Source organism: Streptomyces capparidis (genome assembly GCF_054782095.1).
The window spans coordinates 1-113,159 of the sequence record NZ_BAAGTD010000018.1; the positions used below are offsets into that span (position 1 = coordinate 1).

Consider the following 113,159-nt stretch of genomic DNA (forward strand, 5'->3'; position numbering starts at 1 on the left):
CGCGGCGGCGCGCGTTCCCGCGGGCGCGGGCGCGGGCGCGGGCGCGCCCGCCGGGCTCGGCGCGGCCGGCGGCGTGGGAAGAGGGGGGCGCGTCGTCGCCGGGCGCTATGGGGCCGGGCAGGTCGGGGGCGTCGGCGGCGGGGCCGCCGGGGGCGGGTTCCGCGTCCGGCCGCAGCCGGTAGCTGCCCGTGCCCGGATCGTAAACCCACTGGTCGGCGGGGTTGGTGTCGCCTGACCGGTGCCGGCCGCCCGAGCCGCTGTACCTACGGCCTTGCGAGTCCACGGTCGCCTGTGCCCTCCGTCGGTGCCACGCCGCGCCTCCCCCCTGGGCGCTGGTTCTGCATAGGTGTACGTGTGCGAGTCGATGTGCGTTCTGCGTCTGCGTGTGTCTGCCTGCTGCTGCGGTCCGGGTGCGGGGTGTGTGCCGTCGTCCGGCCTCGCCGGGCCGGATGGCCACATTAGCCGCCCTGTTCAGGGCCTCGGCACTCCCGTGACAAATTCCACTCCCTCACAACTGGACGAACGGGTGGATAAGTTCCCCGCGATGAACAAGCCTTTACTCACCCGAGGTGCCGCAAATGTCGGTATCGGCGGTGGTGCCGGGGAACCCGGGCTCCGAGTCCGCCGGGCCCTGGCCGGGCTTCGAGGACGAGGACGGCGCGGACGAGGAGGACGACGCGGAGGGGCCCGGCGACGCCCCCGACGACGGCGGCGCGGCCGGGGACGAGGCGGCGGAGGCCGGCGTCTCCGGGGAGTCGGACGCGGTCGCCGGGGGCGTCCGCGCCGCGGTGCCCTCCGTCATGGTGCGCGTGCCGTCCGCCGCGGCCCCTTCCGCGGCCTGCACCGTCTCCGGCTCCGCCACCCGCACCGCGCGGTCCTCGCGCAGCGCGGAGAACAGCTCGTCGGCGTCGGGCTGCACCAACTGGTCGCGGTTGGGGTCGAGGACGTAGGGCTCGCGGGGGACGGTGAGGAACACCACGTTCTCCGTCGGGGTCTTCTCGACGCTGCGGGCCAGCTTGTACAGCTCGCCGAGCGAGTCCAGGCCCTCGTCCGCGATGAGCGAGGAGGTGGCCGCGTCCATCACCGAGTACAGCTTGGTCGGGCTGAACAGGATGCCCTTGCTCTGCACCTTGCCGACCAGCGAGGCGAGGAACTGCTGCTGCCGCTCCATGCGCTGGGTGTCGCTGCCGTCGCCGATGCCCTTGCGCGCCCGCACGAACGCCAGGGCCTGCTCGCCGTCGAGGGTCTGCCTGCCCGCGGGCAGGTCGAGTCTGGCGTCGGTGTCGCGGGCGGGCTCGGGCAGGCATATGTCGACGCCGTCCACCGCGTCGACCATCTTCTTGAAGCCGGTGAAGTCCACGATGAGGTGGTGGTCTATTCGGATGCCCGTCATGATCTCGACGGTCCGGATCGTGCAGGCCGCGCCGCCGAACTGGAACGCCCAGTTGAACTGGGCGCGCTGGGCGCGGGTCTCGTCGCCCTCCTCGTCCCGGCAGGCGGGGATGTCCACCATCAGGTCGCGGGGGATGCTGACGGCCGTGGCGTTCTTCCGGTCGGCGGACAGGTGCAGCAGGATCGTGGTGTCCGAGCGCTGGCTGCCCTCGTCGCCGCCGTACTCGGCGTTGGCGCCGCTGCGGTCGTCGGAGCCTATGAGCAGGATGTTCAGGGCGTCGTAGGAGACGGCGGCGCGCTTGGGGCGCTGGCTCTCGTAGTCGTCCAGTATCCGGGCGGTGGTCCGGTCGGTGCGGATGTTGCCGTCGAGCTTGCGGTAGAGGGCGTAGGCCACGCCCGCGGTGGCCACCAGCAGCAGCGACGTCCCGATGGCGACGCCCTTGAGCACACGGCGGCGACGGCTGCGGGGCGGCGCGGGGGGCGGCGCGGCGGACGGCGGGCCGTCGGACGTGCCCTCCTCGGACGGCGCGCCCTCGGCGGGTGCGGTCCCGGCCGGTTCGGGCGCCCCCTGGTCGGCACCGCTCTCAGCGGCGCCGTCCCGCGGCGCGGATGCGCTCTCGCCGTCCTCCGCCTCGGGCGGTTCGGAGGCGCCAGGGGTGTCCGCTCTCTTGCCCACGTCTGCGCTCATCCCCCTGGAAAAAGGTATGTGTCGGGTGGCACGGCACGTCATCCGGAAATATGAAGAGACCGCTGAACACCCGAGCAGACGCTCGGGGGGCGCACAAGGTTGTGCGCCCCCATCAACTATGGCGACAGGTACAACAGTTCACCGAACAGCCACTGGAGATTCACACACGCGCCGTGACCCGTTCCTGCTCCAGCCGCCGCTCCAGCGCCGCGGGCGCCAGCCGGTCCAGGTTGCGGCACAGCACGACGGACGCCCCCGCGGCCAGCGGCGCGAGCAGCCCGTCGGCCAGCCCCTCCCAGGTGTCCAGCGGCTTGGCGCTGAGCACCCGCGCGCCGCGGCCGAGCCCCACCTCGCGGGCCCGCTCCGCCGCGCGCCGCACGACCTGACGACCGGTCAACTCCACTCCGTCCACGGCGAGCGCGGCGTCGTCCCCGGAGACCGGCTGGTACGGCGCGAACCGGTCACCCTGCCCCGCCACCTCGGCCGCGTAGTCCACGAACCCCGGCGGCAACTGCGGGAACCGCCCGCCCAGCGGCAGCAGCGACACCGCCACCCGCTCCCCCGGGCACGCCCGCGCCGCCTCCACCGCCTCCGGCCCGGCCACCGCCACCGCGCACGCCCCCGGGTCCCCGCCGGGCACCACGACCACGCCCGCCTCCCAGCAGGCCATCGCCCACACCGCGGCCTGCCAGTGCGCGGGCAGCAGCAGCGCCAGCCGGTCCCCCGGCTGGGCGCCGAGCTCGTCGCGCAGCAGGTTCGCCGTCTTGGCGACCCAGTTGTGGAAGGTGGCCACGGAGAGCTCGACCCGCTCCCCCGTGGCGTCGTCGTAGAACGTCGTGAACGGCCGCGCCGCGTCCTCGTCGAGCGCGGAACGCAGCAGGCCCGCGGGGGTGTGTGCAGTGGTGTCCATGCCCCGGAAGCCTAGGGCGGCCGCCCGGCGCCGCGCGCACGGCACCGCCCCCGGACCGGGCGTGTCCGGGGGCGGTGCGGCGAGGCCGGGGGCGGGGAGGCCGGGGGCGGGGCGGGGCAACGCCTAGCGCTGCGCCTGGACGGTCACCTTGCGGTCGTTCTTCAGCTCGTCGAACAGCTTCTTCGCCCGCGTCATGTCCCACTTGACCGCGCTGCCCTTGGGCGTGGAGAACCCGGGGTCGGCCACCGGCACGTTGAGGGTCTTGCCGTCGCCCCCGGTGGCGCCCTTCATCGCCCAGAACATGGTGGCCACGTCCCACAGGCCCATGTCCTTGTCGACCACCAGGGAGTCCAGGCCGGCGCCCATCGTCGGGTAGAGCGAGAACGGGTTGAGGACGGTGCCGGGGGTGGCGGCCTGGTCGGCGAGCGCGGCCAGGAACTTCTGCTGGTTCTTGGTGCGGCCCAGGTCGCCCTCGGCCTCCTGGTAGCGCTGGCGGACGAAGGACAGCGACTCGGTGCCGCTCAGCGTCTGGCAGCCCTTCTTCAGGTCGGCGCCGGAGTTCTTGTCCTTGATGTCCTTGTCCAGGCACATGTCCACGCCGCCGACCGCGTCCACGATGTCCACGAAGCCGTCGAAGCCGATCTCGGCGTAGTGGTCGATGCGCAGCCCGGTGTTGTACTCCACGGTGCGCACCAGCAGTTCGGGCCCCTCGATGGAGAAGGCGGCGTTCAGCTTGTTCTGCTGCTCGGGTATGCGGCGCCCGCTGACCGAGCCGGTGAACGAGGGGATGGTCACCCACGAGTCGCGCGGCAGGCTCATCATCGTGGTGCCGTTGTCGCCGGTGTGCAGCAGGATCATCGAGTCGGTGCGGCGGCCGTCGGTGGAGCCGGTGCGCATCTTCTTCTTCTCCTCGTCGGACAGGCCCTCGCGGCTGTCGGACCCGACGATGAGGTAGTTGGTGCCCTTGCCCTTCTCCGGCCGGTCCTCCACCTTGCTGAGGTCCACGTCCCGCCTGAGCTTGGAGTCCGCCCAGAAGTAGGTGACGACGGAGGTCACCAGCAGCGCGAGCACCAGCCCCAGCGCGGTGAACCCGATCCTGCGCCGCCAGTTGGGCCGGGCGCCGGGGTTGCGGCGGGCGGTGCGGGCGGGCGGGCCGAACGCCGCGCCGCCGCCGCCCGCGCCCTCGGGGCGGGTCTGCGCCGGGATGCCGCCCGCGGCCGCCGCGCGGCGCGGGGAGAGCTCGGGCGGGAGCGGAGGCTCGGCCGGCGGGCGCTGCGGCGGCGGATAGCCGCTGCCGGGCTGCTGCACGTGCCCCATCACCCGTGTCGGCTCCGGTTCGCCACCGTGCCGATCGTTCCTGCCATACCCGTCCGGCCACTCGTTCATGAGGTGCAGTGTGCACGGTCGCGGGTGTGCCGCACCAAGCGGTCCGGACATCTGTAGCAGAGCTGATGCAGCCCGGTCGCACGCCCGTCCCCGCCGTGACCGGCCCGCACCACCCGGCGGCCCCGCCCGCCGGCCCGCCTACCCTGGTCGGCATGAGCACCCCAGCCGCACCGCCCGCCGGGAACGGCCTTCCCGGCAAGCCCACCTCGGCCTCGCGCACCACGCTCAGCCACATCATGACGGCCGGCGACACCAACCTGCTCGGCACCGTCCACGGCGGCGTGATCATGAAGTTGGTGGACGACGCCGCGGGCGCGGTCGCCGGGCGCCACTCCGGCGGGCCCGCGGTCACCGCGTCCATGGACGAGATGGCGTTCTTCGAGCCGGTCCGGGTCGGCGACCTGGTGCATGTGCGGGCGCAGTGCAACTGGACGGGGCGTTCGTCGATGGAGATCGGGGTGCGCATCATGGCGGAGCGGTGGAACGAGTCCACGCCCGCCACCCACGTCGGCAGCGCCTACCTGGTGTTCACGGCCGTGGACGACAGCGGCAGGCCGCGGCCGGTGCCTCCGGTCCTGCCCGAGACGGAGCGCGACAAGCGCCGCTGGCACGAGGCGGAGATCCGCCGCACCCACCGCCTGGCCCGCCGCCGCGCCATCAAGGAGCTGCGGGAGCGGCGGGCGGCCGAGGGCATCGAGGACTGAGCGGGGAGGGCCGGGCCGCGCGGGCCGGCGGCGCGGCCGGAGCGGCTGGGAACGGGCCGGACGGGCGCCGGACGGGGCCCGGGGCGGTTCAGTACGCGCCGGTCGGGAGCGGCCGCCGCCGGGTGCCGTCGCGCAGGACCGTGCCCCACCAGTCGAGCTGGTCGAGCATGTGCCGGGCGGCCTCGTTCGGGCCGGCCGGGTCCTTCAGCGTGCCGTCGGGCCCGAACAGCTCGTAGTAGCGGGGGAAGGACACGTAGTCGCGGACGGTGTGGGCGTGCAGCTCGCCCAGCACCTGCCGCAGGTGCTCGATGGCCAGCAGGCCGCCGCTGCCGCCGCTGTAGCCGACGAAGCCGACCGGCTTGGCCCGCCACTGGGTGTAGTGCCAGTCGATGGCGGCCTTGATCGAGGCGGGATAGCTGCGGTTGTAGTCCGGGGTGAGGACGACGATCGCGTCGGCGGCCTCGATCCGCTCGGTGAGCGCCGCCATGCCCGCCGGCCTGGGCAGCTCCGGGTCCATCGCCGGGAGCGTGGACGGCATCACCAGCGGCAGCTCGACGTCGGCCAGGTCGACGCGGTGCACGGTGAACGCGCCGTGCGCCTGTGCCCGCTCGGTGAACCAGTCGGCGACGACGGGCCCGAACCGGCCCTCCCGGACACTGCCGACGACGACGGCGAGGTCGAGCCTGCCGGTGGTGTCGGTGGTGCCGCTGGTGTCGGTCGTGGTGGTGGACATGGTGGTGCTCCCTCGGCTGTGGCTCGGGGTGGACGCCGACCAATCTGCCGATCGGCGCGCGGGCCGGGGAGGCCGGGCCGAGACTGGTAGGGCCAGGGCCACCCTCCGGGGCGGGCGCGGGCGGTACCTTCGGCGGGTGAGCGAGAACGAGCTCGGCCTGTTCCTGCGCAGTCGCCGCGAGGCCGTCACCCCCGCCGCCGTCGGGCTGCCCGCCGGCCCCCGCCGCCGCACCCCCGGGCTGCGCCGGGCCGAGCTGGCCACGCTGGCCGGGGTCAGCGTCGAGTACGTCACCCGGCTGGAACAGGGCCGCGACCGCGCCCCCTCCCCGCAGGTGCTGACCGCGCTCGCCGACGCGCTGCGGCTGACCCCGGGCGAGCGGGTGCACCTGTACCGGCTCACCAAGACCGGCGGCGGAGGGTTCTCCTGCACGGGCGGCCATACCCCGGCCCGCAGCGTGCGCCCCACCGTCCGGGCCGTGCTGGAGCGCCTGGAGCCGGCCCCGGCCGCGGTGCTCAACCGGCTCGGCGAGGTCCTCGCCCACACCGAGGGCTACGCGCGGCTCGCGGGACCGGTGGGGATGCTGGACGGCGACCCGCCGAACCTGGCCCGCTTCGTGCTCACCGACGCCCGGGCGCGCACCGCCTTCCCCGACTGGACGCGGGTCGCCGACGAGCAGGTCGCCGCGCTCAAGCAGGGCCCGTGCCTGGCCGACCCGTTCGTGGCCGCGCTCGCCGACGAGCTGACGCTCACCGCGGGCGCCGAGTTCACCGACCGGTTCGCCGCCCTGCCCGGGCTGCCCCGCGGCAACGGCGTGACCCGCCTGGTCCACCCGGAGACCGGCGAGCTGCGCCTGGCCTACGAGACCCTGGACCTGCCCGTGGACGACGACCAGCGCCTGGTCGTCCACCTGCCCGCCGACGACGCCACGGCCGCCGCCCTGGACCGCCTCACCGGCCGCGTGCCGGGCGCGCTGCGCGCGGTGTCCGGCTGAGCGGTGCCGCCGCCCAGTGCGCGGGGCGGCGCAGCGCCGCGGGCAGCCTCGTCGCGGTGTCGCCCCTGGCCGCGTTCACCTGGGACTGGGTGAGGAACAGGCTCTCGCCGAGGTCGGCGCCCCGCACGTCGGCGTCGCGGAGGTCGGCCCCGAGCAGGTCGGCCGCCCGCAGGTCCGCGCCGCGCAGGTCGGCGGCGATCAGCCAGGCGCCGCGCAGCGCGGCCCCCCGCAGGTCGGCGCCCCGCAGCCGCGCGCCCACCAGGTCCGCTCCCCGGTGTTCCCGGCGGCGGCCGGGCGCGCCGGACCGCACCAGCTCGCTGACCCGCGCCAGCAGCTCGCCCACGTCCTGCCGCAGTGCCGCCACGTCCAGCGCGGCCAGCTCCGCGGCGCCGCCCGCGGCGGCCGACTCCACCTCGTCCGCGGCCCGCCGCAGCTCTCCGTTGACCGGGCGGGCGCGCGGCAGCTCCAGGGCCTCGCGCAGATACCAGAGCATCTCGTGCAACTGCCGCACCACCGGGAACACAGCGAACATGGGGTGGGCGGTCGCCGGGTCCCGCCGCCAGTCCCGCCCGCCGAAGGTGCCCTGCGAGACCCGCTGCCCGGCGCCGAAGCAGTCGAAGACGGTGCAGCCCGCGAACCCCCGCTCCCGCAGCCGGTCGTGGACGCCGCAGCGGAAGTCCCGCCGGAGGTTGGCGCAGGGCTCCCCGGCGGCCTTGTCGACCGCGAACCCGGAGGAGGCGGAGAACGGCAGCGCCACGCAGCACAGCGCAAAGCAGGAGGAGCAGTCGGCCCGCAGCCCGGCGCGGGCGTCGGCGGGAGGCGGGGCGGGATCGTGGGCGGTCAACGCGCGGGTTTCCTCCTGGGGCGGGGAGCACCGCGCACCCGTCGGCCGCACTCCGTTCGGCTCCATTCTCGCCGAACGCGGGGCGGGACGGCCGCGGCCCCCGGCGCGGGGGCGGGGGCCGCGGCCGCCGGGGGCCGGGTGCGCCGAGGGGCGGGGGGTGCCGCTCGGGCCGGAACGGGCTACTTCAGCAGGCTCCTGGCCATGACGATGCGCTGGACCTGGTTGGTGCCCTCGTAGATCTGGGTGATCTTGGCGTCGCGCATCATGCGCTCCACCGGGTAGTCGCGGGTGTAGCCGTAGCCGCCCAGCAACTGGACCGCGTCGGTGGTGATCTCCATGGCGGCGTCGGAGGCGTAGCACTTGGCGGCGGCGCCGAAGAAGGTGAGGTCGCCGTCCTCGCGCTCGGAGCGGGCCGCGGCGGCGTAGGTGAGCTGGCGGGCGGCCTCCAGCTTCATGGCCATGTCGGCCAGCATGAACTGGATGCCCTGGAAGTCGGCGATGGCCTTGCCGAACTGCTTGCGCTCCTTGACGTAGCCCTTGGCGTAGTCCAGCGCGCCCTGGGCGATGCCGAGGGCCTGGGCGGCGATGGTGATGCGGGTGTGGTCCAGGGTCCGCATCGCGGTGGCGAAGCCGGTGCCCTCCTCGCCGATCATGCGGTCGGCGGGGATGCGGACGTTGTCCAGGTAGACCTCGCGGGTCGGGGAGCCCTTGATGCCGAGCTTCTTCTCGGGGGCGCCGAAGGACACGCCCTCGTCGGACTTCTCCACCACGAACGCGCTGATGCCCCTGGAGCGCTTCTCCGGGTCGGTGACGGCCATCACCGTGTAGTACTCGCTGACGCCCGCGTTGGTGATCCAGCGCTTGACGCCGTTGAGCACCCAGGAGTCGCCGTCGCGCACCGCGCGGGTCTTCATGCCCGCCGCGTCCGAGCCCGCGTCCGGCTCGGACAGGCAGTACGAGAACATCGCGTCGCCCTTGGCCAGCGGCGCCAGGTACCTGCTCTTGAGCTCCTCGGAGCCGGAGAGGATCACCGGCAGGGAGCCGAGCTTGTTGACCGCGGGGATCAGGGAGGAGGAGGCGCAGACCCGGGCGACCTCCTCGATGACGATGACGGTGGCCAGCGCGTCCGCGCCCGCGCCGCCGTACGCCTCGGGGACGTGGACGGCGTGCATGTCCGCCGCGACCAGGGCGTCCAGCGCCTCCTGGGGGAAGCGGCCCTGCTCGTCCACGTCCGCCGCGTAGGGGGCGATCTTCGCCTCGGCGAGCGCGCGGACGGACTCCCGGAGCGCCTCGTGCTCCTCGCCCGTCCGGAACAGGTCGAAATCAGTGTTGCCGTGGCTGCCCAACGTCCCCTCACCTCTCGCCGTGCGTCGTCCCGCGCCGTGCTGTGGCCCGCTGCTCGGCGCGGTCCTGCCGCGCTCCGCCGTTGTGCCGCGTCGTCCCAGCCAGCGTTGTTAACTACCGTTCAGTACAGACAATCGTAGGTCGCTTGCGCGCGCCTGGACCACGTGACGTGCGCGACAGCCTCCGGCCGCCGGATACGATCGCGTGCATCGCCCGATCCGGCCGCCGGGCGGCCGCGGCGGGGCCCCACGACGACAAGGAGCCGGTCGAAGATGAGCCCGAAGATCACGGTCATCGGGACGGGCTACCTCGGCGCCACGCACGCCGCCGGAATGGCGGAGCTGGGCTTCGAGGTCCTGGGCCTGGACACGGACGTGGAGAAGACGGCGGCGCTGTCCGCCGGGCGGGTGCCCTTCTACGAGCCCGGCCTGGAGGAGCTGCTGCGGCGGCACCTGGACGGCGGCAGGCTGCGCTTCACCACCGACTACGCCGAGGCCGGGGAGTTCGGGGACGTCCACTTCGTGTGCGTGGGCACGCCCCAGAAGAAGGGCGAGTTCGCCGCCGACATGCGGTACGTGGACGCGGCGGTGGACGCCCTCGCCCCGCACCTGCGCAGGCCCGCGCTGGTCGTGGGCAAGTCCACGGTGCCGGTGGGCACCGCGGCGCGCCTGGCGGAGAAACTGGCGGCGCTCGCCCCCGCGGGCGAGGAGGCCGAGCTGGCGTGGAACCCGGAGTTCCTGCGGGAGGGCTTCGCGGTGCAGGACACGCTGCGGCCCGACCGGCTGGTGTTCGGGGTGCGCTCGGGGCGCGCGGAGGCCAGGCTGCGGGAGGTGTACGCGTCCACGATCGAGGCGGGCACCCCGGTGGTGGTCACCGACTACCCGACCGCGGAGCTGGTGAAGGTCAGCGCCAACGCGTTCCTGTCCACCAAGATCTCGTTCATCAACGCGATGGCCGAGGTGTGCGAGGCGGCGGGCGCGGACGTGCTGAAGCTGAGCGAGTCCCTGGGCTACGACGACCGGATCGGCCGCAAGTTCCTCGGCGCCGGGCTCGGCTTCGGCGGCGGCTGCCTGCCCAAGGACATCCGGGCGTTCATGGCCAGGGCCGGGGAGCTGGGCGCCGACCAGGCGCTGACCTTCCTGCGCGAGGTGGACGCGATCAACATGCGGCGCCGCGCCAAGATGGTGGACCTGGCCCGCGAGCAGTGCGGCGGCGGGTTCCTCGGGCGGCGGATCGCGGTGCTCGGGGCCGCGTTCAAGCCCGACTCCGACGACATCCGCGACTCCCCCGCGCTGAACGTGGCCGCGCAGATCCAGCTCCAGGGCGGCCAGGTCACCGTCTACGACCCGAAGGCGCTGGACAACGCCCGCAAGATGTACCCGCACCTGAGCTACGCGGAGTCCGCGGCCGAGGCGGCGGAGGGGGCGCACGTGGTGCTGCACCTCACCGAGTGGCGGGAGTTCCGGGAGATCGACCCGGCGGAGTTCGGCGGGCTCGTCGCGGAGCGGCGGATCCTGGACGGGCGCAACGCCCTGGACCCGGCGCGCTGGCGGGCCGCGGGGTGGACGTACCGGGCCCTGGGACGGCCCAGCGCCTGAGGCCCGCCGCCCGCCCGTCGCCCCGCCCGCCACCCCAGTGGCGGGCGGGGCGACGGGCGGGCGGGCGGAGGTCGAGGGTACGGTGTCAGGCATGGCTGCCAACGGCTTCCCCCACCACCAGGACCCGGACACCGCCCGGGAGATCCTCTCCGCCGCCGGGGACACCTGGGCCGTGGTGGGTCTCTCCACCAACCCCTCGCGTGCCGCGTTCGGCGTCGCCCGCACCCTTCAGCGCTTCGGGAAGCGGATCGTGCCCGTGCACCCGAAGGCGGAGGCGGTGCACGGCGAGCGGGGCTATGCCTCGCTGGCGGACATCCCGTTCCCGGTGGACGTGGTCGACGTGTTCGTCAACGCGTCCCTGGCCGGGCAGGTCGCCGACGAGGCGGTGGCGGCCGGGGCCAAGGCGGTGTGGTTCCAGCTCGGGGTGGTCGACCCCGAGGCGTACGAGCGGGTCAGGGCGGCGGGCCTGCCGATGGTGATGGACCGCTGCCCGGCGATCGACATCCCCGCGTTCTTCGGCTGAGCGCGCCCGCGGGCCGCCCGGCGGGCCCACGGCGCGCTCACCCGCGGCGGCGGCTCACCCGGGACTGCGGCTCACCGGGGACTGGGCTCACCGGGGACGGCGGCTCACTCGCCGAAGCCGAACGAGTCCGCCGCGGCGAGCCTGGCGCGCAGCTTCCTGCCCTTGTCGGTGGCCTGGGCGTTGAGGTCTTCCTGGAAGCGCCGCATGCGCTCGCGCAGCTCCTCGTCGTGCGCGGCCAGCATCCGCACGGCCAGCAGCCCGGCGTTGCGGGCGCCCGCGACCGACACCGTGGCGACGGGCACGCCCGCGGGCATCTGCACGATGGACAGCAGGGAGTCCATGCCGTCCAGGTACCGCAGCGGCACCGGCACGCCGATGACGGGCAGCGGGGTGACGGAGGCCAGCATGCCGGGCAGGTGGGCGGCGCCCCCGGCCCCGGCGATGATCACCTTCAGGCCGCGGTCGGCCGCGCTCTCCCCGTAGGAGATCATCTCGTGCGGCATGCGGTGCGCGGAGACCACGTCGGCCTCGTAGGGGACCTCGAACTCCTCCAGCGCCTTGGCCGCGGCCTCCATCACCGGCCAGTCGGAGTCGGAGCCCATCACGACGCCGACCAGCGGCGCGTTGCTCTCGCGGTTCACTCGGTGATCGTCCCTCGCAGATAGTCGGCCGCGTGGCGGGCGCGGGCCCGCACCTCGTCCAGGTCGTCGCCGAAGGTGTTGACGTGCCCGACCTTGCGGCCCGGCTTGACGTCCTTGCCGTACATGTGGATCTTCAGCGCCGGGTCGCGGGCCATGCAGTGCAGATAGCCGTAGTACATGTCCGGGTAGTCCCCGCCGAGGACGTTGGCCATCACCGTCCAGCGGGCCCGGGGCCTGGGGTCGCCGAGCGGGAGGTCGAGGACGGCCCGCAGGTGGTTGGCGAACTGGCTGGTGACGGCGCCGTCCTGGGTCCAGTGGCCGCTGTTGTGCGGGCGCATCGCCAACTCGTTGACGAGGATCCGGCCGTCCGCCGTCTCGAACAGCTCCACGGCCAGGTGGCCGACCACGCCGAGCTCCTTGGCGATGGTGAGCGCGATCCGCTGCGCCTCGCCGGACAGCTCGTCGGACAGGCCGGGGGCCGGGGCGATCACCTCGTTGCACACCCCGTCGACCTGGATGGACTCCACCACCGGGTAGGCGACGGCCTGGCCGTGCGGGGAGCGCACCACATTGGCCGCGAGCTCCCGGGCGAACGGGACCTTCTCCTCGGCGAGCACCGGCACCCCGGCGCGGAACGCCTGGCCGCCCGCCTCCGGGTCGGCGGCCTCCGCCTCGCCGCGGACGATCCACACGCCCTTGCCGTCGTAGCCGCCGCGCACGGTCTTCAGCACGACCGGCCACCCGGCGCCCTCGGCCGCGAACGCCGCCACGTCGGCCGCGTCGGCGACGATCCGGTGCCGCGGGCACGGCACGCCGATCGCGGTCAGCCGGGCGCGCATGACGCCCTTGTCCTGGGCGTGCACCAGCGCGTCCGCGCCGGGCCGGACGGCGACGCCCTCGGCCTCAAGCGCCCGCAGGTGCTCGGTCGGGACGTGCTCGTGGTCGAACGTGATCACGTCGCAGCCCTCGGCGAACCGGCGCAGTGTGTCCAGGTCGCGGTGGTCGCCGACCACGACGTCGTGCACGGCCTGCGCCGCGGAGTCCTGCGGGGCGTTGCTGAGCAGCTTGAACCTGATGCCGAGCGGGATGCCCGCCTCATGCGTCATCCGGGCGAGCTGGCCGCCGCCCACCATGCCGACTACGGGGAAAGTCACGCCAGCCAGGGTATCCGCCCGGCCGCGCCGCGCCGCAGGTGGGAGGCCGCGCGCCCGGTGGCGATCACGCTGCGTGTCGGGCCGCGCGGGCGGTGTGAGCGGCCGGGCGGAGCCCCTGGCACCCGATCGCACCGCTGTGACCTGGGGTTTCACCCTATTGCTCCGCTTACCGGGCTGACTTCCCTATGCCCCGACTAGCATGAAGTGCCTACCGGATGTCGAACGACGGGGCGCCACGATCACCATGACTGTACTTCGCGGGCTGTACCCACGACTCGGTTCGATCATCACCGAGCTGGCCAAGTTCGGCGCGGTGGGTGCGATCGGCTTCGTCGTGAACATCGCGGTGTTCAACTTCTGCCTGCACGCGCTGGACCTCCAGACGGTCCGCTCCGGCGTGATCGCCACGGCGGTGGCCATCGGCACCAACTACCTGGGGAACAGGTACTGGACCTACCGCCACTGCGACAAGACGCAGCGCACCCGGGAGATCAGCCTGTTCATGCTGTTCAGCGGCATCGGGCTGGTGATCGAGAACGGTGTGCTGGCGATCTCGCACTACGGGTTCGGGTTCACCTCGGTGCTCGCGGACAACGTCGCGAAGAACGTCATCGGGCTCGGGATCGGGACGCTGTTCCGGTTCTGGTCCTACCGCACCTGGGTGTTCCGGAACGAGGCGGCGGTGCTCGGCGCGGCCGAGGACCTGCTGCCGGGCCGCGAACGCGCGGTGACCGGGGCGCCGCAGGCGTGACGGCCCGGCCGTCAGTGGTCCTCGACCCGGCGGCCGAGACCCCGCCTGATGATCCTCGACCTGGCGGCCGAGACCCCGCTAATGGTCCTCGACCTGGCGGCCGAGGAACAGAGCGAACACCGGCGGCCGCTGCTGGAGGAGTTCCAGGCGGCCGCCGTCCGCCTCGGCCAGGTCGCGGGCCACGGCCAGGCCGAGGCCGGTGGAGTTGCGGCCGCTGACCGTGCGCTCGAAGACGCGCGAGCCCAGGTCCGGCGGCACCCCGACGCCCTGGTCGGTGACCTCGACCACCACCTGGTTGCCGGTGACCCGGGTGTGCAGGCCGACGTCGCCGTCGCCGTGCATCAGCGAGTTCTCGATCAGGGTGGCCAGCACCTGCGCCACCGCGCCCGGCGTGCCCACCGCCTGGAGGTCCTTGGCGCCGGAGCAGGTGATGGCGCGGCCCTCCACGCGGTAGGCGGGCCGCCACTCCTCGATCTGCTGCTTGACCACCTCGTCCAGGTCGAACGTGACCGCGGAGCCCCGCTTGGGGTCGCGGGAGTTCGTCAGCAGCCGCTGCACCACGTCGGTGAGCCGCTCCACCTGGCCGAGCGCTATCGCCGCCTCCTCCTTGACGATGGCCGGGTCGTCGGTGGCGATGATCTCCTCCAGGCGCATCGACAGCGCGGTGAGCGGTGTGCGCAACTGGTGGGAGGCGTCGGCGGCGAGGCGGCGCTCGGCGGTGAGCATCCGGGCGATGCGCTCGGCGCTGGCGTCCAGCACGTCCGCGACCCGGTCCAGCTCCGGCACCCCGTACCTGCGGTGCCGGGGGCGCGGGTCGCCGGAGCCGAGGCGCTCGGCGGTCTCGGCGAGGTCGATCAGGGGCGCGGCGAGCTTCCTGGCCTGGCGCACGGCCAGCAGCACGGCGGCCAGCACGGCCAGCAGCGCGACGCCGCCGATGACCAGCAGGGTGCGCACGATCTCGCGGCCGACCGAGGAGTACGACTCCTCGATGGTGACCCGCTCGCCGCGGTCGCCGGTGCGCTCGACGCTGATGACCTTGCCCTGCGGGCGCTCGCCCAGCTCGATGGCGCGCTGCCTGGGCACCTCGATCAGGGCGTAGCGCTCGGGGTCGATCTGCCGCCGCAGCGCCTCGGGGGCGACGGTCTCGCCCGCGCCGAGCCGGTTCTCCACGACGCTGAGCAACTGCACCGCCTCGGACTCCACGCTCTCCCTGGCGCTGCTCTCGATGGTCCTGGTCTCCACGACGACCAGCGAGACGCCGAAAACGGCGATCACGACGAGCACCACGGCGAGCGTGGAGTGGATCATTCGTCGGATCATGGGGCCGCGCCAGTTCTGGAGAGGGGGAGGGCCGCCCGGCCCCGTGCCGGGGGACCGGGGCGGGCGGAGGTCAGCTCTTCTCGAAGCGGAAGCCGACCCCGCGCACGGTGGAGATGTACCGCGGGTTGGCCGCGTCGTCGCCGAGCTTCTTGCGCAGCCAGGAGATGTGCATGTCGAGGGTCTTGGTGGACGACCACCAGGTGGTGTCCCAGACCTCGCGCATGAGCTGGTCGCGGGTGACGACCCGGCCCGCGTCGCGGACCAGCACCCGCAGCAGGTCGAACTCCTTGGCGGTGAGCTGGAGCTCCTCCTCGCCGATCCAGGCGCGGTGCGACTCGACGTCGATGCGCACACCGTGGGTGGAGGGGGGCTGCTGGACGTCGGCGGAGCCGCGCCGCAGCAGGGCGCGGACGCGGGCGAGCAGCTCGGCGAGGCGGAAGGGCTTGGTGACGTAGTCGTCGGCCCCGGCGTCGAGCCCGACGACGGTGTCCACCTCGTCGGCGCGCGCGGTGAGCACCAGGACGGGGAACGCCTGCCCCTCGGAGCGGAGCCTGCGGCAGACTTCCAGGCCGTCCATCCCGGGCAGGCCGAGGTCGAGCACCAGCAGGTCGACGCCGCCCTTCAGGCCGCGGTCGAGTGCGGCCGGGCCGTCCTCGCGGACCTCCACGTCGTAGCCCTCGCGGCGCAGGGCGCGCGCCAGCGGCTCGGAGATGGACGCGTCGTCCTCGGCGAGCAGTACTCGGGTCATGACCTGAGGATAGTCCGCGCGTGCCCGCCCGCGGGCACGTCCGGGAGCGCCGGGACGCTCCGCGGCGCGGGGCGGCGTGCGGGGGTGAACGGCTGTGGCCACTGTCACAAACCGCCGCGCCGGGGCACAGACCGGGCACGCGGTGCCGTTACAGTGAGTCGGAACGTCCGCTTCCGCCTCCGGTTCCCGGATCCGTGCCCGACCGGCACCCCGGGGCCCGCGGCGGAGCGCGGGGCGGTGCACCGGCCCGCCCCCGTTGGTCAACGACGTGACCGCAGGATCCCGCCGCGCGCGACGCTGCGCGGGCGCGGATCCCGGTGTGCGGCTGCTTCCCCAGCACGGGCGCACGGTGCTCCGCACCGGGTGTCCCGGCCGTCCGCGCGCCGGAAACCGGCCGACCACCTGACGGACGCGCGCCCCGCGCGCGCCCCGACACGCAAGGAACCACCTATGGCGTCAAGCCTGCCCAGCCTGTCGAAGGACGGCACACAGGGGACCCCTGTCGGCGACTCGTCCTTCTTCGGCCACCCCCGCGGCCTGGCCACGCTCTTCATGACCGAGATGTGGGAGCGGTTCAGTTGGTACGGGATGCGGGCCATCCTCACCCTGTACCTGGTGGCCGGGGTGCTCGACGGTCCGCTCGAGGACCGCGAGGCGCTCGCCGCCGCGATCTACGGCGTGTACAACGCGCTGGTCTACATGCTCGCCATGCCGGGCGGCTGGATCGCCGACCGGGTGTGGGGCGCCCGCAAGGCCGTCCTGGTCGGCGGCGCCGTCATCGCGGCGGGGCACTATGTGCTGGCCATCCCGGCGGACGCCACGTTCTTCGTCGGCCTGCTGCTGATCGCGCTGGGCACCGGACTGCTCAAGCCGAACATCTCCACGATGGTCGGCGGGCTGTACGCGCCCGGTGACAGCGCCCGCCGCGACGCCGGATTCACCCTCTTCTACATGGGCATCAACATCGGCGCCCTGGCCGCGCCGCTGGTCGTCGGCACCGTCGGCGAGAAGGTGGACTGGCACCTCGGCTTCGGCCTGGCCGGTGTGGGCATGACGCTGGCGCTGGTGCAGTACGTGCTCGGCTCCCGCCACCTGGGCGACATCGGCCGGGTGCCGCCGACCCCGGCGAGCCCGCGGGAGAAGCGGACGGTGGCGCGCAGGGCGGCGCTGTGGCTGGGCGTGGCCGCCGCCGCGCTGGCGCTCGACGTGGCCCTGGGCACCTACGACATCGAGCACCTGGTGAACGTCATGGCCGTGCTCGGCATCGCCGTGCCGGTGGTGTACTTCACCGTGATGTTCCGCAGCCCGTCGCTGTCGGCGGAGGAGCGTCCGCGGATACGGGCGTTCATGTGGTTCTTCGTGACCTCGGTGCTGTTCTGGATGATCTACGACCAGTCCGGCTCGCTGCTGACGCTGTTCGCGGACAACAAGACGGACCGGTCGGTCGGCGGCTGGGAGTTCCCGGCGAGCTGGTTCCAGTCGGTCAACCCGGTGTTCGTCATCGTGCTGGCGCCGGTGTTCGCCTCCGTGTGGGTGTGGCTGGCCCGGCGCAGCCGCGAGCCGAGCACGGTGACGAAGTTCGCGCTGGCGATGCTGCTGATCGGCGGCTCGTTCGGGATCATGGGCCTGGCGGGCGCGGCGGCGGCGAGCAGCGACACCGGCAAGGTCACGGTGTTCTGGCTGCTTTCGGTGTACCTGGTGCAGACCCTCGGTGAGATGTGCCTGTCCCCGGTGGGCCTGTCGCTGTCCACCAAGCTGGCCCCGGCGCGGTTCGCCAGCCAGGTGATGGGCCTGTGGTTCCTGGCCACGGCCACCGGCAACGCGATCAACGGCTGGGCGACCAAGCTGAACGAGCCGCTGGGCGACGCCATGTACTACACGCTGTGGGCGGTCCTCGCGGTCCTCGGCGGGCTGGCGTTCATGGTGGCGCAGCGGCGGATACGGGCGCTGATGGGCTCCGTCAGGTAACGGCTCGCCCCCGCGGGAGCACCGAGCCCCGGCGTGCGCGTGCGGCGCGTGCGCCGGGGCTCGGCCGTGCCCGGGTCACTCGCGGCGCAGGCGCCGCCACGGGGTGAAGGTGACCAGGGCGACGCCGACGAGCAGCACCGTGCCCGCCAGCACGCCGAGCGCCCGCACGGAGCCGACGCCGTCCGCGCCGGTGTCGGCGAGCCCTCCGCCGGAGGTGCCGGATGTGCCGGTGGTGCCGGTGGTGCCCGCCGTGCCGCTCGTCCCGCCGGAGGCGCCGCCGGAGTCGGAGCCGCCCGCCACGCCGCCGGACTGCTCCTTGACGGTGAGCTCCAGCGAGGCGCCCGGGTCCTTCACGGGGGTGCAGGTGGTCGTGGTGCCCAGCGCCTCCACGGTGAGGACGCCCGGGGTGAGGGTGACCTTGCCGGTGGCGCCCGGCTTGTAGGTGCCGGTCATGTCGGGGACCTCGATGGGGTCGCCGGACTTGATGGGGGCGGTGTTGGCCGGGCCCGCCACCGCGACCTCGCCGTTCTCCGCGCCGCCGACCTTCACCTTCATGCTGGGCTTGACGGAGTTCGCCGGGATGTCGGCCGGGCTGTCCATGACGCTGGCGCCGAACCTCACCGTCAGGTCGTAGGAGCCCTTGTCCGAGACGGCGTCCACGGTGACGCCCGAGGTGGCCTGCTTGTCGCCGATCGGGGTCTTGCACGCGTAGGCGACGTCCACCTGCTTGCCCGGGTACTTGGTGCCGTCGGGGTCACCACCGCCGCCACCCACGGTGCCGGTGGTGCCGGTGGTGCCGGTGGTGCCGGTCGTCCCGGTGGTGCCGGTAGTTCCCGTGGTCCCGGTGGTCCCCGTCGTCCCGGTGGTCCCCGTGGTCCCCCCGTCCTGGGTCACCTTGATCGTCACCGCCACCGGCACCTGCTCGGTGGGCTTGCACACGGTGTCCGTGGGCATCGGCTTGCTCACGTTGACGTTGTACTCGCCCGGTGTGAGCGTGACCTCGCCCGGCGCGGTGAGCTTCAGCGTGCCGGTCATGTCCGACAGCTTCATCTCGGTGTTCTTCGGGATCGGCGGGTTCTGCCGCGGCCCCTGCACCTCCAGCGTCGCCGTCTGCGCGCCGCCGACGGCGATCTTCCCCGTCGGCTGGACGGTGTCGGCCTCCAGGTCCAGGATGTCCGGGTTCTTGGACGCCGCCTGGACCGTCCTCCACCCGACGGTGATCTCGTCGCCCACCTTCGCCGTGGCCGGGGCCTGGATGTCCGCCTTGGTGGTGCCCTGGATCGCGGGCATGCCCAGCGGCGGCTGGCACTCGGTGGCGTAGGAGACCTCCGCCGCCGTCGCGGACCCCGGCAGGGCCAGCAGTGTGCCGCCGCCGAGGACGAGGGCCGCCCCGGCCGCGGCCGCGGCGCGGGCCGCGGAGACGCGGGGGCGTGCGGTGGGGGGTCGCGGTCGTCCGCGCAGCGTTCTCACGATCATCCCTTCGACGAGGAGCTCACGGGTGCGGGGACCGGGGCGGCGGCCGCGGGGCGGCCGGGGCGCACCCGGTTGACGATGAGCAGGCCGATCCGGAACAGGGCCGCGGGCACCACCACGCACAGCAGCACCAGGAACAGCGTCACGCCCCAGGGCCGCGGCACCGTCCACGGCTGTTCGGCGAGCAGTTCGCCGCCGTACTCGACCGAGACGGCGTAGTCGCCGTGCGCGCCCGCCGCCAGCTCCACCGGGAGCCGGACCTCGCGCTCCCGGCCGGGCGGCAGGGTGCCGTCCCAGCGCACGTCGCGCCAGTCGGGGGCGAAGACGGAGTGGGCGGTGCCGACCCGGAAGACCGGGGTGACCGCCGGGGTGGAGCCGAGGTTGGCGACGGTGACGACGACGGTGCGCTCCGGCGGGGCGCCGAACCACTCCAGCAGCCCGCCCGACCCGTCCAGCCTGACCCGCAGGGCGGTCAGCCGGGCGGGCGGCTCCTTCGGCGGCTCGGCGACCGGGTGCCCGGCGACGGTGAACGGCACGTCCACCACGGCCGCGTCCTCGCCCGTCACATCGGCCACCCGCACCACGCACGGGCAGGGCCTGGGCGGCTCGGCGACCGGCAGTCGCAGCGTGATCCGGCCGCGCTCGTCGGCGCGGCCCGCCAGGCCGTCGGCGTTGGCGCAGGCGGTGGTGCCGCCGATGCCGTTCTGCCCGCACACCAGCACGGTGAGCAGGGCGCCGGGCGGCCAGCCCCGGCCGGTGACGGTGACGGTGCCGCCGACACCGCCCTGCTTGGGGGTGAGGACGACGGAGGGCTCGGCGGCGCGCGCCCGCGGGGGCGCCCACAGGGCGAGGCAGCAGGTCAGGGCGAGGACGGCGAGCACGGCGAGCGGCCGGCGCGGGGACGTGCTCACGCCGGGCCCCCTCCCGCCGCTACCGGCTCGGGGGCGGGCCCGCCCCCGGCGCGCTCCCCCGGACGCCCCGCGTGCCGCCGCCGGGTGAGGACCAGCCGGGCCGTCAGGGCGCCGAGCGCGGCGAGCACCGTGCCGGCGGCCGCCCACGGCACGGCGGTGAAGGTCGCCGCGCCGGAGCCGCTCCGCCCCCCGGCCGTCGCCGTCACCACCACCCGCACCCGGTCCAGGCGGGGCGCCTGGTCCCACCGCTCGGTCAGCTCCACGCGCCGCCCCGGTGGCAGTCGGGCCGGCACTCCGCTCGCCGGGCGCCGCATCAGCGTCCGCCCGAACAGGCCCTCCGCCCGCACGGTGAGCCGGGGCCGCACCGTGACGTTGCCCCGGTTGACCAGGGTGTAGTGGACGGTGGCGGTGCTCGCCCCGGAGCCGGGGACGGCGGGCTGCGCCCGGCGCACGGTGACGTTCTCCACGGTGAGCGCGGTCAGCGCCGGCCCGGTCACCCGCACGTGGACGGGGAGCCGCGCGGTGCGCGCCCCGGCCGTGGCGGTGATCGCCGCCAGATGGCCGCCGGGTTCGGCCGCCCCGGGCAGGGTGACGGTGAACGGGACGCGGGCCCGGGTCCGCGGCGGGACGGTGACCCGGTCCCCGGCGAGCGCGATCCACCCGCCGGAGCCCCGGCCGGTGCCGCGCAGTCGCACCGTGAGGGGCTCGGCCGCGGGATTGGTGACGGCGACGGCGTCCTCCAGCACGTCCCCGGGCGCCCCCTGGAGGCGGACGGAGCCGCCGTCCGCCCCGGCGGTGCCCTCCGGCGCTGCCGGGGCCAGCGACCAGCGGGCCGGGTCCGCCGCGTGCGCCGGCGGGGGGACGGCCAGCGCGGCGGCCGTCAGCAGCACGGCGCACACCCCCCGCGGCGCGGCGCCCGCTGCCCTCACGGGCGCCGTGACGCGCGGACGCCGCCCCGCGTCACCCACAGGCCGCCCGCGACGCCGAGGAGCAGCACGGTGCCGCCGAACGTGGCCAGGGCGACGGCGCCGTCGGCGGGCCCGGTGTCGGGCAGGGCGGCGCCGCCCGTGGACCCGCCGCCCGTGGACGAGCCGCCGGAGGCGCCGCCGGTGGACCCGCCGCCCTGCGACCCGCCGCCGGAGCCGCCCGCCACCGTGACGTCCAGGGTGAGCGAGGGCCCGGGGTTGTTGCCGGGGGTGCAGGTGGTGGTGGTGCCGAGCGCCTTGATGGTGAGGGTGCCCGCGGTGAAGGTGACCTCGCCGGACTTCTTCGGGGTGTAGGTGCCGCTCAGGTCGTTGATCTTGATGGGGGCGTCGGCGGGCACGGCCTCGGTGTTGGGCGGGCCGGTGACGGTGACCGTGCCGGAGTCCGCGCCGCCTAGCCGGATCAGGGCGCTGGGCTTCATCGTCCCCGGGCCGAGCTCGACCGGGCTGGAGGAGACGCCCTTGTTGAAGGTCATGGTGAGCCGGTACGCGGAGCCGCTCTCGACCGCCTTGATGTCGATCGGGGAGACGGCGCTCTTGTCCCCGATCGGCGTTTTGCAGCGGTAGTCCACGTCCACGATCCGCGCGTGCGCCGCGGGGGCGGTGAGCAGCAGGGCCGCCGCGGCCGTGGCGCCGGCGAGCCCGGCGGCGCCGCCCCGGGCGAGGGCTGTGCGGTGGTGCAACTGGGGCCGGGGCCTGGGCACGTCGCGTCCACTCCCTCCACCGGGCCGGTGCGCGCGCCCGGACTACTGATGGGGCGTCAGATAGCGGGTCAGAGCGCGACAGTACGCCCAGGGGCGCGCGGAGGGAAGGGCTTTCACAAAGGCACGTTCACACGCCGGAAACACACCCGAAAGAGCGGGACGGGACGATGCTCGGAAGGGGCACCCGGTGGTGGGGACGGTCTGCCCGTCGGCGGGAGGCGGCACGCGGCGGTACGAGCGCGTGGCGCCCGGGAGGGACGGAGAACGCGCGCGGCAGGGCGGACGGCGTGGCGACGCGACGGTGCGCGGGGACGCGAGACGTGGTGCGCGGGACGGGAGGGCACGCTCGGCACGAACGCGCGCCCTGCCGGGGCGGGCCCGCTCAGGCGGTGCCCGGAACGGCGATCTCCGCCCAGACGGTCTTGCCGCCCCCGCCGTCGTGGGCGACCGCTCCCCAGCCGGAGCACAGCCGCTCGACGATGTACATGCCGTGGCCGCCCGGTCTGCTGCCGCGGTGCGGGCTGCGGCGCTGGGGATGGTCGTCGGAGGTGTCGCTCACCTCCAGGCGCAGCGTCTTCGCGTCCCGGCGGAGCCGCAGCTCCTGGGCGCCGCCCGCGTGCAGACAGGCGTTGGTGACCAGCTCCGAGACGACGAGCAGCACGTCCTCCGCCGCCGCCTGCCCGTCCGGGGTCGTGGCGGGAAGCCAGCCCCAGTCGTGCAGCGCCTCACGGGTGAAGTCGCGGGCGCGCGCCACCACGCCGCTCGTCCCCGCGAGCAACAGCCTGCGCACCTGCCCGGCCACAGGTGTCACCATATCGCCCATCCCGGACGCACCGCGGTCGTCCGGCATGAAGGGCCGGGTGGTGCTCATCCGCGCTTCACCTCACCGACTTCGGACACGTTTCGAGGGATCTCCTGCCCGACGGGGACTCTTGAAACCTCCCGGTTGCCCGGGTTCGCCCCCTCGCACAGGCAGACGCGGGCCGCGGGGCGGCATCCGCCCCGCGGCCTCGCAGGTCAATCGGCCAGTGCCTGGTCCAGTTGTTCGTGCACGGTGAACACCGCGTCGGCCCCGGTGATCTCGAAGACCCGGGCCACCGCGGGGCGCATTCCCGCCAGATGGATGCCGCCCCCGGCCTCCACGGCCTTCAGCCGGGCGGCCAGCAGCACGTTCAGACCGGTGGAGTCGCAGAACTCCAGGGCCGAGCAGTCCACCACCAGCCGGTGGTCCCCGCTGTCGAGGCACCGCTCGAGCTGCTCGCGCAGCAGGTCCGCCGTGTGGTGGTCCAGCTCCCCCGAAGGCGTCACGACAGCGCTCCCGCTCTGCTTGCGCACCTCAACCCGGAGCCGGTCACGTCCGGTCGTATCGGTGACGCCGCCGTCCATCCTCACCCTCCTGTGGTCCGCGCATTCGCAGGTGAACCCTACGCCCTTCGGCCGCGCAGAGGTAGTTACCCCGTCGAACGATCGTTCGCGAACGTGTCCGGGGCGGCCCTGCCTTGCAAACGATCGCAAGGAGAGAGTAGGTGTGGAAGGGCGAAAAATCGTCCCCGCCGACCAGCGGGACCCGTGAGCGAGGACCAGGACAGGAGGTGCGCCGGCCCGGCACGGCATGAAGCACGGACGGCAGCGAGGCTGCCGGCAACGAGGGAGGAGCACATGGCACCCCAGCGCGACGACACGCGCACAGGAACACTCGCGAGGCACGAGTCGTCGGCCGCCCCCACGGGGGTCGCGGAGGAGTTCGTCCCCGGCACGCGGGCCCTCGAAGCGGAGGGCACCGGCGAGTTCGACATCGCCGGCGACCTCCGGGAGGACGGCCTGCCCGAGATCCCCCCGTACGACGAGGTGGCTCCGCTGGACGCGCGGGCCCTGTCCAAGACCCTCTTCAAGCGCCTGACGACGCTGGAGGAGGGCACGCACGAGTACCAGTACGTGCGCAACACGCTGGTCGAGCTGAACCTCGCCCTGGTGCGGTTCGCCGCCTCCAGGTTCCGCTCCCGCAGCGAGCCGATGGAGGACATCGTCCAGGTCGGGACGATCGGTCTGATCAAGGCGATCGACCGGTTCGAGATCGACCGCGGCGTGGAGTTCCCCACATTCGCGATGCCCACGATCGTGGGCGAGATCAAACGCTTCTTCCGGGACACGAGCTGGTCGGTCCGGGTGCCGCGCCGCCTCCAGGAGCTGCGTCTGGACCTGGCGAAGGCCGGTGACGAGCTGGCACAGGAGCTGGACCGGGCGCCGACCGTGAAGGAGCTCGCCGAGCGCCTCTCCCTCTCCCCCGAGGAGGTCGTCGAGGGCATGGCGGCGAGCAACGCGTACACCGCGAGCTCGCTGGACGCCCAGCCCGAGGACGACGACTCCGAGGGCGCGCTGGCCCACCGGATCGGCTACGAGGACCACGACCTGGAGGGCGTGGAGTACCGCGAGGCCCTCAAGCCGCTGATCGCCGGGCTGCCGGCCAGGGACCGCAAGATCCTCTCGCTGCGGTTCGTGGGCAACATGACCCAGTCCGAGATAGGGGAGGAGCTGGGCATCTCCCAGATGCACGTCTCCCGCCTCCTCTCCCGCACCCTCACCCGGCTGCGGACGGGGCTGCTGGCGGAGGACTGACCGGGAACGACCCGCCGCGCACACGGGCCGGGACGCGCCGCGACGGCGCGCCCCGGCCCGTGTGCCGTGCGGGCGCGGTGCCCGCCCCCGTCACCGGTACCGGGTCACCCGGCCGGCCAGGGCACCTGGGGCGAGCGGTGGTAGTCGATGCCGAGCACGTCCCAGCGCGGGCCCTGGGCGGCCAGGCGCTGCCGGAAGGACTCCCAGTCGTGGGTGTGGGCCGGGGACCAGCCCAGCTCGGCCACCGCGGGCAGGCGGGGGAAGGCCATGTACTCGATGTGGTCGCTCGTGGTGATCGTCTCCGTCCACAGCGGCGCCTCCACCCCGAGCACGGCCGAGGCCGGGGCGCCCTGGACGTACGTCGCCGGGTCCCAGTCGTAGGACTGCCGCACCTCCACGTAGCCGGCCCAGTTGAGGCCGAGCGGCGTGGCGGGGTCGTACTTCATGTCCAGGTAGGTGCGGTTGGCCGGGGACAGGATCAGCCGGGTGCCCGCCCGGGCGGCGGCGGCCACCTCGGGCTCGGTGCCGGTCACGCCCCAGTACTGGGCGACGGCCCCCTCGGCGGGCCGGGCGCCGGTGAGCTGGTGCCAGCCGACGACCGTCTTGCCGTACCGCGCCACCGTCCGCTGGGCGCGGTCCATGAACGCGACGTAGTCCTCGTGGCTGGTGGCGTGCGCCTCGTCGCCGCCGATGTGCAGGTACTCCCCCGGGGTGAGCGCGGCGATCTCGCGGACCACGTCGTCCACGAAGTCGTAGGTCACCTCCTTGTCCACGCACAGCGAGCTGAACCCGACCTCGATGCCGGTGTACAGCGGGGGCGCCACGCCGTCGCAGTTCAGCTCGGGGTAGCTGGCGAGCGCGGCGTTGGTGTGGCCCGGCATGTCGATCTCGGGGATCACGGTGAGGTACCGGGACGCCGCGTAGCGGACCACCTCCCGGTACTGCTCCTTCGTCCAGTACCCGCCGGGTCCGCCGCCGACCTGCGTGGACCCGCCGTACGTCGCCAGGCGCGGCCAGCTCTCCACGGCGATGCGCCAGCCCTGGTCGTCGGTGAGGTGCAGGTGCAGCCGGTTGACCTTGTACAGGGCGAGCTGGTCGATGTACCGCTTGACCTGGTCGACGGTGAAGAAGTGCCGGGCCAGGTCCAGCATGGCGCCGCGGTGGGCGTAGCGCGGCCGGTCGGTGACGGTGCCCGCGGGCACGGTCCACGGGCCGGGGCGGCGCTCGCGGCTCTCGACCCGCGGCGGGAGCAGTTGCCGCAGGGTCTGCACGGCGTGGAACAGCCCGGCGGGCCGCTCCGCGGTGACGGTGACGGCCCGGTCGGTGACGTCGAGCCGGTAGCCCTCGGGGCCGGTGCCGCCGCGGCCGAGGACGAACACGATGCCGCCGCGGCCCGGCGCGGTGGTGACCGGCAGGCGGTAGCCGGTGGACGGCCGCAGGATCCCGGCCAGGTACTCCCCGACCCGCGCGGCCTCCCGCGAGTCCGCGGGCACGTGGATCCTGGTCGCCGGCCCGAGGGCGAAGCCCGCGCCGCCGGTGGCGCGGGCCTCGGCGGGGGCGGGGACGAGCCGGTCGTAGCCGGGCGCGTCGGGGGCGGGGTCGGCGGCCGGGGCCGGGGCGGCCGCCGCGGACGAGGCGGCGGTGGCGCCGAGGCAGAGCAGGAGCGCGGTCAGGGATCTCAGCAGGCTTCCGGGTCGCACATCGGGTCCCTTCTCCGGAGGCGGGTGTGCCTGCTGAGCACTGTGCGGTGCCGGACCCGCTCTGGTCCAGACCTTTGCGCCGGACGGGGCCGAAAGAGGGACGGACTGGGAGGCGGCGCACGGTCGCGGATGCGGGCGCGGATGCGGGCGCGGAGGCGTTCGGACGCGGATGCAGTCGTGGCGGTAACGATCGGGGCTCCCGCACCACTTCCCCGTGACAGGACACCCGGAGGGACGGAGGTGCGGTGGTGGCCGACGAAGCGGAACGCTTCACCGCGATGTATGACGAGTGCCGCCGGCGCGTGTGGGCCTATGTGGTCAGCCGCGCCGGGCGGCAGGTCGCCGACGAGGTGGTGAGCGAGACGTTCACCGTGGCCTGGCGCCGCTTCGCCGAGCTGCCCGAGCCGCCGCTGCCCTGGCTGCTCGGCGTCGCCAGGAACGTACTGCGCGACAGCGTCCGCGCCGAGGTCAGGCGCGAGTCGTTCGCGGCCGAGCTGCGGGCGTGGGCCGAGGTGGCGGAGGACGACGTGGCCGACGACGTCGCCGACCGGCTGGTGCTGCTGCGGGCCCTGGGCGAGCTGGGCGAGGACGACCGGGAGGTGCTGATCCTCGCCGCCTGGCAGGGGCTCACCCCGCGCGAGGCGGCGCGGGTCGTCGGATGCACCCCGGCCGCCATGCGGGTCCGGCTGCACCGGGCCCGCAGGCGGCTGGCGCGGGCGGCGGAGGAGCGCTCCGACGCCCCGGCCGACCGGCCCCGGGTGCGGATCGCGGCGGGAGAGGGTGCGCGGTGAACGACGGCGGAAGGCGGAGGATCGGGATGGGCAGCAGGAACAGCGACGACGTGGTGCTGCGGCTGGCCGGGGCGCGGCCGGAGCACCTGGACCCGGACGGGGCGCCGGACCCGGCGACCCGCGCGGCGGAGCTGGCCGCCGCGATGGCCGCGCCGCGGGAGCGGGCGGCGGCGCGGGAGCGGTTCGGCCGGGCCGTGCCGGCCAGGGCCCGGCGGATGGGGCTGGTGGGCGCGGCCGCGGCGGCGGCGCTGGTCGTCGCCGTCACCGCGTCCGAGCCGCGGTTCGGGCAGGACGGCCGGCCGTCGGCCCGGTCGGTGCTGCTGGCGGCGGCGGAGGCGGCGGAGCGGGCCCCGGAGGGGGAGGCGGCGGGCAAGTTCTGGAAGAGGCAGGACGACCGCCTGAACCTGCACCCGGTGGCATCACAGCGCGACCCCTACGTCATCGCGCACCGCAGCGGCTCCGTGACGTACATCCCCTGGGGGGGCGACCATTACCGCACGCCGCAGGAGTCCGTGTACCGAGAGTACGCCCCGTACACGCAGGCCGACCGGGCGGCGTGGCGGCGGGCCGGCTCTCCCGACCGGGTCAGGATCTGGGCCCGGCAGGGCACGGAGGAGCTGAGCCTGAGCGATCCGTCGTACCGGCTCTCCGGAGTCGACGTCGTCTACGTCGGCTGGCTGGACGGGCGCGGGACGATCTTGGAGGCCCTGCGCAAACTGCCCACCGACCCCGACGCGCTCAGGGCGGATCTGCTGAAGAGCCGCGATCGCGGCACGGCGGGCGACCGGGCGGCCGAGGAGGAGTGGCTGTTCAACGTCGCCAGCGGCATCATCCTCACGTTCCCGGCCTCCCCGGAGCTCCGCTCCGCGGCGTTCCGGATGGTCGCGGACCTCGACGGCCTGAAGGTGATCGACGATGTCAGGGACGCACGCGGTCGCGCCGGCACGGCCGTGGCCCTGACCCGGCACACGCAGTACGCCGGCGTGATCGAGGAGCGGCTGGTCCTCGACTCCGAGACCGCCAAGGGGCTCGCGAAGGAGTACGCGGTGGTGAAGCCGGGCGGCGAGACCAGGGGGCTGGATCCGGGCACCGTGTTCTCCTCCCACGCGGTGACGGCGGCAGAGTGGGTGGACAGCGCTCCGGAGGACGACTGATCTCCCGCGCAGACCCGTCGGCCCGGCCCGCGGTGGTGCGACGCCGCCGCGGGCCGGGCCCGTCTCACACCACCCGCTCCCCGCCCCGCCACACCGCCGCCGTCAGCGGCACGCCGGGGCGGTAGGCGAGGTGGACGTGGCTGGGGGCGTCCAGCAGCAGCAGGTCGGCGCGGGCACCCGGGGTGACGCGGCCGATGTCGTCGCGGCGCAGGGCGCGGGCGCCGCCGAGGGTGGCGGCGGTGACCGCCTCGTCGGGGGTCATGCCCATCTCGCGCACGGCCACCGCGACGCAGAACGGCATGGAGCTGGTGAAGCTGGAGCCGGGGTTGCAGTCGGTGGACAGCGCGACGGTGGCGCCCGCGTCCAGCAGGCGGCGCGCGTCCGGGTAGGGGGCGCGGGTGGAGAACTCCGCGCCGGGGAGCAGGGTGGCGACGGTGTCCCCGCTCGCCAGCGCGTCCACGTCCGCGTCGGTGAGGTGGGTGCAGTGGTCCGCGGAGGCGGCACCGAGCTCCACGGCGAGCCGCACCCCGGGGCCGTGGCGCAGTTGGTTGGCGTGGACGCGGGGCACCAGGCCGCGCGCGGCGCCCGCGGTGAGGACCGCCCTGGCCTGGTCGCCGTCGAACGCGCCCTCCTCGCAGAAGACGTCCACCCAGCGGGCGTGCGGCGCGCAGGCCTCCAGCATGGGCCCGATGACCAGGTCCACGTACCCGGCCGGGTCGTCCGCGTACTCCGGCGGCACCACGTGCGCGCCGAGGAAGGTGACCTCGCGGGTGTGCGCGGCGGCGATCCGCAGGGAGCGGGCCTCGTCGTCCACCGTCAGGCCGTAGCCGGACTTGATCTCGACGGTGGTGGTGCCCTGCCGCAGCGCCTCGCGCACATACCGGGCGACGTTCGCCGCGAGCTCGGCGTCGCTCGCGGCGCGGGTGGCGGCGACGGTGGTCCGGATGCCCCCGGCGGCGTACGGCCGCCCGGACATGCGGGCGGTGAACTCCTCGGTGCGGTCGCCGGCGAACACCAGGTGGGAGTGGGAGTCCACGAAGCCGGGCAGCATGGCGCGGCCCGCGGCGTCGTGGCGGTGGTCGGCCGCGGGGGCGCGGTTCGCGGGGCCCACCCAGGCGATCCGCTCCCCCTCCACGACGACGGCCGCGTCCCGCAGCGGGCCCGTCGCCGGGTCGTTGGTGAGCAGGCTGCCGATGCCGGTGATGACGGTGGCCACGGTTCAGGGGACCTCTCGCTCGGCGGGGGCGACGGCGGCGACGGCCTCGGCGAGCGCCCGGGGCACGTCGTCCACCAGTCGGTGCACGCCGTCGCGCACCACGACGCGCCCGCCGACCACGACATGGCGCACGTCGGCGGCGGTCGCGGCGAACACGGCGGTCTCGGCGCCCAGCGCGGGCGGGGGCCCGGCGGTGCGCACGGTGTCCAGGGCGATCGTGACCAGGTCGGCGAGCGCGCCCGGCGCGATCCGCCCGGCGTCGGGCCGGCCCAGGGCGGCGTGCCCGTCCGCGGTGGCGGCGCGCAGCAGGGCGTGCGCCGTCCAGTGGCCGCGCACGCGGGTGCGCAGCCGCTCGTCCAGCTCGGTGGCGCGGGCCTCCTCGAACAGGTCGATCACCGCGTGGCTGTCGCTGCCGAGGCTGAGCGGGCTGCCCGCCTCCCGCAGCGCCACCGCCGGGCCGATGCCGTCGGCGAGGTCCCGCTCCGTGGTGGGGCACAGGCACACCCCGGTGCCGGAGCCGCCGAGCCTGGCGATGTCGCCGCCGGTGAGGTGGGTGGCGTGCACGGCGGTGGTGGCGGGGCCGAGCACACCGTGGTCGTCGAGCAGCTCGGTGGGGGTGCGGCCGTGCGCGGCGCGGCAGGCGTCGTTCTCCGCGGGCTGCTCCGACAGGTGGACGTGCAGCGGCGCGCCCCGCTGCCGCGCCCAGGCCGCCACGGTGGCCAACTGGTCCGCGGGCACCGCCCGCACCGAGTGCACGGCCGCGCCGACCAGGGCGTGCGGCCGCTCCTTCAGCGCGGACACCCGCTCGGCCCACTCCTGGGCGCCGCCGTCGGAGAACCTGCGCTGCCGCGGCTCGGGCGGGGCGCCGAAGCCCGACGACAGGTAGCAGGTGTCCAGCAGGGTGATCCGGATCCCGGCCTGCGCGGCCGCCTCGATCAGCGCCTCGCCCATCGCGTTGGGGTCGGCGTAAGGGGCGCCGCCCGGCGCGTGGTGGACATAGTGGAACTCCCCCACCGCCGTGATCCCGGCGAGGGCCATCTCCGCGTACACCGCGCGCGCCAGCGCCAGGTAGGTGTCCGGGGTGAGCCGGTCGGCGACGGCGTACATGCGCTCCCGCCAGGTCCAGAACGAGCCGGGGGCCCGGCCGGTCTGGGAGGAGGCGCGCAGCGCCCGGTGGAAGGCGTGCGAGTGGGCGTTGGCCAGGCCCGGCAGGGTCAGGCCGCGCAGGGCGACCGCGCCGGGCGGGGGCGCCGCCACCCGGGGCCGCACCGCGGTGATCCGCCCGTCCGCCGCCTCCACCAGCACCCCGGCCTCCACGGCCTCGCCGGTCCAGGCGTGCTCCGCCCAGAACGTCGCGGTCAGCGGCACGCCAGCTCCTCCAGCACGTCGGCCAGCGCCCGCACCCCGGCCTCGCAGTCCTCCTCCGCGGCGGTCTCCGCGGGCGAGTGCGACACCCCGGTGGGGTTGCGGACGAACAGCATCGCGGTGGGCACCCGCTGCGAGAGTATGCCCGCGTCGTGGCCCGCGCCCGTCGGCAGCACCGGGGCGCCGCCGAGCAGCGCGGCGATCCGGTCCCGCAGGTCGTGCGCGAACTCCACGGCCGGGCTGTACGACTCGCGGACCACCGCCACCTCGACGCCGTCCCGCACGCCGCGCTCGGCCGCCGCCCGCTCGATCTCGGCGACCACGGCGGCGAGGGTGTCCTCGTCGGCGGCGCGCGAGTCCAGCCAGCCGCGCACCAGCGAGGGGATCGCGTTGACGCCGTTGGGCTCGACCGCGACCTTGCCGAACGTGGCCAGGGCGCCGGCGAGCCGGGCCTTCTTGCGGGCGGCGAGCACGGTGTTGGCGTAGGTGAGCATCGGGTCGCGGCGGTCCTCCAGACGGGTGGTGCCCGCGTGGTCGGCCCGGCCGCGGAAGTCGAACCGCCAGCGGCCGTGCGGCCAGATCGCGCTCGCCACGCCCACGGCCGCGCCGGTGCCCTCGGCCAGCGCCCGGCCCTGCTCGATGTGCAGCTCCACGAACGCGCCGATCCGGGCCAGCCGCTCGGGGTCGGCGCCGATGGCCTCCGGGTCGTGCCCGGCCCGCTCCATGGCCCGGGCCAGCGTCACCCCGCCGCCGTCGGTCAGCTCCCTGGCGTGCCGCGGGTCGAGCACGCCCGTGGCCAGCCGGGAGCCGACGCAGGCCACGCCGAACCTGGCGCCCTCCTCGTCACCGAAGTTGACCACGGCGACGGGGCGGGACGGGACGGCGCCCCGGCGCTTCAGCTCGTCCAGCGCGGCGAACGCGCCGACCACGCCCAGCGGGCCGTCGAACGCGCCGCCGTCGGGCACGGAGTCGAGATGGGAGCCGGTCACCACGGCGTCCCCCGCGGCCGGGTCGCCGAGCCAGGCCCACTGGTTGCCGTTGCGGTCGGTCTCGTGGACGAGGCCGCGGGCGCGGGCCTGCTCGGCGAACCAGGCGCGGCACTCGGCGTCCGCGGCGGTCCAGGCGTGGCGGCGGTAGCCGCCGGTCGAGGAGTCGCGGCCGACCGGCAGCAGCTCCTTCCACATGCCGGAGAAGGTCACGGCGTCTCCCTGGTGGGCACGCGCACCCCGCGCTCGCCCGCGACCTGCTCGGCGCGCTCGTACCCGGCGTCCACATGCCGGATCACGCCCATGCCCGGGTCGTTGGTGAGCACGCGGCGGATCTTCTCCCCGGCCAGCGGGGTGCCGTCGGCGACGGTGACCTGCCCGGCGTGCAGGGACCTGCCGATGCCGACCCCGCCGCCGTGGTGGATCGACACCCACGAGGCACCGGAGGCGACGTTCACCATGGCGTTGAGCAGCGGCCAGTCCGCGATGGCGTCCGAGCCGTCGAGCATGCCCTCGGTCTCCCGGTACGGGGAGGCGACCGAGCCGCAGTCCAGGTGGTCGCGGCCGATGACGACGGGGGCGGCCAGCTCGCCGCGCGCCACCATGTCGTTGAACCGCTCGCCCGCCCGGTCCCGCTCGCCGTAGCCGAGCCAGCAGATGCGGGCGGGCAGGCCCTGGAAGCGCACCTTCTCCCCGGCCAGGCGGATCCAGCGGGCCAGGGGCTCGTTGTCCGGGAACAGCTCCAGCACCGCGCGGTCGGTGGCCGCGATGTCCTTCGGGTCGCCGGACAGCGCCGCCCAGCGGAACGGGCCCTTGCCCTCGCAGAACAGCGGCCGGATGTAGGCGGGCACGAACCCGGGGAAGGCGAACGCGCGCTCGTAGCCCGCGAGCTGCGCCTCGCCGCGGATGGAGTTGCCGTAGTCGAACACCTCGGCGCCCGCGTCCTGGAAGCCGACCATCGCCTCGACGTGCCGGGCCATGGACTGCCTGGCCCGGCGGGTGAACTCGGCGGGCTCCTTGGCGGCGTACTCCGCCATGTCCTCGAACGCCACACCGACCGGGAGGTAGCTGAGCGGGTCGTGGGCGGAGGTCTGGTCGGTGACGATGTCGACGGGGGCGCTCCTGGCCAGCAGCTCCGGCAGCACCTCGGCGGCGTTGCCCAGCACCCCGATCGACAGCGGCGCGCGGCGGTCGCGGGCCTCGGTGGCCAGGCGCAGGGCCTCGTCGAGGGAGTCGGCGCGGGTGTCCAGGTAGCCGTGCTCGATGCGGCGTTCGATCGCGCGGGGGTCGCAGTCGACGCACAGGGCGACGCCGCCGTTCATGGTGACGGCCAGCGGCTGGGCGCCGCCCATGCCGCCGAGTCCGGCGGTGAGGGTGATCGTCCCGGCCAGGGAGCCGCCGAAGCGCTTCGCGGCGACGGCGGCGAAGGTCTCGTAGGTGCCCTGGAGGATGCCCTGGGTGCCGATGTAGATCCACGACCCGGCGGTCATCTGGCCGTACATGGTCAGGCCCAGGGCCTCCAGGCGGCGGAACTCCTCCCAGGTGGACCAGTCGCCGACCAGGTTGGAGTTGGCGATCAGGACGCGGGGGGCCCACTCGTGGGTGGTCATGACGCCGACGGGGCGGCCGGACTGCACCAGCATGGTCTCGTCGGCCTTCAGGGTGGTCAGGGTGCGGACCATCGCGTCGAAGGAGGGCCAGTCCCGGGCGGCACGGCCGGTGCCGCCGTAGACGACGAGGCGGTCGGGGTGCTCGGCGACCTCCGGGTCCAGGTTGTTCTGGAGCATCCGCAGGGCGGCCTCCTGCGGCCACCCCTGCGCGGTGAGCCCGCTCCCACGGGGAGCACGGACGGGACGGGGTCCTGACATGGGCGGGCCTCCGGTCGGCGGCGTCTTCTGGATTGATCCATTCACATACTCGCCGCCTGAATAGGGACAGTCAACAGGAGGGGCCGCGCGCCACCGCCCGGAAACACGCACAGCCGCCACGGCGGGGTGCGCGCGGCGGCCGGGAGAGCGGGACGGGTCAGGGAAGGACGGCGAGGACGTCGATGTGGCGGGGGCGGACGGCGGAGAAGTGGCGGCGGTCGACCGTGTGGACGGCCTTGAGGTTCAGCCGTTCGGCGACGGTGACCACGGAGGCGTCGACCATACCGAGGGGGAAGTCGGCGTACTTCACGACCAGCTCGGCCACACGGGCGTAGTCCTGCCGCGAGAGATCCACGGTGCTGAGTCTGCCGGTTGAGAAGTACTCCAGGAACGCGGCTTCCCGCTTGGGCCCGAGGCGCCGCTCCAGCAGCGCCGCCGTCTCCGCGACCACCGGCGCGGGGACCAGCAGCGGCCCCCGGAGCGAGGACAGGTGCGCCGCGCACCGGACATGGTGGGCGTCGGAACTGTCCATCAGGGCGAATAAGACGCCCGTGTCGAGCAGATGGGGCTGGGTCACCTGAGCTCGTCCGTCCATTCGAGCACCAACTCGTGATGCCGCTCGGCGGTGTCCGAGTGGCCGGAGGCGCCGATGCCGCCCAGTGCCTCCACCAGCCTGCGGCCGGAGTCCGCCCAGGGGTCGGCATCCCCGCCGGGGCCGGAACCGGGCGGGGCATCGACCGCCGACTCGGCCAGTTCCGGATGCGACCGCACCAGCGTCAGCAGGCGCCGGGCCTGTTCCGGCGTGAGGTGGTCGACGAGGTGGTGCAGGCGCGCGTGGTCCGGGTCATCCCCGTGGTCGTGGGCGACGCTCATGTCCTCCAGGCTACGCACCGCGGTCCCCTGTGCCCCGGCTTCCGTCTCCCTTCACCCATTCGGACGGCGCACACTCACTCGACGAACAACCCCCGCCCCGCCGCCGAGGTGTCGAAGGTCTCCAGGCGGGACTGGGCGTCGGGGAGGTGGTCGCACATGGCCTCCAGGAGGACGCGGCCCAGCATCATGGGGGCGCAGGCCGTGTCGAAGACCAGGCCGGTGCCGACCGCCGCCGGGAGGAGGAGGTCGGAGTGCGCGGCCACGGGGGTGAACGTGCTGTCCGCGACCGTCACCACCCGCAGCCCGGCCTCCCGGGCGTACCGCAGCCCCTCGGTGACCTCCCGCGGGTGCCGGGGCAGCGCGAAGCACAGCAGCGCCGTGGCCCCCGCGTACCTGGCCTGGTCCAGCCGGTCGGCCAGCATCGAGCCGCCCTCGTCGAGCAGCCGCACGTCGGGGTGGACCTTGGCCGCGAAGTAGGCGAAGCCGCGGGCCTGGGCGGCGGCGGCGCGCAGGCCGAGGACGGGCAGCGGCCTGCTCCCGGCGAGGATCCGCCCCGCCCTGGTGACCGGCCCGGGGTCGGCCAGGAGCTCGGCCAACTGCCGCAGGTTCTCCATCTCGGCGTGCACGGCCTGCTGGAACTCGTTGCGCGCGGCCTCCCCGGCGTCCTCGGCGGCGGGCGCGGGCTGGGGCACGGCCTCGCGCAGCGCCCGCCGCAGCGCGGGGTAGCCGTCGAAGCCCATGGCGACGGCGAACCTGGTCACCGACGGCTGGCTGACCCCGGCCAGCTCGGCGACCTCCACGCTGGACAGGAACGGGGCCTCGGCGGCCCGCCGCACCAGGCAGTGCGCGATCCGGCGCTGGGTGGGGGTCAGCCGGTGCCCCTCGAACAGCGACAGCAGGCGCGTCGACGGGCTCGCGTCCGCGTTGGTCATGGGCGAGGGTCACCTCCTTGGGTTGCCCGCACTGTATGCCGAGGCGCGGGCACGGCGAACCCGGCGGCCGGGGCGGCGGGGCTCACGGGCGGCAGGGCCCACGGACGGCGGGAACTCACGGGCGGCGGGGGCTCACAGCGGCGGCAGGAGCTTCTTCTGGGGCTTGCCCATGGCGTTGCGCGGCAGGGCGTCCAGGAAGCGCACCACCCGGGGGCGCTTGTGCGCGGACAGGGAGCGGGCGACGAAGTCGATCAGCTCCCGCTCGGTCACCCCGTCCGCCACCACGTACGCCACGACCTGCTGGCCGAGGTCGTCGTGCGGGGCCCCGACGACGGCGGCCTCCCGGACGGCGGGGTGGTGCAGCAGCGCGCTCTCCACCTCGCCCGCCCCGATGCGGTAGCCGCCGCTCTTGATCAGGTCGGTGGAGGCGCGGCCGACGATGCGGTGGACGCCGTCGTCGCCGATGACGGCCATGTCGCCGGTGCGGAACCAGCCGTCGTCGGTGAAGGAGGCGGCGGTGGCGCCGGGGTTGCCCAGGTAGCCGGTGAACAGGGTGGGCCCCTGCACCTGGAGCTCGCCCATCACCCCGTCCTCCTCCGCCCCGGCGGCCTCCTCCACCGCCACCCGGGTGCGCACCCCGGGCAGCGGCAGCCCCACCGTGCCGGGGCGGCGCTCCCCGTCGGCGCGGGCGCTGACGGTGATGAGGGTCTCGGTCATGCCGTACCGCTCCACGGGGAACTGGCCGGCGAGCCCCTCCAGGGCCAGCCCGACGGGCGCGGGCAGGGGGGCGCTGCCGGACACCAGCAGCCGGGCGCCCTTCAGCGCGCGGGCGCACGCCGGGTCGGCGGCGACGCGTCCCCACACCGTCGGCACCCCGAAGTACAGGCTGCCGCCCGCCGCGGCGTACGCCCCGGGGGTGGGGCGGCCGGTGTGCACCAGGCGGCTTCCGGTGCGCAGCGCCCCGAGCACGCCCAGCACCAGGCCGTGGACGTGGAACAGCGGCAGCCCGTGCACCAGGGTGTCCTCGGCGGTCCACGCCCAGGCGTCGGCGAGCGCGTCCAGGTCGGCGGCGATGGCGGAGCGGGGGACGAGCACGCCCTTGGGGGACCCGGTGGTGCCCGAGGTGTACAGCACCAGGGCGGTCGAGTCCGGGGCGGGCTCGGGCGGCGGCGGGGAGCCGCCGTGGGCGTGCGGGTCCACGGGGACGCGCTCGCGCACCGGCGCGTCCGGCCACACCCCGGGGTCGGCGGCCAGCAGCACCGCGGCGCCGGAGTCGCGCAGGATGTGGTCGCGCTCGGCGGGTCCGGAGTCGGGCGGCACGGGGACGACGGGCACCCCGGCGAGCAGCCCGGCGACCACGGCGGTCACCGTCTCCAGTGACGCCGTGGCGTGCACGGCGGCGGCCGGGGCGCCGGAGATGCGGGCGGCGAGCGCCCCGGCGGCGTCCAGCAGGGCGTGGCGGGAGGAGTCGCGGCCGTCGATCCGCAGCGCGTCGGGGCGGTCCGCGGCCGGGAGGGTGGATGCGGTCAGTGCGCCGAGCAGGGTCATCCGGCGACTGTACTGCCCGCCGGTGGCCGGGCGGTGGCGTGGCGCCGCGGGCGGTCCGCCGGGGCCGGGCCGGGGGTGGATCTTCGGGGTCGGCACCGGGTCGGCACCGGGTTTTCCCCGGGGGCGGGGCCGCCCCGGGGATGACGCGGCCGGTCCCGCGCCGCCCTTACGGTGCCGCCATGAGTGCGCGGGACGAGGAACTTGAGCAGGAGCTCGGCGCCACGCTGGAGGCCCGCAGGGAGCTGGGGAGCGCGTACGACTCGGCGCTGGTCGAGTCGTTCCTCGCCAAGCTCGACGCGCGGCTCGACGGCAGGGTCGAGCAGCGGGTGCGGCGGGAGCTCGCCGAGCGGGCCGCGGACGGGGAGCGGCGGCGGCGCGGCGGGCGGGACGGCGGACGGGACGGCGGGCGGGGCGGCGGCGGGGCGCTGCCGTACGTGTCGCTGGTGCTCGCGGTGCCGCTGTCCGCGATCGCCGGGGAGACCGCGGGGCTGGTCGGCGTGGTGGCGGCGTGGCTCGGCATCGTCGGGGTGAACGTGGCGAACACCTGGCCGCCGCACCTGTGGCTGCCGTGGGCGCGGGGGCGGCGGGGCCCGGCGTCCGAGTGGGACGGGTGAGCCGGGCGGGGCGCGGGCCGGGGCCGACGGGCGGGTGGGGGCGCGGGGGCGCACCGAGTGGCGGGGACCGCCGCACCCCGAGCGCCGGAGCGCTCGAGGGCGGGACGACGGCGGTCCCCGCGAGGGACGCGTCTGCCGGGTCAGGGCCGGGCGCGTCCGAGCACCGCGAGGTCCGGGAGCCGCTCCGGTTGTCGCTGGTGCCGCATCTTCGGTGTTGCTGTGGTGCCGTGGTGCCGCTTGTGGTGGCGCCGGGGTGGTGCTCGGTGTTTCCGTCGGCTCCTGCCGACACCCACAACGATGCCCGGCGCGTGTTAACCGGGTGCTGCCACCACGTATCGGTCACGTAGCACTTTCGCCCGCCGCCCCGCACCGGAGTTCACCCGGCGTGCGCCGGGCCCGGGGCGCCCGGGCCCGGCGGCGGCCCGGACCTACGGCCGGTTGGCCAGGTGGGCCAGCAGGTCCTGGCGGGAGACCACGCCGCTCGGCTTGCCCTCCACCAGCACCACCGCGGCGTCCGCCCGCTCCAGCACGGCCACCAGGTCGCCGACCGCCTCGCCGGAGCCGACCTGCGGCAGCGGGTCCGACATGTGCTTGTCCAGGGCATCCTCCAGCGACGCCCGCCCGGTGAACAGGGCGTCCAGCAGGTCGCGCTCCACGATGGACCCGACGACCTCGGCGGCCATCACGTCCGGGTGGCCCGCGCCCGGCTTGACCACGGGCATCTGCGACACGCCGTACTCGCGCAGCACCTCGATGGCCTGCCCGATGGTCTCCTCCGGGTGCATGTGGACGAACGTGGGCAGCCCGCCCTCGCGGTGCGCCAGCACGTCGGCGACGGTGTCCTGCCCGGCCTCCTCCAGGAAGCCGTAGTCCGCCATCCACTCGTCGTTGAAGATCTTGCTCAGGTAGCCGCGGCCGGAGTCCGGCAGCAGCACGACCACCACGTCGTCGGGCCCGAGCCCCTCGGCGGCGCGCAGCGCGGCCACCACCGCCATGCCGCAGGAGCCGCCGACCAGCAGGCCCTCCTCCTTGGCCAGGCGGCGGGTCATCTGGAAGGAGTCCTTGTCGGAGACGGCGATGATCTCGTCGGTGACGCCCCGGTCGTAGGCGGTGGGCCAGAAGTCCTCACCGACGCCCTCCACCAGGTACGGCCGCCCCGAGCCGCCCGAGTACACCGAGCCCTCCGGGTCGGCGCCGACGATCCGCACCCGGCCGCCGGAGACCTCCTTGAGGTAGCGGCCGGTGCCGGAGATGGTGCCGCCGGTGCCGATGCCCGTGACGAAGTGGGTGATCCGCCCCTCGGTCTGCGCCCACAGCTCGGGTCCCGTGGAGTGGTAGTGGGACAGCGGGTTGTCGGGGTTGGAGTACTGGTCGGGCTTCCAGGCGCCGGGGGTCTCGCGGACCAGGCGGTCGGAGACGTTGTAGTAGGAGTCGGGGTGCTCGGGGGCCACGGCGGTGGGGCAGACCACGACCTCGGCGCCGTACGCGCGCAGCACGTTGATCTTGTCGGTGGACACCTTGTCCGGGCAGACGAAGATGCAGCGGTAGCCCTTCTGCTGGGCGACGATCGCCAGGCCCACGCCGGTGTTGCCGGAGGTGGGCTCGACGATGGTGCCGCCGGGCCGCAGCGCGCCGGACTTCTCCGCCGCCTCGATCATCCGCACGGCGATCCGGTCCTTCACCGAGCCGCCCGGGTTGAAGTACTCGACCTTGGCGAGCACGGTGGCGCGCAGCCCCTTGGTGACCCGGTTCAGCCGGACCAGCGGGGTGTTGCCAATGAGGTCGATCATCGAGTCGTGGATCTGCACGACGTCCTCCGGGATCATCCGTTGCCTGACGTACGGCCGCTCGCCCGGCGCCCCCGCGGTCGCGTGGCCGGTCCGGCTGCGCTTGCCTGTCAGGCAGCCTAATGCGCTGGCCGGGGGCGCGGGGCCGCACCGCGGTCCCCGCCCGCGCCCCGGGGGCCGCGGCGCCGTGGGCCGGGGAGGCGGGCGGGGTCCGCGGCGGCCGGGCGGCGGGGCCGGGCGGGGCACACGTCGGTTCGTGGGAATTTCCTGGCCGTTGTCAGCGTGGCATGAGTTGATTGGTAACCAGGAACGGGCACGTTTGGTGGTGACGGGGCCGGGAGGTACCCGGTACCCCGCGCAGGGGGGTGGGCGCTCATGTCTCGGGTACGGGTGGCGCGGCGGATCGCGGCGGCCGCCGCGGTGGGCAGCGGCGGGCTCGGCATCGTCGGCGGACTGGCCTTCGGGGTGCTGTTCGCCGAAGTGAAACTGGCCCGCAAAACAGTGGGCAGCAGCGAGGACGACCCGCCGCACGCGGACGGGCGCTACGGCACCGCGTTCGCCGACGCGCCGCATCCGCCGATCACGCTGGCCTTCCTCGGCGATTCCACGGCGGCGGGCCTGGGGGTGCACCGCGCGGCCGAGACACCGGGCGCGCTGCTCGCCTCGGGGCTCGCCGCCGTCGCCGAGCGGCCGGTGGACCTGGTGAACGTGGCCCTGTCCGGCGCCAGGTCCGACGACCTGCCGCGCCAGGTGACGCTGCTGGAGGAGCGCGGCACCAGGCCGGACATCGCCATGATCATGATCGGTGCCAACGATGTCACCAACCGGGTGCCGCCCGCCGAGTCGGTGCGCAACCTGGTGCTCGCGGTGCGGCGACTGCGGGAGCTGGGCGCCGAGGTCGTCGTGGGCACCTGCCCGGACCTGGGGTCCGTGGCGCCGGTGTACCAGCCGCTGCGCCTGGTGGCCCGGCGGCTGAGCCGCCAGTTGGCGGCGGCGCAGACCATCGCGGTGGTGGAGGAGGGCGGGCGCACGGTCTCGCTGGGCACGCTGCTCGGCCCCGAGTTCGCGGCCGACCCGGAGCGGATGTTCGGCCCCGACCACTACCACCCGTCCGCGGAGGGGTACGCCACCGCCGCGATGGCGCTGCTGCCCTCGCTGTGCGCGGCGCTGGGCCTGTGGCCGGAGGAGCTGCCGGACGCCGGCCGGGGCGACGCGGTGCTGCCGGTGGCGAAGGCCGCGGTGGAGGCGGCGGACCTCAGCGGCGCGGAGGTCGCGGCGACCGAGGTGGGCGGCGAGCAGGGCGGGCGCTGGGCACTGCTGCGGCGGCGGTACAGGCGGCGGCTGCCCGAGGCGGAGGACGCGCGGCAGGCCGCCCCGGAGGCGGTGTAGCCGGGGGCGGGGCGGGCCGCGGCGCGTCGCGGGGATCACCCCGGGACGCGGTTCCCTCGGCACGGCGACGCGGGTACGCTCGCCCTGACCAGAAGTTACCCGCAAGTAAGCCCGCGGGCGGCAGGTCAGGACGCCGCCCGGGGCGGGCCGCCCGACAACAACCCACGGAGTCGCCATGCCGGAAGCAGTGATCGTCGCAACGGCCCGCTCCCCCATCGGACGGGCGTTCAAGGGCTCGCTCAAGGAGCTGCGCCCGGACGACCTGACGGCCACGATCGTGCGCGCCGCGCTGGAGAAGGTGCCCCAGCTCGACCCGAAGGACATCGACGACCTGATGCTCGGCTGCGGCCTGCCGGGCGGCGAGCAGGGCTACAACATGGCCCGCGTGGTGGCCACCCTGCTCGGCTTCGACCACCTGCCGGGCTGCACGGTCACCCGCTACTGCTCGTCCTCCCTCCAGACCACCCGGATGGCGCTGCACGCGATCCGGGCCGGCGAGGGGGACGTGTTCGTCTCCGCCGGGGTGGAGATGGTCTCCCGGTTCGCCAAGGGCAGCTCCGACGGCCTGCCGGACACCAAGAACCCGGTGTTCGGCGAGGCCGAGCGGCGCACCGAGGCGTTCGCCGCGGGCGGCAGGACCTGGCACGACCCGCGCGAGGACGGGGCGGTGCCGGACATCTACATCGCCATGGGCCAGACCGCGGAGAACCTCGCGCAGCTCAAGGGCGTCACCCGGCAGGAGCAGGACGAGTTCGGGGTGCGCTCGCAGAACCTGTGCGAGAAGGCGCTCCAGGACGGCTTCTGGGCGCGTGAGATCACCCCGGTGACGCTGCCGGACGGCACCGTGGTCGCCACGGACGACGGCCCCAGGGCGGGCGTCACGATGGAGGGCGTGTCCGCGCTGAAGCCGGCCTTCCGCCCGGACGGCACGGTCACCGCGGGGAACTGCTGCCCGCTCAACGACGGCGCCGCCGCCGTGGTGATCATGAGTGATGTGAAGGCCAGGGAGCTGGGCATCACCCCGCTGGCCAGGATCGTGTCCACCGGCGTCAGCGGGCTGTCCCCGGAGATCATGGGGTACGGGCCGGTCGAGGCGTCCCGCCAGGCGCTGGCGCGGGCCGGGATGACCATCGGCGACATCGACCTGGTGGAGATCAACGAGGCGTTCGCCGCGCAGGTCATCCCTTCCTACCGGGACCTGGGCGTGGACCTGGACCGGCTGAACGTCAACGGCGGCGCGATCGCCGTCGGCCACCCGTACGGCATGACCGGCGCCCGGATCACCACCACGCTGATCAACTCCCTCCAGTGGCACGACAAGCAGTTCGGCCTGGAGACGATGTGCGTCGGCGGCGGCCAGGGCATGGCCATGGTGATCGAGCGCCTGAGCTGACGGCGCCCGCCCCGGCGGGAGGGCCGCCGGGGCGGCCACGCAGCGCGTCCGGCCGGACGCGGGGCGCTGCGAGTCCGAATCGTTCCCGAACCGATGCTCCCGCGTCCCCCGGCCGCCGAGGCGCCCGGGGCGGGGGTGTCGGCGCACGTCAGCGGCGCGGAGCGGGGGTGGCGCCCGGTCACAAACTCATGACATTCGTGACCCAGGGCACTGTGTTCGCCCATCCGCGTCGGGCAGGGTGGTGAGGACGAATCGTTCCGCGTTCAACCTGGAGCCTCCCGTGAACGCTGTGTATCCGGTACTGCTGCTCATCGCCGCACCGACCGCCACGGTGCTCGGCGCCACCGTGCTGGTCGCCGTACGCGGTCTGCGGCGGGAGGTCGCCACGCTGCGCGAGCAGGTCGGCGTCGTGCCCGACCCGGCGGCCGAGCGCGCCCGGATACGGGAGGCCGTCAGCGAGGCGCTGGCCGAGGAGCGGGAGCGGGAGCTCGCCGAGGCGCGGGCGTACTGGGCGGCGCGGGAGGCCGCCGACGGCGAGCAGGCCGCCTTCCCCGAGGGCGCCCTCGCCGACCTGCTGCCCGACGGCTCCGCCGAGGAGGCGTTCGCCGCGAGCGAGCTGCCCGCCGACTTCCGCGCCGAGTTCGAGCGGCAGTTCGGGGACGCGCTGCGCGAGGCGATCGAGGAGCTGACCGTCGAGGAGGCCACCGCGGTGGTGCGGGACCTGGACGACGCCGAGGAGGCCGGTGCCACCGTCCCCGACCCGCGCCGCCACCCCTCGCACCCCGACTTCCGGCCCGGCCCCACCGTGGCCGACCGCGAGCGCACCCTGGCGGGCCTGGAGGCGCTGGCCGCCTCCGGCACCCCGCTGTCCGATGTGCGCCCCGGGCCGCTGGGCACGCTGGACGTGTACGTCTTCGCGGACACCACCACGGTCTGCGTGACCCCCGGCGACCGGGCGGCCACCGGGCGGCTGGCCGAGGCGCTGCGCGGCGGCGAGACGGCCCTGCTGATGGGCGGCTGCGAGGTCGGCGGCGGGTACACCCTCACCTTCGGCGTGGGGCAGGAACGTGTGTTCGTCCTGGCCGACCGCGTGGTGACGTCGCTCTAGCCGAGGCCCCGCCGGACGCCGGCCCGGCGCTTCCCCGGCGCCTCCCCCGGGCGTCCGGAAGCCCGCGGGGAGCGCCCGGCCCTCGGGCCGCGCCCCGGGCTACGCCACGAGCCCGCGGGTCTCCTCCACCCGCCGCAGCGCCGCGTCGAGCGTCTCGCGTGCCCGCCGGCCGCCCGCGCGCACGGCCAGCGCCAGGTCGTGCCCGGTCACCGCGATCTGGTCGCCGACGGCGAACGGGCCGGCGAACGGCAGGGCGCGGGGCGCGGCGCCGGGCTCCTCCAGGCGCTGGGCCGCCTCGGCGAGCCACGAGGCCAGGGCGAACCCCGCCGCGGCACGGCTGTCGTGGCCGGGGACGGCGGCGAGCAGCCTGCTCTGGGGCAGGGAGCGGAAGCGGTCCGCGAGCCGGTCCACGGCGTCGAGGAAGGCGGCGGGATCATGCATGGCAGGAGCGTAACCGCGCCCAAGCGGGGTACCCCTCCCGCACCAGTCCCCTGAAGGACCCTGGCCGGTCACGGAGAGCGACACCGGTGGGCAGGAAGCCACCGGAACGACACTTTCTACAAGAAAGGGGTACACGGGGGCGTTGCCATTCGAGCCCGGCTCAGGCACAGTCAGGTAACGGAACGCTAACCGGAGGCGCTTATGTCCCAGATCTTCTCCGAAGAGACCCACCGGAACATGCTCTCCCGCATCCCCCGCGTCACCGGCCGTGAAGTCGGCGAGTGGATCACCGCCGTCGACGAGGGCCCCGCCCTGAGCCGCTTCGAGGACAAGGTCAACTGGCTCCGCACGGAGCACGGCCTCCCCTTCGGCCACGCCAAGGCCATCGTCCACGAGTACGACCTGAGGCGGGCCGCCCGCAAGCTCCAGATGTAGCGCCCCGCGCGCGCCGCCCGCGGCAGCCGCGGGCCAGGACACATCCCCCCTTCGACACACACCAGTCATCCGCCCGGACACACACGAAGGACCTCGACCACACAACGCCGACGGCCCGTCCCGCGGAGCGCGGGACGGGCCGTCCGGCTGCCGCGGCGGGACGAGCCGCCGCGAGGGCCGCTAGTCGCGCAGGATGGACAGCAGGCGCAGCAGCTCCAGGTAGATCCACACCAGGGACAGGGTGAGGCCGAAGGCGCCCAGCCACGCCTCCTTCTGCGGGGCGCCGTACCGCACGCCCTGCTCGATCTCGTGGAAGTCCAGCGAGAGGAAGAAGGCGCCGAGCAGGACGCCGACGACGCCGACGACGACGCCGAGCGCACCGGTGCGCAGGCCCATGCCGTCGCCGCCGCCGATGGCCGCGGCCAGCAGGTTCACCAGGATCAGGACCAGGAAGCCGATGGCGATGCCGATGCCGACGCGGGTGTACCGCGGGGTGACCCGGACGGCGCCCACCTTGTAGGCGACCAGCATGCCGCCGAAGACCGCCATGGTGCCGATCACCGCCTGGCTGACCACGCCGTCGTGCCAGTCGTTGTAGGCGTGGCTGATCACACCGAGGAACACGCCCTCGAGGGCGGCGTAGGTGAGGATGAGCGCCGGGTTGGTGCTGCGGCGGATGGCGACGACGAAGCCGATCACCATCGCGATCAGCGCGGCGCCGAAGGCCAGGCCGACGGCCTCCTCGGGCACCGCGAACCAGCCCACGAGCGCGCCCAGCACCACCGTGCCGAGCGTCATGGCGGTGCGCATGACGACGTCGTCGATGGTCATCCGGCCGGTCTGGAGGGGGCCGGCGGGCGGGGCCTGGTAGATGCGGTACAGGTCGTCGGACGTGAGGTCGCCCTGCGGCTGCGGCGCCGGGTTGGGGTTGCCACCCGCATACGGGTTACCGCTCGCGTAGGGGTTGCCCGTCGCGTACGGGTTGCCGGCCTGCGGCCCGCCGAAGCCCGCATAGCTGTTGTCGCGGCTGAATCCCCGCCGCGAGAACATCGGGTTGCTGCTCCTCATTTCACTCCTCCATAGGCCACGCGGTGCAGCCGTTGCCTCCAGAGTAATGGCCTGGCAAAAAGAAGGCCCTACTCCTCGGGCAGGATCTTCGTCCGCGCCGGACGTCCGCGCGGCGCGTGCCGCACGGGGTACCCGAGCGAGAGCCCGCCTTGAGCAACGCTCGAGCACCTGTCGAATGAACCCCGCGCGCACCCCGTCTCTTCCCGCGCGCGTCCACCGCGAACATCCCCGGCGCACCTCTCGCGCCCCGGTCCGCTCCCGCGGCTCCCCGCCCGCGCCCCGCCGCTCACCCGCCCGTGGGCGAGCGCGGCCCCGGGCGCGGCCCCGCGCCCGGGCGCCGGCGGCCGGCGCGGCGCGCGGCCATACGCCAGGAGACAACTCCGGCAAAAGGGAGAAAAGAACGATGATCCCTGGTCACCCGGGGGCCGAACGGGACGCGGCCGGGCGCCTCCGGCCGCGTCCTGCACACCACCATCTGGGGGCGGTACCAGGTGCCCGGAGCGGGACTTGAACCCGCACGGCCTCTTGGCCAAGGAGGTTTAAGCTCCTCGTGTCTGCATTCCACCATCCGGGCGGGAAGGTCCGCGTGACCTGGTCGGGAGGCCGTCCCAGAGACACCACGAGACTAGCCGTTCCCAACCTCCCGTCAGCACACTGTCCGCGCCAGGTTGTCTTATTTCATTGACAACTGACGACACGTCAAGCTTTCCGCCCCGCTCCGGTGCCCCCGCTTACAGGACGCACGCTCCGCCGTGCGGATGGCCGGCCGCATCCCTCCCTGTTGGTAATTGACGCAAACTCGCCGTCACCAAACGCTCACGCAGCCGTTTCGAGCCGCGCCCCGCTCCGGCGGGTATCGCGTCTCGGGGTCGCCGTCATACCTGGGGATGACCGGGAAGAAGACCCGTACGACGCGAGAGTGGGCCCAAAACCGCAGTACGGGCTGACTCCGTCGGCGCGCGCCGCCGACACGATGGAAGCGTCGAACCGGCCAACGCCTTCCAGCACGAGGAGTGCTCCGTGACCACCTCCGCCACCACCGACCACGCCGCCCGCCCGACGGACCCGGGGGCCGTGGCGGCCAGCGCGACCGAGCTGAGCAAGATCTACGGCGAGGGCGAGACCCGAGTGGTCGCCCTCGACGCGGTGTCCGTGGACTTCCGCAGGGCGGAGTTCACCGCGATCATGGGCCCGTCCGGGTCCGGCAAGTCCACGCTCATGCACTGCATGGCGGGCCTGGACACGGTCACCTCGGGCTCGGCGCGCATAGGCGACGTGGAGCTGACCACGCTGAAGGACAAGCAGCTCACCCGGCTGCGGCGGGACAAGGTCGGCTTCGTCTTCCAGGCGTTCAACCTGCTGCCGACGCTCACCGCGGTGGAGAACATCACGCTGCCCATGGACATCGCCGGCCGCAAGCCGGACCCGCAGTGGCTGAAGCTGGTCATCGACACCGTCGGCCTCTCCGGGCGGCTGTCCCACCGGCCCAACCAACTCTCCGGCGGCCAGCAGCAGCGCGTGGCCGCGGCCCGCGCCCTCGCCTCCAAGCCGGAGATCATCTTCGCGGACGAGCCCACCGGCAACCTCGACTCCCGCTCCGGGGCGGAGATCCTCGGCTTCCTGCGCAACTCGGTGCGGGAGCTCGGCCAGACCATCGTCATGGTCACCCACGACCCGGTGGCCGCCTCCTACGCCGACCGCGTCGTCTGGCTCGCCGACGGCCGCATCGTGGACGAGCTGCTGCGCCCCACCGCCGAGGACGTGCTGGAGCGCATGAAGCGGTTCGACGCCAAGGGCCGCACGAGCTGACGCCGCGCCCGCCGCGCGCCCCTTCACCCCGCCCTCGCCGCACCTCACTCCCAGGACTGCGTTCCCATGCTCCGTACCGCCCTGCGCAACGTGCTCGCGCACAAGGCCAGGCTGATGATGACCGTGCTCGCGGTCCTCCTCGGCGTCTCCTTCGTCTCCGGCACGCTGGTGTTCACCGACACCGTCGGCGACGCCTTCAAGAACAGCTCCAAGAAGAGCTTCGCCCACACCTCGGTGGTCGTCCGCTCCGACGAGGCCGCCCCGTTCGACGACGGCGGCGGCCCCGACGAGGCGCCGGCCGAGCACGCCTGGCTTGACCAGGGGCTGCTGGAGGAGGTCGCGGCGCTGCCCGGCACCGCCCGGGCGACCGGCACCGTCTCGGGGTCGGCGTTCATCGCCGACAAGGACGGCGACCTGCTCGGCGACGGCTGGAGCAACCTCGGCGGCAACTACTCGGGGAAGCGGGACGTCCGCTACCCGCTCACCGCGGGACGCGCCCCGGCCGCCGCGGACGAGGTGGTGCTGGACAAGAAGACCGCCGACCGCGCCGGGTTCGAGGTCGGCGACACGGTGCGCCTTTCGGTGGACGGGCCGGTGCTGGAGCAGAAGCTCGTCGGCGTCTTCACCACCGACGACGGCAACGTCGCCGCGGGCGGCACCCTGGCGCTGTTCGACACCCGCACCGCGCAGAAGCTGTTCACCGCCCCCGGGCAGTACGACGAGATCCTGCTGAAGGCCGCGCCCGGCACCTCCGAGGAGAAGCTGAAGGCCGAGGTGGCGCCGCTGCTGCCGAAGGGCACCGAGGCGGAGACCGGCACCGCGCTCGCGGACGAGCAGGCCGACTTCATCGCCGACCAGACCAAGAACCTCAGCACGGTGCTGCTCGGCTTCGCCGGGATCGCGCTGTTCGTCGGCGTGTTCATCATCGCCAACACCTTCACCATGATCGTCGCCCAGCGCACCCGTGAGCTGGCGCTGCTGCGCGCGGTCGGCGCGACCCGGCGGCAGGTGACCCGCTCGGTGCTGGCGGAGTCGTTCGTGGTGGGCGCGGTCGCCTCCGCGCTCGGGTTCGCGCTCGGGCTGCTGGTCGCCGTCGGCATGGAGGCGGCGATGGGCGCCGTCGGCGGCACCGTCCCCGAGAGCTCCCTGGTCATCGCCCCGCGCACGGTCGTGGTGGCCATGCTCGTGGGTGTGGCGGTGACGATGCTCGCCGCGTGGCTGCCCGCCCGCCGCGCCGCGAAGATCCCGCCCGTCGCCGCGATGGGCAGCGCGGACGCCGCCCCCACCGCGCGGGGCCTGCTGGTGCGCAACACCATCGGCGCGGCCGTCACCGCCCTGGGGCTGGCCGTGCTCGCCGTGGGCGTCAGCGGCAAGACCTACCCCGTGCTCGGCCTGGGCGCCGGTGTCACCCTGACCGGCGTCATCGTGCTCACCCCGCTGCTGTCCCGCCCCGCGATCGCCCTGGCCGGCCCGGTGCTGCGCTGGTTCGGGGTCTCCGGGAAGCTGGCCCGGCAGAACGCGGTGCGCAACCCGCGCCGCACCGCCGCCACCGCCGCCGCGCTGATGATCGGGCTGACCCTGATCTCCGGCCTGACGGTGATCGCCAACTCGATGCGGGACGGCATCGACAAGATGGCCGGGGACTCGCTGAAGGCGGACTACACCATCAGCATGGCCGGGTACCGGCCGCTCTCCCCCGACGTGGCGCGGACCCTGGAGCGCGACCCGCAGGTGACCGCGGTCAGCCCGCTGCGCAGGGCCGACGTGGAGGTGGACGGCCGCGCCGAGACCGCCACCGGGGTCAACCCGGCCGCCATCGGGGACCTGCTGCGCCTGGACTTCACCAGCGGCTCCCTGAAGGGCCTGGAGGGCGACGGCGTGATCGTGGACGACGACCTGGCCCGGGACCGCGGCTGGAAGGTCGGCGACACCCTTCCGGTGACCTACGACAGCGACGGCGCCAAGGCCTCGTACACGGTCGCCGGCGTCTACCGGGGCAACGACATGATCTACGGGATCATGGCGCCCACCACCGCCGTGGACCCGCACCTGCGGGACGTGCTGGACAGCCAGGTCATGATCAACACCAGGGGCGGCGAGTCGGACCGGGCCGAGGAGGCGGTGCAGCGGGCGCTGGGCGACAACCCCGCGGTGAAGGTGCAGACCGTCCGGGAGGTCTCGGACGAGTACGGCTCGATGATCACCCAGATGCTGACCATGCTCTACGGGCTGCTCGCCATGGCGGTGATCATCGCGGTGGTCGGCGTCGTCAACACCCTGGCCATGTCGGTGTTCGAGCGGTCCCGGGAGATCGGGATGCTGCGGGCGGTGGGCCTGGACCGGGGCGGGATCAAGCGGATGGTGCGGCTGGAGTCCGTGGTGATCTCCCTGTTCGGCGCCGGGCTCGGCATCGGGCTCGGGGTGTTCTTCGCCTGGACCCTCAGCCGGCTGATCCGGCCGGAGTTCAGCACCTACTCGATGACGCTGCCCTGGGGCACACTCGCGGGCTTCGCGGCGCTGGCGGCGGTGGTGGGGGTGCTGGCCGCGCTCTGGCCCGCGCGGCGGGCGGCACGGTTGAACGTGCTGGCGGCGATCAAGTCGGACTGAGGTGTGGGGGCGCCCTCACACGGCCCGGGGGGGGCGGGGCTGCCCCCGCCCCCCCCGGGCCGCGCCCCCGCACACGCGAAAGGCGACGGGCACCCGCCCCACGGATGGCGGGTGCCCGTCGCCTTCTTCTGCTGTGCGGACCGGGAGGCCGTCAGCCGGCCCGGGCCGTGTCCTTCTCCTCGACCCGCCGCTCCTGCGGGGCGGCCGGGGCGGAGGCGGGCCTGGACGCGGCGCTCACCGGGGCCGCCGCCTCGTAGAACTCGCCGCGGGGGTTCTCGATCGCGCCGAGGGAGACGACCTCGCGCTTGAGCACGGCCGTGAGCGCCCAGTCGGCGAAGACCCGGATCTTGCGGTTGAACGTCGGCATCGCCATGCCGTGGTAGCCGCGGTGGAAGTACCAGGCGAGCCGCCCGCGGAACTTGAACTTCCCGAACAGCAGCGCCACGCCCTTGTGCAGACCCAGGCCGGCGACCGCGCCGAGGTTCTTGTGGCGGTACTCCTGCTGCGGGAAGCCGCGCATCCCGGAGATCACGTTGTCCGCGAGCACCTTGGCCTGCCGCAGCGCGTGCTGCGCGTTCGGCGGGCACCAGGCGTTCTCGTTGCCGGCCTCGCGCGCGGCCAGGTCCGGCACCTGCGCGTTGTCGCCCGCGGCCCAGATGTAGTCGGTGCCCGTCACCTGGAGGGTCGGCCGGCAGTCCACGTGGCCGCGCGGGCCCAGCGGCAGGCCGAAGCGGGACAGCGCCGGGTTCGGCTTGACGCCCGCGGTCCACACGATGGTGGAGGCGTCCACCTCGAGCCCGTTCTTGAGCACCACGTGCTTGTCGACGCAGGACTCCATGGAGGTCTCCAGGTAGACCTCGATGCCGCGCTCCTGGAGGTGCTTCAGACCCCACGCGCCGAGTTCGGGACCGACCTCGGGCAGGATCCGGTTGGCGGCCTCCACCAGGATGAAGCGCATGTCCTCGCGCTTGACGTTCCGGTAGTACTTGGTGGCGTAGCGGGCCATGTCCTCGACCTCGCCGATGGTCTCCGCACCGGCGAAGCCGCCGCCGACGAAGACGAAGGTCAGCGCCTTGCGGCGGACCTCCTCATCGGTGGTGGAGTCGGCCTTGTCGAGCTGCTCCAAGACGTGGTTGCGCAGGCCGATCGCCTCCTCCACGCCCTTCATCCCGATGCCGTTCTCGGCGAGGCCCGGGATGGGGAAGGTGCGGGAGACCGCACCCAGGGCGATGACGAGGTAGTCGAACGGAAGCTCGTAGGAGTCGCCGACGAGGGGGGAGACCACGGCGACCTTGCGGTCCTGGTCGATCGAGGTGACGTGGCCGGTCAGCACCTCGGCCTTGGGCAGCACGCGGCGCAGGGGTACGACCACGTGCCGCGGCGAGATGCTGCCCGCGGCGGCTTCGGGCAGGAAGGGCTGGTACGTCATGTACGACCGCGGGTCGACGACCGTCACGGTCGCCTCGTCATAGCGCATCTTCTTCAGGATGCGCTGCGCCGCGTACAAGCCGACGTACCCGCCTCCGACGATGAGGATCCGGGGACGCTCCGTGGTGCTCATATCGAAAAGTATCCAGCACCAGTTGGGGGGGAGCTCGTGAGGCCAGTCACAAGCTCCTGGACACCCTCTGCTACACTGCGCGCCCCCGTGAACCCCCCGCTCCCCCGGGAGGCCCCGATCCCCCGGCTGAGCAGCAACGATCGGGGGTGGACGGGAAGTTCCCGGCACGGCGAACGGGTTTGTCGATGAGGCGCGAGCGGGCCGTTCCGGGCCCGTGCCCGGGGCTGGACGACCCCGGAGGGGTGTTCTTGGCGGCACAGGGCCGCGATCCCATGTGAAGAAATTCACGAAGTTCGCGGCGACACGGTTCCACCGGGTGCCGGACAGGCTCCTTCCAGGGTGTTTCCCAAGGGCACGTGGGGGTGCGGCAGGGCCGGGGGAGGCGGCGGGCGGCCCGCGGGGCGGGGACGGACCCGCCCCGCCGCCTCGCCCCGGAGGGGCCCGCCCGCATGCCCGAGCCGGTCAGGCGGACGCGGACGGGGACGCCGCGGACCGCAGGACGTCGATCAGGCCCGTGGTGTCCTCGTGGCCGCGGCCCTCGTCGACCAGGCGCTTCATGAGGGCGAAGAACGGCGCGACCAGTTCGGGGCTCACGCCCTGCTCCTCGGCCGTGCGCAGCAGGGTGCCGGTGCTCGCGACCTGCATGGCCAGGTTGGACTGCACGTCCTGGTCGTAGACGCCGCTCTCCAGTTGCTCGCCCTCCCGGTGGACGTAGGAGGCCATGGCGGTCAGCCAGTTGCCGAGCAGCGGGGCGAACCCGGTCGGCTTGATGCCCTCCTCCTTCCTGATCAGCGCGAACGCGTAGGTGACCCCGGCGAACATCCCGTACATGGCACTGAGCAGCGCCACGTCGTGCAGAGCGGCGAAGCCGGGGTCGTCGCCGACCCAGTGGACGCCGAGCGGCGCGGCGAGGGTCTCCCGGTGGGCCTCGAAGGCGGCCGGGTCACCGCTGTAGAAGACGTACCCCCCGGCCTCGGGGACGCCGACCATCGGCGGCACGGCCATGATCCCGCCGTCCAGGTAGCGGGCCCCGCGCGAGGCGGCCCACTCGGCGCGGGCGCGGGCGTCGCCGGGGCTGCCGGTGGTGATGTTCACCAGGTCCTTCCCGGTCAGGTCGGCGCCCTCCAGGGTCTCGCCGACGGAGGCGTCGTCGAGCAGGCAGACCACCACCAGGCGGTTCGCGGCCACCGCCTCGGCGGCGCTCGCGGCCACCACGGCACCCTCGGCGGCGAGCGCCTCGGCGCGGGAGCGGGTGCGGTTCCACACGGTCACGGGGTGCCCGGCGGCGAGCCAGGCACGGGCGAGCGCGGTGCCCATGGCACCGAGCCCGAGGAGGGTCAGGGGGGCGGGGGAGGTCGTCTCAGGAGTGTTCTCAGCCATGCGGACTAGGCTGGTGGGAGCACCATTCATGATCAAGTACGCACTTCGAAGTGCGCACTCACCCACGGGTGAGCGAGCAGGTGGGAGGGGTGCGGCCATGGCGGTCGTGCGCAGGCCCGGGGCGTACCACTGCGGCATCGACGCCGCGATGGACGTCATCGGCGGCAAGTGGAAGGTGCTGATCCTGTGGGAGCTGAACACGCGCCCGTGCCGGTTCGGCGAGCTGCGCAGGGCGCTGCCCGGCATCACGGAGAAGGTGCTGGCCTCGCACCTGCGGGAGCTGGAGGCGGACGGCATCGTGCACCGCGAGGTGTACGACGAGGTGCCACCCCGCGTCGAGTACTCGCTGACCCCGGCCGGGGTGTCGCTGAACGAGGCGCTGGGCCCGCTGGGCCTGTGGGGGAGCAGGCACGTCCTGGGCCGCGTGGAGAGCGGGCAGGCGGCGGCCGGGGGCCACTGAGGGGCGGCGCGCCCGCCGCCCTCCCGGGGATGCGCGTCAGCCGTCCTGCGGGCGCTCGGCGACGCTGTAGGCGATCCCGTCCAGGATGTCGTGCTCGCTGACGACGACCTCGGCCGCGCCGGTGCGCTCCATCACCGCGAGCAGCACCAGCGCCCCGGCGCCGATCACGTCCACCCGGCCCGGGTGCATCACGGGGATCGCCGCGCGCTCCTCGTGGGTGGAGGCGAGCAGCCGCGCGGTCACCTCGCGGACCTGCTCCAGGGAGACGCGGGAGTGGTGGATGGCCGCCGAGTCGTACGCCGGGAGGCCGAGCGCCATCCCGGCGACGGTGGTGACGGAGCCGGCGAGGCCGACCAGGGTGCGGGCCTCGGCGAGCGGCACCGTGCGCTCCGCCTCGTCGAGCGCCGCCGCCACGTCGGCCCGTATGGCGTCCACCAGCTCCGGGGCCGGCGGGTCGGCCGGCACGCCGTCGCGCATCAGGTGGCGCTCGGTCATCCGCACGCAGCCGACGTCCACCGACCGGGCGGCCCGCACCCGGTCGTCGCCGACCACGAACTCGGTGGAGCCCCCGCCGATGTCCACCACGAGGAACGGCCGCTCGAACCTGGGCGCGCCGCCCCGGCGCTCCAGCGCGGCCAGCTCCCGGGTGGCGCCGGTGAAGGAGTACTCCGCCTCCTGGTCGCCGGTGATCACCTCGGGCTCGACGCCGAGGATGTCCACGACGCCGTCCACGAACTCCTGGCGGTTCTCCGCGTCCCGGGAGGCGCTGGTGGCCACGAAGCGCACCCTGGACGCGCCGAGGTCCCCGATCACCTGGGCGTACTCGCGGCAGGCGGCGAACGTGCGGTCCAGCGCCTCCGGCGCGAGCCGCCCCGTGCGGTCCACGCCCTGCCCGAGGCGGACGATCGTCATCCGCCGGTCCAGCTCCTTCAGCTCGCCCGTCGCCGGGTCCAGGTCGGCGACCAGCAGCCGGATGGAGTTGGTGCCGCAGTCCACGGCGGCCACACGGATCATCGGGTCTCCTCGCCCTCGTCGCCATCACCCTCGTCACCGGGGCCCCGCCCGGCCCCGGGGCCCGCGCAGGGGCCCTTGCGCCACCACTCGGGCAGCATCGCCAGCGCCTCGTCGCCCAGCGGGTTGACGCCGGGGCCCGCCGCGAGGGCGTGGCCCACCAGGACGTGCAGGCACTTGACCCGGTCCGGCATGCCGCCCGCGCTCGGGAAGCCCTTCAGCACCTCGACGGCGTCGCGCCTGGCCAGGTAGTCCTCATGGGCGCGGCGGTAGGCGGCGGCCAGGTCCTCGTTCTCGGCCAGCCGCTCGTTCATCTCCTTCATCACGCCCTCGGACTCCAGCGTCCCGATGGCCGACGCCGCCCGCGGGCAGGTCAAGTAGTACAGCGTGGGGAACGGCGTGCCGTCCTCCAGGCGCGGCGCGGTCTCCACCACGTCGGGCAGCCCGCACGGGCAGCGGTGGGCGACGGCGCGCAGACCGCGGGGGGTGCGGCCGAGCTGCTCGGCGACGGCGGCGCGGTCGGCGTCGGAGGGGGGCGTGGGTGCGGTGTTCATCGGGGACGTTTCTCGGGCCTGTCTGCTGGGACTGGGAGTGGGACGGGGCTGGGACTGGGACTGGGACTCGGGTCGGGACGGGGCGGGGGTCGGAGCACGGCGCTCAGCGGCCGGCCGCCGGGGTGCCGCCGTCCGCGCGGGAGGCGGTGCCGTCCGCGCGGTCCACGCCGAGCCACAGGTTCTCGTACCACGGGCGACCGCCGTCGGGCCGGGCCGAGGACGGCTCGGCGTCGCCGGAGCCGCCCGGGGTGACCAGGGTGAACCCGGTCTCCCCCGGCATCACGTAGTGCAGGTGCTCGCGCGCCTGCGCCCTGACGTACGCCGGGTCCTGCCAGCGGGCCTTCTCGCGGCGCAACTGCTCGACGCGCTCGCGGGCCCGCCTGGTCTCGTCCCGCTGCTCGGCGATCTCCGCCCGCTGGGCGATGTACTGGCGGGTGGGGTACGCCAGCGCCACCACCAGGGTGCACAGCACGAACGCCAGCACGGCGGCCCGCCCGGTGAAGCGGCTGCGCCGCTGCGGTGCGGGGCGCCGCCCCGAGGCCCGGTAGACGCGGGCCTGCGCCTGCCTGCCGAGTGCCATCAACCGGGCACTGGTCGTCGAGAACCGGTCGGCCGTGCCGCGGTTCCGGCTCGCAACCACGTCTGCTCTCCTTCGGCCGGGGTGGTGTCGTGTGGCCGGGGCGATGTCTGGCCGGAGTGATCTGCCCCATGGGAACACGGGGCGACCGGGATGTCACGGATTCCGCGCCCCGACCGGCCCGCGGGCCGCGGGCGGGGCCGCTCCGGCCCACCCCGGCAGGGCGGGGCCCGCCGGTATCCCGGGGTCCCGCTCGCCGTGTCAACCGCCGCTCGGGCGGCGGGTGGGAGGACGGGCGGGAGAAGAGGGCGGACGGAAGGGCGGATGGGGCTCGCGGGGAGCGGAGGCCGGGGCTCCCGCTCCGGCGCGTGACCCCGGAGCCGGGCTCCCGCCCGTCGCAACACCCGCCGCCGGGGCGGCGAGTGGGGCGACGGACGGGAGGGTGGGGCGGCGGGAGGAAGGGCGGTGGGGTCAGCCGACCTTGAAGCGGGGGAACGCGGAGCGGCCCGCGTACACCGCGGCGTCGTCCAGGATCTCCTCGATGCGCAGCAACTGGTTGTACTTGGCGACGCGCTCGGAGCGGGCCGGGGCGCCGGTCTTGATCTGGCCGCAGTTGGTGGCGACGGCCAGGTCGGCGATGGTGACGTCCTCGGTCTCGCCGGAGCGGTGCGACATCATGCACTTGAAGCCGCTGCGCTGGGCCAGCTCGACGGCGTCCAGGGTCTCGGTGAGCGAGCCGATCTGGTTCACCTTCACCAGCAGGGCGTTGGCGGCGCCGCTCTCGATGCCCCTGGCGAGGCGCTCCGGGTTGGTGACGAACAGGTCGTCACCGACGAGCTGGACCTTGTCGCCGAGCTGCTCGGTGATGGTCCTCCAGCCGTCCCAGTCCTCCTCGTTCAGCGGGTCCTCGATGGACACCAGCGGGTACGCCTCGACCAGCTCGGCGTAGTACGCGGTCATCTCGGCGGCGGAGCGGGACTTGCCCTCGAAGGTGTACACGCCGTTGTCGTGGAACTCGGTGGCGGCGACGTCGAGCGCGAGCGCCACGTCCTGGCCCGGGGTGTAGCCGGCCCGCTGGATGGCCTCGATGATCAGGTCGAGGGCCTCGCGGTTGCTGTCCAGGTTCGGGGCGAAGCCGCCCTCGTCGCCGAGGCCGGTGGACAGGCCGCGCTCCTTCAGCACGCCCTTGAGGGTGTGGTAGACCTCGGTGCCCCAGCGGACGGCCTCGGAGAACGACTCGGCGCCGATCGGCGCGATCATGAACTCCTGGATGTCCACGTTGGAGTCGGCGTGGGAGCCGCCGTTGAGGATGTTCATCATCGGCACCGGCAGCAGGTGCGCGTTGGGGCCGCCCAGGTAGCGGAACAGCGGCAGGTCCGACGCCTCGGAGGCGGCGTGGGCCACGGCGAGGGAGACGCCCAGGATGGCGTTCGCGCCCAGGCTGGACTTGTCCGGGGTGGCGTCCAGGTCGAGCATCGCCTGGTCGATCAGCCGCTGCTCGGTGGCGTCGTAGCCGACGAGCTCGGGGCCGATCTGCTCGATCACGGCGAGGACGGCCTTCTCGACCCCCTTGCCGCCGTAGCGGGACTTGTCCCCGTCCCTGAGCTCCAGGGCCTCGAAGGCGCCGGTGGACGCGCCGGAGGGAACCGCGGCCCGGCCGGTGCTGCCGTCATCGAGGCCGACCTCGACCTCGACGGTGGGGTTCCCTCGGGAGTCGAGGATCTCCCGGGCTACGACGACGTCGATGGAGGGCACGAGCATCTCCTTAGGGATGGATGTGAGCCTTGCAGCCTGAGCCTAACCGCCCGCCCGCCGCGCCACCGTCCGCCCCGTGGGTGGGGCGGTGGACGGAAGGTGAACGGCGAGGGGCGGAGGGTGACCCTCCGTGCGCGGACAGCGGCCTCCGCGGCCCTCGGCGTGGGGAGCGGGCCGGCCCCCCGGGGGCGGACGCCCGGACAGGCAAAGCCCCGGCCGGGCCGCCCGATGGGGAGGAGGCGGCCCGGCCGGGATGACAGGGGCTGGTCAGCCGAGCTTGAGCTCCTGGCCGGGCAGGATCAGGTCGGGGTCCTCGCCGACGGTGTCCTTGTTCGCGTCGTAGAGCTCCTGCCAGTTGCCGAGGCCCTGGTCCTCGGCGATGGCGGTGAGGTTGTCGCCCTTCTCCACGGTGTACTCCGCCGCGGCGGCGGACTCCTCGGCGGCGGGGGCGGTGTCCTCGGCGGGCCGCGCCGGGTCGGGCGCGCGGTGCTTGCCGGTGCCGCGGGAGGCGCGCTCGCCGGGCAGCTCGTCCTCGCCCTCGGGGGCGACGGGGGCGGCGTGCCGGGGCGTGCGGGTGGGCGCGGTCCCGGCGTCCTCGGTGGCGACGGTGCCCCGGGTGTGGTCCTCCACGTCCGCGGACGGCCGTTCGGACGCGGTCCGCCGGGGCTCCTCCGCGTCCGCGGACTCCCCTGCGGCCGGGGTGGTCCGCGACGGCGTGGCCGTGTCCTTGGGGCCCTCGGTCTGCTCCGCGGGCGCCGAGGTGTCCTGCCGGGGGGCGTCCCGCTCCTCCTCCGGGGCCGGGGCGGTCTCCTCCGCGGAGGGCGCGTCGGGCGCGGCGGCCCCGCCGAGGCCGGCCTCGACCGCGCAGGTGGCCCACGCCTGCGGGCCCTGGTCGGCGAGGATGCGCTCCGCGACGGCGATCTGCTCCAGCCTGCTGGCCAGGTCGGCGCGGGGCGCGTAGTCCTTGCCGCCGTACGCCGCCCAGGTCTCCTCGCTGATCTGGAGGCCGCCGTAGTAGCCGTTGCCGGTGTCGATGCCCCAACTGCCGCCGCTCTCGCATGTCGCGACCTTGTCCCAGGTGTCGCCGGACGCGGCCTGGGCGCCGGTGGCGCCCATCAGCGGGAGGGCGACCCCCGCTCCGGTGACCCCCGCGGCGACGACGAACTTCGGTGTCGGACGCGGTTTGCGGTGGCGTCCGTTGCCGGACAGCAGCATGAGCGTGTCCCTCTCCGACGCCTGCGAGGTGAGCTGTCGGGTTCGGGCCGTGAGGCTGGCCCGGCCGCCCTCGTTCCGGCGGCTTCACCCCAAGCCGGGACCGCCGGTCCCGGCGCTTACGGTGGTTCCCCCGCTCCCGCCGTCGGTTCCCATTGGAGCCAACGTCCCGCCGGCCGGCGGCGGGATTCGGCGCTCCGGCGGCGGGGCCCCTGGCGGGGCCGACCCGACGTTATGGGGTCGGGCGATCAGATCACAAGCAGGTGTATCAATTATCACGTCAGTATCACCGGTGATCAACGGGCGACTACTCGGCGTCCCCGCCGAACCCTGCGGCGGGGGGTGGGTGGGGGTGTCCTCCGGAGGCCAGGGGGCTCCGCCCCCTGGACCCCCGCCGAGGGCTCCGCCCCCGGACCCCGGTTCGGGGAGTGGGAAGGGCGGGCCCTCCGGGGACCAACGGGCTCCGCCCTTGGACCCCACCGGGGGCTCTGCCCCCGGACCCCGGTTCGGGGAGTGGGGTGGGTGGATCCTCGGGAGGCACAGGGCTTCGCCCTTGGCCCCTCACCGGGGGCTCCGCCCCGGACCCGGTTCGGGGAGTGGGGTGGGTGGGTCCTCGGAAGGCACAGGGCTTCGCCTCTTCGCCCCGACCGGGGGCTGCGCTCCCGGGGCCCGGTTCCGGGAGTACGGAAGGGCGGTCCTCCGGGGGGCCAAGGGCTCCGTCCCCGGTCCCCGTCCGGGGCCGCCGCCCCGGGCTCCGCCGGGGCTCCGCCGCTAACCCCGGGGTCGGCTCTCCGGGGTGAAGTTCACCGGGAGGGTTCGCAGGCCGCGCATGATGAGGCCGCCTCGCCAGCGGAGGTCGGGGGGATCGGCGGCGAGGGTGAGGTCGGGGAGGCGGCGCAGGAGGGTGGAGAGGGCGGTTCGGCCCTCCAGGCGGGCCAGGGGGGCGCCGATGCAGTAGTGGATGCCGTGGCCGAAGCCCAGGTGCGGGTTGTTGGCGCGGGCGAGGTCGAGGGTGTCGGGGTCGGGGAAGCGCCGCGGGTCTCGGTCGGCGGCGGCGAGGACGACGAGCACGGGGTCGCCGACGGCGATGTCCACCCCGCCCAGGGTGAGCGGCTGGGTGGCGAACCGCCAGGTGGCGATCTCCACGGGCCCGTCGTAGCGCAGCAGCTCCTCCACGGCGGTGGCGAGCAGCCCGGTCTCGCCGCGGGCCAGGGAGGTCTGGAGGCGGGCGCGCTCGTCGGGGTGGCGCAGCAGCGCGTACACGCCGTTGCCCATGAGGTTCACGGTGGTCTCGAAGCCCGCGAACAGCAGGATGAAGGCCATGGCCGCGGCCTCGTTCTCGGTGAGGTGCTCGCCGTGGTCGCTCGCCCGGATCAGGCCGGAGATCAGGTCGTCGCCGAGGTCGGCCCGCTTGCGGTGGATGAGCTCCGCCAGATAGGCCCGCATCCGCTTCACCGAGCGGGCGACGCCGCCCCTGGAGCCGCCCTTGTGCAGCATCATCCCGGCCCAGTCCCGGAAGTCGTCCTGGTCCTCGGGCGGGACGCCGAGCATGTCGCAGATGGCGTGGATCGGGAGCGGGAAGGCGAACTCGTGGATGAGGTCGGCGCTGCCCCGCTCGGCGAAGCCGTCGATGAGGCGGTCGGTGAGCCGCTGGACCCGCGGGGCGAACTCGGCGACCCGGCGCGGGGTGAACGCCTTGGCGACCAGGCGGCGCAGCCGGGTGTGGTCGGGCGGGTCGATGTTGAGCAGGTGGGAGACGAGGTCGGCGTCGCGCTCGCCGGGGATGCCGACCTTGCCCTTGGTGTGGGCGCCGCGGGCGCCGTGGTGGACGGGGTTCTTCGACAGGCGGTCGTCGGCCAGCGCCTGCCTGGCGTCGGCGTAGCGGGTGACCAGCCACGCCTCGACGCCGCTCGGCAGGGTGGTGCGGTGGACCGGGGCGTGCTCGCGCAGCCAGGCGTAGGCGGGGTAGGGGTCGGCGGCGAACTCCCAGGAGAACAGGGCGGGCGCGGCGGCGGTCCGGTCGTGCATGACTCGACGGTAACGGGGCGGCGGGCCCGCCCGTCCGGCTACCCGGCCGGCGCGATCCACTCCACGGCCCGGGCGAGCGCCGCGGGGGGCTCCCCCGGGGTGGGCAGCAGCGCGGGCACGACCGTGGTCGCGCCCGCCGCCGCGTAGGCGCGCAGCTTCTCCCGGCACTCCTCGGGCGAGCCGTGCAGCACCAGGGCGTCCACGACCTCCTCGGGCACGGACGCCGCCGCCTGCCTGCGGTCGCCGGCCTCCCAGGCGTCCCACAGGGGCGCGAGGGCCTCGCCGCGGCCGAGCCAGCGCTGGTACTCGGCGTACACCGGCACCGTGAGGTACCCGGCGATCAGACGGCGGCCGAGCTTGCGGGCGTATCCGCGGTCCTCGGTGGGGCAGACGAAGACCCGCACCACGACCTCCTTGTCCGTGCCGCCGGCCGCGTGGAACTCGGCGAGCGCGGTGGGCACGTCGGCGGCGGCGAGCCAGTTGAGGATCACCCCGTCGGCCTCCCGTCCGGCGAGCCGCAGCATGCCGGGCCGCAGCGCGCCGAGCAGCAGCGGCGGGGTGCGGTCGGGGGCCCGCTCCAGGCGGAAGCGGTTGACCTCGAAGGTCTCGTACTCCTGGGTGACGGCCTGCCCGGTCAGCGCCTCGCGCAGGAAGCGCAGGGTGTCCCGGCAGCGGGCCCAGGGCCGGTCGTGGGGCAGGCAGTTCCAGTGCTCGACGACGGTGGGCGACGAGGCGCCGACACCGAGCAGGAACCGCCCGGGCGCGGCCTCGGCGAGCGCGGCGGCGTGCATGGCGAGCAGGGCGGGTCCTCGGGTGTGGACGGGCACGACGGCGGTGCCGAGCCGCAGCGCGGGCGCCCACACCGAGGCGAGGGCGAGCGGGGTGAACGCGTCGGCGCTCGCCGTCTCCATGGACCACAGGTCGGTGAAGCCGAGGTCGGGCAGGCGCTCGACCAGGCCGCGCTGCCCGGCCAGCGGCAGGGCGTCGAGCGGGTAGGTCAGGCCCCAGCGCGGCTGCGGGGTGGTCATGCGTGTGTCCTCCCGAGGTGCCCTTACCAGCAGGTAACCGACCCGTGACGGCCCATGCCATCACAGGGGCGCGCGGGGCGACAAGGGGGGCCGGGCGGCGGGGCGGGGGTCCGGGGCGGGCCGGGCGGCCAGGAGGGTGTCGCGGCTGAGCCGGTCGGCCAGGCGGGTGGTCTGCGGGAGGCGGTAGCGGGGGGCGAGGTCCAGCACATGGCGGCAGGCCGTCGCCAGGTCGATGCCGTGGCCGACGGAGACGAAGACCGGCTTGACCCCCGGCTGGGTGCGCAGGGCGCGGCCGACGACCTCGTCGCCGTCCAGCAGCGGCGCCCACGCCCCCCGCTCCTCGCCGAGCCCGGTGTGGCGGCCGACGAACGCGGTCTTGGCCACGCCCGCGGTCGGCACTCCGGTGAGCACGCCGAGGTGGCAGGCGAGGCCGAAGCGGCGCGGGTGGGCCAGGCCGTGCCCGTCGCACAGCAGCAGGTCGGGAGTGAGGGGGAGCCTGTTCAGCGCGGTGAGCAGGGTGGGCAGCTCGCGGAAGGCGAACAGGCCGGGCCGGTAGGGGAAGGACGTCTCGCCGACGGCGGTGGCCCGCGCGACGGGCTCGTGGGTGACCGCGTCGAGGACCACCACGGCGGCGGCGACCCGGGTCGGGCCGCCGTCGGTCTCGGGGCCGTAGGCGACGTCGAGCCCCGCCACGGTGGCGGGGCTGTCCGGGCCGGGACCGGCGGCGTCCACCCGCGGGCGCAGCTCGTCCTGGATCCGCAGCGCCTCGTCCTCGGTGGCGGGCCAGGCGCCGGGCGTCTCGATGTCCACCGGTCTCCTCCCCCGTGCGGCGCGGGCCGGGCCCGTGCCAGGGAGAAGACCCTAGCGGTCCTCGCCGCGACGGCTGCTGGTGCGGTAGTCGTTGCTCAGTTCGCTGGGGTACAGCCGGCGGTCGCCGGGCTCGACGGGCTCCGGCAGGCAGTTCTCATGATCGTAGTCGTAGCCCTTGGGCTCCGGGCCGTCCTGGTGGCCGGGGCCGTGGTCGGGCGGCGCCCCGTGGTCCACCTCGTCCCGGGTCTCCCAGGCGCCCCGGCGGGGCTGCGAGGCCGGGACGGGCGGCTCCTGGCGCTTGCGGCGTATGTACAGCGCCCGGGCCACCATCAGCGCGATCACGAACAGGACGCCCACGACGAGCGGGCCGATGCCGACGGCGTGGTCCCAGGTGACTTCGGCCAGATCCATACCTAGTGTTCGCATACGGGGCGGTTACCCCTGTTCCGCCTCCTGAATCCGATCACGGTAGGCGCGGGCCGCGGCGCGCAGCGCGTCCTCGGCGTCCACGCCGTGGGCGGCGGCCAGGGCGGTCACGGCCAGCAGCAGCTCGCCGACGGAGGCCGCGTCGGGGTGCGCGGGCGGGGCGATCGGGGTGGTGACGGGGACGTCGAGCCCGGCCTTGCGGACCCGGGCCAGGAGCTTCCCGGCCAGGGCGAGGGCGGGCTGGCCCAGCGGCACGCCCTCGGTGACCGAGGAGCGCTGCTTCTCGGCCGCCTTGAGCTGCTCCCAGTTGGCCTCGACCTGGTCGGCGGTGGTGGCGTCGGCGGAGCCGAAGACGTGCGGGTGCCGGTAGACCAGCTTGTCCACGATGCCGCCCGCCACGTCGTCGACGGAGAACGGGTCCTCGGGGTGCTCCTCGGCGATCCTGGCGTGGAAGAGCACCTGGAGCAGCACGTCGCCGAGCTCCTCGCGCAGCGCCGTCCTGTCGTCCTCCTCGATCGTCTCGACCAGCTCGTACGCCTCCTCGATGAGGTACTTCACCAGGGAGGCGTGGGTCTGCTCGGCGTCCCAGGGGCAGCCGCCGGGCGAGCGGAGGCGGTCCATGACGGCGACGAGGTCGAGCAGCCGCGCCCCCGGCAGGTCGTAGGAGGCGGGCAGCAGCTCCAGCTCGGGCATGCGGGCCTGCCCGGAGGCGGCGAGCGCGGCCAGGTCGTCGGCGAGGCCGCCCGCGGCGTCGTCGTGCCCGGTGACCACGACGACCGTGCGCCCGGCGCAGCCGTCCACCAGTTCCCTGGCGGCGGGCGCGGCGACCTCCACGCGCACCCCGGCCTCCCGCAGATACGGCAACTGGGGGTGGCCGGGGTCGGCGCACAGCACCCGGTCGGCGTCGTGCAGGGTCCGCCAGGCGGGCCAGGACAGCAGGCCGGGGGCGACGCGGTGGGTGGTGCTCAGCAGCACCAGGCGGCCGGGGGTGTCGGTGTTCGGTTCCACCCGTCGAACCTACCTCCGGCCCCCGGGAGTCGGCCCAGGGCTTTTTCCCCGCCCGCCCCGGGCCCCGCCGCCCCGGGCCCGTCTCAGGCCCGGTTCTCCGCGGGCCCGGGCAGCCAGGGCTCGGTGGTGCGGTCGATGGTGAGCTGGTCGGGGTTCCACTTGCCGTAGCGCGGGTTCACCGTGATGCCCATGGAGTCGGCGGTCTCCCGCAGCAGGGCGTTGATCTTCGCGTTGCCCTCGGGGGTGCCCAACTGGACGCCCTGGGCGGCGGCGAGCTTGCGCAGGCCCAGCTCGGTGCGGAAGAAGGAGTCGATCTCCTCGGGGGCGATCGCGTTCTGCTGGAGCAGGACCGCGCGCAGCCGGTCGGCGCCGCCCGCCATGGACTCGTTGCGCTCGCGGAAGTCCTGGAGCTCGCGGCGGGTGACCTCGATGCCCTCGTCCTCCAGCGCCTGGTCGGTGACCCGGGACAGGACCATGCCGTACAGGGTGATGCTGGGCAGCCGCTCCGGCTCGGGCGCCGGGGCGCCGTGGTTGGCCTCGTTCTGGGCGTCGCGCACCTGCTCCACCTTGTGCTGGAGCGACGAGACGCTGATCTGGTCGTCGCCGACCACCGCCGCCGCGCCCTGCTTGGGCGTGCCGCACGCGGTCAGCAGCGGCGCGCCGACCAGCAGGGCACCCGCCGCCAGGAGCGCCGTGCGGCGTACGGTCGAGGTGGATACGGACGCGGAGCGGCGGATCACAGGACCTCCTGCGGAACAGGACCACGGTGGTGTTGCCCGGTGATCGAGAGCATATGGAGTGAACGCCACCGAGATCCAGCGTCCGGAACCGGCCAGCGGGTCGGGAGGCCCCCGCGGCGGCGGGCCCTAGGCGTCGCAGGCGACCCCGTCCCCGTCCCTGTCCAGGTGGGCGCCGTACCCCGGCTCACCGCGGCGCAGCGGGGCGCGGCCCGCGGCGCGGACGGCGTCGCAGTCGGGGTAGGCGGTGGGCGCGGGGGCCCGGTCGGCGCCCGAGGGGCGGTCGGCCGCAGGCAGCGGCTCGCCGGGGCAGTCGCGCAGCACCCGCCGCATCGCGTCCCGCTCCGCCCCGGTCACGCTCAGCCCGTAGCGCTGCTTGACCGCGGCCTGCCGGGCCACGTAGGCGCAGCGGAACGCCCGGTTCGGGGGCAGCCAGGTCGCGGCGTCGGCGTCGCCCTTGGCGCGGTTGGCGGAGGCGTCCACGGCGAGCAGGTTCAGCGGGTCGTTGGCGAGGGCGACGCGGCGGTCCCGGGGCAGGCGGGCGGCGCCCTTCTGCCAGGCGTCGGACAGCGCGACCACGTGGTCGATGTCCACCTCGCTGCGCCCGCCCCTGGCGAAACGTATCTCCGCGCCGGTGTAGGGGTCGCGGAGCAGACCGGAGACGACCCGGCAGCCGTCCTGCCGGCGCTGCGTCAGGTCCCGGACGAGGATGTCGTCGCGGGTGCCGCAGCCGTCCCCGTCGCCGTCGGCCCAGTCGTCGCCGAACTCCTCCCGGGCGTAACCCGTCCTCGGGCCGCGGCCCTTGACGGTCAGGGAGTCCACGGCGGACAGCGCCGTCGCACCGGTCCCCTCGCCCCGCCGCCCGGTCTCCGCGCCCGGCTCCCCGGTGTCCGCGGTGCAGCCGGCGGCCAGGGTCGCGGTCACGGACAGGGCGCACAGCACGGCGGGCAGACGGCGGCTCATGTCCCAAGGATGGCGCACCGCCTCCAGCGCACGGAATCCCGCCTTCCGTTTGGCTGCCGCCGGTCCGCCCGACCGGGAGCGGCCGGTGGAGGCGGTGGCCCGGCGGTGGCCCCGGCGGTGGCCCCGGCTTCCGCGCGGGTTCTCCCCGCCGCCGCGCGGCGGGGAGACGCACGTCACATCCGGGTCCTGTCACATCGTGCCGGGCTTGTCTGTCAGGGATGTGGAACCAGCAACCACGGCACACAGGAGCCCACCATGGAAGCCCGTCTGAACCTCCTCGCCAACCCGGTCAGCGCCAAGATCTTCAAGCACATCAACGCGGCGAACAAGGTGCTCGCGGACTCGACGCTGCCGGCCTCGACGCAGGAGCTGGTGAAGATCCGCGCCAGCCAGATCAACGGCTGCGGGTTCTGCACCGACATGCACACCAAGGACGCCGCGCACGCCGGGGAGACCGCCATCCGCCTGAACCTGGTCGCCGCCTGGCGCGAGGCCAAGGTGTTCACCGACGCCGAGCGCGCCGCCCTGGAGCTGGTCGAGGAGGGCACCCGCATCGCCGACGCGGCCGGTGGCGTCCCGGACGAGGTCTGGGCGAACGCCGCCAAGCACTACGACGAGGACCAGCTCGCCGCCCTGGTGTGCCTCATCGCCATCATCAACGCCTACAACCGCGTCAACGTCCTCGTCCAGCAGCCCGCCGGCGACTACGAGGTCGGCATGTTCGGCTGACGGGCGGTACGCACCGGCCCCGGGCCCGGCTTCGCGGCCGGGCCCGGGGTACTAGCCGGGCAGTTGGCCCAGCCACACCAGGGTGCGGCGCAGTTCCGCGGGGAACGGGTGGTGGGGGCCGTAGCGGCGCTCGGCGTCCGGCAGGAGGCGGGACAGGACGTCGTGGGCGGCCCAGCGGTCGCCGATCGACAGCAGCAGGTTGCCGGTGCGGTGGCGGACCTCCAGCGGCAGGTCGGGGTCGGCGGCGGCGTACGACTCGAAGTACGGCAGCAGCACCCGGTACTCCGACAGCGCCGCGGCCGTGTCGCCGAGCTGCTCCAGGCACTGCGCGGCCTCGTAGCGGAACCGCAGGCACTGCCGGTCGGCGGGGCCGTGCAGCCGCGCGTACTCCTCGGAAAGCAGCCGCAGCTCGGGCAGGGCCCGCCGGTACTGGCCGTCCTCCATCAGGGTCGCGGCGTACTGCTTGCGGAGGGCGAGCACCACGGGGGAGCGCTCGCCGTGCCGGTCCACGGCCACGGGCAGCGCGCCGCCGAGGATGTCCACGGCCTGGGTGATCCGCCCGGCGGCCAGCAGCGCCTTGACCTCCTCCACGGCCCCGGCGAGGTCCACCCCGCCGGACGGCGCGTGGGCGGGCTGCGGGGGCGCGGTCACCGGCGAGGAGGCGGTCACCGCGCGCTCGGGCCAGGGCGCCTGGGGGCGCAGGAACGGCCGGGTGGGGTCCATGGGCCCGGGCGGGCGCACCCCGAACGGCGTGACGCCGGGCGCGGGCAGCAGCGGGGCCAGCGCGTGGTACACCGACTGGGCGTCGGCGGGGCGGTCCTGCGGGTCCTTGGCGAGCAGCCGCAGCACCAGCGCCTCCAGCGGCTCGGGCACCTCGGGGCGCAACTGCCGCAGCGGGACGGGCGGCTCGTACAGGTGGCGGTGGAGCACGCCGAGGGCGGTGGTGCCCTGGAAGGGGGCGCCGCCGCTCACCATCTCGTGCAGCACCACGCCGAGCGCGTACAGGTCGGTGGCGGGGCCGACCGCGCCGCCCATGGCCTGCTCGGGCGCCATGTACACGGGGCTGCCGATGGGCAGCCCGGTCTGGGTGAGGCGGGTGGTGTCGGTGTCGAGGACGGTGGCGACGCCGAGGTCGAGCACGGTGACGGCGCCGTCGGCGCGGATGATGATGTTGCGGGGCTTGAGGTCCCGGTGGACGATCGGCACGGCGTGCACGGCGGCGAGCGCCCCGCACAACTGCGCGGCCACGGCGACGGCCCACGGCCAGGGGTAGGGGTCGTGCTCGGCGAGGTGGTCGGCGAGGTCGGCGCCCTCGACGTACCGCATGACCAGGTACAGCTCGCCCCCGTCCTCGCCCGCGTCGAACACGGTGACCAGGCCGGGGTGGTCCACCTGGGCGGTGACCCGGCACTCCCGCAGGAAGCGGCGGCGCAGCTCGCCGGTCTCGCCCGGCTCGGCGATCCGGTCGGTGCGCAGCAGCTTCACGGCGACGCGCCGGTCCAGACGGCGGTCGTAGGCGGTCCAGACCTGGCCCATGCCGCCCTGCCCGAGGACGGTCGCCAGTTCGTAGCGGCCGCCGATGAGGCGTCCGGTCACCGGCCGCCCTCCTGCTTGCGCAGGTAGTCGCTGAGTTCGTCGAGTTCGGCCCGCACCTGCTCGATGCGCGGCGCGGTCGGGCGGGGCGCGGGGGCGGGGGCGGGCGGCGGGGTGTCCTGGTACGGGTTGTAGCCGAGGGGCTGGGCCTGGAGGGGCGTCTGCGGCTGGAGCGGCGGCTGGGGCTGGGCGTACGGCAGCGGCACGGGCTGCGGCTGCCCGGGCAGCGGGCCCGGGTGGGGGCCGGGCGCCGGGCCGGGCACGGGGCCCGGCCGGGGGGCGCTGTGGATCCTGATGTCCATGGCCAGGTAGTAGACGGTGGTCAGCACGGCCAGGCCCAGGATGGTGGCCACGCCGACGTCCGACCACACCGACTCCTCCGGGGTGCCCCCGGTCAGCGCGAACCCGGTGACGGCCAGCGCGGCCACCACCGCGGTCAGCACCCAGTCCAGGGCCCGGCGCCGCAGCACGGCTATCCGCAGCATGGGCGCCCAGGCGCCGATGCCGCAGGTGAGCAGGGCGATGAGCACGAAGAGCACGCGCAGGGCGGCGACGCGCTGCTGGCTGGCTGGCGACGGGACGGTACCGGGGCCGGTCATCGGTGCTCCAGGCTCTTTTCAGAATCGGTGGCGCGGGCGAATCCTTGCCCCGGCGAGGGTATCCGCCACCACCCACGCCCGGGCCCGGTACGTCGCCGTCCGCGGCCCGCGGGCCCGCCGCCCGGCGCCGCCCGTGAGCCGCCCCCGCCGACGCGCGGGCCCCGCCCCCGCGCCCCGCCCCCGCGCCCGGGGTCAGCGCAGCGGGTCCGGCCCGATGGTGCCGTCCGTCAGCCCGTCGTACAGCCCCCGCACCAGTTGCTCCCCGAGGCGCTCCGCCTCGCGCAGCGCCTCCTCGAAGGCGGCCAGCGCCCGGAACCGCTCGCCGTAGCGGCGCTGGTCGGGCAGGGGGAGCCGGGGCAACCGGAGCCTGCGCACGTCCAGCCGGGCCGAGGAGGAGGTGTAGCTGCTGGCGCGGCGGTTGTTGGCGGTGCCGCGCAGGAACCCGGCGAGGAACCACGGGTCCAGCGCCTGCGGGTCCGGCCGCAGCAGGTACAGGTTGCGGCCGACGGCGGCGCCCGCGGAGGCGGCGTCCACCACGCGGGCCACGGCGGCCCGCCCCAGCGCGGGCACCACCACGTCGCCCGGCTCGGTGAGCAGCGGCTCCTCCTCCGGTCCGTCGGGCAGCGCGCCGGTGGGGCCGGTGCCGCCGATGACGTCGTGCTCGGTCAGCACCGCGGGTCCCGCGCCGCCGGGCGCCGCGCCCTGCCCGCCCGGCCACAGGCGCAGCGCCCCGGCCCTGGCCAGCTCCCCCACGGTGGTGGTGGGCCAGCGCCGCGACTCGTCCGCGCCCTCGGGCAGCGGCGCCAGTTCCGCGGTGCGGGTGAGGGTGGCGGCCAGTCGCTCGCGGACGTCCGTCAGCTCGGCCGCTCCCCCGGCGGCGGGCGGCGGCAGATGGCGGGCCGGGGTGAGGTCCACATCGTCGTCGAGCAGGTCCACGGCGGGCACGGCGCGGCTGACGCCGGGGCGCTCGGGCACGGTGCCGTGGGTGTGGAAGGCCCGCCACGCCCGCAGCACGGCGGTGCGCACGGCCTGCCACGGCAGCCGCTCCCCGTCCCCGGTCTGGGCGGCGTCCACGAGCAGCAGGCAGGGGGCGGGCTCGGGGCCGCCGGGGCGGCGCAGCACCCACAGGTGCAGCGGGATGCCGTACGGCGGGGCGGCGCCCGCGGGCAGGGCGACGACGGCCCGCAGCGCGCCGCGGCGCAGCAGGTCGGCCCGGATCCGGCGACCGGAGCGGCGGGAGGCGGCGGCGGGCGGCATGAGCATCACCACGGTGCCGCCGTCGCGGACGTGGGCGAGGGCGTGCTGGACCCAGGCCAGCTCGGACTCGGTGCGGGCCGGGAAGCCGTACTCCCAGCGCGGGTCGTAGGCGAGCTCGTCGTGGCCCCAGGAGCGCTCGTTGAACGGCGGGTGGCACAGCACGGCGTCGGCGGCGAGCCCGGGGAAGGCGTCGGCGCGCAGGCTGTCGCCGACGCCGATGCGCACCCGGGCGCCGTCGTGCAGGGCCAGGCGCAGCGCGGCGAGCGCGGCGAGGTCGGGGTCGGACTCCTGGCCCGCGACGGTGTCGGCGGCGCCGGCGACGCGCAGCAGGGCGCCGGTGCCGCAGCCGGGGTCGAGGACGGTGGCGAGCGGCCCGGCGGCGCGGGCGATGTCGGCCATCAGCTCGGCGGGCTCGGCGGGGGTCAGGGAGTACTGACGGGGGTTGGCCTCCAGGTAGCGGCCGAGCAGGAACTCGTACGCCTGCCGCGGGCCGAGCTCGGCCGCGAGCGCGGCGGCACCGCGGGACAGCGCGGGGTCGGCGGCGGGGGCGACCGGGTGGCCGGGGCCGAGTTGCTCGGTGAGGACGGCGTCGAGGGCGCCGGGCAGCGCCCGCGCGAGGGCCTCCTCGTCGCGGGCGGCCAGTTCCCGCCACGCCCCGGGCCGCCGCAGCACGAGCAGCAGCACCGCCCCGGCCTGGCGCAGCGCGGCGGGGATGCCGTCGGCGTGGCCCTCCACCTGCTGCCAGAGGCGTTCGCGCGGCGGCACCTCGGCGAGCTTGCCCTGGGCGCGCAGCCACTTCTCCACCTCGGCGAGGGCGAAGGTGGGGCTGGTCTCGGTGCCGCCGACGGGCCGGGGGAAGTCGGCGTGGCGGCGGCGCCAGTTGCTGACGGCGGCCCGTCCGACCCCGGCGAGCCGGGCGATCCCCGCGGCGGTCACCTCGCTGGTGTTGTCCGGCACTTCGGCTGGCTCCCTTCCCCGGCGACGTGGCACGGCAAGCCTACCCATTCACCCGTTCACAGTGTGGACCGAGACACCATCAGAATTCTTGTGTTGACTCGGTTCACAGCTCATGCTCTGATTGTCACACCGGTTCACGGCAGCAGAGCGGACGAGGCGTCACAACCCCGTCCCCGCGCCGCGATTCCGGTGCGCGCCCCCGGCGCACCACGTTCGTCACCCGGCAACAGAGGAACAGCCCCCGTGCACCCACTGGTGAGAAACAGCGTTCTGGCGGCCGCCTGCGCCGCCGCCGTCGTCGGCCTCGCGGCCTGCGGGGACTCGTCCTCCGACGGCGGGAACGGCGGCGGCGCGGACGGCCGCCCCGCGGCCGCCCCCGCCGCCTCCTCCCCCGCCCCGGCGTCCCCCTCGGCGTCCCCGTCCCGGTCCGCGTCGGCACTGTCCGGCCTGTCCGCGCGGGAGATCGCCGACCGGGCGTCACGGGCCACCACGGGCGCCGACTCGGTGACCGTGGACTTCGACGGCGTCCTCGACGGCAGCCCGACGAAGCTGCACCTGGCGCTGGACCGCGAGGGCGAGTGCGCGGGCGAGATGACCATGGGCGAGGGCCGGGCGGAGATCGTCAAGACCGGGGGCACCGCCTACATGAAGTTCGACGAGCCGATGTGGCGCTCCGTCGGCAGCACCCCCGAGGAGGCCGCGACGATGCAGGAGCTGATCGGCGACCGCTGGTTCAGCGCCCCCGCGTCCGGCTCCGACGGATCCGACCTGACCGCCATGTGCGACCTGAAGGAGCTGCTCTCCGGCTTCGGCGAGAGCGGCACCTCCGCGGCCAAGGGGGAGGAGAGCGAGGTCGGCGGCGTGCCGGTGATCTCGCTGGTGGAGAAGGACGGCGCGGAGACCACCACCGGTTACGTGGCCACCGAGGGCGAGCCGTACGTCATGAGGATCGTCTCCGCCGGCGGCGACGAGCCCGTCACCGTGACCTTCGCCGACTACGGCAAGCCGGTGGCGGCGCAGGCCCCGCCCGCGGCGGACGTGATCGACCTGGCGGAGCTGGGCGGCTGAGACCGCCCGGCGGGCGGCCCCGGACGCACGGCCCGCCCCTGCGCGAAACCGCCCCCCGGGGACCCGGACAACCCCCGGAACCCCGGAAGACCGAGAACACCACAAGAACAAGGGGGGGACCCATGTCCCGCAACACGCTGATCAGCATCCGCGCCACCCGGCGCGGGCGGCTCGTGACCGGCGTCGGCGCGCTCGCCGCCGTCGCGGTCCTCGGCGCGGGCCTCACGGCCTGCGGCGAGGACGAGGAGCCGAAGAAGGTCGGCACCAGCCAGGACGGCGGGGGCGAGAAGGCCGCGCGGGAGAGCGGGAAGAGCGACTCCGGCAAGAGCCCGGACAAGGGCTCCGGCAAGAGCTCCGGCAAGAGTTCGGGCAAGCCCGAGGGGAGCTCCGCCGGGCAGCAGGCCAAGACCTTCAAGGTCGGCGACCGGATCGCGCTGGGCTCCTGGGAGTTCACCGTCCACGAGGTCGTCGACCCGCTGAAGCCCTCCACCGAGTTCCTCACCCCCGAGCCCGGCAACCGCTGGGTCGGGGTGGACCTGGAGGTGACCAACAAGGACAGCGGCAGCCAGGACTTCTCCAGCCTGCTGTTCGTCGAGCTGAAGGACTCCACCAACAAGGTCCACGACGTGGCGTTCACCGGCGAGGAGGGCCGCACCCCGCCGGACGGCGCGGTCTCGGCCGGCGAGTCGCGGCGCGGCGCGGTGGACTTCGAGGTCCCGGAGTCGGCCAAGGGCCTGACGCTGACCATCGCACCGGACCTGCTGGACGAGGACGCGAAGGCGACCGTCGTCCTCGGCTAGCCCGAACCCGTCGCCGACCGGGGGGACGGCGACACCTCGGGGAGCCCGCACCGACACACCGGTGCGGGCTCCACCGTCGTCCTCGGGGACTGACGGCGCCGCGTGGCGTCACCCGCGCCGGTACGCCGCGCCCGCCGCCGCGAGCAGGGCGTGGAAGCGGGATTCGGCCACTTCCGGGGGGAAGTGGCCGGCCAGTTCCAGGCCGACCGCGCCGTGCGCGGCCGCCCACAGCACCTCGGCGATCTCCTCCGCCCCGGCGCCGCCGAGCAGCCCGGCCTCCAGGCACTCGGCCACCACCCGGCGCATCACCTCGAGGCTGCGCCGCCCGGCCGCCCTGGCCTGCTCGGACGGGGTGTAGCCGGGGATCGCCTGCTCGAACATCACGCCGTAGTAGTTGCGCTCGGCGAGCGCATTCTCCCGGTACGCCCTGCCGATCGCCCGCAGCCGCTCCAGCGGGTCGTCGCCGCGGGGCACGGCCTCCAGGCGGCGGCGCAGCCGCTCGAAGCCCTCCAGGTACAGCGCCTCCGCGAGCCCCTCCTTGCCGCCGAACAGCGTGTACAGGACGGTGGTGGAGCAACCCGCCGCGGCGGCGATCCGGCGCATCGTCAGGGCGCCGGGGCCCTCGGCGACCAGCAGCCCGCTCGCCACGTCCAGCAGTCCCGTGCGCAGCGCCCGCTGGGTGTCGCGGCGGGCCCTGCCGTAGGCGGTGGCCTCGTCAGCGGGCACCGGCCGCCTCCTCCCCCGCCGCCGCCTCTGCCGCGCCGGACCAGTCGGACAGCGGCCGGTAGACGGGCAGCCCGGCCTCCTCCAGCGCGGCGCGGCGGGCGAAGTACTCGTCGCCCATCGGGTCCACGCCGCGCAGCGGCATGGCGCTGCGCCACGTCGCCACGTCGTGCGGGGCCAGCTCGGCGGCCCGGTCGAAGCGGCGGGCCGCCGCCTCGGCGTGCCCGGCCCGGTGCAGCCACAGGCCGAGCGCCGCCTCGGTGCGGGCGGCCTGCTCGGCGGAGGTGGGGCGGGGCAGGTGGCGGCGCACCTCGTCCTCGTCGAGGCCGCTGTCGCCGTCCTCCACCCAGCGGCGCAGCGCGGCCAGCACCCGGGAGGAGTCGATGCCGCTCATGGAGCGGAACAGGTCGGTGGCGAACTGGGTGTCGTTCGGGCGGGCGATGCGGCCGTCCTCGTCGATCCAGACCACGGTGGGGACGTTGACGACGTGGTAGAGGTCGCCGACCAGCGCGTCGGTGTCGATCAGCGTCAACGCGCCGCCGCCCGCCGCGGCCTCCGCCTCGGCGATCCACGGGGCCGCGTCCTCCACCCGGCGGTCCAGGGCGACGGTCAGCACCGTCAGCCCCCGGTCGGCGAGGGCGTCGTGCTGGGCGTACCAGGTCGGCAGGTCGTAGCGGCAGCCGCACCACGAGGCCCAGAACACCAGCGCCACCTTGCGCCCGCGCAGACCACTCAGGGTGTGCGGCACCCCGTGGACGTCGCGGAGGGTGAAGTCCGGGGCCGCCCCGCCCGCCAGCGCCTCGGCCCGCCGCTCGGCCGCCGCCCCGGCCACGGCCACGGCGGAGCCGTCGGGCAGTTGCTCGACGGCGAGGGGCTGCCCGAGCAGCGCGGCGAACCCGGCGAGGTCGAGCCGCCCCCGCTCGTCCTCCACGGCCGCGGCGGCCCGGGCGGGCACACAGCGCTCGTCCTGGCACCAGCCGTGGGGCTTGCGCTCCCAGCCGAGGGCGTCGCGGACGCTGTCGGGGGTGAGGAGGAGGGCGCCGTCGGCCGCGCGCCGGGCGGCCCGGACGGTGGTCTCGCGGCCTTCGGTGAGGACGGTGAGCTGCATGGCGGTCCCCCGTTTTTGTTCAGTAACACCGTTATCCGTCGAGAACGACGGTACCGGGGCGGCGGGACGGCCGCAACGCCGTCTCAGCGGCCCTCAGGGCGCGGAGGGGCGGGGGCCGGGCGGGCGACCTCGGCCACCCCGCGGATACGGTCCTCCCCGAGCCGGCCCCGCCCGCCCCGCGGCCCGCCTCGCCTTGAGCCGCCGGGGTGTCACAGCCGCCGCGCCGCCAGGGCGCACGCGGTGGCGGTGGACGCCGCGGCGAGGGCCGCCGCGAGGGCCAGGGGGAGCCAGGGCAGGGTCACCGTCCCGCTGTCGGAGGCGGTGACCATGCCTTCCACCGCGGCGTTCGCCGGGGACGCGCCCGCCACCAGCACCAGCAGCGCCGCCACGACCGTGGACGGCACCGCCCAGCCGGGGGCGCGCAGCAGCGGCCGGTTGCACGCGGCCCCCACCGCGGTGCCGAGCAGGGCGCAGGTGAGCACCGTGAGCAGGCCCGCGGCCGCCGCGCCGGGCAGCGGCACCGGCTCCTGGCCGCCCTTGGCGTGCGGGTCGCCGATCGCCGTCACCAGCAGCGCCCCGGCCGCGCCCAGCGCGGTCGAGGCCAGCAGCGCGGCCAGCACCGCCGCCAGGTGGACGCGCGCCGGGCCCGCCGCGGCGGCGGCGCAGGCCCGGGCCGCGGCGGGCTCGTTGGTGACGCACACCCGCACCAGCCACGCGGCGACGGGCAGCAGCGCGGCGGCGGCGTACCCGAGCGAGTCCAGCACGGGCTCCCCGCCGCGCACACCGACGGCGAGGAACGCCGCGTACAGCAGCACCGGGGGCAGCCAGCGCTGGGAGCGGACCAGCAGGGCGGTCTGGTAGCGCAGCAGCGCGGTCACCGCGGCGCACCCCCGTCCCGCGGCCGCACCCGCCGCACGTGCCAGGGCGGACGGGCGGTCAGCAGCGCCCGCAGCACCGCGTCCGACCGGTCCGCCGCGACGGTCAGCCGCACCACTCCCCCGGCGCCGTGCTCCACGGCCAGAACCCCGGGCAGCCCGGCGGGGTCCCCGGTGCCCTCCGCCTCGATGAGCACCGCCGGCCCGGCCCCGGCCGAGGGCTCCGGCGGCGAGACCGCGCCGCCCGCCGCCACCCGGCAGGCGCTCCCGCCGGGCGCGCCCGCGAGCCGCCGCGGGTCGTGGTCCACGAACACCACCGCGGCCCCGCCCGCGACCCGCTCCAGCACCACCCGGTCCAGCTCCTCCCGCGCGGCCCGGTCCAGGCCGGTCCACGCCTCGTCGAGCACCAGCAGCCCGGGGTCCGCGAGCAGCGCCTGGGCGACGGCGACCTTCTGGGCGGTGCCCTTGGACAGCTCCGCCAGGCGCGCCCCCGCGTATCCCGCGGCCCCGAACCGCTCGAGGCACTCCAGCGCCGCCCGCCGCGCGGCCCGGCCCCGCAGCCCGTGGACGCGGCCCAGGTGCGCCAGCCAGCCCAGCGCGGTGAAGGGCAGGGCGGCGGGGAAGCGCTCGGGTACGTACGCGGTGCGGGGCCGCCCGGTGATCCGCCCGGCCCGGGGCAGCTCCACCCCGGCGAGCAGCCGCAGCAGGGTGGACTTGCCGGAGCCGTTGGTGCCCTCCACCCGCAGCAGCGTGCCGGGCGGCACCGCGAGGTCCACGTCCCGCAGCACCCACCGCCCGGCGGGCCCGTACCGCTGCCCGACCCCGTGCAGCCGCAAGCTCACGAACGCAGCACCCCTTCCCCGGCTCGGCACACCCCGCGGGACGGGAACGGCCCCGCCCCGGCACAGGGTTCCCGGCGCTGCTAGAACCGCCCGGCCTTGACGGCGAGGAGCAGTTCGCGGAGGCGGGGGACGGTGGTGGTGAGGACTTCGGCGGGGTCGGTGCTTTCGCGGAGGAGGATGGTGCGGGATTGCCGGGCCACCTCGACACATCGTGCGTCCCCTCCGGAGAAGGAGGACTTCTGCCAGTTGACGCGCAATTGGAGCATGTGTTTCGTTCTCACAGTTCTTGCAGGACACGGTGGATGAACGCCCTCGTCTCCCGCGGATCGAGCGAAATGCTCTCCAGAGAGTGATAGGTCGTCCGATAGAGGGCGACCTGGACTTCGGAGTCCACGAAAGTCAGCCCGTAGAGAGTATCCACCTCCACCGTGTCGAGTTGCGGAACAGCGAACCCTGCATAGAGCATGGACTCGGTCTCTGCCGTCATCTCCTCCGTCTCGAACGGGATCACCCGGATCGTGGTGCCCGGCCGATCGGCGACTCCCAGCAGATGCTCGAGTTGTCCCCGCATGACCTTGGCGCCGCCGTAGCGCATCCGGAGTGCGGCCTCATGGATGACCGCTTGATAGGGCGCGGGCTTCTCCCGTTCGAAGATCTGCTGGCGCCGCACCCGGTGCTCGACACGCGCGTCCAGATCGGTACTCGGATGCTGGCGCAGCGAGAGGGAGAAGACAGCGCGGGCGTAGTCCTCGGTCTGGAGCAGCCCCGGAATGACCAGCATCTGCACCGAGCCCAGATACGCCGCGTGATGCTCAAGTTCGGCAAGGTCCAGAAAGCTCGGGGGAAGGATCCCCCGATACTCGTCCCACCAGAACTGACCGCGACGCTCTCTGGTGATGGCACTCAGCGCGTCAATCAGCGCACGATCCGTGCATCCGTAGTGCGCACACAGCCGGCGCACCCGCTCCTCACTGATCCCGGCCTTGCCCGATTCGATCAGGCTCATCTTGCTCTGGCTCGTGCCGAGCAGCGCGCCCGCGTCCCGGGCGCTCATCCCTGCCCGCTCACGGAGCTTCCGGAGTTCGGTTCCGAGCCGTACCTGGCGCGCAGTCGGATTATCCCTCGGTGGCATGCCCCTACCTTGGCGCCCTCAACGAGTGAGAGCCGTCACTGTGGCACAGGACCACCTGATCCGGGGAACCTTTCCGGGATTCCTTCACCCGGGCAATGCATTGCCCCTACTGTCTGTGACCCATCCCACACGAAGGGAGGCACAGCGCCGTGACCACCCCCACCACCTACACCCTGCGCGCCCCCGTCAACACCCTCGCGCCCAAGATCTGCCGGGACCTCGTCGCCGGAGTGCTGCACATGCTCGGCCACGAGCGGCACGCCTACACGGCCAAACTCCTCACCAGCGAGTTCGTCACGAACTCCTATCTGCACGCGGAGGACACCGACATCGTCACCCTCGACATCGAGGTCTCCAAGCCCGCCCTGCGCGTGACCGTCCACGACGGCGCCCCGGAGATCCCCCGTCAGGGTGCCCCCTCCCTCGACTCCCCCGGTGGCCGCGGCCTGCACATCACCTCGGCCCTGGCCACGGCCTGGGGCAGCACGGTCACCGTCGGGCAGGGGGGCAAGGGCGTGTGGTTCGAGATCACCCTGTAGGGCGATCCCGGTGGACCGCCCGTGTCACCCACACGGGGAAAGCTCTCACAGCCGCAGCTTGAAGCCCTCGTGGCTGCGCTCGAAGCCCAGGGAGCCGTAGAACCGGTGGGCGTCGGCGCGGCGCTTGTCGCTGGTGAGCTGGACCAGTCCGCAGCCGCGGGCCCGGGCCAGGTCGATCGCCCGGACCAGCAGTTCGCGCCCGAGGCCCGCGCCGCGCCGGTCGGCGCGTATCCGCACCGCCTCGATCAGCGCCCGCTCCTCGCCGTGGCGCCCGAGGCCCGGTATGCGGGTGAGCTGGAGGCAGCCCAGGACCGTTCCCTCGCCGTCGTCCAGGACGAGCATCTCGTTGCGCGGGTCGGCGTCCACGGCGGCGAAGGCCCGCTCGTACGCCTCGTCCACCTCCACGGCCGCGGGGTCGGCCACGGTGTCCTCGTGGGTCAGCAGGGCGATGATCGCGGGCAGGTCGCGGCGGGTCGCGGTACGGAAGATCATGCCCGGCAGCATCGCAGGCCCTCCCGGAACGCCGTTCCCGCGCCACGGATTCGAACGGTAGTGTCAGCCCGTGATCACCGTCGTGGCGCTGCACTGTTATCCGGTCAAGGGCTGTGCCGGCATCCCGCTGGAGCGGGCCGAGCTGACACCCGCGGGCATCGCGCACGACCGGGCGTTCATGGTCACCGACGACGCCGGGACCTTCCGCAGCCAGCGGCGCGACCCGCGGCTCGCGCTCGTCCGGCCGGACATCACCGCCGAGGGGGACGTGCTCGTCCTGCGCGCCGACGGGTTCGGCGAGGTCCGGGTCGAGGTGGACACCACCGGGCCGCGGCGGGACGTGGAGCTGTTCGGCAAGCCGTTCCTCGGGATCGACCAAGGCGGGGCCGCGGCCGACTGGCTCTCCGAGGTGCTCGGCGCGCGCAGCCGGCTGGTGCGGGTGCCGCCGGAGCACGACCGGGTCACCGACGGCCTGGTGCCCGGCACCTGCGGCTGGGCCGACAGCGGGGCCGTGCACCTGGTGTCGGCGGAGTCGTTCGCCCTGCTCAACGACCGCATCGCGGCGCAGGGCGGGCAGCCGCTGCCGATGGACCGGTTCCGGCCCAACATCGTGGCCCGGGGGTGGGCGGAGCCGCACCAGGAGGACGGGGTGCGGCGGGCGCGGGTCGGGGAGGCGGAGTTGGCGTACACCAAGCCCGCCATTCGCTGCGCGGTGACCGTGGTGGACCAGGAGCGGGGCGTCAGGTCGGGCCCCGAGCCGCTGCGCGCGCTGGCCGGCTACCGGCGCTCGGCGCTGGGCGGGGTGACGTTCGGGGTGAAGTTCGCCGTGCCGGGGCCGGGGAGGCTGGCGGTGGGCGACGAGGTGGCCGTGACGGCGTGGGGCGAGCCGGAGGTCTAGGGCCCGGCAACCCGCCGACCCCCGGGCCGCCGTCGGGGAACCGGTCACGACGGGGAACCGGTCACGACGGTTGCCCGCGGCGGCTGTGGCATTCCTCATGTACACGCTGCGTATAGCTCTGGCCTAGAGTGCGCTTGTCATTGGGTGGGGGTCCGGCGCACAGCCGGTTGTCCGGGCGGCCGCATGGGGAGCGCCGCCACTTTCCATGGAGTCCATCGACGGGTGCGGCGGTCCGCCGTGCCCGGTACGGGCCTGCCTCCGCCCGCTCTCCACGAGAAGAAGGCAGCGCGATGCGGGGGAAGCGGGGGAAGGGCCCGGCGGTCCGGGCGAGGGTGGCCGCCGCCGTGGCGGGGTGCGTGAGCCTGCTGGTGGCGCTGAGCGGCTGCGCCAAGTTCGACACCACGTCGCCGGAGTACGCCAGGACCCATGTCAAGGCCGGGGCGGAGGGGCGGTTCGGGGCCGTGGACTGCCGGGAGGCGAAGTGCATCGCCCTCACCTTCGACGGCGGGCCCGGCCGCAGGACACCGGAGCTGCTGGACATCCTGGAGCGGGAGCGGGTGCCCGCCACTTTCTTCCTGCTCGGGCGGCGGCACATCGACCGGTACCCGGACACCGTGCGCCGCATCGCGGCCGAGGGCCACGAGGTGGCCAACCACACCTGGACCCACCCGCGGCTGACCGAGGTCGGCACCGCCCGCATCCGGAAGGAGCTGACCCGCACCCAGGACGCCATCGAGGAGCTGACCGGCCGCAGGCCCACCCTGATGCGCCCGCCGCAGGGCCGCACCGACGGCAAGGTCGCCAAGGTGTGCAAGGAGCTGGGGCTGGCGCAGGTGCTGTGGAGCACCACCGCCAAGGACTACAAGACCAGGGACTCCGAGCTGATAGCGAAGCGGACCCTGAAGCAGGCGGACCGGGACGGCATCATCCTGCTGCACGACATCTACGAGGGGACCGTGCCCGCGGTGCCCGACATCATCGGGAAACTGAAGGCGCGGGGGTACACGTTCGTGACCGTCTCCCAGTTGCTCGCGCCCGGCACCCCGGAGCCCGGGAAGGTGTACCGGCCCTGATCAGTCGGCGAGCACGGCCCGCCAGTCGTTGCAGCGCATGAAGTGACCCGGCGGGTACTCGAACTCGCACTCCTCCAGCAGGGTGAAGCCCGCCCTGCGGCAGACCCCGTTCGAGGCGGGGTGGGACACGGACGGGAACGCGTGCAGATGGCGGTGGCGCTTCTCCTCGCGGGCGGCGGCCACCGCCGCGACCACGGCCGCCGCCGCGATGCCCCGGCCCTGATGCTCGGGCAGGACGCTCCATCCGGCCTCGTACACCATCTCCTCGCGCCACCGCCGCTCCCAGTAGCCGACGATCCCGGCGGGCTGCCCGCCGGGGAGGAGCACCACGCGGAACATCTGGCCCCGGCCCGTGCCCGCGGTCAGCTCCGTGTAGCGGCGGTGGCGGTCGCGCAGGCCCTGCTCCGTCTCCGGGCCGCCGACGTGCGCCGTCATCTCCGGGGTGTTGGACAGGCGCAGGAGTTCGAGGTCGGCCTCGGTGTCCGACCACGGGATGAGCCCGATCCTGGGTGTCTGCCGCTGCATGGTGGGGCTCCCGCCTTCCGGAGTGCCGTCCGTCCGCCTTCGTGTCCGGCTCCATCGAAGCACCCGGGTCCGACACTCCGGGGGCGGTGCCCGGCCGCTACATGTCCAGCACCGAGGTGAGGAACTCGCGCGCCCACGCCAGCAGGTCCCGGCCCACCACCGGCTTGCCGCCGATGCGGGCCGTCGCCGGGCGCGGCACCAGCACCTGCCTGGTCGCGGCCTTGACCACCGAGCGGGGGTACAGCCGCTTCAGGCGCAGCTCCTGCGACTCCCGCAGCTCCACCGGGCCGAAGCGGACGTTCGGGCCCTGGAGGGTGATGTCCTGCACGCCCACCCGGCGCGCCAGCAGCCGCAGCCCGGCGACCAGCAGCAGGTTCTCCACCGGCTCGGGCAGCGGGCCGTACCGGTCGGCCAGCTCCTCGCGGACCGCGGCGATGTCCTCCTCAGAGTTCACCGAGGCGATGGACCGGTACGCCTGGAGGCGCAGCCGCTCGCCGGGCGCGTAGTCGTGCGGCACGTGCGCGTCCACCGGCAGCTCGATCTTGACCTCCAGCGGGGCCTCCTCCGCCTCGGCGCCGCCCTCCTCCAGCGAGGCCCGGTAGTCGGCGACCGCCTCGCCGACCATGCGCACGTACAGGTCGAAGCCGACGCCCGCGATGTGCCCGGACTGCTCGCCGCCGAGCAGGTTGCCCGCGCCGCGGATCTCCAGGTCCTTCATCGCCACGTACATGCCCGCGCCCATCTCCGAGTGCTGGGCGATGGTGGCCAGGCGCTCGTGGGCGGTCTCGGTGAGCGGCTTCTCCGGCGGGTACAGGAAGTAGGCGTAGCCGCGCTCCCTGCCCCGGCCGACGCGGCCGCGCAACTGGTGCAACTGGGACAGGCCGAAGACGTCGCCGCGCTCGACGATGAGGGTGTTGGCGTTGGAGATGTCGATGCCGGACTCCACGATCGTGGTGGAGACCAGCACATCGGACTTCTTCTCCCAGAAGTCCACCACCACCTGCTCCAGCGCGGACTCCGACATCTGGCCGTGCGCGGTGGCGATGCGCGCCTCGGGGACCAGCTCGCGCAACCGGGCCGCGGCCCGGTCGATGGACTCCACCCGGTTGTGGATGTAGAAGACCTGGCCCTCGCGCAGCAGCTCCCGGCGGATCGCCGCCCCGATCTGCTTCTCGTCATACGGTCCGACGAACGTGAGGACCGGGTGGCGCTCCTCCGGCGGCGTGGTGATCGTGGACATCTCGCGGATGCCGGTCACCGCCATCTCCAGGGTGCGCGGGATGGGCGTGGCGGACATCGTGAGCACGTCCACGTTCGCGCGGAGCTTCTTGAGCTGCTCCTTGTGCTCCACACCGAACCGCTGCTCCTCGTCCACGACGACCAGGCCCAGGTCCTTGAACCTGGTCTCGGAGGAGAACAGGCGGTGAGTTCCGATCACCACGTCCACCGAGCCGTCGCGCAGGCCCTCCAGCACCGTCTTGGCCTCGGTGTCGCTCTGGAACCGGGACAGCGCCTTCACCACGACCGGGAACTGCGCGTACCGCTCGGAGAACGTGGTGAAGTGCTGCTGCACCAGCAGCGTGGTGGGCACCAGGACGGCGACCTGCTTGCCGTCCTGCACGGCCTTGAAGGCCGCCCGCACCGCGATCTCCGTCTTGCCGTAGCCCACGTCGCCGCAGATCAGCCGGTCCATCGGCACCGGCTTCTCCATGTCCTGCTTGACCTCGGCGATCGTGGAGAGCTGGTCCGGGGTCTCGGCGTAGGGGAACGCGTCCTCCAACTCCCGCTGCCACGGCGTGTCCGCGCCGAACGGGTGGCCCGGCGCGGCCATCCGCGCCGAGTACAGCTTGATCAGGTCGGCGGCGATCTCCTTGACGGCCTTCTTGGCCCGCGCCTTGGTCTTCGTCCAGTCCGCGCCGCCCAGGCGGTGCAGGGACGGGGCCTCGCCGCCGACGTACTTGGTGATCTGCTCCAGTTGGTCGGTGGGCACGAACAGGCGGTCGCCCGGCTGGCCGCGCTTGGCGGGCGCGTACTCCAGCACCAGGTACTCGCGGGTGGCGCCCTGCACGGTGCGCTGCACCATCTCCACGTAGCGGCCCACGCCGTGCTGCTCGTGCACCACGTAGTCGCCCGTCTGGAGGGTCAGCGGGTCGATGGTCTTGCGGCGCCGCGACGGCATCCGGCCCATGTCCTTGGTGGACGACTTCTGGCCGGTCAGGTCCGTCTCGGTGAGGACGGCGAGGCGCAGGCCCGGGTCGACGAAGCCGTTCTCCACCCGGCCGCACGCCACGTGCACCACGGACGGCTCGGGCGGGGCGGTCAGCTCCGCGTCCAGGCGGGCCGCGATGCCCTCGCCGCCCAGCACCTCCACCATGCGCGCGGCCGGGCCGTGCCCCTCGGTGAGGAACACCGTGCGCCAGCCGTCGGCGAGCCAGCCCTTGGCGTCGGCCAGCGCGCGGGCGGTGTCCCCGCGGTAGGTCTCCGGGGCGCGCATGCCCAGGCGCAGGGCGTCGCCGTCGGCCGCCGCGCCGTCCTCGGCCTCACCGGAGGAGAACGGGCTCACCGACCACCACGGCATGCCGATCTCGCGGGCGTGCGCGCGCACGTCCGCCAGGGACCACAGGGAGGCCGCGCCCAGGTCGATCGGCGCCTTGCCGCCGTCGGCGGTGGCCGCCCAGGACGCCTGGAGGAACTCCTGCGAGGTGGCCACCAGGTCCGCCGCCCGGGTGCGCACCCGCTCCGGGTCGCACACCACGGTCAGGCTGCCCGCGGGCATCACGTCCAGCAGCAGCTCCATGTCGTCCACCAGCACCGGCGCCAGGGCCTCCATGCCCTCGACCGCGATGCCCTCCGCGATCTTCCCCAGCAGCTCGGCCAGGCCCGGGTACCGCTCGGCCAGCGCCGCGGCCCGTGCCCGCACCGCGTCCGTCAGCAGCAGCTCCCGGCACGGCGGCGCCCACAGGCCGTGCTCGGCCACCTCCAGCGAGCGCTGGTCGGCGACCTTGAAGTAGCGGATCTCCTCGACGTCGTCGCCCCAGAACTCCACCCGCAGCGGGTGCTCCTCCGTGGGCGGGAACACGTCGAGGATGCCGCCGCGCACGGCGAACTCCCCGCGCTTCTCCACCAGCTCCACCCGGGAGTACGCGGCGGCGGCCAGGCGCTCCACCACGTCCTGGAGGTCGGCGCTCTCCCCGGCCCGCAGCGACACGGGCTCCAGGTCGCCGAGCCCCGCCACCTGCGGCTGGAGCACCGAGCGCACCGGCGCGACGACGATCCGCACCGGCCCCGCCGTGGGGTCGTCCGCGCGGGGGTGGGCCAGCCGCCGCAGCACGGCCAGGCGGCGGCCGACGGTGTCGGAGCGGGGCGAGAGCCGCTCGTGCGGCAGCGTCTCCCACGCCGGGTACTCCACGACCGCGTCGCCCTCGGGCAGCAGCGACCCGAGCGCCGCAGCCAGGTCCTCGGCCTCGCGACCGGTGGCGGTCACGGCCAGGACCGGGCGCCCGGAGCGGGCCAGGGCCGCCAGCGCGAACGGCCGCGCCGCGGGCGGGCCGACCAGGTCGAGATGGGGGCGGTTCCCGTCGCCGGCGGCCCGCACGGCCTCAGCGAGCGCGGGATCCTCCACTACGACGTCGAGCAGGCCAGTCAGGCTCATGAGTGGCTACGTCCTGTGACTTCGCGGAACGGACAGAGGCAACGGACGGGCATGGCGCGGTTACGGTCTCCACACGGCGGCAACGCGAACAGCCCGGCGCGGGCTGCGGCCGGGGGTGTCCAGCGTACGACGTGGGTGTGACGGCGTGCGCGGGGAGCCGGAGGCGCCGGGGGCGGCCCGGCACGCGAGGGCCCCGGGCCGGCGGGTGAGCGCCGGCCCGGGGCCCGGGGAGGGGGCTGGCCTCCCCCCGAGGACCCGCCCCGAGGGGGCGGGGCCCCGGCTACTCGGTGGCGATCGCGTTCAGGACGTTCATCCTGCCCGCCCGGTACGCCGGGATCAGGGCGGCGATCAGGCCGACGAAGGCGGAGCCGAGGAAGACCCAGCCGATCGTGGCCCACGGGATCTCCAGCACCTTCAGGCCGCCGAGTTCGAGCAGCCTCTGCGCGGTGACGCCCCACACCAGGCCGAGACCGAGGCCGAGGACCGCGCCGAACAGGGCGATGACCACCGATTCGAGACGGACCATCTGCCGCATCTGGCGGCGGGACATCCCGATCGCCCGCATCAGGCCGATCTCCCGCGTCCGCTCGACCACCGACAGCGCCAGGGTGTTCACCACACCCAGGATGGCCACGATGATCGCCAGGCCGAGCAGGCCGTAGACGAGGTTGAGCATCTGGCCCACCTGGTCCTCGAGCAGCTTCTTGTAGTCGGCCTGGTCACGCGCCTTGACCTGCGGGTACGGGTCGAGGGCGCGCTGCATCGCGGCGTACGCCTGCTTCTCCTTGCCGTCCTCCGCCTTCATGAACAGGGCCATGTTCAGGGGCAGCTTGTCGCCCTTGAGGTAGTCCTTGGCGGTGGCGGTGCTGACGTACATGGCGCCTGCGTCGAGCGTGGTGTCGTCGGTGGTGACGGCGCCGACCCGCAGCTTGGCGGTGCCGCCCTCGATGAAGGAGACCGTGACGGTGTCGCCGACCTTGACCTTGTGGTCCTCGGCGAAGCCCTCCGGCACCGAGATGCCGTTCTTGGCGTAGGCGGCGGCGAGGTCGCCGTCCACCGTCTCGACCCGCAGGTCCTCCTGGTAGGTCGGGTCGGCGGCGCTGACGTCGGTGGTGCTGGTCTTGCCGTCCGGCGTGGTGATCTTGACGTTGATCACCCGGTACTCGGTGAAGTGCTCGATGCCGGGGACGGAGCGGACCGCCTTCTCCACGTCGGGGGCGATGAGCTGCTGGGTCTCGGACTGGACGATGAAGTCCGCGCCGACGGACTTGTCCAGTTCGTCGCTGGCCGAGGCGACCAGCGAGGAGCCGACCACGGACAGGCCCGCGACGAGGGACAGGCCGATCATCAGGGCGGCGGCGGTGGCGCCGGTGCGGCGCGGGTTGCGCAGCGCGTTGCGCTCCGCCATCCGGCCCACGGGCCCCCACAGCCGCAGCAGCACCATGCTGAGCCCGCGGACGATGAACCCGGCGAGCAGCGGCCCGACGACCACGATCCCGAGCAGGGTGAACAGCACGCCGAGGGAGAGCATCATGCCGCCCTGGCTGCCGGAGTCGGCGGTGGCCGCGGCGGCCAGCGCGGCGCCGCCGATGGCGGTGAGCAGCAGGCCGACCACGGCCCGCACCTTGCCGGCCTTGCCGTCGGCGGGGGTGCCGGCGTCGCGCAGCGCGGCCATCGGGGAGATCCGCCCGGCGCGGCGCGCGGGCAGGTAGGCGGCGACGACCGTGACCAGGACGCCGACGACCAGGCCGACGATGGGCGTGGCGGCCTTCACCGTCAACTGGGAGGTGTCCAGGTTCATGCCGAGCAGGCCCATCAGCTCCATCAGGCCGATGGCGAGCCCGATGCCCCCGGCGATGCCGAGGACGGAGCCGATGACGCCGAGCAGCAGCGCCTCGATCAGCACCGAGCGGTTGACCTGCTTGCGGCTGGCGCCGACGGCGCGCAGCAGCCCGAGCTCACGGGTGCGCTGGGCGACCAGCATGGAGAAGGTGTTGACGATCAGGAAGACGCCGACCAGGACGGCGATGCCGGCGAAGCCCAGCATGATGTACTTCATGATGTCCAGGAAGCCGCCGAGCTCGTCGCCCGCGTCGTCGGCCGCCTCCTTCTGGGTCTGCACCTTGTAGTCGTCGCCGAGGGCGGCGACCACGTTCTTCTTCAACTGGTCGTTGCTGACGCCGGACGCCGCGTCGAGGTCGATCTCGGCGGTGACGTCGGCGGAGCCGAGCAGCTTGTCCTGCGCGGTCGCGGTGTCGAAGAAGACCAGCGCGGCGCCGGGGTTGGTGGTGGTGAAGGTGGCGATGCCGGTGACCTTCACCTCGAAGGTGCCGGGCACGGCGATGACCTTGAGGGTGTCGCCGATCTTCACGTCCTTGCGGTCCGCGGTGTCCGCGTCGACCACGGCCTGTGCGGGTCCGCGGGGCAGCTTGCCGGAGGTCAGCTCGACCGGGGAGCGGTCGGTGTCCTGCCAGTTGACGCCGATGGTCGGGGCGCCGCCGGAGGGGCCGATCGAGTCGTTCTCGGCGTCGATGACCGTGATGTTCTCGGAGTAGACGTCGAGGTTGACCTTCTTGACGCCGTCCACCTTCTCGACCCGCTCGACCAGCGACACCGGGACGGTGGCCTGGCGGCCGGTGTCCTGGGCGTCGTCGATCTCCTTGGCGCTGATGGTGACGTCTGCGGAGGTCTCGTTGAACAGCGTGTCGAAGGTCTTGTTGATGGTGTCGGTGAACACCAGGGTGCCGCAGACGAACGCGACCGAGAGCAGCACGGCGATCGCCGACAGCGCCATGCGGCCCTTGTGCGCGAAGAAGCTGCGCAGCGAGGTCTTGACGACGGTCACGCGGTCCTCCCGCGCGCGTCGAAGCGCTTCATGCGCTCCAGGACGGTGTCGGCCGTGGGGTTGCGCATCTCGTCGACGATCCTGCCGTCGGCCAGGTACAGCACCCGGTCGGCGTAGGACGCGGCCACGGGGTCGTGAGTGACCATCACGATGGTCTGGCCCAGCTCGTCCACGGAGCGGCGCAGGAAGCCGAGGATCTCGGCGCCGGCCCGCGAGTCCAGGTTTCCGGTGGGCTCGTCACCGAAGATGATCTCCGGTCGGGCGGCCAGGGCGCGGGCCACGGCCACGCGCTGCTGCTGGCCGCCGGAGAGCTGGTTGGGCCGGTGCTTCAGCCGCCCGGCCAGGCCCACTGTCTCCACCACGCGGTCCATCCAGCCCTTGTCGGGCTTGCGGCCCGCGATGTCCATGGGCAGCGTGATGTTCTCCGCCGCGTTCAGGGTCGGCAGCAGGTTGAAGGACTGGAAGATGAAGCCGATCTTGTCGCGGCGCAGCCGCGTCAGCTTCTTCTCCTTCAGCGAGGTGATCTCGGTGTCGCCGATCCATATGCGGCCCTCCGAGACCGTGTCCAGACCGGCCAGGCAGTGCATGAGCGTGGACTTGCCGGAGCCGGACGGACCCATGATCGCGGTGAAGCGGCCCCGGGCGATGTCCACGTCCACGGCGTCCAGCGCCACGACGCGCGTCTCGCCGGATCCGTACGCCTTGGTCACCTGCCGGGCGCGTGCCGCCACGGCGGTGCTGCCCCCGCTGTCCTCGGCCCGGGATTCGGCCATTGCCGTCGTCACTGTTGTCTCCTGCGTGGTAGATGCGCTTGCTCTTGCCTGCCGGCCGCCCGGCTCGCCGGTGCGGCTGGGCCAGGGTGCCCGCTCGCCGTCCCTCGGCGCCCGTCATTTTCGGTGCGGTGCGCGTCGGGCCGTCCGTCGTACGACAAGCGTGCTGCCCGAAGGGGGAGGGCCGCGATGGGGAAGGGCTCCGTATCCGACGTGGGGTTGTCCCCACCCACCGCATGCGGCGGGCCCCCCGTGCCCCTCGCCTGCGGTGCCGTGGAGCCTTCCGACGAGTCATCACTCTAGGCGGGCGACGCCCCTGGTCCCTCCTGCCCTGGGACGAAACCGGTGGTCGGAGGTTGTACGCGGCAACCCCTAGGGGTCCTGCTCCGGAAGGGGGCGCCGGTGCCGCCCGGCCCGGCCGCCGCCCCCCTCCTCGGGTGGTGGGAAGCGCCGCTGCCTGCGGTAACGCGCGGGACGCCGCGCCGCGCCGCGTGGAAAGGTGTGGATGACACCGATCCATCCGGCCGGACGGGGCAGGGGTGCGGGCAGAGCCCGACAGGAGGAAGGGGCAGCCGGTGACGTCAGCCGCGGAGGGGCCGCAGGAGGAGACAGCCGCCGGGGAGGGGTCCGGCGCGGGCGGGTCCGGCCGGGGCGGCGGGACGGCGGGCGGGGGCGGGCGGGAGAGCCCGCGGGACGCGGAGGGCGCGGCCCCGGGCGGGCGGCGCGCGGTGGTGGTCCTCGCGCTGATGCTGACCATGACGCTGGCCGCCGTGGACACCACCATGGTCTCCACCGCGGTTCCGCACATCGTCGCCGACGTCGGCGGCTTCACGATGTTCAGTTGGGTCTTCAGCGCCTATCTGCTGGCGCAGACCGTCACCATCCCCGTCTACGGCAAGCTCTCCGACCTCTACGGCCGCAAGCCGGTCCTCATCGCCGGCACGACGGTGTTCCTCATCGGCTCCGCGCTGTGCACCCTGGCCTGGGACATGCCGAGCCTGATCGTCTTCCGGGCCGTGCAGGGCCTGGGCGCCGGGGCCATCCAGGCGACCGTGCTGACCCTGGCCGCCGACCTGTACCCGCTGAAGGAGCGCGGCCGGATCCAGGCCGCGCTGTCCACGGTGTGGGGCACGGCCTCGGTGGCCGGCCCTTCCCTCGGCGGGGTGTTCGCCGAGTACCTCTCCTGGCGGTGGATCTTCCTGATCAACCTGCCGGTGGGCGCGGTCGCGCTGCTGCTGATCTCCCGCCACCTGCGTGAGCGGGTGCGCCGCTCCCGCGCCCGGGTGGACTGGGCCGGGGCCGTGCTGATGCTGGGCGCGGGCGTGACGCTGATCCTGGCGCTGGTGCAGGGCGGGGTGGCCTGGTCGTGGCGGTCCGCGCCGAGCGTGGGGCTGCTGTCCGCGGCGGCGGTGCTGACGGCGCTGACCGTGGTGGTGGAGCGGCGGGTCGCCGAGCCGGTGATGCCGCCGTGGATATGGACCCGGCGCGTCCTGGTGGGCGTCAACCTCTCGCACCTGTGCATCGGCGTGATCATGATCGGGCCGAGCGTGTTCCTGCCCGTGTACGCCCAGGAGGTGCTCGGGCTCGGCGCGGTGCAGGCCGGCCTGGTGACGGCGACCATGACGATGAGCTGGCCGCTGGCCGCCGCCCTGTCCAGCCGCCTGTACCTGCGCATCGGCTTCCGGGACACCGCGCTGATCGGCGCCGTGCTCGCCGCGGCGGCCGCGCTGTGGGTGCAGGCCCTGCCGTACCGGCCGCCGCTGTGGCAACTGGTCGGGGCGACGCTGCTGCTCGGCGCGGGGCTCGGCCTGTTCTCGCCGACCACCACCGTCGGCGCGCAGAGCACCGTGGGGCACTGGCAGCGCGGCACCGTCACCGCGTCCGTGGTGTTCTCCCGCTACCTCGGGCAGAGCCTCGGCGCGGCCGTGCTCGGCGCCGTCTCCAACGCGGCCCTGGCTTCCCGCCTGTCCTCGGCGCCCGAGTCGCTGCGGGAGCGCCTGCCGGAGCGGGTGGACGACATCGGCCAGGGCCTCGGCCGGGAGTCCGCGGTGCCCGAGGCCGGCGCCGACTACCTGCGGCACGCCCTCGACCTGGCCACCCACCGGGTGTACCTGGGGGTGGCGGTGGCGTGCGGGGTGGCGCTGCTGCTGCTGGTGCTCGTCGTGCCGCGGGAGTTCCCGAGGGCGGAGGACGACCGGGACGGCACGGACCGGGACGGCGCGGACCGGGACGGCGCGGACGGGGACGGCGGCGGGCCGGACGGCGGGGCGGCGCGGGAGCGCGCGGGCGGCAGGGCCCCGGTGGGGAAGGAGGACGCGGACGGGCGGGAGGAGCGGGGGTGAGCCGCGCCCCCGGCCGGGGGCGCGGGCCCGGCCGGGTCAGGCGCCCCGGCCGCCGTCGTGCTCGTCGTCCTCGTCCCAGGTGTCGATCACCGACGACGACGTTATGGCCGCCAGGCTGGCCCGGACGTGCCGCAGGTGGGCCCGTATCTCGTCGCGGTGCTTCTCGTGGTCGCGCTGGAAGCGCTCGGCCTCGCGGCGGATCCGCTCCGCCTCCGCCGACGCCCGCGCCAGCATCGCCTTCGCCTTGGCGTCCGCGTCCTCCGTGCGGTGCCTGGCCTCCTGCTCGGCCTGCACCTGCGCGCGGCGCGCCGTCTCCAGGCGCTCCCTCGCGTCCTTCTCCAGCCGCTCCACGCGGTGCGTGAGGCGGTACTCGCGGTCGCTCAGCTCCTGGTCCAGCTCGCGGGTGCGCCGCTCGCGGGCCCGCTCCAGGGTGGCGAGGGTCTCGGCGATCCGGCCGCGGATCGTCTCCGCCTCGCGCTCCGCCTCCTCGCGCACCCGCGCCGCCTCGGTATCCGCCTCCCGGCGCAGCGCCTCGGCCCGCTCACGCGCCGCCTCCAGCAGCAGCCCGGCCTGCCGGTCCGCGTCCTGCCGCAGTCGCTCGGCGTCCTCCGCGGCCCCGTCCAGCGCCTCCCGGCCTCGCCGCCGCGCCTGCTGCTGCTCGGCCTCCCCGGCCGCCTCGGTGGCGGCGCGCAGCTCCGCGGCCTCCTCCTCCACCAGGCCGATCAGCTCGCGGGCGCGCTCCCCCAGCGACCGCCAGTCCGGCGGCGGCAGCGCCGCGGCCTGCCGCCGCAGCGCCTCCACCCCGGACTCCAGCTCGCCCGCCAGGGCCGTCAGCCGCCGTATCCGCTCGTCCGCGTCCGCCCGCTCCCGGGACAGCGCGGCCAGCGCCGCGTCCACCTGCGCGGGCCGGTAGCCGCGGCCGAAGACGGTCCGGAACTCCGGCGTGCCCTGACCGTCGTGAGGCGTAGGACCCAAGACCGCTCCCCCTTCTGCCCTGTGTCCAGTCTCTGCCCTGTGTCCAGCCGTTCGTGGGTGTTCGGGTGTTCGGGTGACGGGTTGCCCGGAACGGACGTTCTACAGCAGTCCGTCCCACATCTGCTCGAGCAGCACCGACCACCAGTGGTCCGGGGACCCCAGCGCCGCCGGGTCCAGCCCGGCCAACTGCGTCTGGAAGTCCACCGTCCACCGGCCCGCCTGCTCCGGGGTCAGCCCCGTCCGCAGCCGCCACATGCGGCCCAGCAGCGCCAGGCAGCGCACGAACTCCGGCAGCCCGCTGTTCACGAACTGCGGCGCCGAGGGCTGCCCGCCGGGGGCGGCCTCCAGCGGCAGCGCCACGATCGCGGCCGTGCCGTACTGCACGCACATCTGGCGCCCGAAGTCGTTGCCGAGCACCAGGTACGACGCCGCGTCCGGCCCCGGCTGGCGGCCCCGCTCCATCGCCAGCTCCGCCAGCGTCGGCACGGGACGGCCCGGCACCGCCTGGGCCCAGAAGAACGGGCCGAAGTCCAGCGGCAGGCCCGCCCACACCAGCGTCTGCGCCACCACGTCCGGCACCCCCGCCCGCGACACCGCGCGCTGGTCGAACCGGAACACGCCCTGCGGCCCGAACGCCTGCATAAGCTCGTGCCCGATGGCGTCCGGGGGGACCAGCGGGATGCGCTGCACCTGGTTGGGGTGCGGCAGGGGCACCCGCTGCGGGTGCGGGCGGGCCGGGCCGCCCGCCACCTGGTGCAGCTCGCCGTGGTGCTCCAGCAGGTGCTGCACGCCCTGCTGGCGGGAGGCGTGGTCCCGGCCGTACGGAGCGGTGTGGCTGATGCGCACCTGCGGCCAGGACTCGCGGATCATGCGCGAGCAGTAGCCGCCCGGCAGGTCGCACGACTCCAGCTCCGTGTGCAGCTCCAGCACCTGCTGCGGCGGCACGTTCAGCGCCCGCAGCTCGTAGAGGATCTGCCACTCGGGGTGCGGGGTGCCGGGCGCGCTGCGGCGGATGATCTGCTGCTCGGACCCGTCGGGCGCCCGGTAGCGCAGCACTGCCATGTAGCCGGGGCCGACCGTGGGCACGCCGGGCTGGGGGTGGTGGGGCTGCGGTTGGTGCGGTTGCGGTTGGTGCGGCTGGGGGTGGTGCGGCTGGGGTTGAGGGGCTTGGGTTTGAGGGGTTTGGGGTTGGTGGGGCGGCTGCGGTTGGGGCGCGGCCTGCGGTTGGTGGGGCTGGTGCGATGCCGGGTGCGGCTGGTGCGGTGCCGGGTGCGGCTGGGCGTGCGGCATCGGCCCGTGGCCGGGGAACGGCCCGGCGGGCGGCGGGGGCGGGGGCATGCCGGGCCCGGGGGGCGGCGGGGGCGGCGGGGCGGCCGGGGCCGGGGGCGGCGGGGGCGGGGGCGGGGTGTGGCCGGGCGCAGGTGTGCCCGCGCCCGGGGCAGGCGGCGGCGGGGGCGGAGGAGGCGGCGTACCGGGACCGCCCGCCGGAGGCTGCGCCAGCATCGTCGGCGCGTGGTGCTGCGCCCCACCGCCCTGACCGGGAACCGGCGGCGGCGGGGGCTGGTCGGCGGGGCCGCCGCCGGCCGGGGGCATCATCTGGGTCGGGATGTAGCCGCCCGCGGCGGGCGGCGGAGGCGGCGGCGGGGTGTTGGCGCCCGAGCGCGGCGCCTTCTGGGTGCTCTCCTCCGCGATGTCCGCCCGCACCCGGCCGGGCCCGGGGGGCGGCGGGGGCGGAGGAGGCGGGGTGTGGCCGGGCGCAGGTGTGCCCGCGCCCGGGGCGGGCGGCGGCGGGGGCGGAGGAGGCGGCGTGCCGGGACCGCCCGCCGAGGGCCGCGCCAGCATCGTCGGCGCGTGGTGCTGCGCCCCACCGCCCTGACCGGGAACCGGCGGCGGCGGGGTGTGCGGGCCGGGGGCCTGCCCGGGACCGGGCGGGGGCGGGGGCGGGGGCGTGTGCTGCCCCGGGACCTGCCCGTGCGGCTGCCCCGGCGCCGGAGGCGGCGGCGGGGTGTGCTGCCCCGGAACCTGGCCATGACCCTGGCCCTGGCCGGGCAGCGGAGGCGGAGGCATGTGCCGGCCGGGAGCCTGACCCGGGAACGGGCCGGGCTGGCCGGGCTGGCCGGGCATCTGCCCGGGCTCCCCCGCCATCTGCCCGGGCGCGGGCGGCGGCGCCGGGTAGCCGTAACCGCCGGGCGCTCCCGGGTGCTGCTGCGCTCCCGGGTGCTGCTGCGCCGGGTGCTGCGGGGCGGGCTGCTGCGGGGCCGGGGCGGGCGCGGCGTCGTCCTGGGCGGGCTGCTGCTTCCTGCGGCCGAGGCGCAGACCGCGCCTGGGGCGCGACGGCTCGGGCTCGGGCTCGGGCTGCGGCTCCGGCGCCGGGACGGGGTGCGGGGCCGACGGGGGCGTGTGCAGGGACTCGTCCACCGGCTCGGCGATCCGCGTCCTGGCCAGGCCGTCGTCGCCGTCGCGCGGCGCAGGGGCCGCGTCCCGGCCCGGGTCCGCGGCCGGGGCGAAGCCGGGCGGCAGGGAGCCGTCCAGGCTCAGGCTCGGCAGCAGCTCCGTCCTCGCCTCGGAGGCGGGCGTGGCGTCGGCGGGCTCGTCCTCGGCCGGGTTGACCAGCGGCGGGGCGAACACCGTGGGCGGGGGCGGCACCGATCCGGCGACGCTCGCGGTCTCGCTGGTGTCCGCGCCGGTCCACGGCGCGGGCGGCGTGGCGGGCCCGCCCTGCGGCCCCGCGCCGGGGCCCGGCCAGGACGGCTCGGGGGACGGCGGGACGGGGGCGGGCGGCGGCATCGGGCCGGGCGGCGGCGCTTGGCGGCCCAGGTCGGCCAGGCCGGACGAGGGCGCGGGAGCGGGCGGGGCGGCGGGCGCCGGGGCGGGCCGCGCCGGCGGCGGGGCGTCCGCCGGGCGGTCCTGCGGGGCGGCGGGCGCCGGGGCCTCGTCCTTCTTCTTGCGCTGGTCGGGGATGCCCATGGCGTCGGCCGCGTCCTGGAGCCACTGCGGCGGGCTCAGCAGGAACGACGTCGCCTCCAGGTCGGTGGGCCGCGGCGGCGCGGGCGGCGCGGGCGCGGCCGCGGGGGCGGTGCCGTACAGCTCCTCGTACCGCCGTACCACCTCGCCCACCGGCAGCCCCGGCCACAGGGTGGCCTCGCCGCTGTCGCGGGCGATCACCATGCGCATCCGGCCGCCGTCGGACCTCGGCCCGTCCTGGCGGTCCACCGCCCAGCACACGAAGCCCAGGTCGAACTCGCGGACCCGCACCTCCCGGCGCTGGTACGCAGGGACGTTTCCGTTGACCCAGTTCTCGGCGCGCTCCTGCGCCTGCGCGAAGGTCACCACCGGTCGCTCACTCCCCCACCGGGACGGCGGCGGCGAAGCCGCCGTCCACCATCAGATCGGCCACGGTCTCCAGTTCGGGGGGGTTCCCGACCAGGCGCTGGAGGAAGGCGTCGAGGTCGTCGCCGCACGGCAGCAGCAGCTCGGCGACCCGCTGGTGCACGGGCCAGTTGTCCCGGTCCCGGGCGTCGTCGTGGGCGCAGAACCACACCGAGCCGTTGTTCTCGCCCTTGACCTTGACCGCGAGCAGTCCGCCCTGCACATAGGCGATGGCGAGGAAGTCCTTGGTCAGGTGGTCGCGCAGGCACTTGTTGGCGTACACCAGGTCGTTGACGGCCGGCTCGTCGCGCACCGTGAAGAACGGCTGGTCCAGCAGCAGTCCCAGCTCGGGGTCGAGGGCCACGCCGACGGGCGCGCAGCCGCCCGCGGCCTTCAGGAACGTGCGGTACGCGCCGGGCAGCCGGTAGCCGAGGTCCTCCTCGACGCCCAGCACCTGCTCCTCGCTGACCGCGACCGGCTCCTTGGGCAGCCGGAAGTGCACCGGGCGGGTCTCCTGGAGCGGGCGGGTGCCGCGCTTGGTGTGGTCCGCGGTGGACGTGGTCAGCCCTCCGTGGTGCCGCAGCAGGCTCTTGACCTCGACCGGGACCAGCTCCATGCCGCGGGTGTTGGCGACGTGGTGCCAGGTCCAGCCGTGCGGGGTGGCGACCGGGGGCAGGTTCGCCCACAGCTCGTGACCCGAACGGGCGCACGCCACGTTCGCGGAGACGTAGTCGGTCAGCCGCATCTCGTCCACGCCGAACCCCTCGGGCGGCTCCGCGATCTCGGCCGCCGCGCGCGCGTACGGCGAGAAGTCCGGGTAGCCGTCCTCGTCCACGCGCACCCCGTGCGGGTAGCGGGCAGCACGGACCGGGTCCGGGAAATGCACGACCTGCCCGGCGTAGGCCGCGTTCGGCGGCGCGCCCTCCGTGGGCAACGGCGCTCCCGGTGTGGCCGGAGCGCCGGGCCGACCTGTCGTCATTGCGGTAGCCCCCTGCTGGCTGAAGACTGTTGCCCCACAGCCTATGGGGTGATTGACAGGCGGTCCGCCCTGCGTCAACGACCGGTCGACCCGGGTGAACCCCTCACCCCGCCCGGCCCCGCCGCGGGGCGCCGTCCGCGGCGGCGCGGCCGGCCGGAGGGGTCCCCGCGGCACCCCGCCGGAGAGCGCACGAAGGCGAACTGGTGTGTGACTCAGCGCTCATTCGGCACCCCCGCCCCACCGCTCACTTCTCTTTCGCGCCGCCCTTTTGGCAGGCTGAGCGTTGCCGGGGGGCAGACAACGGGGAGAGAACGGGGAGGGAACACCAAGGGTGCACACCGCAGACCGACCGGCGACCGGGCCGACGGGCGGCCGCGACGCCGATCCGCGACTGGCCTGGCGGAGCACGCCCACGACCCTCGGCGCGGGCCCGCCGCCCCTGCTGCTGCACCGCCGCGACGGCATCCTGCCCGCGACGGCCGCGGCGCTGTCCGTGCGCGGCACCACCTACACCTGCGCCGGCACCAGGTCCGAGCAGCCGCCGAAGCTGCACCCCCTGGTCCGGGACTTCTTCGACGCGCTGCCCGTCACCCAGCGGGAGCGCTTCACCGGGCGCTGCCCCGAGGCCGTGCTGCTGTCCCAGTACCTGGCCACCGTCGAGGCGAACCGCTCCAAGCGCGCCTCCCGCAAGCCGCTCAGCCACGGCGAGGCCAAGCGCGCCCTGAAGCACGCCAAGCTGACCACCCGGCGCATCCGCGAGGACGGCGACCCGCTGCACGGGGCGTTCGCGCCCCCCTGCCGCTCCTGCGCGCCTCTGCTCACCCATTTCGGGGTACGCACCGTCGGCGCGCCCCCCGATACCGCATGATCGTTCCATGAGCACGACCACGCGTTTCCCCCAGGCCGTGGACACCGCGCTGCGCGCGGCGGGCTGGCAGCCCGGGCGCTGGGACATAAGGCAGGCCGAGGGCTGGGCCGACCTGCTGCGCGCCTACGTCTCCCCCGGCGGGCACCGGCACAGCGTCTTCCCGGCGGCGGTCGAGGTGTGGGCCGAGTTCGGCGGGCTCACGGTCGAGGTCACCGGCGCGGGCCGCGAGGTCGCCCGCACCCCGTTCACCGTGGACCCGCTGCGCGGGCTGCACCTCGCCCGCACCTTCGACGACCTCGGCCGCGCCCTGGACAGCAGGGTGTGCCCGCTCGGCGAGGAGGGCGAAGGGCAGGCCGTGCTCGCCATCGACGCCGAGGGCCGCGTCTACAGCCTGGACCACACCGGCGACTGGTACCTCGGCGCCACCTTCGACCTGGCCCTGAGCACCCTGGTCGTCGGCCTCCAGCCCGCCCGCCTCACCGCGGACGCCACCTGACGCGCCCCGCGGCACCGACCCCACGTCACCGGCGGGGAGCCGCGGGCAGCAGCGCCGACACCCGGAAGCCGCCGCCCTGCCGGGGCCCCGCCACGAACCCCCCGCCCAGCGCGGTGACCCGCTCCCGCATCCCGACCAGGCCGTTCCCGCCGCTGGGCAGCGCCGCGGACGGACGCCCGTCCGAGGGCCCGTTCTCCACCAGCACCGCCACCTCCTCCTCCCGGTACGCCACCCGCACCAGCGCCTTCGCGCCCGGCGCGTGCTTGTGCACGTTGGTCAGCGCCTCCTGCACCACCCGGTACGCGGTGCGCTCCGACTCCACCGCGACCGGCCGCAGCTCCCCCTCCACGGACAGGTCCACCGCCATCCCGGCCGCCCGGGACGCCTCCACCAGCTTCTCCACGTCCCCCAGCACCGGACCCGACCCGCCGTCGTCCTCCTCCGGCGCGGGGTCCTCCGCCGTCCCGTCCCCCGTCGGCGGGACCGCCCCCGCCGCGGCGCCCGCCGCGGGCGCCGCCACCGGCTCCGGCACCCCCTTCGCCGCGTCCTCCGTGGCCCGCAGCACCCCGAGCATCTGCCGCAGCTCCTCCAGCGCCTGCCGCCCCAGGTCCCCCAGCAGCTCCGCGTTGCGCGCCGCGCGCTCCGGGTCCCGCCCCACCAGCGCCTGCAACGCCCCGGCGTGCACCACCATCAGGCTCACCCGGTGCGCCACCACGTCGTGCATCTCCCGGGCTATCCGGGTCCGCTCCTCGATCCGGGCCCGCTGCGCCCGTTCCTGCGCCTTCTCCGCCAGCAGCGCCAGCTCCTGCTCCAGGCCGTCCGCGCGGTCCACCAGGCTCTCCACCAGGCGCCGCCGCGCCCCCACGTACAGGCCGAGCAGCATCGGCGCCACGGCGACGCCCGCCACCAGCGCGAAGGAGCTCAGCAGCAGCGCGGGCAGGGACATCTCGTCCTCGGGCCCGCCGGAGCCCCGCAGGTCGTACACCGCCACCACGTAGGCGCCCAGCGCGTTCAGCCCCGCCAGGGAGAACGTCACCCGCCGCGGCACCGCCGACGCCGCCAGCGTGTACACCCCGATGATGCCCAGCAGCACGCCCATCTTCGCCGGCGTCACCGCGAGCGACACCAGCATCACCGCCACCGGCCACCGCCTGCGCACCACGAGCACCGGCCCGGCCAGCAGCCCCAGCAGCACGAACGGCAGCACCGGCACACCCACCCGGTGCGCGAAGTCCACGCCCTCGGCCACGCACTCCGCGGTGGACGCCAGCGCGAGCCCGATGTCCAGCACCGCGCCGCGCCGCCGCGGCCACCACAGCCAGCCCCCGGCCCCCGCGGCTCCCCCGCCGCCCGGCTCCCCACCGGGCCGGGTGATCCCCCTCGATCTCATACCGTCAGCCTAAGCGGCCGGGAAGCGCCGCGGCTCCTATGCTGAGGCGCAGGTCGGACAGCGCGGTCCGTACCCGTCGTTGCCCGTCACGTCCCCCTAGGAGCCGCATCCCGTGAGCAACGCCGACACCCCCTCCGACCTCGCACCCGCAGCCCTGACCGACAACAGCGCGCTGCGCGCCGACATCCGCCGCCTCGGCGAACTCCTCGGTGCGACCCTCGTCCGCCAGGAGGGCCCCGAGCTGCTGGAGCTGGTCGAGCGCGTCCGCGCCCTGACCCGCACCGACGGCGACGCCGCCGCCGAACTGCTCTCCGCGACCGACCTGGACACCGCCGCCAAGCTGGTCCGTGCCTTCTCCACCTACTTCCACCTCGCCAACGTCACCGAGCAGGTGCACCGCGGCCGCGAGCTGCGGGCCCGCCACGCCGCCGAGGGCAGCCCGCTGTCCCGCACCGTGGACCGGCTCGCCGAGGCCGACCCCGACCATGTGCGGGAGACCGTCCAGCGCCTCAACGTGCGCCCCGTGTTCACCGCCCACCCGACCGAGGCGGCCCGCCGCAGCGTCCTGAACAAGCTGCGGCGCATCGCCGCACTGCTGGACCGGCCCGCCGACGGCACCGACCGCCGCCGCACCGACCTGCGCCTGGCCGAGAACATCGACCTCATCTGGCAGACCGACGAGCTGCGCGCCGCCCGCCCCGAGCCCGCGGACGAGGCCCGCAACGCCATCTACTACCTGGACGAGCTGCACCACGGCGCCGCCGCCGACGTGCTGGAGGACCTGAAGCAGGAGCTCGCCCGCATCGGCGTCGAGCTGCCCACCACCGCCCGCCCCCTCACCTTCGGCACCTGGATCGGCGGCGACCGGGACGGCAACCCCAACGTCACCCCCGACGTCACCCTCGACGTGCTGATCCTCCAGCACGAGCACGGCATCAGCGACGCCATCGACCTCGTGGACGACCTGCGCGGCGCCCTGTCCAGCTCCATCCGCAACTCCGGCGCCACCCCCGAGCTCACCGACAGCCTCCGCCGCGACCTGGAGAACCTCCCCGAGATCAGCCCCCGCTACAAGCGGCTCAACGCCGAGGAGCCCTACCGCCTGAAGGCCACCTGCGTCCGCCAGAAGCTGCTCAACACCCGCGAGCGCCTCGCCAACGGCACCCCGCACCGCCCGGGCCACGACTACCTGGGCACCGGTGAGCTCCTGGCCGACCTGCGGCTCATCCAGGACTCCCTGCGCGCCAACCGGGGCGAGCTGATCGCCGCGGGGCGCCTGGACCGCGCCATCCGCACCCTGGCCGCGTTCGGCCTCCAGCTCGCCACCATGGACGTCCGCGAGCACGCCGAGGCCCACCACCACGCCCTCGGGCAGTTGTTCGACCGCTTGGGCGAGGAGAGCTGGCGCTACGCCGACATGCCGCGCGACTACCGGCGCAACCTGCTCTCCCGCGAGCTGCGCTCCCGCCGCCCGCTGGCCCCCACCCCCGCCCCGCTCGACGAGGCCGGGGCCAAGACCCTCGGGGTCTTCCACTCCATCCGGGAGGCGTTCGAGCGGTTCGGCCCGGAGGTCGTCGAGAGCTACATCATCTCCATGTGCCTGGGCGCCGACGACGTGTTCGCCGCCGCCGTCCTCGCCCGCGAGGCCGGCCTGATCGACCTGCACGCCGGCTGGGCGAAGATCGGCATCGTCCCGCTGCTGGAGACCACCGACGAGCTGAAGGCCGCCGACCGGCTGCTGGACGACATGCTCGCCGACCCGTCCTACCGCCGCCTGGTGTCCCTGCGCGGCGATGTGCAGGAGGTCATGCTCGGCTACTCCGACTCCTCCAAGTTCGGCGGCATCACCACCTCGCAGTGGGAGATCCACCGCGCCCAGCGCCGCCTGCGCGACGTCGCCCACCGCTACGGGGTGCGGCTGCGGCTGTTCCACGGCCGCGGCGGCACCGTCGGCCGCGGCGGCGGGCCCAGCCACGCCGCCATCCTGGCCCAGCCCTGGGGCACCCTGGAAGGCGAGATCAAGGTCACCGAGCAGGGCGAGGTCATCTCCGACAAGTACCTGCTGCCCTCGCTGGCCCGGGAGAACCTGGAACTCACCGTCGCCGCCACCCTCCAGGCGTCCGCCCTGCACACCGCGCCCCGCCAGAGCGAGGAGGCCCTCGCCCGCTGGGACGCGGCCATGGACACCGTCTCGGACGCCGCCTACGCCGCCTACCGGCGGCTGGTGGAGGACCCGGACCTGCCCGCCTACTTCTTCGCCTCCACCCCCGTGGACCAGCTCGCCTCCCTGCACCTGGGCTCCCGCCCGTCCCGCCGCCCCGACTCCGGGGCCGGTCTCGACGGGCTGCGCGCCATCCCGTGGGTGTTCGGCTGGACCCAGTCCCGGCAGATCGTCCCCGGCTGGTTCGGGGTCGGCTCCGGGCTCGCCGCGGCCCGCAGGGCGGGGCTGGACTCGGTCCTCGCCGAGATGCACGAGCACTGGCACTTCTTCCGCAACTTCCTGTCCAACGTGGAGATGACGCTGGCCAAGACGGACCTGCGGATCGCCCGCCACTACGTGGACACCCTCGTCCCCGACGAGCTGCGCCACATCTTCGCCCTCATCGAGGCCGAGCACGCCCTCACCGTGAAGGAGGTCCTCGCCGTCACCGGCGAGGACGCGCTGCTGGACTCCGCGCCCACCCTCCAGCAGACCTTCGCCATCCGCGACGCCTACCTGGACCCGATCTCCTACCTCCAGGTGACGCTGCTGCACCGCCAGCGCGAGGCGGCCGCCCGCGGCGACGAACCCGACCCCCTGCTGTCCCGCGCCCTCCTCCTGACCGTGAACGGCGTGGCAGCGGGACTGCGCAACACCGGCTGAACACGCGCCCGCCCGGGGCGGACGGGGCCCGGAGCCACCGCCCGCCGCGGGCCGGGCCGCAGCACGGCCGGCTGCCCGGGGCTTCGCCCCGGGCAGCCGGCCGTCGGACCCTGCGCGCAGAGCCCCCGCGCGAAAGGGCCCCTACGAGTTGTAGGCGCTCTGCGCCCGCTCCAAGCCCTCCTCGATCAGCGACTCCACCGCATCCGCCGCCCGGTCCACGAAGTAGTCCAGCTCCTTGCGCTCCGCCGCCGAGAAGTCGCGCAGCACGAACGCCGCCACCTCCATCCGGCCCGGCGGCCGCCCCACACCGAACCGCACCCGGTGGTAGTCGGGCCCCAGCGACTTGGTGATGGACTTCAGCCCGTTGTGGCCGTTGTCCCCGCCGCCCCGCTTCAGCCGCAGCGTGCCGAACCCGATGTCCAGCTCGTCGTGCACCACCACGAGGTTGCCCACCGGCACCTTGTAGAAGTCCCGCAGCGCCGTCACCGGGCCACCCGAGAGGTTCATGAACGACATCGGCTTGGCCAGCACCACCCGCCGGCCCCCGAGCCGCCCCTCCACCACCTGCGCCCTGCTGCGGTGGCTCTTGAACCGGCCCCCCACCCGGCCCGCCAGCACGTCCGCCACCATGAACCCCACGTTGTGGCGGTGCCCCGCGTACTCGGGGCCCGGATTGCCCAGGCCCACCACCAGCCACGGCCCCGCAGAGCCGGGCGACGTCCCTGCCGTCACATCTGCCGTCACAGCGCCATTCTCCAGCCGTCCGGAAACCCGCCACGAACCACCGGCCGCGAACACGAGCGGGCCCCGCTCCGACCGGGCGGTCGGAACGGGGCCACACCCACAGCGGCGGCCGGGCAGGCTCAGCCCTCCGCGCCCTCGCCCTCGGCAGCGCCCTCGGCCGGCGCCTCGACCTGCGCGGAGACGACCTGGAGCACCGGGGTGTCCTCGTCCACGGCCAGCTTCGAGCCCTTCGGCAGCGGGATGTCCTTGGCCGCGATGGTGTCACCGGCGCTCAGGCCCTGCACGGACACCGTCACCGACTCCGGCAGGTGGGTGGCCTCCGCCTCCAGCGGCAGGGTGTTCAGCAGGTGCTCCAGCAGGTACCCGCCCGGGGCCAGCTCGCCCTCGACGTGCACCGGCACCTCGACGGTGACCTGCTCACCGCTGCGGACCGCGAGCAGGTCCACGTGCTCGAGGAAGCCCTTCAGCGGGTCGCGCTGCACGGCCTTCGGGATGGCCAGCGCCTTCTTGCCGTTCATGTCGAAGGCCAGCAGGACGTTCGGGGTCTTCAGGGCCAGCATCAGCTCGTGGCCGGGAAGGGACAGGTGCACCGGCTCGGCACCGTGGCCGTACACCACGGCCGGAACCCTGCCCGCGCGGCGCGTGCGGCGGGCGGCACCCTTGCCGAACTCGGTGCGCGGTTCTGCGGCGATACGGACCTCGGACATGAGGGCGCTCCTCGTACACGTGACTGCGATCGGAAAATCTGCCTGTGGGTCGCTCGGCCACGACGGCGTACGAAGAGCACGTCGATCACGGACACACCCCGCGGCACGCGGAGCGCTCCCTCGCCGGGCAACCCGGGAAGTCTACCCACGCCCGGCCGTACCGGCGAAATCGGGCCGCGCCCCCCACCCGGGGGCGCGGCCCGACCGCCGTCAGTGCACGTCGTCGAAGAGGCTGGCCACCGAGCCGTCCTCGAAGACCTCGCGGATCGCGCTCGCGATCACCGGTGCCATCGACAGCACCGTCACCTTGTCCAGCTCCAGCTCACCCGGCGTCGGCAGGGTGTTGGTCAGCACGATCTCGCTCACCCGCGAGTTCTTCAGCCGGTCCTTCGCCGGGCCGGACAGCACACCGTGCGTCGCGGCCACGATCACGTCGGCCGCGCCGTTCGCGAACAGCGCGTCCGCCGCCGCGCAGATGGTGCCCGCGGTGTCGATCATGTCGTCCACCAGCACGCAGACGCGGTCCTTGACCTCGCCCACCACCTCGTGGACCGTCACCTGGTTGGCCACGTCCTTGTCGCGGCGCTTGTGGACGATCGCCAGCGGCGCCCCGAGGCGGTCGCACCACTGGTCGGCGACCCGCACCCGGCCCGCGTCCGGCGAGACCACGGTCAGCTTGTCCCGGTCCACCTTGCGCCCCACGTAGTCCGCCAGCAGCGGCAGCGCGAACAGGTGGTCCACCGGGCCGTCGAAGAACCCCTGGATCTGCGCGGTGTGCAGGTCCACCGCCAGCAGCCGGTCCGCGCCCGCGGTCTTGAACAGGTCCGCCATCAGCCGCGCGGAGATGGGCTCGCGGCCCCGGTGCTTCTTGTCCTGCCGGGCATAGCCGTAGAACGGCATCACGACCGTGATGCGCTTGGCGGACGCCCGCTTCAGGGCGTCCACCATGATGAGCTGTTCCATGATCCAGGTGTTGATCGGCCGGGTGTGGCTCTGGATCACGAACGCGTCGGAGCCGCGCGCGGACTCCTCGAAGCGCACGTAGATCTCACCGTTCGCGAATTCGAACGCCTTGGTGGGTACGAGACTCACACCGAGCTGCTCGGCCACCTCCTCCGCCAGCTCGGAGTGGGCGCGGCCGGAGAAGAGCATCAGCTTCTTCTCACCGGTCGTCTTGATCCCGGTCACAGCAACGTTCTCCTTGGTGTTGGCTCCCGCGCCCTCAAAGCGGGAGCTCGTCCACCTTCGGACGCGGGCCGGCGGGTTGGGTGCAACCACCACGGTACGCGGTCCCCACCGCGGCCGCGCACCCGGTGGAACCCCCAATTCCGACCGTAAGGACGCGATTACCGCGACTGTCCGGCCATACCGGACGAAGCCCCGGCAAAAGGGTCCGGTGCCCGGCGCGACCCGCCGGACACCGCGCCGAAGGACCGCCGCTACCCGGCGTTCTCCCCGCCGTCACCGCCCCTGCCGCCGCCCGCCGCGCGCTCCTGCGCCCGGCGCGCGGCCTGAGCCGCCGCGCTCCCCGGGCGCTTGCGCTCCACCCAGCCGTCGATGTTGCGCTGCTGCCCGCGGGCCACCGCGAGCGACCCCGGCGGCACGTCCCGCGTGATCACCGAGCCGGCCGCCGTGTAGGCGCCGTCCCCGACCGTCACCGGTGCGACGAACATGTTGTCCGAACCGGTCTTGCAGTGGCTGCCGATCGTGGTGTGGTGCTTGCGCTCGCCGTCGTAGTTCACGAAGACGCTGGCCGCGCCGATGTTCGTGTGGTCGCCGATCGTGGCGTCGCCCACATAGCTCAGGTGCGGCACCTTCGTGCCCTCGCCCACGGCGGCGTTCTTCATCTCCACGAACGTGCCCGCCTTCGCCCCCACCCCGAGCCGCGTGCCCGGGCGCAGGTACGCGTACGGACCCACCGACGCCTCCGGGCCGATCTCCGCCCGGTCCGCGGTGGTGTTGCTCACCCGGGCACCGGCGCCGACCACGGTGTCCCGCAGCGAGCAGTTCGGGCCCACCTCGGCGCCCGCGCCCAGGTGGGTGGCGCCCTCCAGTTGGGTGTTGGGCAGCACCACGGCGTCCGGCTCCACCGTCACCGTCACGTCGAACCACGCCGTCGCCGGGTCCACCACCGTGACCCCGGCCCGCATCGCCGACTCCACCAGGCGGTCGTTGAGCACCCGGCGGGCCTGCGCGAGCTGCACCCGGTCGTTGATCCCCAGGATCTCCCGGTGGTCCCCGGCCACCTGGGCGCCCACCCGGTGGCCCGCGGCCCGCAGGATGCCGAGCGTGTCGGTGAGGTACTCCTCGCCCTGGCTGTTGTCGGTGCGGACCTGGCCGAGCGCCTGCGCGAGCAGCTTGCCGTCGAACGCGTAGACACCGGAGTTGATCTCGTCGATGCCCCGCTGCTCCTCCGAGGCGTCCTTGTGCTCCACGATCCCGGCCACCGACCCGTCGCCGGACCGCACGATCCTGCCGTAGCCGGTGGGGTCGGGGACGCGGGCGGTCAGCACGGTGACGGCGTTGCCGTCCGCGGCGTGGGCGGCGACCAGCCCGCGCATGGTGGCGGCGGTCAGCAGCGGGGTGTCGCCGTAGGTGACCACGACCGTGCCGTCGAAGGAGACACCCTCGGCGGCGAGGGCCTCCAGGCCCACCCGGACGGCGTGCCCGGTCCCGTTCTGCCGCTCCTGCACCACGGCGCGGGCGGCGGGGTCGATCTCGGCGAGGTGCGCGGCGACCTTCTCGCGCATGTGGCCGACGACGACGACCAGGTGCTCGGGCTCCAGCTCCCGGGCCGCGGCGACGACGTGCCCGACGAGGGACCGGCCGCAGATCGGGTGCAGCACCTTGGGCAGGGAGGCCGATTTCATACGGGTGCCCTCACCCGCGGCGAGGACGACGACGGCGGCCGGACGGGTGGTCACGAGGTGGCTCCTCGGTATTGCTGACGGTAAAGACGCGTGCAGGATACCGGGGCCGGGAGTGCGGGCCTGTGGCTCCGCCGCCAGGACTCGAACCTGGACAATGGGGACCAAAACCCCAGGTGCTGCCAATTACACCACGGCGGATTATTTTTCCTCGAAACGGACATTTGCCTCTGGTGGGCCCGCCGTTCCGGGTTGCGGCTACCACTATGCCGTACCACCTGCCCTCGATGCGACGGTAAAGATCGGCGCCTCGCGCGAGGCGGAGGGGAGGAAGGCGGTCCCGGGGCCCTCGCCCGCGTTCCCACGGACCGCCTCCGGCGCCCTCCCCCGGAACACCCTTTCGAAAGCTGATGCCGGGACGGTGCGGCCCGATGCGCGCGGAAGCACGGCCGACCGCACTCGGGCCGACCGCATTCGGGCCGTCCGACAGCGGCCGGACGGCGATTCGGAGACCGGCCGGACATCGCGCGGGCACCGAGCGGATTCCGCGCGGATATCGAGCGGATACCGAGCAGATACCGAGCAGATTCGGCCATGCCGGGAACGACCCGATGACGTCCGATTGCCGTCGGCGGCCCCACCGTCCCCGGCGCCGCGGCACCGCGCTTTTCACCGCCCTCGGCTCCACCGCGATCCCGTCGCGCGCCCCGTCCGGACGCCGCAGCTCACGCGCCCTGACACGGGCGTCCAGCTCCAATTTCATGAGTCCGGCGCTGTCAGATTTACCCGTACACCCGTCCGGCGCTTCCCTCCTGATGACACGTTCGAGGGAATGTACGGGCTCAAGGCGTTACCGAGGATCCGCACTAGTAAAGCCGTCTCAAATGGGCACAGATCTCCGACAGGCGGGCGTCGCCGGGGTATTGCCCACAGAGGACGCCCTGCCATACTTACGGCGCCGTAGGTTACGGGAGCGTAGCCATGCGCGGCCGCCGTTCTCCCCCGCCCCCGAGCCCTATGAGGGACGCCCATGACCACAACTCCCGACGTGATCGAAGACGCCCCGCTGGGTGACTCCGCAGGGAACGCGGACGCTCCCCCCGCCACCCTCGGCGGCGAGCGGAAGCGCTCGTCCGAGCAGATCGCCCTGGCCCTGTTCATCGTCATCCCGTTCGCCGCCCTGGTCGCCGCCGTGCCCCTGGCCTGGGGGTGGGGCGTGAGCTGGCTGGACCTGGGCCTGCTGGTGGGGATGTACTTCCTCACCTGCCACGGCGTCACGATCGGCTTCCACCGCTACTTCACCCACGGCTCGTTCAAGGCCAACCGCCCGCTGCGGATCGCGCTGGCCGTCGCCGGGTCCCTGGCCATCGAGGGCCCGGTGGTGCGCTGGGTGGCCGACCACCGCAAGCACCACAAGTACTCCGACCACGAGGGCGACCCGCACTCGCCGTGGCGCTACGGCGAGACCGTCCCGGCGCTGATGAAGGGCCTGTGGTGGGCCCACATGGGCTGGATGTTCGACCGCGAGCAGACCTCCCAGGAGAAGTACGCGCCCGACCTGATCCGCGACCCGGCGATCCGGATGATCTCCCGGCAGTTCGCGCTCTGGACGGTGGTGTCGCTGCTGATCCCGCCGCTGGTCGGCGGTCTGGCCACGTGGTCCTGGCAGGGCGCGGTGACGGCGTTCTTCTGGGGCTCCCTGGTCCGGGTGGCGCTGCTGCACCACGTGACCTGGTCGATCAACTCCATCTGCCACGCGGTCGGCAAGCGCCCGTTCAAGTCCCGGGACCGCTCCGGCAACGTCTGGTGGCTGGCGGTGCTCTCCTGCGGCGAGTCGTGGCACAACCTGCACCACTCCGACCCGACGTGCGCCCGGCACGGTGTGCTGCGGGGGCAGATCGACACCAGCGCGCGTGTGATCAGGTGGCTCGAGATGCTGGGCTGGGCCAGCGATGTGCGCTGGCCGAGGCGGGAACGGCTCGAGTCCCGGCGCAGGGGCGAAGTTACCGAGGCGGCATGATTGACGCCGTGGACGATCCCAGCGGCAGTCATCAGCGCAGAGCTTCGGGGGGCGCCCGCCGGACCCGTTCGTCGTCCGGCGGGCGCGCCCGCGTTCGGATGACCGGCAAGGAGCGCCGGGAGCAGTTGGTGGAGATCGGGCGGACCCTGTTCGCCGAACGCGGGTTCGAAGCGACGTCGGTGGAGGAGATCGCGGCGCAGGCCGGGGTCTCCAAGCCGGTGGTGTACGAGCACTTCGGGGGCAAGGAAGGGCTGTACGCGGTCGTGGTGGACCGCGAGATGCGGATGCTGCTGAGCATGGTGAACGGGGCGCTGACCGGGGGGCACCCGCGGGAGCTGCTGGAGGAGGCGGCGTTCGCGCTGCTGGACTACATCGAGCAGTCCACGGACGGGTTCCGGATCCTGGTGCGGGACTCGCCGGTGGCGCAGTCCACGGGAACGTTCGCGTCGCTGATCAGCGACATCGCGCGGCAGGTGGAGGACATCCTGGGCCTGGAGTTCAAGGCGCGGGGATTCGACCCGAAGCTGGCGCCGATGTACTCGCAGATGCTGGTGGGGATGGTGGCGCTGACGGGTCAGTGGTGGCTGGATGTGCGCAGGCCGAACAAGGCCGAGGTGGCGGCGCATCTGGTGAACCTGGCCTGGAACGGCCTGGAGGGCATGGAGCCGAGGCCCCGGCTGATAGGCCGCAGGAAGAGCTGACGGACCGGGGCGCCGCGGCCGGGGGCGCGGCGGGGCGGTCCGGGGCGGTGATCATGGCTGGTTCCCCGCGGTGTGCCCGGCTGCCCTCTCCGCGGCCGCGCCCTGCCCTTCCGTCCTCTTCCTGGCGACCACGAAGACGCGCCGGAAGGGGAAGACCGTGCCGTGCGGGCGCCGGGGGTAGGCGGCGCGGAGGCCGGCGGCGTACTCGGCGAGGAACCCGTCGCGTTCCTCCGGGTCGGTGAGGGCGGCGAGGACGGGGCGCAGGGTGGTGCCCCTGACCCAGTCGAGGACGGGGTCGTCGCCGGGGAGGACGTGCAGGTAGGTGGTCTCCCAGGCGTCCACGTCGCAGTCGAGGGCGGCGAGGCGGTCGAGGTAGGCGGCGGGGGGCAGGACCGGGGCGGGGCGGTCGGCGAGGCCGGCGAGGCGGGGGCGCCAACGGGGGGCGGCGGCGAGCTCGCGCAGCAGGGTGTGGGAGGGGGCGTCGTGGTTGGCGGGGACCTGGAAGGCGAGCACGCCCCCGGGGCGCAGGGCGGCGGTCCAGCGGGCGAAGAACTCGGCGTGGCCGGGCACCCAGTGCAGGACCGCGTTGCTGACGACCAGGTCGTGGGGCCGCTCGGGTGTCCAGGTGGCGGCGTCGCCGGGGTGGAAGGCGAGGGTGCCGCCGTGCGGGGTGGGGCCGGCGAGGGGCGCGGCGGCCCGGAGCATCTGGGGGCTGTGGTCGACGCCGGTGACATGGGCGCCGGGCCAGCGGTGGTGCAGGGTGGCGGTGGCGGTGCCGGGGCCGCAGCCCAGGTCGGTGATGCGGGGATGGCGGGGCGAGGGCAGGTCGGGGACGCGGGCGAGCAGGTCGTGGAAGGGGCGGGTGCGGTGGTCGGCGTGGCGGAGGTACTGGGCGGGGTCCCAGGTGGTGTCGGTGCGGGTGTCGTCGGTCACCCTCCGAAGGGTGCACCCCCAACTATCTCGACGTCAAGAGACTTCACATCGACAGAACCACTACACTGATCTCCATGGAGGACGAGGTCGATCGCTTGGTGGCCGCCTGGCGCAGAGAGCGCCCCGACCTCGACGTCGAACCGCTCGAGGTGCTCAGCCGGGTCAGCCGTCTCGCCCGCCATCTGGACCGGGCGCGCAGGACGGCGTTCGCGGAGCACGGACTCGAGCCGTGGGAGTTCGACGTGCTGACCGCGCTGCGGCGGGCGGGGGCGCCCTACCAGCTCTCCCCCGGGCAGTTGCTCACGCAGACGCTGGTGACGTCGGGCACCATGACGAACCGCATCGACAGGCTGGCGAAGAAGGACCTGGTGGAGCGGCTGCCGGATCCCAGCGACCGGCGCGGGGTGCTGGTGCGGCTGACCGCCGAGGGGCGGGACCGGGCGGACCAGGCGCTGGCCGGGCTGCTGGCGCAGGAGCGGGAGATCCTCGGCGAGCTGACGGCGGCGCAGCGCGGGGAGCTGGCGGGCCTGCTGCGGCAGTTGGTCGCGCCGTTCGACAACGTGCCGGACTGAGGTCACGGCCTAGCGCCGCCGGCCCTGCTGCCGGTGGCCGTGACGCCGAGGTCCACCGGGCCGACGCCGGCGCGGCGGGCGAGGGCGACCGCGGCGAGGGTGGAGTGGACGCCCAGCTTGCCCAGGACGTTCTGCATGTGGGTGCGCACGGTGTGCGGGGAGAGGTAGAGGCGCTCGGCGACGGCCTTGCGGCCGAGGCCGGCCACCATGCAGCGCAGCACTTCCTGCTCGCGCGGGGTGAGGGACTCCACCAGGCGCTCGCTCTCGGTGCGGTGGCGGCGGGCGGCGGTGAGCTCGCGCAGCACTCCGGTGAGGAGGGCGGGCGGCAGATGCGTCTCGTCGCGCAGGACGCCGCGGACCACGGCGAGCAGGCGGGACAGCGAGCAGTCCTTGGCGACCCAGCCGGAGGCCCCGGCCTGGAGGGCGCGGGCGGCGCGGCGCGGGTCGTCGCGGTCGGCGAGGACGACGGTGCGGGTGCCGGGGTGGTCGTTCCGGACCCGCTCGACGAGGCCGAGGCCGTCGGTGGCCGGGGCGGCGGCCGGGTCGGGCGCGGTGGCCGTGGCGGTGTCGGGGCCGCGCTGCTCGGGGACGCGCTGGAGCGCGGGACGGGCCGCGCCGCCGAGGTCGGCGTCGACGAGGATGACGTGGTAGCGGCGGCCGTCGGCGGCGGCGCGCTCCAGGCAGCGCTGGGCGGCGATCTCGCTGCCCGCGGCGGAGACCTCGACGTCCGGCTCCGCCGCCAGCGCGGCGGCCAGTGACTCGGCGAATATCCGGTGGTCGTCCACCACCAGGACGCGGATCCGCCCCATGCTGCTCCCCCCAGTCCGGGAACGGTCGCCCCGGTCGCCATCCAGCTTCGCCCCCTGGGACCGGCCCCCACCGATACCAGGGTTCAGCCTACGACCGACCGGTGACAAGCGCCGCTCAATCACAGAACTGCCAAGACTATGGCCAAAGAGGATGGGTCCCGGGACGGGTCGCCCACGGTGGACGAGGGGCGGCCCCGCGCCGGTGCGGTGCGGCGCGGGGCCCGGGGAGGGGTCAGGCGGTGCGGCGGGCGCCCGCCGCGGGGACGGCGGTGAACACCCGGGGGGCGCGGTACCCCGCCGCGTCGAACGCCCGCTCGACGGCCGCGGTGACGGCCGCCGCGTCGGCGTCCTCGACCAGCACGATCGCGGAGCCGCCGAAGCCGCCGCCGGTCATCCGGGCGCCCAGCGCCCCGGCCGCGTCGGCGGTGTCCACGACCAGGTCGAGTTCGGCGCAGGAGATCCGGAAGTCGTCCCGCATGGAGGTGTGGCTCTCGTTGAGCAGGCCGCCGATGCCGCGGGTGTCGCCCGCGTCGAGGCGGGCGACGACGTCGGTGACGCGCCGGTTCTCGGTGACGATGTGCCGCACCAGGCCGCGCGCGGTGTCGTCGGGCAGGCGGCGCAGCGCGTCGTCGAGCCCGTCGGACGGGATGTCGCGCAGCGCGGGCACCCCGAGCGCGGCGGCCGCGGCCTCGCAGCCGGAGCGGCGTTCGGCGTAGGCGCCGTCGGCGTGGTCGTGCTTGACCAGGGTGTCCACCACCAGCAGCCGCAGGCCCTCGGCGGCCAGGTCGAAGGGGACCTGGCGCTGGGTGAGGTCCCGGGTGTCCAGGTGCAGGGCGTGCCCGGCGACGCAGCAGGAGCTGGCCATCTGGTCGAGGACGCCGCAGGGCACGCCGACGAAGTCGTTCTCGGCGCGCTGGGCGAGCCGGGCGAGCTCGGGCGGGGTCAGGCCCAGGCCGTACAGGTCGTTCAGGGCGAACGCGACGGCGCACTCCAGCGCGGCGGAGGAGGACAGGCCCGCGCCGGTGGGGACGGTGCTGTCCAGGTGGATGTCGGCGCCGCCGGCCTTGTGCCCGGCCTCGCGCAGCGCCCACAGCACCCCGGCCGGGTAGGCGGCCCAGGAGGAGGTGCGGCCGGGGGCGAGCTCGTCCACGGTGTAGTCGTGGACGCGGCCCTCCGGGTCCTGGGCGGAGGTCAGGCGCAGCCTGCCGTCGTCGCGGGGGGCGACGGCGGCCTCGGTGGTGTGGGGCAGGGCGAGCGGCAGGACGAAGCCCTCGTTGTAGTCGGTGTGCTCGCCGATGAGGTTGACGCGCCCGGGGGCGGCCCACACCCCGGCGGGCGGGCGGCCGTGGATGCGGGTGAAGGCGTCCGCGGTGGTGCTCATCGGTCGGTGCTCCCGTTGTGCTCGTGTCCGTGGACGGCCTTGGCGAACTCCCAGGCGTCGCTGACGATGCGGGTGAGGTCGGAGCGGCTGGGCTTCCAGCCGAGCAGGGTCCTGGCGCGCTCGGCGGAGGCCACGAGCACGGCCGGGTCGCCGCCGCGGCGCGGGGCGACGACCTCGGGGACGGGGTGCCCGGTGACGCGGCGGACGGTGTCGATGACCTCGCGGACGGAGAAGCCGCTGCCGTTGCCGAGGTTGCACACGAGGTGCTCGCCGGGGTTGACGCGGTGGGCGGAGGCGTCCGCGTCGGCGGCGGCGGGCGACGGGAGGGCGTGGTCCAGGGCGAGCAGGTGGGCCTCGGCGAGGTCGGCGACGTGGATGTAGTCGCGCACGCAGGTGCCGTCCGGGGTCGGGTAGTCGTCGCCGTACACCGAGATGGCCTCGCGCTTGCCCAGGGCGACCTGGAGGACGAGCGGGATGAGGTGGGTCTCGGGGTCGTGGCGCTCGCCGTAGGGGCCGTGGGCGCCGGCGACGTTGAAGTACCGCAGGGACACCGCGGCCAGGCCGTGGGCGGCGCACCAGCCGCTGATCATGTGGTCGACGGCGAGCTTGGAGGCGCCGTAGGGGTTGGTGGGGCGCGCGGGGGCGGTCTCCGGGATGGGCGCGGTCTCCGGCTCGCCGTAGGTGGCGGCGGTGGAGGAGAAGACCAGGGTGCCCACGCCGGCCTCGCGCATGGCGACGAGCAGGTCGAGGGTGCCGCCGACGTTGTTGCGCCAGTACTTCTCCGGGTTGGTGACGGACTCGCCGACCTGGGAGGAGGCGGCGAAGTGCAGCACGGCGTCGTAGGAGGGGTCCAGGACGCGGGCGGCGTCCTGGAGGGTGCCCTCGACGAACTCCGCGCCCCGCGGCAGGCCCTCGCGGGTCCCGGTGGACAGCACGTCGAGCACGGTGACCCGGTGCCCGGCCTCGATGAGGTGGGCGGCGACGACGCTGCCCACGTAGCCGGCGCCGCCGGTCACCAGGTAGCGGCGTGCGGTTGCGGGGTTCGGGTTCACTTAGCTGGCCACCTCTCGCAGTCGGCGCGCCGCGGCCTCGGGCGGCACGTCGTTGATGAACACGTTCATGCCGGACTCGGACCCGGCGAGGAACTTCAGCTTCCCCGACGCCCTGCGGATCGTGAAGAGTTCCAGGTGGAGGGCGAACTCGGCGCGGGCCTCGGGGCGGGACGGGGCCTGGTGCCAGGCCGCTATGTAGGGCGTGGGGCCCGCGTCGTCGCCGAACAACCGGTCGAAGCGGCGCAGCAGGTCCAGGTACAGGTGGGGGAACTCGGCGCGGGCGGCGTCGTCGAGCCGGGTCAGGTCGGGCACGCGCCGGTTGGGGTAGAGGTGGACCTCGTAGGGCCAGTGGGCGGCGTGCGGCACGAAGCCGGTCCAGTGCTCGCCCTCGACGACGACGCGGCCGCCGTCGGCGCGCTCGGCGGCGAGGGTGTCGTCGAAGAGGTTGCGGCCGGTGCGGGCGCGGTGGGCGGCGGCGGAGGCGAGCATCCGCGCGGTCCGCGGGGTGGTGAAGGGGTAGGCGTAGATCTGGCCGTGGGGGTGGCCGAGGGTGACGCCGATCTCGGCGCCGCGGTTCTCGAAGCAGAAGACCTGCTCCACGCCGGGAAGCTGGGAGAGCTCGGCGGTGCGGTCGGTCC

General features: G+C 74.6%; 99 protein-coding genes, 2 tRNA genes and 1 riboswitch (1 of these 102 running past the window's edge). Of the genes, 30 read left to right on the forward strand and 71 right to left on the reverse strand.

What is annotated here, in order from left to right; all coding sequences use genetic code 11:
- Positions 1–556 precede the first annotated feature (556 nt).
- The 3 genes from ACYVO2_RS16330 to ACYVO2_RS16340 all read right to left on the reverse strand — a co-directional run bounded on the left by ACYVO2_RS16330 (position 557) and on the right by ACYVO2_RS16340 (position 4,376).
- Positions 557–2,068: an LCP family protein gene (locus tag ACYVO2_RS16330; RefSeq protein ID WP_461008542.1), complete on the reverse strand. Its 1,512-nt coding sequence runs from the start codon at positions 2,066–2,068 to the stop codon at positions 557–559.
- A 172-nt stretch (positions 2,069–2,240) separates the two neighbouring features.
- Positions 2,241–2,990, reverse strand: a complete 750-nt coding sequence (locus ACYVO2_RS16335) for a TIGR03089 family protein (RefSeq protein ID WP_461008543.1) — start codon at positions 2,988–2,990, stop codon at positions 2,241–2,243.
- A gap of 123 nt (positions 2,991–3,113) precedes the next feature.
- The gene (locus tag ACYVO2_RS16340; protein WP_461008544.1) at positions 3,114–4,376 is read right to left on the reverse strand and encodes an LCP family protein; all 1,263 of its coding nucleotides are present in this window, start codon (positions 4,374–4,376) and stop codon (positions 3,114–3,116) included.
- Between the two features lie 152 nt (positions 4,377–4,528).
- On the opposite strand from ACYVO2_RS16340, the gene ACYVO2_RS16345 reads away from it, so the two are divergent.
- A complete protein-coding gene (locus tag ACYVO2_RS16345) occupies positions 4,529–5,080 on the forward strand; it encodes an acyl-CoA thioesterase (protein WP_461008545.1) in 552 nt (183 codons plus the stop codon).
- 88 nt (positions 5,081–5,168) lie between these two features.
- Here ACYVO2_RS16345 and ACYVO2_RS16350 read toward each other — a convergent pair whose 3' ends face one another.
- Complete coding sequence (locus ACYVO2_RS16350) at positions 5,169–5,813, reverse strand: NADPH-dependent FMN reductase (protein ID WP_461008546.1); 645 nt, start codon at positions 5,811–5,813, stop codon at positions 5,169–5,171.
- Positions 5,814–5,949: 136 nt separating this feature from the next.
- On the opposite strand from ACYVO2_RS16350, the gene ACYVO2_RS16355 reads away from it, so the two are divergent.
- Entirely contained in the window at positions 5,950–6,804 is an 855-nt protein-coding gene (locus ACYVO2_RS16355) for a helix-turn-helix domain-containing protein (protein ID WP_461008547.1), read from the forward strand.
- On the opposite strand, the gene ACYVO2_RS16360 is transcribed toward ACYVO2_RS16355, so the two are convergent.
- Positions 6,761–7,648 (reverse strand): pentapeptide repeat-containing protein, encoded by an 888-nt coding sequence (locus tag ACYVO2_RS16360; RefSeq protein WP_461008548.1) that lies wholly within the window; start codon positions 7,646–7,648, stop codon positions 6,761–6,763. The genes ACYVO2_RS16355 and ACYVO2_RS16360 overlap by 44 nt on opposite strands.
- A 179-nt stretch (positions 7,649–7,827) precedes the next feature.
- Positions 7,828–8,994 carry an acyl-CoA dehydrogenase family protein gene (locus ACYVO2_RS16365; RefSeq protein ID WP_461008549.1) on the reverse strand — a complete coding sequence of 389 codons (1,167 nt, stop codon included), beginning with the start codon at positions 8,992–8,994 and terminating at the stop codon, positions 7,828–7,830.
- 270 nt (positions 8,995–9,264) lie between these two features.
- Between ACYVO2_RS16365 and ACYVO2_RS16370 the strand changes: the two genes are divergently transcribed.
- Positions 9,265–10,590 (forward strand): UDP-glucose dehydrogenase family protein, encoded by a 1,326-nt coding sequence (locus ACYVO2_RS16370; RefSeq protein WP_461008550.1) that lies wholly within the window; start codon positions 9,265–9,267, stop codon positions 10,588–10,590.
- Positions 10,591–10,681: 91 nt separating this feature from the next.
- The gene (locus ACYVO2_RS16375) at positions 10,682–11,113 is read left to right on the forward strand and encodes a CoA-binding protein (protein ID WP_461008551.1); all 432 of its coding nucleotides are present in this window, start codon (positions 10,682–10,684) and stop codon (positions 11,111–11,113) included.
- Positions 11,114–11,217: 104 nt separating this feature from the next.
- On the opposite strand, the gene purE is transcribed toward ACYVO2_RS16375, so the two are convergent.
- Both purE and ACYVO2_RS16385 read right to left on the reverse strand, forming a co-directional pair.
- The gene (gene purE, locus ACYVO2_RS16380; protein WP_461008658.1) at positions 11,218–11,715 is read right to left on the reverse strand and encodes a 5-(carboxyamino)imidazole ribonucleotide mutase; all 498 of its coding nucleotides are present in this window, start codon (positions 11,713–11,715) and stop codon (positions 11,218–11,220) included.
- A gap of 35 nt (positions 11,716–11,750) precedes the next feature.
- Complete coding sequence (locus tag ACYVO2_RS16385) at positions 11,751–12,887, reverse strand: 5-(carboxyamino)imidazole ribonucleotide synthase (protein ID WP_461008659.1); 1,137 nt, start codon at positions 12,885–12,887, stop codon at positions 11,751–11,753.
- Positions 12,888–13,152: 265 nt separating this feature from the next.
- Here ACYVO2_RS16385 and ACYVO2_RS16390 point away from each other — a divergent pair, with 265 nt between their 5' ends.
- A complete protein-coding gene (locus ACYVO2_RS16390; protein WP_461008552.1) occupies positions 13,153–13,659 on the forward strand; it encodes a GtrA family protein in 507 nt (168 codons plus the stop codon).
- Between the two features lie 78 nt (positions 13,660–13,737).
- Here ACYVO2_RS16390 and ACYVO2_RS16395 read toward each other — a convergent pair whose 3' ends face one another.
- The gene (locus tag ACYVO2_RS16395) at positions 13,738–14,979 is read right to left on the reverse strand and encodes an ATP-binding protein (protein WP_461008553.1); all 1,242 of its coding nucleotides are present in this window, start codon (positions 14,977–14,979) and stop codon (positions 13,738–13,740) included.
- Between the two features lie 70 nt (positions 14,980–15,049).
- On the reverse strand, positions 15,050–15,727 hold the full coding sequence (locus ACYVO2_RS16400; RefSeq protein WP_461008554.1) for a response regulator transcription factor: 678 nt from the start codon (positions 15,725–15,727) through the stop codon (positions 15,050–15,052).
- A gap of 450 nt (positions 15,728–16,177) precedes the next feature.
- On the opposite strand from ACYVO2_RS16400, the gene ACYVO2_RS16405 reads away from it, so the two are divergent.
- Positions 16,178–17,695: a peptide MFS transporter gene (locus ACYVO2_RS16405; protein WP_461008555.1), complete on the forward strand. Its 1,518-nt coding sequence runs from the start codon at positions 16,178–16,180 to the stop codon at positions 17,693–17,695.
- Between the two features lie 75 nt (positions 17,696–17,770).
- Here ACYVO2_RS16405 and ACYVO2_RS16410 read toward each other — a convergent pair whose 3' ends face one another.
- From ACYVO2_RS16410 to ACYVO2_RS16435, 6 genes are all read right to left on the reverse strand, one after another.
- Positions 17,771–19,156, reverse strand: a complete 1,386-nt coding sequence (locus ACYVO2_RS16410) for a hypothetical protein (protein ID WP_461008660.1) — start codon at positions 19,154–19,156, stop codon at positions 17,771–17,773.
- 11 nt (positions 19,157–19,167) lie between these two features.
- Positions 19,168–20,079 carry a hypothetical protein gene (locus tag ACYVO2_RS16415; RefSeq protein ID WP_461008556.1) on the reverse strand — a complete coding sequence of 304 codons (912 nt, stop codon included), beginning with the start codon at positions 20,077–20,079 and terminating at the stop codon, positions 19,168–19,170.
- The gene (locus ACYVO2_RS16420) at positions 20,076–20,969 is read right to left on the reverse strand and encodes a COG1470 family protein (RefSeq protein ID WP_461008557.1); all 894 of its coding nucleotides are present in this window, start codon (positions 20,967–20,969) and stop codon (positions 20,076–20,078) included. The genes ACYVO2_RS16415 and ACYVO2_RS16420 overlap by 4 nt, the downstream gene beginning before the upstream one ends.
- A 35-nt stretch (positions 20,970–21,004) precedes the next feature.
- Complete coding sequence (locus ACYVO2_RS16425; RefSeq protein WP_461008661.1) at positions 21,005–21,745, reverse strand: peptidase; 741 nt, start codon at positions 21,743–21,745, stop codon at positions 21,005–21,007.
- Positions 21,746–22,148: 403 nt separating this feature from the next.
- A complete protein-coding gene (locus ACYVO2_RS16430) occupies positions 22,149–22,637 on the reverse strand; it encodes an ATP-binding protein (RefSeq protein WP_461008558.1) in 489 nt (162 codons plus the stop codon).
- Positions 22,638–22,783: 146 nt separating this feature from the next.
- Positions 22,784–23,152: an STAS domain-containing protein gene (locus ACYVO2_RS16435; protein WP_461008559.1), complete on the reverse strand. Its 369-nt coding sequence runs from the start codon at positions 23,150–23,152 to the stop codon at positions 22,784–22,786.
- A 273-nt stretch (positions 23,153–23,425) separates the two neighbouring features.
- Between ACYVO2_RS16435 and ACYVO2_RS16440 the strand changes: the two genes are divergently transcribed.
- On the forward strand, positions 23,426–24,382 hold the full coding sequence (locus ACYVO2_RS16440) for an RNA polymerase sigma factor SigF (protein WP_461008560.1): 957 nt from the start codon (positions 23,426–23,428) through the stop codon (positions 24,380–24,382).
- A 104-nt stretch (positions 24,383–24,486) separates the two neighbouring features.
- Here the strand turns inward: ACYVO2_RS16440 and ACYVO2_RS16445 are convergent, their stop codons facing one another.
- On the reverse strand, positions 24,487–26,082 hold the full coding sequence (locus ACYVO2_RS16445; RefSeq protein WP_461008561.1) for a beta-N-acetylhexosaminidase: 1,596 nt from the start codon (positions 26,080–26,082) through the stop codon (positions 24,487–24,489).
- A gap of 248 nt (positions 26,083–26,330) precedes the next feature.
- On the opposite strand from ACYVO2_RS16445, the gene ACYVO2_RS16450 reads away from it, so the two are divergent.
- Positions 26,331–26,873, forward strand: coding sequence for an RNA polymerase sigma factor (locus ACYVO2_RS16450; RefSeq protein ID WP_461008562.1), 543 nt, complete (start codon positions 26,331–26,333; stop codon positions 26,871–26,873).
- A 26-nt stretch (positions 26,874–26,899) separates the two neighbouring features.
- Entirely contained in the window at positions 26,900–28,027 is a 1,128-nt protein-coding gene (locus ACYVO2_RS16455; protein WP_461008563.1) for a hypothetical protein, read from the forward strand.
- Positions 28,028–28,091: 64 nt separating this feature from the next.
- Here ACYVO2_RS16455 and hutI read toward each other — a convergent pair whose 3' ends face one another.
- The 8 genes from hutI to ACYVO2_RS16495 form a co-directional block, all read right to left on the reverse strand.
- Positions 28,092–29,243, reverse strand: coding sequence for an imidazolonepropionase (hutI, locus tag ACYVO2_RS16460; RefSeq protein ID WP_461008564.1), 1,152 nt, complete (start codon positions 29,241–29,243; stop codon positions 28,092–28,094).
- A gap of 3 nt (positions 29,244–29,246) precedes the next feature.
- Entirely contained in the window at positions 29,247–30,611 is a 1,365-nt protein-coding gene (locus ACYVO2_RS16465; RefSeq protein ID WP_461008565.1) for a formimidoylglutamate deiminase, read from the reverse strand.
- Positions 30,602–31,792: an allantoate amidohydrolase gene (locus ACYVO2_RS16470; protein WP_461008662.1), complete on the reverse strand. Its 1,191-nt coding sequence runs from the start codon at positions 31,790–31,792 to the stop codon at positions 30,602–30,604. The genes ACYVO2_RS16465 and ACYVO2_RS16470 overlap by 10 nt, the downstream gene beginning before the upstream one ends.
- An 11-nt stretch (positions 31,793–31,803) precedes the next feature.
- A complete protein-coding gene (gene hutU, locus ACYVO2_RS16475) occupies positions 31,804–33,462 on the reverse strand; it encodes a urocanate hydratase (protein WP_461008566.1) in 1,659 nt (552 codons plus the stop codon).
- A gap of 157 nt (positions 33,463–33,619) precedes the next feature.
- A complete protein-coding gene (locus ACYVO2_RS16480) occupies positions 33,620–34,057 on the reverse strand; it encodes a type II toxin-antitoxin system VapC family toxin (RefSeq protein ID WP_461008567.1) in 438 nt (145 codons plus the stop codon).
- Positions 34,036–34,335: a hypothetical protein gene (locus tag ACYVO2_RS16485; protein ID WP_461008568.1), complete on the reverse strand. Its 300-nt coding sequence runs from the start codon at positions 34,333–34,335 to the stop codon at positions 34,036–34,038. Before ACYVO2_RS16485 ends, ACYVO2_RS16480 begins: the two co-directional genes overlap by 22 nt.
- A 74-nt stretch (positions 34,336–34,409) precedes the next feature.
- A complete protein-coding gene (locus ACYVO2_RS16490; protein WP_461008569.1) occupies positions 34,410–35,267 on the reverse strand; it encodes a MurR/RpiR family transcriptional regulator in 858 nt (285 codons plus the stop codon).
- 132 nt (positions 35,268–35,399) lie between these two features.
- Positions 35,400–36,815: an AMP-binding protein gene (locus ACYVO2_RS16495; RefSeq protein WP_461008570.1), complete on the reverse strand. Its 1,416-nt coding sequence runs from the start codon at positions 36,813–36,815 to the stop codon at positions 35,400–35,402.
- Between the two features lie 179 nt (positions 36,816–36,994).
- Here ACYVO2_RS16495 and ACYVO2_RS16500 point away from each other — a divergent pair, with 179 nt between their 5' ends.
- Entirely contained in the window at positions 36,995–37,429 is a 435-nt protein-coding gene (locus ACYVO2_RS16500) for a hypothetical protein (RefSeq protein WP_461008571.1), read from the forward strand.
- Positions 37,430–37,857: 428 nt separating this feature from the next.
- Here ACYVO2_RS16500 and ACYVO2_RS16505 read toward each other — a convergent pair whose 3' ends face one another.
- Positions 37,858–39,237 (reverse strand): cystathionine beta-synthase, encoded by a 1,380-nt coding sequence (locus ACYVO2_RS16505; RefSeq protein WP_461008663.1) that lies wholly within the window; start codon positions 39,235–39,237, stop codon positions 37,858–37,860.
- A gap of 354 nt (positions 39,238–39,591) precedes the next feature.
- On the opposite strand from ACYVO2_RS16505, the gene ACYVO2_RS16510 reads away from it, so the two are divergent.
- The 3 genes from ACYVO2_RS16510 (at position 39,592) to ACYVO2_RS16520 (ending at position 43,106) form a co-directional block, all read left to right on the forward strand.
- The gene (locus tag ACYVO2_RS16510) at positions 39,592–40,605 is read left to right on the forward strand and encodes an SGNH/GDSL hydrolase family protein (protein WP_461008572.1); all 1,014 of its coding nucleotides are present in this window, start codon (positions 39,592–39,594) and stop codon (positions 40,603–40,605) included.
- 175 nt (positions 40,606–40,780) lie between these two features.
- The gene (locus ACYVO2_RS16515; protein ID WP_461008573.1) at positions 40,781–41,998 is read left to right on the forward strand and encodes an acetyl-CoA C-acetyltransferase; all 1,218 of its coding nucleotides are present in this window, start codon (positions 40,781–40,783) and stop codon (positions 41,996–41,998) included.
- Positions 41,999–42,278: 280 nt separating this feature from the next.
- Complete coding sequence (locus ACYVO2_RS16520) at positions 42,279–43,106, forward strand: hypothetical protein (RefSeq protein WP_461008574.1); 828 nt, start codon at positions 42,279–42,281, stop codon at positions 43,104–43,106.
- 99 nt (positions 43,107–43,205) lie between these two features.
- Here the strand turns inward: ACYVO2_RS16520 and ACYVO2_RS16525 are convergent, their stop codons facing one another.
- Positions 43,206–43,547 (reverse strand): hypothetical protein, encoded by a 342-nt coding sequence (locus ACYVO2_RS16525; protein WP_461008575.1) that lies wholly within the window; start codon positions 43,545–43,547, stop codon positions 43,206–43,208.
- Positions 43,548–43,748: 201 nt separating this feature from the next.
- Here ACYVO2_RS16525 and ACYVO2_RS16530 point away from each other — a divergent pair, with 201 nt between their 5' ends.
- On the forward strand, positions 43,749–43,982 hold the full coding sequence (locus ACYVO2_RS16530) for a DUF4287 domain-containing protein (RefSeq protein ID WP_461008576.1): 234 nt from the start codon (positions 43,749–43,751) through the stop codon (positions 43,980–43,982).
- A 180-nt stretch (positions 43,983–44,162) separates the two neighbouring features.
- On the opposite strand, the gene ACYVO2_RS16535 is transcribed toward ACYVO2_RS16530, so the two are convergent.
- Together ACYVO2_RS16535 and ACYVO2_RS16540 are read right to left on the reverse strand one after the other, a co-directional pair.
- The gene (locus ACYVO2_RS16535) at positions 44,163–45,050 is read right to left on the reverse strand and encodes a Bax inhibitor-1/YccA family protein (RefSeq protein ID WP_461008577.1); all 888 of its coding nucleotides are present in this window, start codon (positions 45,048–45,050) and stop codon (positions 44,163–44,165) included.
- A gap of 492 nt (positions 45,051–45,542) precedes the next feature.
- A tRNA-Leu gene (locus tag ACYVO2_RS16540) sits at positions 45,543–45,624 on the reverse strand.
- A gap of 446 nt (positions 45,625–46,070) precedes the next feature.
- Here ACYVO2_RS16540 and ACYVO2_RS16545 point away from each other — a divergent pair.
- Positions 46,071–46,859 carry an ABC transporter ATP-binding protein gene (locus ACYVO2_RS16545; protein ID WP_461008578.1) on the forward strand — a complete coding sequence of 263 codons (789 nt, stop codon included), beginning with the start codon at positions 46,071–46,073 and terminating at the stop codon, positions 46,857–46,859.
- A 66-nt stretch (positions 46,860–46,925) separates the two neighbouring features.
- Positions 46,926–49,466 carry an ABC transporter permease gene (locus ACYVO2_RS16550; RefSeq protein WP_461008579.1) on the forward strand — a complete coding sequence of 847 codons (2,541 nt, stop codon included), beginning with the start codon at positions 46,926–46,928 and terminating at the stop codon, positions 49,464–49,466.
- A 151-nt stretch (positions 49,467–49,617) separates the two neighbouring features.
- Here ACYVO2_RS16550 and ACYVO2_RS16555 read toward each other — a convergent pair whose 3' ends face one another.
- Both ACYVO2_RS16555 and ACYVO2_RS16560 read right to left on the reverse strand, forming a co-directional pair.
- On the reverse strand, positions 49,618–51,027 hold the full coding sequence (locus tag ACYVO2_RS16555) for an NAD(P)/FAD-dependent oxidoreductase (RefSeq protein ID WP_461008580.1): 1,410 nt from the start codon (positions 51,025–51,027) through the stop codon (positions 49,618–49,620).
- A gap of 462 nt (positions 51,028–51,489) precedes the next feature.
- The gene (locus ACYVO2_RS16560) at positions 51,490–52,407 is read right to left on the reverse strand and encodes an NAD(P)-dependent oxidoreductase (RefSeq protein WP_461008581.1); all 918 of its coding nucleotides are present in this window, start codon (positions 52,405–52,407) and stop codon (positions 51,490–51,492) included.
- A 97-nt stretch (positions 52,408–52,504) separates the two neighbouring features.
- On the opposite strand from ACYVO2_RS16560, the gene ACYVO2_RS16565 reads away from it, so the two are divergent.
- Positions 52,505–52,867, forward strand: coding sequence for a winged helix-turn-helix transcriptional regulator (locus tag ACYVO2_RS16565; protein WP_461008582.1), 363 nt, complete (start codon positions 52,505–52,507; stop codon positions 52,865–52,867).
- Between the two features lie 36 nt (positions 52,868–52,903).
- On the opposite strand, the gene ACYVO2_RS16570 is transcribed toward ACYVO2_RS16565, so the two are convergent.
- The 12 genes from ACYVO2_RS16570 to ACYVO2_RS16625 form a co-directional block, all read right to left on the reverse strand.
- Complete coding sequence (locus tag ACYVO2_RS16570) at positions 52,904–53,881, reverse strand: Ppx/GppA phosphatase family protein (protein ID WP_461008583.1); 978 nt, start codon at positions 53,879–53,881, stop codon at positions 52,904–52,906.
- On the reverse strand, positions 53,878–54,432 hold the full coding sequence (locus ACYVO2_RS16575) for a DUF501 domain-containing protein (RefSeq protein ID WP_461008584.1): 555 nt from the start codon (positions 54,430–54,432) through the stop codon (positions 53,878–53,880). The genes ACYVO2_RS16570 and ACYVO2_RS16575 overlap by 4 nt, the downstream gene beginning before the upstream one ends.
- A 103-nt stretch (positions 54,433–54,535) precedes the next feature.
- On the reverse strand, positions 54,536–55,012 hold the full coding sequence (locus ACYVO2_RS16580; RefSeq protein WP_461008664.1) for an FtsB family cell division protein: 477 nt from the start codon (positions 55,010–55,012) through the stop codon (positions 54,536–54,538).
- A gap of 468 nt (positions 55,013–55,480) precedes the next feature.
- The gene (eno, locus tag ACYVO2_RS16585; protein ID WP_461008585.1) at positions 55,481–56,764 is read right to left on the reverse strand and encodes a phosphopyruvate hydratase; all 1,284 of its coding nucleotides are present in this window, start codon (positions 56,762–56,764) and stop codon (positions 55,481–55,483) included.
- Between the two features lie 267 nt (positions 56,765–57,031).
- Positions 57,032–57,979, reverse strand: coding sequence for a transglycosylase family protein (locus tag ACYVO2_RS16590; RefSeq protein ID WP_461008586.1), 948 nt, complete (start codon positions 57,977–57,979; stop codon positions 57,032–57,034).
- 3 nt (positions 57,980–57,982) lie between these two features.
- A riboswitch (cyclic di-AMP (ydaO/yuaA leader) is annotated at positions 57,983–58,137 on the reverse strand.
- 610 nt (positions 58,138–58,747) lie between these two features.
- Complete coding sequence (locus ACYVO2_RS16595) at positions 58,748–60,004, reverse strand: cytochrome P450 family protein (protein ID WP_461008587.1); 1,257 nt, start codon at positions 60,002–60,004, stop codon at positions 58,748–58,750.
- A 38-nt stretch (positions 60,005–60,042) separates the two neighbouring features.
- Positions 60,043–61,032 carry an LLM class F420-dependent oxidoreductase gene (locus ACYVO2_RS16600; RefSeq protein ID WP_461008588.1) on the reverse strand — a complete coding sequence of 330 codons (990 nt, stop codon included), beginning with the start codon at positions 61,030–61,032 and terminating at the stop codon, positions 60,043–60,045.
- Positions 61,033–61,092: 60 nt separating this feature from the next.
- The gene (locus tag ACYVO2_RS16605; protein ID WP_461008589.1) at positions 61,093–61,842 is read right to left on the reverse strand and encodes an endonuclease V; all 750 of its coding nucleotides are present in this window, start codon (positions 61,840–61,842) and stop codon (positions 61,093–61,095) included.
- 51 nt (positions 61,843–61,893) lie between these two features.
- Positions 61,894–62,253, reverse strand: a complete 360-nt coding sequence (locus ACYVO2_RS16610) for a DUF6479 family protein (RefSeq protein ID WP_461008590.1) — start codon at positions 62,251–62,253, stop codon at positions 61,894–61,896.
- A 24-nt stretch (positions 62,254–62,277) separates the two neighbouring features.
- Complete coding sequence (locus ACYVO2_RS16615) at positions 62,278–63,276, reverse strand: nucleoside triphosphate pyrophosphohydrolase (RefSeq protein WP_461008591.1); 999 nt, start codon at positions 63,274–63,276, stop codon at positions 62,278–62,280.
- An 83-nt stretch (positions 63,277–63,359) separates the two neighbouring features.
- Complete coding sequence (locus ACYVO2_RS16620; protein WP_461008592.1) at positions 63,360–64,016, reverse strand: SurA N-terminal domain-containing protein; 657 nt, start codon at positions 64,014–64,016, stop codon at positions 63,360–63,362.
- A 126-nt stretch (positions 64,017–64,142) separates the two neighbouring features.
- Positions 64,143–64,976 carry a GmrSD restriction endonuclease domain-containing protein gene (locus ACYVO2_RS16625; RefSeq protein ID WP_461008593.1) on the reverse strand — a complete coding sequence of 278 codons (834 nt, stop codon included), beginning with the start codon at positions 64,974–64,976 and terminating at the stop codon, positions 64,143–64,145.
- A 255-nt stretch (positions 64,977–65,231) separates the two neighbouring features.
- Here ACYVO2_RS16625 and ACYVO2_RS16630 point away from each other — a divergent pair, with 255 nt between their 5' ends.
- On the forward strand, positions 65,232–65,705 hold the full coding sequence (locus tag ACYVO2_RS16630) for a carboxymuconolactone decarboxylase family protein (RefSeq protein ID WP_461008594.1): 474 nt from the start codon (positions 65,232–65,234) through the stop codon (positions 65,703–65,705).
- 51 nt (positions 65,706–65,756) lie between these two features.
- On the opposite strand, the gene ACYVO2_RS16635 is transcribed toward ACYVO2_RS16630, so the two are convergent.
- From ACYVO2_RS16635 to ACYVO2_RS16645, 3 genes are all read right to left on the reverse strand, one after another.
- Complete coding sequence (locus tag ACYVO2_RS16635) at positions 65,757–67,241, reverse strand: serine/threonine-protein kinase (protein WP_461008665.1); 1,485 nt, start codon at positions 67,239–67,241, stop codon at positions 65,757–65,759.
- A 56-nt stretch (positions 67,242–67,297) separates the two neighbouring features.
- Positions 67,298–67,897: a hypothetical protein gene (locus tag ACYVO2_RS16640; protein ID WP_461008595.1), complete on the reverse strand. Its 600-nt coding sequence runs from the start codon at positions 67,895–67,897 to the stop codon at positions 67,298–67,300.
- Between the two features lie 192 nt (positions 67,898–68,089).
- Entirely contained in the window at positions 68,090–70,111 is a 2,022-nt protein-coding gene (locus tag ACYVO2_RS16645) for an HsdM family class I SAM-dependent methyltransferase (RefSeq protein WP_461008596.1), read from the reverse strand.
- A 255-nt stretch (positions 70,112–70,366) separates the two neighbouring features.
- On the opposite strand from ACYVO2_RS16645, the gene ACYVO2_RS16650 reads away from it, so the two are divergent.
- Positions 70,367–71,179, forward strand: coding sequence for a hypothetical protein (locus ACYVO2_RS16650; RefSeq protein ID WP_461008597.1), 813 nt, complete (start codon positions 70,367–70,369; stop codon positions 71,177–71,179).
- Between the two features lie 122 nt (positions 71,180–71,301).
- Positions 71,302–71,979 (forward strand): DUF4352 domain-containing protein, encoded by a 678-nt coding sequence (locus ACYVO2_RS16655; RefSeq protein ID WP_461008598.1) that lies wholly within the window; start codon positions 71,302–71,304, stop codon positions 71,977–71,979.
- Positions 71,980–72,087: 108 nt separating this feature from the next.
- On the opposite strand, the gene ACYVO2_RS16660 is transcribed toward ACYVO2_RS16655, so the two are convergent.
- The 6 genes from ACYVO2_RS16660 to ACYVO2_RS16685 form a co-directional block, all read right to left on the reverse strand.
- The gene (locus ACYVO2_RS16660; RefSeq protein WP_461008599.1) at positions 72,088–72,705 is read right to left on the reverse strand and encodes a TetR/AcrR family transcriptional regulator; all 618 of its coding nucleotides are present in this window, start codon (positions 72,703–72,705) and stop codon (positions 72,088–72,090) included.
- Positions 72,695–73,810: a redoxin domain-containing protein gene (locus tag ACYVO2_RS16665; RefSeq protein WP_461008600.1), complete on the reverse strand. Its 1,116-nt coding sequence runs from the start codon at positions 73,808–73,810 to the stop codon at positions 72,695–72,697. Before ACYVO2_RS16665 ends, ACYVO2_RS16660 begins: the two co-directional genes overlap by 11 nt.
- 209 nt (positions 73,811–74,019) lie before the next feature.
- Complete coding sequence (locus tag ACYVO2_RS16670) at positions 74,020–74,688, reverse strand: ABC transporter (protein WP_461008601.1); 669 nt, start codon at positions 74,686–74,688, stop codon at positions 74,020–74,022.
- Positions 74,685–75,521 (reverse strand): ABC transporter ATP-binding protein, encoded by an 837-nt coding sequence (locus ACYVO2_RS16675; protein ID WP_461008666.1) that lies wholly within the window; start codon positions 75,519–75,521, stop codon positions 74,685–74,687. Before ACYVO2_RS16675 ends, ACYVO2_RS16670 begins: the two co-directional genes overlap by 4 nt.
- 86 nt (positions 75,522–75,607) lie before the next feature.
- Positions 75,608–75,793, reverse strand: a complete 186-nt coding sequence (locus ACYVO2_RS16680; protein ID WP_461008602.1) for a DUF397 domain-containing protein — start codon at positions 75,791–75,793, stop codon at positions 75,608–75,610.
- Between the two features lie 11 nt (positions 75,794–75,804).
- On the reverse strand, positions 75,805–76,659 hold the full coding sequence (locus tag ACYVO2_RS16685) for a helix-turn-helix domain-containing protein (protein WP_461008603.1): 855 nt from the start codon (positions 76,657–76,659) through the stop codon (positions 75,805–75,807).
- Positions 76,660–76,808: 149 nt separating this feature from the next.
- On the opposite strand from ACYVO2_RS16685, the gene ACYVO2_RS16690 reads away from it, so the two are divergent.
- Positions 76,809–77,198: an ATP-binding protein gene (locus tag ACYVO2_RS16690; protein ID WP_461008604.1), complete on the forward strand. Its 390-nt coding sequence runs from the start codon at positions 76,809–76,811 to the stop codon at positions 77,196–77,198.
- A gap of 45 nt (positions 77,199–77,243) precedes the next feature.
- Here the strand turns inward: ACYVO2_RS16690 and ACYVO2_RS16695 are convergent, their stop codons facing one another.
- Entirely contained in the window at positions 77,244–77,690 is a 447-nt protein-coding gene (locus ACYVO2_RS16695; RefSeq protein ID WP_461008605.1) for a GNAT family N-acetyltransferase, read from the reverse strand.
- Positions 77,691–77,760: 70 nt separating this feature from the next.
- Here ACYVO2_RS16695 and ACYVO2_RS16700 point away from each other — a divergent pair, with 70 nt between their 5' ends.
- Both ACYVO2_RS16700 and ACYVO2_RS16705 read left to right on the forward strand, forming a co-directional pair.
- Positions 77,761–78,588 carry an MOSC domain-containing protein gene (locus ACYVO2_RS16700; RefSeq protein ID WP_461008606.1) on the forward strand — a complete coding sequence of 276 codons (828 nt, stop codon included), beginning with the start codon at positions 77,761–77,763 and terminating at the stop codon, positions 78,586–78,588.
- 290 nt (positions 78,589–78,878) lie between these two features.
- Positions 78,879–79,661 (forward strand): polysaccharide deacetylase family protein, encoded by a 783-nt coding sequence (locus ACYVO2_RS16705; RefSeq protein ID WP_461008607.1) that lies wholly within the window; start codon positions 78,879–78,881, stop codon positions 79,659–79,661.
- On the opposite strand, the gene ACYVO2_RS16710 is transcribed toward ACYVO2_RS16705, so the two are convergent.
- The 4 genes from ACYVO2_RS16710 to ACYVO2_RS16725 form a co-directional block, all read right to left on the reverse strand.
- Positions 79,662–80,186 carry a GNAT family N-acetyltransferase gene (locus ACYVO2_RS16710; protein WP_461008608.1) on the reverse strand — a complete coding sequence of 175 codons (525 nt, stop codon included), beginning with the start codon at positions 80,184–80,186 and terminating at the stop codon, positions 79,662–79,664.
- A 97-nt stretch (positions 80,187–80,283) separates the two neighbouring features.
- Positions 80,284–83,838: a transcription-repair coupling factor gene (mfd, locus tag ACYVO2_RS16715; protein ID WP_461008609.1), complete on the reverse strand. Its 3,555-nt coding sequence runs from the start codon at positions 83,836–83,838 to the stop codon at positions 80,284–80,286.
- 280 nt (positions 83,839–84,118) lie between these two features.
- Positions 84,119–86,683, reverse strand: coding sequence for an ABC transporter permease (locus tag ACYVO2_RS16720; RefSeq protein WP_461008610.1), 2,565 nt, complete (start codon positions 86,681–86,683; stop codon positions 84,119–84,121).
- The gene (locus ACYVO2_RS16725; RefSeq protein ID WP_461008667.1) at positions 86,680–87,456 is read right to left on the reverse strand and encodes an ABC transporter ATP-binding protein; all 777 of its coding nucleotides are present in this window, start codon (positions 87,454–87,456) and stop codon (positions 86,680–86,682) included. The genes ACYVO2_RS16720 and ACYVO2_RS16725 overlap by 4 nt, the downstream gene beginning before the upstream one ends.
- Positions 87,457–88,028: 572 nt before the next feature.
- Between ACYVO2_RS16725 and ACYVO2_RS16730 the strand changes: the two genes are divergently transcribed.
- Positions 88,029–89,795 carry an MDR family MFS transporter gene (locus ACYVO2_RS16730; protein WP_461008611.1) on the forward strand — a complete coding sequence of 589 codons (1,767 nt, stop codon included), beginning with the start codon at positions 88,029–88,031 and terminating at the stop codon, positions 89,793–89,795.
- A 36-nt stretch (positions 89,796–89,831) separates the two neighbouring features.
- Here ACYVO2_RS16730 and ACYVO2_RS16735 read toward each other — a convergent pair whose 3' ends face one another.
- The 3 genes from ACYVO2_RS16735 to ACYVO2_RS16745 form a co-directional block, all read right to left on the reverse strand.
- The gene (locus ACYVO2_RS16735; RefSeq protein ID WP_461008612.1) at positions 89,832–90,770 is read right to left on the reverse strand and encodes a DivIVA domain-containing protein; all 939 of its coding nucleotides are present in this window, start codon (positions 90,768–90,770) and stop codon (positions 89,832–89,834) included.
- Positions 90,771–90,869: 99 nt separating this feature from the next.
- Positions 90,870–94,103, reverse strand: a complete 3,234-nt coding sequence (locus ACYVO2_RS16740; RefSeq protein WP_461008613.1) for an SUKH-4 family immunity protein — start codon at positions 94,101–94,103, stop codon at positions 90,870–90,872.
- A gap of 7 nt (positions 94,104–94,110) precedes the next feature.
- Positions 94,111–95,118: an SMI1/KNR4 family protein gene (locus ACYVO2_RS16745; protein WP_461008614.1), complete on the reverse strand. Its 1,008-nt coding sequence runs from the start codon at positions 95,116–95,118 to the stop codon at positions 94,111–94,113.
- A gap of 331 nt (positions 95,119–95,449) precedes the next feature.
- Here ACYVO2_RS16745 and ACYVO2_RS16750 point away from each other — a divergent pair, with 331 nt between their 5' ends.
- Together ACYVO2_RS16750 and ACYVO2_RS16755 are read left to right on the forward strand one after the other, a co-directional pair.
- Entirely contained in the window at positions 95,450–95,986 is a 537-nt protein-coding gene (locus tag ACYVO2_RS16750; RefSeq protein ID WP_461008615.1) for a YwqJ-related putative deaminase, read from the forward strand.
- Positions 95,987–95,993: 7 nt separating this feature from the next.
- Positions 95,994–96,482, forward strand: a complete 489-nt coding sequence (locus ACYVO2_RS16755) for an SUKH-3 domain-containing protein (protein WP_461008616.1) — start codon at positions 95,994–95,996, stop codon at positions 96,480–96,482.
- A gap of 25 nt (positions 96,483–96,507) precedes the next feature.
- Here ACYVO2_RS16755 and ACYVO2_RS16760 read toward each other — a convergent pair whose 3' ends face one another.
- Complete coding sequence (locus ACYVO2_RS16760) at positions 96,508–97,872, reverse strand: sensor histidine kinase (RefSeq protein WP_461008617.1); 1,365 nt, start codon at positions 97,870–97,872, stop codon at positions 96,508–96,510.
- Positions 97,873–97,984: 112 nt separating this feature from the next.
- On the opposite strand from ACYVO2_RS16760, the gene ppc reads away from it, so the two are divergent.
- Positions 97,985–100,735 (forward strand): phosphoenolpyruvate carboxylase, encoded by a 2,751-nt coding sequence (gene ppc / locus ACYVO2_RS16765; RefSeq protein ID WP_461008618.1) that lies wholly within the window; start codon positions 97,985–97,987, stop codon positions 100,733–100,735.
- Positions 100,736–100,876: 141 nt separating this feature from the next.
- Here the strand turns inward: ppc and pth are convergent, their stop codons facing one another.
- The 5 genes from pth to ACYVO2_RS16790 form a co-directional block, all read right to left on the reverse strand.
- On the reverse strand, positions 100,877–101,479 hold the full coding sequence (gene pth, locus ACYVO2_RS16770) for an aminoacyl-tRNA hydrolase (protein WP_461008619.1): 603 nt from the start codon (positions 101,477–101,479) through the stop codon (positions 100,877–100,879).
- Positions 101,480–101,598: 119 nt separating this feature from the next.
- On the reverse strand, positions 101,599–102,186 hold the full coding sequence (locus ACYVO2_RS16775; RefSeq protein WP_461008620.1) for a 50S ribosomal protein L25/general stress protein Ctc: 588 nt from the start codon (positions 102,184–102,186) through the stop codon (positions 101,599–101,601).
- Between the two features lie 210 nt (positions 102,187–102,396).
- A complete protein-coding gene (locus ACYVO2_RS16780) occupies positions 102,397–103,374 on the reverse strand; it encodes a ribose-phosphate diphosphokinase (RefSeq protein WP_461008621.1) in 978 nt (325 codons plus the stop codon).
- A 251-nt stretch (positions 103,375–103,625) separates the two neighbouring features.
- Positions 103,626–105,056, reverse strand: coding sequence for a bifunctional UDP-N-acetylglucosamine diphosphorylase/glucosamine-1-phosphate N-acetyltransferase GlmU (glmU, locus tag ACYVO2_RS16785; protein ID WP_461008668.1), 1,431 nt, complete (start codon positions 105,054–105,056; stop codon positions 103,626–103,628).
- A 123-nt stretch (positions 105,057–105,179) separates the two neighbouring features.
- Positions 105,180–105,254, reverse strand: a tRNA-Gln gene (locus ACYVO2_RS16790).
- 829 nt (positions 105,255–106,083) lie between these two features.
- Between ACYVO2_RS16790 and ACYVO2_RS16795 the strand changes: the two genes are divergently transcribed.
- A complete protein-coding gene (locus ACYVO2_RS16795; protein WP_461008622.1) occupies positions 106,084–107,073 on the forward strand; it encodes an acyl-CoA desaturase in 990 nt (329 codons plus the stop codon).
- Positions 107,070–107,774: a TetR family transcriptional regulator gene (locus ACYVO2_RS16800; RefSeq protein WP_461008623.1), complete on the forward strand. Its 705-nt coding sequence runs from the start codon at positions 107,070–107,072 to the stop codon at positions 107,772–107,774. Before ACYVO2_RS16795 ends, ACYVO2_RS16800 begins: the two co-directional genes overlap by 4 nt.
- Before the next feature lie 51 nt (positions 107,775–107,825).
- Here the strand turns inward: ACYVO2_RS16800 and ACYVO2_RS16805 are convergent, their stop codons facing one another.
- Positions 107,826–108,707 (reverse strand): trans-aconitate 2-methyltransferase, encoded by an 882-nt coding sequence (locus tag ACYVO2_RS16805; RefSeq protein ID WP_461008624.1) that lies wholly within the window; start codon positions 108,705–108,707, stop codon positions 107,826–107,828.
- Between the two features lie 74 nt (positions 108,708–108,781).
- Between ACYVO2_RS16805 and ACYVO2_RS16810 the strand changes: the two genes are divergently transcribed.
- Complete coding sequence (locus ACYVO2_RS16810; RefSeq protein ID WP_461008625.1) at positions 108,782–109,279, forward strand: MarR family winged helix-turn-helix transcriptional regulator; 498 nt, start codon at positions 108,782–108,784, stop codon at positions 109,277–109,279.
- Positions 109,280–109,281: 2 nt separating this feature from the next.
- Here ACYVO2_RS16810 and ACYVO2_RS16815 read toward each other — a convergent pair whose 3' ends face one another.
- From ACYVO2_RS16815 to galT, 4 genes are all read right to left on the reverse strand, one after another.
- Positions 109,282–110,088, reverse strand: coding sequence for a LuxR C-terminal-related transcriptional regulator (locus tag ACYVO2_RS16815; protein ID WP_461008626.1), 807 nt, complete (start codon positions 110,086–110,088; stop codon positions 109,282–109,284).
- 232 nt (positions 110,089–110,320) lie between these two features.
- Positions 110,321–111,469, reverse strand: coding sequence for a galactokinase (galK, locus tag ACYVO2_RS16820; RefSeq protein ID WP_461008627.1), 1,149 nt, complete (start codon positions 111,467–111,469; stop codon positions 110,321–110,323).
- The gene (gene galE / locus ACYVO2_RS16825) at positions 111,466–112,521 is read right to left on the reverse strand and encodes a UDP-glucose 4-epimerase GalE (protein ID WP_461008628.1); all 1,056 of its coding nucleotides are present in this window, start codon (positions 112,519–112,521) and stop codon (positions 111,466–111,468) included. Before galE ends, galK begins: the two co-directional genes overlap by 4 nt.
- Positions 112,522–113,159 carry the 3' portion of a galactose-1-phosphate uridylyltransferase gene (gene galT, locus ACYVO2_RS16830; RefSeq protein ID WP_461008629.1) on the reverse strand. Its footprint extends 454 nt past the window's final position, so 638 of the gene's 1,092 nt are visible here — the last part of the coding sequence; its start codon lies off the right edge, out of view — the gene reads right to left on this strand; it ends in the stop codon at positions 112,522–112,524. It abuts the gene before it with no gap.

Excerpts from the sequence above, each read along its gene's own strand:
- ACYVO2_RS16335 (WP_461008543.1), bottom strand. The coding sequence starts at position 2,990 with ATGGACACCACTGCACACACCCCCGCGGGCCTGCTGCGTTCCGCGCTC.
- ACYVO2_RS16340 (WP_461008544.1), bottom strand. The coding sequence starts at position 4,376 with ATGAACGAGTGGCCGGACGGGTATGGCAGGAACGATCGGCACGGTGGC.
- ACYVO2_RS16345 (WP_461008545.1), top strand. The coding sequence starts at position 4,529 with ATGAGCACCCCAGCCGCACCGCCCGCCGGGAACGGCCTTCCCGGCAAG.
- ACYVO2_RS16350 (WP_461008546.1), bottom strand. The coding sequence starts at position 5,813 with ATGTCCACCACCACGACCGACACCAGCGGCACCACCGACACCACCGGC.
- ACYVO2_RS16370 (WP_461008550.1), top strand. The coding sequence starts at position 9,265 with ATGAGCCCGAAGATCACGGTCATCGGGACGGGCTACCTCGGCGCCACG.
- ACYVO2_RS16375 (WP_461008551.1), top strand. The coding sequence starts at position 10,682 with ATGGCTGCCAACGGCTTCCCCCACCACCAGGACCCGGACACCGCCCGG.
- purE (WP_461008658.1), bottom strand. The coding sequence starts at position 11,715 with ATGGGCTCCGACTCCGACTGGCCGGTGATGGAGGCCGCGGCCAAGGCG.
- ACYVO2_RS16385 (WP_461008659.1), bottom strand. The coding sequence starts at position 12,887 with ATGGTGGGCGGCGGCCAGCTCGCCCGGATGACGCATGAGGCGGGCATC.
- ACYVO2_RS16390 (WP_461008552.1), top strand. The coding sequence starts at position 13,153 with ATGACTGTACTTCGCGGGCTGTACCCACGACTCGGTTCGATCATCACC.
- ACYVO2_RS16395 (WP_461008553.1), bottom strand. The coding sequence starts at position 14,979 with ATGATCCGACGAATGATCCACTCCACGCTCGCCGTGGTGCTCGTCGTG.
- ACYVO2_RS16400 (WP_461008554.1), bottom strand. The coding sequence starts at position 15,727 with ATGACCCGAGTACTGCTCGCCGAGGACGACGCGTCCATCTCCGAGCCG.
- ACYVO2_RS16405 (WP_461008555.1), top strand. The coding sequence starts at position 16,178 with ATGGCGTCAAGCCTGCCCAGCCTGTCGAAGGACGGCACACAGGGGACC.
- ACYVO2_RS16430 (WP_461008558.1), bottom strand. The coding sequence starts at position 22,637 with ATGAGCACCACCCGGCCCTTCATGCCGGACGACCGCGGTGCGTCCGGG.
- ACYVO2_RS16435 (WP_461008559.1), bottom strand. The coding sequence starts at position 23,152 with ATGGACGGCGGCGTCACCGATACGACCGGACGTGACCGGCTCCGGGTT.
- ACYVO2_RS16440 (WP_461008560.1), top strand. The coding sequence starts at position 23,426 with ATGGCACCCCAGCGCGACGACACGCGCACAGGAACACTCGCGAGGCAC.
- ACYVO2_RS16455 (WP_461008563.1), top strand. The coding sequence starts at position 26,900 with ATGGGCAGCAGGAACAGCGACGACGTGGTGCTGCGGCTGGCCGGGGCG.
- ACYVO2_RS16470 (WP_461008662.1), bottom strand. The coding sequence starts at position 31,792 with ATGTGGAAGGAGCTGCTGCCGGTCGGCCGCGACTCCTCGACCGGCGGC.
- hutU (WP_461008566.1), bottom strand. The coding sequence starts at position 33,462 with ATGTCAGGACCCCGTCCCGTCCGTGCTCCCCGTGGGAGCGGGCTCACC.
- ACYVO2_RS16480 (WP_461008567.1), bottom strand. The coding sequence starts at position 34,057 with ATGGACGGACGAGCTCAGGTGACCCAGCCCCATCTGCTCGACACGGGC.
- ACYVO2_RS16485 (WP_461008568.1), bottom strand. The coding sequence starts at position 34,335 with ATGAGCGTCGCCCACGACCACGGGGATGACCCGGACCACGCGCGCCTG.
- ACYVO2_RS16490 (WP_461008569.1), bottom strand. The coding sequence starts at position 35,267 with ATGACCAACGCGGACGCGAGCCCGTCGACGCGCCTGCTGTCGCTGTTC.
- ACYVO2_RS16495 (WP_461008570.1), bottom strand. The coding sequence starts at position 36,815 with ATGACCCTGCTCGGCGCACTGACCGCATCCACCCTCCCGGCCGCGGAC.
- ACYVO2_RS16500 (WP_461008571.1), top strand. The coding sequence starts at position 36,995 with ATGAGTGCGCGGGACGAGGAACTTGAGCAGGAGCTCGGCGCCACGCTG.
- ACYVO2_RS16510 (WP_461008572.1), top strand. The coding sequence starts at position 39,592 with ATGTCTCGGGTACGGGTGGCGCGGCGGATCGCGGCGGCCGCCGCGGTG.
- ACYVO2_RS16515 (WP_461008573.1), top strand. The coding sequence starts at position 40,781 with ATGCCGGAAGCAGTGATCGTCGCAACGGCCCGCTCCCCCATCGGACGG.
- ACYVO2_RS16525 (WP_461008575.1), bottom strand. The coding sequence starts at position 43,547 with ATGCATGATCCCGCCGCCTTCCTCGACGCCGTGGACCGGCTCGCGGAC.
- ACYVO2_RS16530 (WP_461008576.1), top strand. The coding sequence starts at position 43,749 with ATGTCCCAGATCTTCTCCGAAGAGACCCACCGGAACATGCTCTCCCGC.
- ACYVO2_RS16535 (WP_461008577.1), bottom strand. The coding sequence starts at position 45,050 with ATGAGGAGCAGCAACCCGATGTTCTCGCGGCGGGGATTCAGCCGCGAC.
- ACYVO2_RS16550 (WP_461008579.1), top strand. The coding sequence starts at position 46,926 with ATGCTCCGTACCGCCCTGCGCAACGTGCTCGCGCACAAGGCCAGGCTG.
- ACYVO2_RS16555 (WP_461008580.1), bottom strand. The coding sequence starts at position 51,027 with ATGAGCACCACGGAGCGTCCCCGGATCCTCATCGTCGGAGGCGGGTAC.
- ACYVO2_RS16560 (WP_461008581.1), bottom strand. The coding sequence starts at position 52,407 with ATGGCTGAGAACACTCCTGAGACGACCTCCCCCGCCCCCCTGACCCTC.
- ACYVO2_RS16565 (WP_461008582.1), top strand. The coding sequence starts at position 52,505 with ATGGCGGTCGTGCGCAGGCCCGGGGCGTACCACTGCGGCATCGACGCC.
- ACYVO2_RS16570 (WP_461008583.1), bottom strand. The coding sequence starts at position 53,881 with ATGATCCGTGTGGCCGCCGTGGACTGCGGCACCAACTCCATCCGGCTG.
- ACYVO2_RS16575 (WP_461008584.1), bottom strand. The coding sequence starts at position 54,432 with ATGAACACCGCACCCACGCCCCCCTCCGACGCCGACCGCGCCGCCGTC.
- ACYVO2_RS16580 (WP_461008664.1), bottom strand. The coding sequence starts at position 55,012 with ATGGCACTCGGCAGGCAGGCGCAGGCCCGCGTCTACCGGGCCTCGGGG.
- ACYVO2_RS16590 (WP_461008586.1), bottom strand. The coding sequence starts at position 57,979 with ATGCTGCTGTCCGGCAACGGACGCCACCGCAAACCGCGTCCGACACCG.
- ACYVO2_RS16595 (WP_461008587.1), bottom strand. The coding sequence starts at position 60,004 with ATGCACGACCGGACCGCCGCCGCGCCCGCCCTGTTCTCCTGGGAGTTC.
- ACYVO2_RS16600 (WP_461008588.1), bottom strand. The coding sequence starts at position 61,032 with ATGACCACCCCGCAGCCGCGCTGGGGCCTGACCTACCCGCTCGACGCC.
- ACYVO2_RS16610 (WP_461008590.1), bottom strand. The coding sequence starts at position 62,253 with ATGGATCTGGCCGAAGTCACCTGGGACCACGCCGTCGGCATCGGCCCG.
- ACYVO2_RS16625 (WP_461008593.1), bottom strand. The coding sequence starts at position 64,976 with ATGAGCCGCCGTCTGCCCGCCGTGCTGTGCGCCCTGTCCGTGACCGCG.
- ACYVO2_RS16630 (WP_461008594.1), top strand. The coding sequence starts at position 65,232 with ATGGAAGCCCGTCTGAACCTCCTCGCCAACCCGGTCAGCGCCAAGATC.
- ACYVO2_RS16635 (WP_461008665.1), bottom strand. The coding sequence starts at position 67,241 with ATGGGCCAGGTCTGGACCGCCTACGACCGCCGTCTGGACCGGCGCGTC.
- ACYVO2_RS16640 (WP_461008595.1), bottom strand. The coding sequence starts at position 67,897 with ATGACCGGCCCCGGTACCGTCCCGTCGCCAGCCAGCCAGCAGCGCGTC.
- ACYVO2_RS16655 (WP_461008598.1), top strand. The coding sequence starts at position 71,302 with ATGTCCCGCAACACGCTGATCAGCATCCGCGCCACCCGGCGCGGGCGG.
- ACYVO2_RS16665 (WP_461008600.1), bottom strand. The coding sequence starts at position 73,810 with ATGCAGCTCACCGTCCTCACCGAAGGCCGCGAGACCACCGTCCGGGCC.
- ACYVO2_RS16680 (WP_461008602.1), bottom strand. The coding sequence starts at position 75,793 with ATGCTCCAATTGCGCGTCAACTGGCAGAAGTCCTCCTTCTCCGGAGGG.
- ACYVO2_RS16685 (WP_461008603.1), bottom strand. The coding sequence starts at position 76,659 with ATGCCACCGAGGGATAATCCGACTGCGCGCCAGGTACGGCTCGGAACC.
- ACYVO2_RS16695 (WP_461008605.1), bottom strand. The coding sequence starts at position 77,690 with ATGATCTTCCGTACCGCGACCCGCCGCGACCTGCCCGCGATCATCGCC.
- ACYVO2_RS16705 (WP_461008607.1), top strand. The coding sequence starts at position 78,879 with ATGCGGGGGAAGCGGGGGAAGGGCCCGGCGGTCCGGGCGAGGGTGGCC.
- ACYVO2_RS16710 (WP_461008608.1), bottom strand. The coding sequence starts at position 80,186 with ATGCAGCGGCAGACACCCAGGATCGGGCTCATCCCGTGGTCGGACACC.
- mfd (WP_461008609.1), bottom strand. The coding sequence starts at position 83,838 with ATGAGCCTGACTGGCCTGCTCGACGTCGTAGTGGAGGATCCCGCGCTC.
- ACYVO2_RS16725 (WP_461008667.1), bottom strand. The coding sequence starts at position 87,456 with ATGGCCGAATCCCGGGCCGAGGACAGCGGGGGCAGCACCGCCGTGGCG.
- ACYVO2_RS16745 (WP_461008614.1), bottom strand. The coding sequence starts at position 95,118 with ATGACGACAGGTCGGCCCGGCGCTCCGGCCACACCGGGAGCGCCGTTG.
- ACYVO2_RS16755 (WP_461008616.1), top strand. The coding sequence starts at position 95,994 with ATGAGCACGACCACGCGTTTCCCCCAGGCCGTGGACACCGCGCTGCGC.
- ACYVO2_RS16760 (WP_461008617.1), bottom strand. The coding sequence starts at position 97,872 with ATGAGATCGAGGGGGATCACCCGGCCCGGTGGGGAGCCGGGCGGCGGG.
- ACYVO2_RS16775 (WP_461008620.1), bottom strand. The coding sequence starts at position 102,186 with ATGTCCGAGGTCCGTATCGCCGCAGAACCGCGCACCGAGTTCGGCAAG.
- glmU (WP_461008668.1), bottom strand. The coding sequence starts at position 105,056 with ATGAAATCGGCCTCCCTGCCCAAGGTGCTGCACCCGATCTGCGGCCGG.
- ACYVO2_RS16795 (WP_461008622.1), top strand. The coding sequence starts at position 106,084 with ATGACCACAACTCCCGACGTGATCGAAGACGCCCCGCTGGGTGACTCC.
- ACYVO2_RS16800 (WP_461008623.1), top strand. The coding sequence starts at position 107,070 with ATGATTGACGCCGTGGACGATCCCAGCGGCAGTCATCAGCGCAGAGCT.
- ACYVO2_RS16810 (WP_461008625.1), top strand. The coding sequence starts at position 108,782 with ATGGAGGACGAGGTCGATCGCTTGGTGGCCGCCTGGCGCAGAGAGCGC.
- ACYVO2_RS16815 (WP_461008626.1), bottom strand. The coding sequence starts at position 110,088 with ATGGGGCGGATCCGCGTCCTGGTGGTGGACGACCACCGGATATTCGCC.
- galK (WP_461008627.1), bottom strand. The coding sequence starts at position 111,469 with ATGAGCACCACCGCGGACGCCTTCACCCGCATCCACGGCCGCCCGCCC.